The sequence below is a fragment of the Methyloparacoccus sp. NF-16 genome (assembly GCF_056880625.1).
Genome location: NZ_CP174130.1, coordinates 451494 through 561199 on the forward strand (window position 1 = coordinate 451494; position 109706 = coordinate 561199).

The window sequence follows — 109706 nt, forward strand, 5'->3', positions numbered from 1 at the left end:
GTCGCGGTGAGGTGGATGATTTCGCCACGGATGCCGAGGTTTTCGAAGAAGAAACGTCGAAACTGGTCCTGCTCGTTCATGATCGGATGTCCTGCGGAAGGCTAAACGATTATAGTAGGGTATCGCTGTCGGCCGTTGCCGATTGCCTGGAGGAATCGCCATGTTCGGTTACAAGAGCAAACTCGCCCTGCCCGAGCCATCCCAGGCCTTGCCCGGGAGGGCGGAACCCGTGGCCATCCCGGCTGCGCATCATGTGAATGGCCATCCGCTGCTGCCGCCTTATCCTGCGGATACTTCGACCGTGGTGTTCGGCCTGGGCTGTTTCTGGGGGGCGGAGCGCAAGTTCTGGCCGATTCCAGGCGTCTACGTCACTGCCGTGGGGTACGCCGGTGGTCATACCCCCAATCCCACCTACGAGGAAGTTTGCAGTGGCTTGACCGGCCACGCCGAGGTTGTGAAAGTCGTTTATCAGCCCACAAGGGTTGCCTTCGACAGCTTGCTGAAGGTGTTCTGGGAGTCCCATGACCCGACCCAGGGGATGCGGCAGGGGAACGATATCGGTACCCAGTACCGCTCCGTCATCTATGTGGAAGATGCGTCCCAGATGGAGCGGGCCCGGGAAAGCCTGCATCGCTATCAGGCGGCGTTGACGCAGGCCGGGCGCCCGGCAGGAATTACCACCGAAATCGCGATGGCGCCGCCGTTCTATTTTGCCGAAGGCTATCACCAGCAGTATCTCGCCAAGAAGCCGGCCGGATATTGCGGCCTCGGGGGGCTGAGCGTGCCCTATCCGGCGGTCTCCCCAAAGGAGGGCGCCGCGGCATGAGGTGCGCGGGGTCTGTGACCGGGCCGGGGGCGGGATTCCCGGCATGAGCACGGGGCCGCTTTCCAGCATTCCCACGCCCGCGCACCTGGCACGGGATGCGCGGCAGAACCTGCGCTGGCTGTTCGTGCTGCGTAATCTGATGATCATTGGCGAAGGGCTGATTATCTTCATCAGTCTTTACGGTCTCGAAATCCCGCTGCGCGAGGTGCCGTTGTGGGGCATCCTGACGCTGCTGGGCGTCTTCAACTGGTGGACCTGGCTGCGCCTGGGCTCGATAGAGCCGATCTCCGAGAATGAGCTGTTCATCCAGTTGTCCTGCGATGTACTGGCGATCACCGCCATCCTGTATTTCACCGGTGGCGCCACCAATCCCATCGCCTGGTTTTTCCTCCTGCCGCTGATCATCGCCGCCACCGTGCTGCCCCAGGAGTACACCTGGTACATGGTGATCTTCACGACCGGCTGCTACACGCTGTTGATGAGTTACTACCAGCCATTGCCGGACATCCAGCCGCTGGTCTTCCAGGGCGAGAGCGCGCATGCGATGCATGCGATGCTGCCGGAGCACGATCTGGATCTGCACGTGTTCGGCATGTGGTTCGGTTTCGTCTTCAGTGCCGTGATGGTGGCCTATTTCGTGGTCGAGATGGCCAAGACCCTGCGGGCGCGGGAGCGCAGCCTGGCGGAGGCGCGCGAGCAAAGCCTCCGTAACGAGCGGGTCGTGGCACTGGGCACCCTGGCGGCGGGAGCCGCGCATGAGATGGGCACACCGCTGGGAACCATGGCGATCCTCATCAAGGAAATCGAAAATGAATGCGCCTGCGCCGAGGATGCCGAGCTGGCGGACAAGATGAGGATCCTTCGCGAGCAGGTGGCGCGCTGCAAGCAGGCGCTCTCGGTGATGTCCGCCACCGCCGGCGAAATCCGTGCGGAAAGCGGCCATGTCATGCCGCTCACGGCCTATCTGGACTCGGTGGTTGCCAGTTGGCGCAATCAGCGGCCCGGCATCAAGCTGAGCTATCAGAAGCAGGGATATTCGCCAGCACCGGAGTTTCTTGCCGAGCTGACACTGACCCACGCCCTGGTGAACATCCTTAACAATGCGGCCGAGGTCTCGCCCAAGGGTATTGACCTGCGTGTCTCGTGGGATCAGCAGTCGGTGGTCTTGCGGGTGCTGGACCGAGGGCCAGGGATTGCGCCGACGGTTTCCGAGCAGCTCGGCAAGGCGCCGGTTTCGACCAAGGATCATGGATTGGGTGTCGGTCTGTTCCTGGCCTTTTCCACCATTCATCGCCTGGGTGGCAGCATCGAAATGACCCCGCGTTCGCGGGGTGGCACCCAGACGAGGATTGTCCTGCCCCTGGCGAGCCCCTGGAGAATGGTATGAGCGATACGATGCCCTTGGATGAACCACTGGAGCGCCCTTCTCTCCTGCTGGTCGATGACGATCCGACCTTCTGTGGCGTGCTGGATCAGGCGCTCAGGAAGCGGGGCTATGAGGTGCATGTGGCCACCGATGTGGAGACGGGCATTCGTCTGGCCGAGGAGATCGAGCCCGAGTTTGCCGTCATCGATCTCAGGATCGGGCAGGAGTCCGGTCTGGCGCTGGTCAAGCGGCTGCACGAGCTGGATGCCAACACCCGGATCGTCATGCTGACAGGCTTTGCAAGCATCGCCACCGCGGTGGAGGCCATCAAGCTGGGGGCTGTGCATTATCTGGCCAAGCCGGCGGATACCGACGAGATCGTTTCTGCCCTCCACAAGGAGCAGGGCGACGAGTTCGTCGAGATCAAGGACAAGCCGCTGTCGATCCGCCGGCTCGAATGGGAGCACCTGCAAAAGGTGCTGGTCGAGCATGGCGGCAATATCTCGGCGGCCGCCCGCGCCCTGGGAATGCATCGCCGTACCCTGCAGCGCAAGCTGGAAAAGCGGCCTGTCAAGGATTGAGCCGCCGGTCAACCGATCGCGCTGCCTGAGCTCCGGTCCCTCCTTCCGGCACCTGCCTCCGGCATGCCGTTCCTCCCTGGTATCCCCTGAATCGAGCCTCTTGTGCGTGAGTGAAGGGCTGCCCCGCCTCGTTCTTGCCGTCTGACAGCCGTAATGCCAGCAGATGCCGTCGCATGGCTTGACAGCTGTGGGCGGCGCTATATGATTAGCACTCGCCTGATTTGAGTGCTAACAGGGGGCTCCGGCCGATACCTGTCCGCGCCGAATCCTTACCAAACTACCTGGCACAAGGAGCTATTCATGAAAATTCGTCCCTTGAATGATCGCGTCATCGTCAAGCGTCTGGAGGAGGAGCGTACCTCGCCGGGCGGCATCGTGATCCCCGATTCCGCTGCCGAGAAGCCGGTTCGCGGCGAGGTTGTCGCGGCAGGCAACGGCAAGGTCCTCGACAATGGCCAGGTTCGGCCGCTGGGCGTCAAGGCGGGTGACAAGGTGCTGTTCGGCAAGTATGCCGGCACTGAGGTCAAGGTCGATGGCGAGGAAATCCTGGTCATGCGCGAAGACGACATCATCGCGATCCTGGAAGGCTGAATCCCCGCCCTTCCAATCCCTCAACGATTCAACCGCATTAGGTATTAAGCAATATGGCAGCTAAAGACGTACGATTTGGTGATGATGCCCGTAGCCGCATGATCCGTGGTGTGAACATCCTGGCGCAGGCCGTCAAGGTGACCCTCGGCCCCAAGGGTCGCAACGTGGTTCTGGAAAAGAGCTTCGGCGCGCCGACCGTGACCAAGGACGGTGTCTCCGTCGCCAAGGAAGTCGAACTTGCCGACAAGTTCGAAAACATGGGGGCGCAGATGGTCAAGGAAGTGGCGTCCAAGACCTCCGACATCGCCGGTGACGGCACCACGACCGCCACCGTGCTGGCCCAGTCCATCCTGACCGAAGGTCTCAAGGCGGTAGCCGCCGGCATGAACCCGATGGATCTCAAGCGCGGCATCGACAAGGCCACCGCGGCCGCCGTCGAGGCCATTCACGGCATGTCGGTGCCTTGCGCCGACAGCAATGCCATCGCCCAGGTCGGCGCCATTTCCGCCAACTCCGATGAGGCCATCGGCAAGATCATCGCCGATGCCATGGACAAGGTCGGCAAGGAAGGCGTCATCACCGTGGAGGATGGCTCCGGCCTCGAGAATACCCTGGACGTCGTCGAGGGCATGCAGTTCGATCGCGGCTACCTGTCGCCCTACTTCATTAATAACCAGCAGAGCATGAGCGCCGAGCTGGAGAATCCGCTGATCCTGATCTGCGAGAAGAAGATCTCCAACATTCGCGACATGCTGCCGGTACTGGAAGGTGTCGCCAAGGCAGGTCGTCCGCTGCTGATCATCGCCGAGGATGTCGAGGGCGAGGCTCTTGCCACGCTGGTGGTGAACAACATGCGCGGCATTCTCAAGGTCGCGGCCGTCAAGGCGCCCGGCTTCGGCGACCGCCGCAAGGCCATGCTGGAGGATATCGCCATCCTGACCGGTGGCACCGTGATCGCCGAGGAAGTCGGCCTGTCGCTGGAGAAGGCCAGTATCGAGGATCTGGGTACCGCCAAGCGCGTGCAGATCACCAAGGAAGAAACCACCATCATCGATGGTGCCGGCAGCAGCGACAAGATCCAGGGCCGCATTGCCCAGATCCGCAAGCAGATCGACGAGACGACCTCCGACTATGATCGTGAAAAGTTGCAGGAGCGGCTGGCCAAGCTGGCCGGTGGCGTCGCAGTGATCAAGGTGGGCGCGGCGACCGAGGTCGAGATGAAGGAGAAGAAGGCTCGCGTCGAGGACGCCCTGCATGCGACCCGTGCCGCGGTCGAGGAAGGCATCGTCCCGGGCGGTGGCGTGGCCCTGATCCGTGCCTTGCAGAAAATCCGCGACCTGAAGGGCGCGAACCACGATCAGGATGTCGGCATCGGCATCGCCCGTCGCGCGATGGAAGAGCCGCTGCGTCAGATTGTTGCCAACGCCGGCGATGAGGCCTCCGTGGTCCTCAACAAGGTCGCCGAGGGCAGCGGCAACTTTGGCTACAACGCCGCTACCGGTGAATATGGCGACATGGTGACCATGGGCATTCTGGACCCCGCCAAGGTAACCCGCAGCGCTCTGCAGAATGCGGCATCCGTCGCTGGTCTGATGATCACCACCGAGGCGATGATTGCCGAGGAGCCCAAGGCCGAGGCGCCGATGCCGGGTGGCATGGGCGGAATGGGTGGCATGGACGGCATGATGTAACCGCCGGACATCGCGCCCGAGTGTGGCGAGGCTCCCCTGGAGCCTTGCCCGATCCGATCGAAAGCCCCATCTCGATGGGGCTTTCTGTTGTCCGGCGCAGCCTTGCCGGGTAGGGAATCTCATGGGCGAGCGGCTGCTGATGTGGGCATGGCGATCGATTTTCTTCAGGGGCTTGTCAGGCGTCAAAATTTGTCTATAATGACGGGCTTGATTGCAGGCGCGTAGCTCAGTTGGTTAGAGCACCACCTTGACATGGTGGGGGTCGTTGGTTCGAGTCCAATCGCGCCTACCAAATCTGGAAAAGCATCGCAGCGCGGTGCTTTTTTTGTCCTTGAGGTTTTCTATGCCTGTCATAACGCTGCCAGACGGTTCGCGCCGGGAGTTCGATCATCCGGTCTCGCTCATGGAGGTGGCGGCGTCCATTGGGACTGGTCTGGCCAAGGCGGCGCTTGCCGGCCGCGTCGACGGGAAGCTGGTGGATCTTTCCTGGGTCATCGATGGGGATGCCGAGGTTGCCATCGTCACCGGTCGCGATGTGGAGGGTGTGGAGATCATCCGCCATTCCACGGCCCACCTGCTGGCGCAGGCGGTGAAGTCGCTGTTCCCATCCGCTCAGGTCACCATCGGTCCGGTGGTCGACAACGGTTTCTATTACGACTTTTCCTACGAGCGGCCCTTCACGCCGGATGATCTTGCGGCCATCGAGAGGAAGATGGAAGAGCTGGCCGCCCAGTCGCTCCCGGTGGAGCGGCGGGAAATGCCGCGGGACGAGGCAGTCGACTTCTTCCTCCGGCAGGGCGAGTGCTACAAGGCGGAGATTATCCGCGATATCCCTGCGGATCAGCCGATCTCGCTATATCGTCAGGGGGACTTCATCGACCTCTGTCGCGGGCCTCATGTGCCGGATACCGGCAGGCTGAAGGCCTTCAAGCTGATGAAGATCGCGGGTGCCTACTGGCGCGGCGACTCCCGCAACGAGATGTTGCAGCGCATCTACGGCACGGCATGGGCGGACAGGAAGGAACTCAAGGATTATCTGCGCCGGCTCGAGGAGGCGGAGCGGCGCGATCATCGCAAGATCGGCAAGGCGCTCGATCTCTTCCACATGCAGGAAGAGGCGCCCGGCATGGTGTTCTGGCACCCCAAGGGTTGGGTGTTGTGGCAGATTGTCGAGCAGTACATGCGGGCGATCTTCCGCGATCATGGCTATGCGGAAATCCGTACCCCCCTGGTCGTTTCCCGCACCCTTTGGGAGAAGTCAGGGCACTGGGAAAAGTTCCAGGGCGACATGTTCACCACGGCTTCCGAGCAGCGCGACTACGCCATCAAGCCGATGAACTGTCCCTGTCATGTGCAGGTGTACAACCAGGGGCTCAAGAGCTACCGGGATTTGCCGCTGCGCTTGGCCGAGTTCGGCTCCTGCCATCGCAACGAACTGTCGGGCGTTCTGCATGGTCTGATGCGGGTGCGCGGCTTTACCCAGGATGATGCCCACATCTTCTGTGCGGAAGGGCAGATCCAGTCGGAGGTTTCCTCCTTCATCGATCTCCTGCACCAGGTCTACGCCGACTTTGGCTTCACCAAGGTGCAGGTCAAGCTTTCCACCCGGCCCGTCAACCGGGTGGGTTCGGACGAGGTCTGGGACAGGGCCGAGGCCGCGCTGGAGGAGGCGCTCAACGCCAAGGGGCTGGAGTGGCAACTGCAGCCGGGCGAAGGTGCCTTCTACGGGCCCAAGATCGAATTCTCCCTGTCCGACTGTCTGGACCGGGTCTGGCAATGCGGCACCATCCAGGTCGATTTTTCGATGCCGGAGCGTCTCGGCGCCGTATATGTCGCCGAGGATGGCAGCAAGCGTACGCCGGTCATGCTGCACCGCGCGATCCTCGGATCCCTGGAACGGTTCATCGGCATCCTGGTCGAGCACTATGCGGGGTATTTCCCGCTGTGGTTGGCGCCGGTGCAGGCGATGGTGCTGAATATCACCGACGCCCAGGCGGATTACGCGCGCGGCGTCGAGATGGCATTGCGTTCGCGGGACCTGCGTGCCGAGTCTGACTTGAGAAATGAGAAGATCGGCTTTAAAATCCGTGAGCACTCGATGCAGCGCGTGCCCTATCTCATCATTGTCGGTGAGAAAGAAATTGAGTCCCGGACCGTCTCCCTGCGCACTCAGAAGGGGGATGATCTGGGACTCTTTAGTTTGGATGGGCTGATGGAAAAGCTCTGTGCAGAAGTCAACGAGCGCGTTGCGACCCCTTAACCGTCTTGGGAGGATTTGGTTATCAGTGCCGATAGAAAAGAGCCGCGGCTAAACGACGAGATTCAGTATTCCAATGTTCGCCTGATCGATGCCGACGGCAATCAGGTGGGCGTGGTTTCCAGTCGTGAAGCGCGCCAGATGGCCTATGATGCCGATCTCGACCTCGTCGAAATCTCTCCCGGCGCCGAGCCGCCCGTTTGCCGGATCATGGACTATGGCAAGTTTCGGTTCGAGCAGAACAAGAAACTCGCCGCTGCCAAGAAAAAGCAGAAGCAGATCCAGGTCAAGGAAATCAAGTTCCGGCCGGGTACCGACGTCGGCGATTATCAGATCAAGCTCAAGAATCTGATCCGTTTCCTGGAGGACGGTGACAAGGCCAAGGTTACCGTGCGCTTTCGCGGCCGGGAATTGAGCCACAAGGAACTGGGCATGGAGCTGCTGAAGCAGATCGAGACGGATTTGCAGGAGCATGCCTCGGTGGAGCAGTTTCCCAAGATGGAGGGGCGGCAGATGGTCATGATGCTGGCCCCGAAGAAAAAGAAGTAAACGATTTGTTGTTTGAGTTTTTAGAGCCAACCGGAGAGCGTAATGCCAAAGTTGAAAACCAACCGGGGCGCGGCGAAACGTTTCAAGAAAACCGCATCTGGCGGTTTCAAGTGCAACCACTCGTTCCGTCGTCATATCCTGACCAAGAAGAGCACCAAGCGTAAGCGTCAGTTGCGCAGCCCCAACGCCATTCATGCTTCGGATGTGCGCAGCGCCGCGCGCATGCTTCCGTACAGCTGAGTTTTCTGACCGAAGAGTAAAGAGGGTCCAATGCCTAGAGTAAAACGTGGCGTCACCGCGCGTGCCCGCCACAAGAAAGTCCTCAAGCAGGCCAAGGGGTATTACGGTGCCCGCAGTCGGGTATACCGCGTCGCCAAGCAGGCCGTCATCAAGGCAGGCCAGTATGCCTACCGTGATCGCCGTCAAAGGAAGCGCCAGTTCCGTGCGCTGTGGATCGTGCGCATCAATGCCGCCGCCCGCGAATTCGGGCTGTCCTACAGCCGTTTCATGGCAGGTCTGAGCAGGGCCTCGGTCGTGATCGACCGCAAGGTGCTGGCCGATCTGGCCGTGCGCGACAAGGACGCCTTCGCCGAGCTTGCCAGGATCGCGCAGGGCTGAGCCGTCGGCCCTCCCGGTGGAGCCCCGATTCCGGGTGCTCCGCCACATGAAGTTTTCATCCCCCTCTTCAAGCAGAATTCACTGCCCCGCTTCCCATTATGGTTACCCTTGAGGATGTACTGTTACAGGCGCAAGGGGAGCTTGCCGCGGCATCCACGCTGACGCTGCTGGATCAGGTCCGTGTTCAGTATCTGGGCAAGAAAGGCCTGATCACGGAGCAGATGAAGGCTCTGGGCGGCCTGCCGCCCGAGGCCCGCAAGGAGGCTGGCGCGCGCATCAACCAGGCACGCGACCGGTTTGCTGCGGCGCTGGAGGGGCGCAAGTCGGAGCTCGAGGCCGAGGCGCTGGAGCAGCGTCTGGCCAGCGAAACCCTCGACGTGACCCTGCCCGGACGCGGCCAGCGGACCGGTGGACTGCACCCGGTGACCCTGACCATGCGCCGCATAGCGGCCTTGTTCGAGCGGATCGGCTTCGAGGTCGTCGAAGGTCCGGAGGTCGAGGACGACTACCACAACTTCGAGGCTCTCAACATCCCCGCCTCGCATCCGGCGCGGGCGATGCACGACACCTTCTATTTCGACGCGCATACCCTGCTGCGAACCCATACCTCGCCGGTACAGGTTCGGGTGATGGAAAGCCGCACCCCACCACTGCGGGTCATTGCGCCGGGGCGGGTATACCGCTGCGATTCGGATCTGACACACACGCCGATGTTCCACCAGGTCGAAGGTTTCCTGGTCGACGAGAATGTCAGTTTCGCCGATCTGCGCGGGATTCTGGACGAGTTCCTGCGGCTGTTCTTCGAGAAGGACGTGAAGGTGCGGTTCCGCCCCTCCTATTTTCCCTTCACCGAACCGTCGGCCGAGGTCGACATCGAATGTGTCATGTGCGGCGGCAAGGGTTGCCGGGTGTGTGGGCAGAGCGGCTGGCTGGAGGTCATGGGCTGCGGCATGATCCATCCGCGGGTGTTCGGTTTCGTCGATATCGACCCGGAGCGTTATACCGGCTTCGCCTTCGGGCTGGGTGTGGAGCGCATGGCCATGCTCCGTTACGGGATCAACGATCTCCGGCTGTTCTTCGAGAACGATCTCAAGTTCCTCAAGCAATTCGCCGCCTTCTAGGCGTCCGTTACCCTCATCACCATGCGTTTTAGCGAAGCCTGGCTCCGAAGCTATGTCAATCCGCCCCTGACGACGGGAGAACTGGTGCATCAGGTCACCATGGCGGGCCTTGAGGTTGATAGCGTCACGCCCGCCGCCGGCGCGTTCACCGGCGTCGTGGTGGGGGAAATCCTGGCGGCGGAGCCGCATCCGGGGGCGGATCGGCTGAGAGTCTGCCGCGTCGACGCCGGCCATGCGGAGCCGCTGCAAATCGTTTGCGGCGCCCCCAACGCGCGCGTCGGCCTGCGGGCGCCCTTGGCGCTGGAAGGCGCCGTGCTGCCCGGCGGTATGGCCATCAAGGCATCCCGGCTGCGGGGGGTGCAGTCCTTCGGCATGCTTTGCTCGGCCAGGGAACTCGGCATCGACGAGGATGCCGCCGGTCTCATGGAACTGCCCGGCGATGCCCCGGTCGGCATGTCCCTGCGCGATTACCTGCAATTGGACGATAACCTCCTCGAGGTCGATCTGACGCCAAACCGGGCGGATTGCCTCAGCGTCGAAGGCATTGCCCGCGAGGTTGCGCTGCTCAACGATCTGCCCCTGCAGAGTCCGGCGATCCAGCCGGTCGCGCAGGGGCACGACGCGTGCGTGGGTGTGGCGCTGGAGGCGCCGGAAGCCTGCCCCCGCTATCTCGGCCAGCTGATCCGGCACGTCAACCGTGCGGCGCCCACCCCCCTGTGGATGAAGGAGCGCCTGCGGCGTTCCGGCCTGCGCTCGCTGGATGTAGTGGTGGACGTCACCAACTATGTCCTGCTGGAGCTGGGCCAGCCGCTGCATGCCTTCGATGCCGAGAAGCTGAACGGCGACATTCGCGTCAGGTATGCCCGCGAGGGCGAGACGCTGCGGCTCCTCAACGACCAGGAGCTGACCCTGCATGCCGACACCCTGGTCATCGCCGATCAGACCAGGGCGCTGGCTCTGGCCGGCATCATGGGCGGCAGCGAATCCGCCGTGGGAGCGGACACGCGGCACATCTTTCTCGAATGTGCTTTCTTCACGCCCGAGCGGATCATGGGCAAGGCTCGTCGCTATGGCCTCAATACCGATGCCTCGCACCGTTTCGAGCGTGGCGTCAGCTTCGAGCTGCAAGCGCGCGCCCTGGCCCGTGCCGCCGAGTTGATCGTGGCGCTGGCCGGTGGCGAGGCCGGGCCGGCCGTCGAGTCGCTCAGCGCCGAACACCTGCCGGTTCGCCAGCCGATCCTGCTGAGAGCCAACCGCATCCATCGCGTCCTTGGCCTGGCGATCGCCGCGGCGCGCATCGAAGCCATGCTCGCAGGGCTCGGCATGCGCAGCGAGCCGCATCCGGAGGGCTGGACCGTCGTGCCACCTGCCTTCCGCTTCGATATCGCCATCGAAGCCGATCTGATCGAGGAAATCGGCCGCGTCCATGGCTACGATCACCTGCCGCGCCGGCGCCCGGTCATGGCCGCCGCCATGCAGCCCGCGTCCGAGACACGGCTGTCGCTGGATCGCGTCAAGGACCTGCTGGTTGACCGCGGCTATCAGGAGGCGGTGACCTACAGTTTCGTCGAACCCGGCCTCCAGCGCCTGGTCGAGCCGGACGTGGAGCCCCTGGCGCTGAAGAATCCGATTTCGGCTGAACTCGCCGTCATGCGGACCAGCCTCTGGCCCGGGCTGCTGGATGCGGCCATCAAGAATGCCAACCGCCAGCAGACCCGCATCCGGCTGTTCGAGAGCGGCCTCAGGTTCGTGCCGTCCCACGACGGCCTGTCGCAGTCCAAGGCCATTGCCTGGCTGGCAATGGGGCCCGTGCATGCGGAGCAGTGGGCGGAGAAGGCGCGGATGCTGGATTTCTACGACATCAAGGCCGATGTCGAGGCCCTGGTGTCGCTGACGGGGCGCGTGGATGAACTGCGGTTTGCCGCCGCCGGCCATCCGGCCCTGCATCCCGGGCAGTCGGCCCGGATTTACCTGGGCGAGACACCGCTCGGCTGGCTGGGCATGCTGCATCCTCGCCTGGAGCAGCGTCTGGATTTCGGGCAGCAGCTATTCCTGGTCGAACTGGATCAGGCGCTGCTGCTGAATCGTGCCGTACCCCGGTTCTCGCCGCTCTCGCGGTTCCCGGCCGTGCGTCGCGATCTGGCCCTGCTCGTCGACGACGGCCTGCCGGTGGCCGAGCTGCTGGCCGAGGTCCGGCGGCAGGGTGGCAGCCTCTTGCAGGAGGTCGTGATCTTCGACGTCTACCGCGGAGCCGGCGTCGAGGCCAGCAAGAAAAGCGTGGCCCTGGGCCTGGTGTGGCAGGACGAGGCCGAAACCCTGGTTGACGCCCGTGTCGACGAAGCCGTTGGCCGGGTACTGGCGAGCCTTGCCGAGCGCTGTGGGGCGCGTTTGAGAGATTGATGTGGCGCTGACCAAGAACGACATGATGGAGCGGCTGATCGAGACTCTCGGCCTCAGCCGCAAGGATGCCAAGGATCTGGTCGACCAGTTCTTCGAGGAGATCAAGGCGGCCCTGGGGCGCGGCGAGCCGGTCAAGCTGTCCGGCTTTGGCAATTTCGACCTGCGCGACAAGAACGAACGTCCCGGCCGTAATCCCAAGACGGGCGAGGAAATCCCCGTCTCGGCCCGTCGGGTCGTGACCTTCAAGTCCGGGCAGAAGCTCAAGAGCCTGGTCGAGGCCTTCAACGGGCCGGTTTCGGAAGACCCCTGAGCCTGCGCGAGGGTCGGCCGGCGTTCCTGCCGTGCCGGCTGCGGGTGGACCAACACAGGAGTAACACATGATTCGTGCCGGCATCGTCGGAGGCACCGGGTACACCGGGGTCGAACTGCTGAGAATCCTGGCCCTGCATCCGTCGGTCGAGGTGGCCCAGGTAACCTCGCGTGGCGATGCCGGCAGGGCGGTCGCCGATGTCTATCCCAGCCTGCGCGGACATGTCCAGACGGCGTTTGTCGAGCCCGGCGTCGACGTGCTTGGTGGTTGCGATGTCGTGTTCTTTGCCACGCCCAATGGAACGGCCATGCGTCTGGCGCCGGCCCTGCTCGACAAGGGTATCCGCGTCATCGACCTTGCGGCCGATTTCCGGCTGCGCGATGCCGAAGCCTGGGCCCATTGGTACGGCGAACCCCATGCCTGCCCGGAACTGCTGGTGGAAGCGGTTTACGGTCTGCCGGAGATCAACCGCGACGCCATACGCGAGGCCCGTCTCATCGCCTGCCCGGGCTGCTACCCGACCTCGGTACAGCTGGGGCTGCTGCCCTTGCTGGAGGCCGGCGTCATCCGGACGGACGATCTCATCGCCGATGTCAAGTCGGGCGTCAGCGGCGCCGGCCGCAAGGCGGAGCTTCCCTTCCTCATGAGCGAAACCGGCGAGAGCCTGAAGGCATACGGTGTCCAGGGCCACCGGCACTGGCCGGAAATCCGGCAGGGCTTGGCGCGGATCGCGGGCACGCCGGTGCACCTGACCTTCGTACCCCACCTGATTCCGATGATCCGCGGTATCCATGCGACCCTCTACGCCCGCCTCGCGGCGCCGGCGGACGACCTGCAGCGACTCTACGAACAGCGTTACCGGGACGAACCCTTTGTCGACGTTCTGCCCGCCGGCGCCCATCCCGACACCCGCAACGTGCGCGGTTCCAACCGTTGCCAGCTGGCGGTGCACCGGCCGCTGGATGGCGACACCATTGTCGTGCTGTCGGTGATCGACAACCTGGTCAAGGGCGCCGCCGGCCAGGCCGTGCAGGCCATGAACCTGATGTTCGGGCTGGACGAAACCGCAGGACTTGTGGCCGTGGGCCTGTATCCCTAAACCCATGAATCGTCAGCTCGTGCTTGATCATCTGGTTTCCCTGCGCGACTACGTGCGCTATGCGGCCAGCCGCTTCAACGAGGCCGGCCTGTTCTTCGGCCACGGCACGGCGGGCGCGCTGGACGAGGCGGCCGCCCTCGTGTTGCATGCCCTGCATCTGCCCTACGATCTGCCGGGTGGCTATTTCACCGCCCATCTGACCCCGCCCGAGCGGGAACGGATCTTCGGTCTCATCGAGCGGCGCGTGGAGGAGCGCAAGCCGCTGGCCTACCTCACGCATGAGGCACCCTTCGCCGGCCTGTCGTTCTATGTCGACGAGCGGGTGCTGGTGCCGCGTTCGCCGATCGCGGAGCTCATCGAGCAGCATTTTTCGCCCTGGCTGGATGCTCCGGAGGCGGTTACCGATATCCTCGACCTGTGCACCGGCAGCGGCTGCATCGCCATCGCCTGCGCCGTTGCGTTTCCCCAGGCCGAGGTCGATGCGGTTGATATCTCGCCCGATGCCCTGGCCGTCGCCCGCATCAATGTCGAGCGGCACCAACTCGCGGACCGGGTGCGGCTGGTCGAGTCGGACGTCTATGCGGCACTCGGCAACCGGCGCTATGACCTGATCGTCAGCAATCCGCCCTATGTCAATACCGACGAATGGCGGAGCCTGCCGCGGGAGTTCCACGCCGAGCCGCGCATCGGGCTGGAGTCGGGCGAGGATGGCCTGGATTGCGTGCGCCATATCCTGGAAGGCGCGCGGAGACATCTCAAGCCCAACGGCATCCTGGTGGTCGAGGTCGGCAGTGCGGCGGAGGCCCTGGAGGCCAATTTCCCCGAGGTTCCCTTCTGCTGGCTGGACTTCGAACGCGGCGGCGACGGGGTATTCCTGCTGACCGCCGGGCAGGTCGCGGCCTTCTTTTAGCGTTATCGTGCCGCCTGCGCGGCCGCGGAGGACCGGATGCACCACGTTGTCCCTTCGAGGCAGGGCTTGAATCACCTTCGGCTCTGGTGCCTGCTGCTGGCGGGATTCGCGCTGGCGCTGGTCGCCTGCAAGACCACCCTGCGGCAGAACCCGATTCCGTCCGATGGCAGGATACTCGCCTTTGGCGACAGCCTGACCTACGGCACCGGCGTGCTGCCCGAGCAGGGCTACCCCGCCGTGCTGCAGAGTCTGGTCAACCGCGAGGTCATCAATGGCGGCGTGCCCGGCGAGATTTCCGCCGACGGGCTGCGTCGGCTGGCGATTTGGCTGCAGGAATACGAGCCGAAGTACCTGATACTCTGCCACGGCGCCAACGATCTGCTGCGCGCACTCAGCGAGGAGAAGGCGGCCGAGAACGTGCGCGCGATGGTCAAGCTGGCGCGCGACCAGGGTATCGACGTGCTGCTGGTGGCCGTGCCGAAATTCGGTCTCCGGCGCTCGCCGCCGGGGTTCTACGAGGAAATCGCCCGCGAGTTCAACATCCCCCTGGAACGCAACGCGCTCGACGACATCGAACGCAATCCGGCGCTGAAATCGGACGCCGTGCATCCCAACGCCGCCGGCTACAGACTGCTGGCGCAGGCCATCGTCAAGCGTCTGCGGGAAACCGGGGCGCTGTGAGCGTTCGGCAGCTGAACGGCCCCTGAACAAGACCATACCGGGCTCACCCTTGGGCGGGTCCCTCTGACCGGGAATCGGCATGTCTGGAAACACCTTCGGAAAACTCTTTACCGTGACCTCTTTCGGCGAAAGCCACGGCCCCGCCATCGGCTGCATCGTCGACGGCTGCCCGCCGGGCCTGGCACTGTGCGAGGCGGATCTGCAGCACGACCTCGACCGCCGGCGGCCCGGGACTTCCCGCCACACCACCCAGCGGCGGGAGCCCGATGCGGTGCGCATCCTCTCCGGCGTGTTCGAGGGCCGGACCACGGGCACGCCGATCGGTCTCCTGATCGAGAATGTCGACCAGCGCTCCAAGGACTACGGCAACATCGCCACCCAGTTCCGGCCGGCCCATGCCGATTATGCCTATCACATGAAATATGGCTTCCGCGACTATCGCGGCGGCGGCCGCTCCTCGGCCCGCGAGACGGCCATGCGCGTCGCTGCCGGCGCCATCGCCAAGAAGTACTTGCGCGAGCGCTACGACGTCGAGGTGCGTGGCTATCTCGCGCAGCTGGGGCCGATCCACATCGACCGGGTGGACTGGGAGACCATCGACGACAACCCGTTCTTCTGCCCGGACCCCGACCGCGTTCCGGAGCTGGAAGCTTACATGGATGCCCTGCGCAAGGAGGGCGATTCGATCGGCGCCCGCATCAACGTGGTGGCAACCGGCGTGCCGCCGGGCTGGGGCGAGCCGATCTTCGACCGGCTGGATGCCGATCTCGCCCACGCCCTGATGAGTATCAACGCCGTCAAGGGCGTCGAGATCGGCGGCGGTTTCGCCTGTGTTGAAGCCAAGGGCACGGCCTTCCGTGATGAAATGACCCCGGCGGGCTTCCTCAGCAATCATGCCGGCGGCGTGCTCGGCGGCATTTCCTCCGGGCAGGACATCCTTGCCAGCATCGCCCTCAAGCCGACCTCCAGCCTGCGCCTGCCGGGTCGCTCGGTGAATCTGCACGGGGAACCGGTGGAGGTGGTCACCACCGGCCGCCACGACCCCTGCGTCGGCATCCGCGCCACGCCGATCGCCGAGGCCATGACCGCCCTGGTGCTGATGGATCATGCCCTGCGCCACCGGGCCCAGAATGCGGATGTCGCACCCGCTCTGACACCGCTCCCGCCCCGCGCCTGAAGCGCCGCGGTCCGGGCGCGGCGATGGCCGAGCGGGTGCCGGTCGTCCGGCTGGCGGGATTCTATCTCGCCTATTTCGCCATTCTCGGCATCCTGCTGCCCTACTGGCCGCTCTATCTTCAGCAGGCGGGCTACGATCCTGCCGTCATCGGCCTCGTCATGGCCGTCATGCCGGCCACCCGGATCGTTTCACCCGCGTTCTGGGGCTGGCTGGCGGACCGCACCGGGCATACCCTGCGGCTGATTCGCTGGACCGGCTTTCTGGCCGGCGCGACCTTCGCGCTGATCGTCTGGCGGGATCGCCCGCTGTTCTGGCTGCTGGCCACCGTGCTGGCGTTCAGTTTCTGCTGGAACGCCACGCTGCCGCTGTTCGAGGCGGTGACGCTGAGCCACCTGGCCCGCCAGCTGCATCGTTACAGCCGGGTGCGGCTGTGGGGCTCCATCGGCTTTCTGCTGGCCGTCTGGGGTATGGGCGAACTGCTGGACCGGCTGGTTCCGATCGGCGCGCTGCCCTGGGCGATAGCTGGCCTCCTGGTCGGGCAATGGAGCGTGAGCCTGGCGGTTCCCCCTATCCGCGAGCGGCACCCGATGACCGCCAACGTATCCTTGTGGGCCATCCTGCGCCGTGGCGAGGTGATCGGCTTCTTTCTCTCGGCGTCGCTGCTGCAGATGGCCCATGGGCCTTACTACGCGTTCTATTCCCTGCACCTGGAGGCGCTGGGCTTTACCGATAGCGAGATCGGCCAGTTGTGGGCGCTGGGAGTCCTGGCCGAGATCGTGCTGTTCTCTGTCCTGGGCCGCGTGCACCATTACGTGGGCCTGCGCCCGCTGCTGCTGGGCAGTCTGGCCTTGAGCGGCGTTCGTTGGCTGCTGATCGGCTGGGGCGGCGCGCGGATTGGGTTGCTGATCCTGGCCCAGCTTCTGCACGCTGCGAGCTTCGGCAGTGCCCATGCGGCAGCCGTGCAGATCGTTCACCGGAATTTCCAGGGACCGCATCATGCCAAGGGGCAGGCACTCTACAGCAGCCTGGCCTATGGCGTGGGGGGCGCCATCGGCAGCCTGTACAGCGGCTTGCTCTGGCAGGGCTGGGGCGCATCGTGGATATTCACGTCGGCCGCGGGCATCAGCTTTCTGGCTCTGATGGCGGCCTGGCCGCGGGTGGGTCGGTAGCCCCGCCGCCGGCGCGGCGGGGACATTCTGCCCGCCATCCGGGCGGGGCTCCCGCAGGCGGGCATCGAGGGGCATGAGCCTGTTCTTCCCCCCGGAGTCGCGGGTAGTTTCAGGAAGCGGATTTCTGCTTCAGCAGATCGCGAATTTCCCTCAGCAGCCTGATGTCGGCCGGGTCTTCAGGCGGCGCTGCCGGTGGCTGGTGGCGCTGGCCCAGCGCCACCAGCTTGTTCATGGGTTTGATGATGACGAAGAAGACCACGGCGGCGGTGAGCAGGAAGCTGAAGACGGCGCCCAGGATAATGCCGATATCCAGTTCGATCAGTTTGTTGACCGAATGGGTGACGGTCTGGCCGGCGGCATTCGTTTCGGTGACCTCGATCATCTTCCGCATGATCGGGATGGTCAGCTTCGGCTGCGGTCCGCCGCCCGCCAGCGCCAGGATCGGCTCGATGATGCCCTTGCCGAAGGCGGTGACGATGCCCGTGAAGGCCGCGCCGATGATGACGCCGGTGGACAGATCCACGACGTTGCCCTTGAGGATGAATGTCTTGAATTCTTCGAGCATGACCTTGGCCTCCCTGGTGAAATGAGGTGATCCGGACAGTGAGACCGGGGCAATGCTCGGCCATGCTCCCGGCCTCGCTTCAAGTATGGCGCAGGCCCGGGCGCGGGTCACCCGGCGGGAAACCGGTTGGTGGGAGAGGGGGCAAGGTCGCCCCGACGGTCTACAGCATGCCCAGTTGCAACTGGGCCACTTCCGACATGCGGTCGCGCGACCAGGGCGGGTCGAAGACCACTTCCACCCGGACGCGCTCGACGCCGGGCAGGCCCTTGATGGCGGCCTCGGCATCCAGTTGCAGCACCGGACCCATGCCGCAGCCCGGCGCGGTCAGCGTCATGATGACATGGACTTCGTTGCCGCCCGCGGGCAGGGGTTTGACCTGGCAATGGTAGACCAGGCCCAGCTCGACGATGTTGACCGGGATTTCCGGATCGTAGATGGTCCGCAGCACTTCCCAGACATTCTTCTCGATGGTCTCGGGGTCGGTGCCGCTGGCGATGTTGGTGTGGATCGGCGGTTCCTTGCCCAGCGCATCGGCATCGTCGCCGGCGATGCGGACCATATGTCCGGTTTCGTCGAGTACGGTGAAATTGCCGCCCAGCGACTGGGTGAGGGTGACGATGTGGCCCTGCGGCAGGGTGTCGGGCGTTCCGTCCGGGATGCGCACGACGTTGACGTCCCGGTGCAGGCAGATGCTTTCACGTCCATATCCCAGCATTGACATAGCGGACTCCGTTGTGGCGGTTAGCGTGGTGTGGCCGGCGCGAGCAGGCGCAGCAGCGGTTCGGCGTGGGTATCGGGTGACGGCAGGCAGTCGAGTTCCTCGCCGGGATAGGCGCACAGACGTACCGGGCTGCGCATCGGGCCCGGCGTGTAGACCTCGGCGTGCAGGCCGAAGCTCCCCGCCTCGGCGTTGAACAGGGCCGCCAGGCTGGCAAGCCCCAGCTTGGCGATGCCGTAGCCACCCCAGAAGGGCTTGCCCTCGGCGACCGCCGAGTCGCCGACGAAAATCACGCGGCCGCCACCCGAGGCGCGCATCAGCTCCAGCACGGCGCGAGTAAGCAGGAAGGGCGCCGTCAGGTTGACCTGCAACTGCCGCTGCCAGCGCACGGCCTCCACCTGCGCCAGCGGCGCAAGATGGCCCAGCTCGGCGGCGGCATGTATCAGCCCATGCAGGCCGCCCAGCTCGCACTGCAGGGTCGCGGCCAGCTCGGCGTAATCGTCCTCGCCAGCCCCGGCGAGGTCCAGCGGGTACAGGGCGGGTTCGGCGGCGCCGCGTGCCTTGAGCGCGTCGTACAGGGCTTCCAGCCGGCGCACCTTGCGTCCCAGCAGGACGACGGTGGCGCCCGCGTCCGCCGCCGCGCGCGCGGCCACCGATCCGAGGGCCCCGGTCGCGCCGGTGATCAGGATCACCCGGTTTTCCAGAAGGCGTCCGCTCATTGGTTGACCTCGATCCAGGGCAGCAGGTCGGCCGGATGGCTCAGGGTCGCGTCCGCGCCCCAAGCGTCGACATCCTCGTCGTCGGCGATGTAGCCGTAGAGCGCCGCCAGCGTGGCCATGCCTGCCCGTCGTCCTGCCTCGATGTCGCGGGCGGCATCGCCGACATAGACGCAGCACTCGGCGCGAACCCCCAGGCGCTGGCTGGCCTCCAGCAGCGGCAACGGGTGCGGTTTGCTTTCCGCCGTGGTGTCGCCGCTGACGATGCAGCCGGCGCGCCGGTTCAGCTGCAGGGCCTCGGCCAGCGGGGTGGTGAAGCGGCTGTGCTTGTTGGTGACGATGCCCCAGGGCAGCCCGCGTGCGTCCAGCGCATCAAGGGCCGCTTCCATGCCATCGAAATAGCCGGTCCGGCGCGCCGGGTTGTCGGCATAGTAAGCGAGCATGCTTTCCAGCAGGCGCTCGAACACTGGCTGGTAGGCCGTGCCGACCTGGTTGACGGCCGGGTAGCTGGCTACCGGCCGCTGCTCGACGGCCTTGACCAGCCAGTAGCCCAGGATGGTGCGCGCACCGCCCGAGATATGCGGTTTGATCTCCTCGATCGGGCAGGGCGGCAGCCCTTCGGCCGCCAGCGCCTGGTTGGCGGCGGCGACCAGGTCGGGTGCGGTATCCAGCAGGGTGCCGTCGAGGTCGAACAGGACACCGCCGACGGGGGGGCGCGACAGCATCCGCCTAGGCCTCCGGTTTGGCAAACACGGCCAGGTAGTTGACGTCCAGATCCCGGCGGCTGAGGCTGAACTGTCCGGTGAACGGGCTGTAGACCACGCCATCCAGGCCCAGCAGTTCCAGCCCGGCGGCGCGGGCCCAGTGGTCGAGTTCCGACGGGCGGATGAAGGTGGAGAAGTCGTGGGTGCCACGCGGGATCATGTTGAGCAGGTATTCCGCTCCGACGATGGCGAGCAGGTAGGCCTTGAGCTTGCGGTTCAGGGTCGAGAAGAACACCCGTCCGCCCGGCTTCACCAGTTGCGCGCAGGCGCGCACCACCGAGGCGGGATCGGGGACATGCTCCAGCATCTCCATGCAGGTCACATGATCGAAGCTGGCGGGCTGCTGCCCGGCCAGGGCTTCCACGCTGGTCAGCCGATAGTCGATGGCGAGCCCGCCGGTTTCGGCGTGGGCGCGCGCCACGGCCAGCAGCTCCCGGCCCAGGTCGATACCGGTGACGGTGGCGCCCGCCTGCGCCAGTCCCTCGCTGAGGATGCCGCCGCCGCAGCCGACATCGAGCACCTGCCGCTCCGGCAGCTCGGCATAGGAGCGGATGAATTGCAGCCGCAGGGGATTCACCGCGTGCAGCGTCTTGAATTCGCCGCGCGGGTCCCACCAGCGGTCGGCCTGGGCGCCGAATTTCTCGATTTCGTGTTCGTGGACGTTTTCAGCAGTGGTCATGGTGGCATCCGGCTGCGTGATGGCAATGAGGTGGCGAGGGGATCAGGCACGGGCCTGGAGCTTGCTCCGCCAGGCGGCGGCCTTGCGGCCGATGTCGTCGGTGTCCAGCGTGGTCAGCTGGCGGTTCTCCAGCAGTCGTCGGCCACCGACCCAGACATCGGTGACCTGGTGGCGGCTGGCCGCGTAGACCAGATCGGAAATCGGGTTGAACAGCGGCTGGGTCTCGATGCCGTCCAGCCGTATGGCGGCGACGTCGGCCCATTTGCCGGCCTCGAGCGAGCCGATGTCGGCGTCCAGGCCCAGCGCCCTGGCACCGTTGAGGGTGGCCATGCGCAGCGCGGTCGGTGCCGGGATGGTGCTGGCGTCGCCGGCAACGGCCTTGGCCAGCAGGGCGCTCATGCGCATTTCGCCCATGACATCCAGGTCGTTGTTGCTGGCGGCGCCATCGGTGCCGATGGCCACATTGACGCCGGCCTGCACCAGCCTGGCCACCGGACAGAAGCCGCTGGCCAGCTTGAGGTTGGATTCCGGGCAGTGGGCGACACTGGCGCCGGTGGCGGCCATCAGGGCGATCTCCTCATCGGTCAGCTGCGTCATGTGCACGGCCAGGAAGCCGGGGCCCAGCAGTTCCAGCTGCTTCAGCCGGTTGAGGGGGCGCAGCCCGTATTGCTGGCGGCTCTGCTCGATCTCCTGGGCTGTTTCGTGCACGTGCATGTGGATGGGCAGGTCGAGTTCGGCGGCCAGCGTGGCGATGCGCAGCAGGGGCTCGTCGGAGACGGTGTAGGGCGCGTGCGGGGCGAAGGCGAAGGCGAGGCGCGGGTCGTGCAGCCATTCGTCGCGCAGGGCCAGCCCCTTGTCCAGGTATTCCTCGGGACAACTGGCCCAGGCGCTGGGGAAGTCGATCACGATCATGCCGATCACCGCCCGCATGCCGGCGCGCAGGGTCTGCTGCGCCGTCACCTCGGGAAAGAAATACATGTCGTTGAAGCAGGTCACGCCGCCGCGGATCATCTCCGCCATCGCCAGGTCGCTGCCGTCGCGGACGAAGGACTCGCTCATCCAGCGCTGTTCCAGCGGCCAGATATGGTCGGTCAGCCATTCCATCAGCGGGCGGTCGTCGGCGATGCCGCGCAGGAGCGACATGGCGGCATGGGTGTGGGCGTTCACCAGGCCGGGAATCAGCGCATGCTGCGGGAATGCCTCCTCGCGTGCCGCAGGATGGCGGGCCCGGGCCTCGTCCCGCGGCAGGATGGCGGCGATGCGGCCATCACGAAGGACCAGCGCATGATCTTCCAGGACCAGCCCGTCCGGTTCCACGGGGATGATCCAGCGGGCGCTCAGCAGTCGGTCGGCGTCAGACATCCTAAAAAACCCAGTGATTTACTAAACTTTACCACAGGGCAAGGCGATTCCGCTTGTGGCGCAAGCCGGGCATTTTAATTCAGCGGACCGGGCGCCGGTGGTTCCCGGTCTTACAATGGCGTCATTTCCGCCCGGTTGATGTCATGCAGACAGTTCCCTTCCGCTCGAGTCGGCGTCTGGCCGAGGTCCAGGCACCCATCATCCCCGTCATTGCCGACCTGGTGCGTCGGCATCCCGGCACGATCTCCCTGGGGCAGGGAGTGGTGTCCTACGGGCCCCCCGCCGCCGCATTGCAAGCCGCCCGGCAATTCGGCGAGCGGCCGGATCAGCATCGCTACGGTCCCGTGCAGGGCCAGCCCGAGCTGCTGGAGCGGATCGCCCGCAAACTGGCTGTCGAGAATGGCCTGTCCTTGGGGCCGGAGCGGCGACTGCTGGTCACGGCCGGTGCTAACATGGCATTCCTGAATGCCGTATTGGCCATCGCCGATCCCGGCGACGAGGTCATCCTGCCGCTGCCGTATTACTTCAACCAGGAAATGGCGGTCCGCATGATCGGCTGCGTGCCGGTCACGGTACCGACCCGGCCGGATTTCCAGCTGGATCTGGACGCGCTGGCGCACGCCATCACCCCGCGCACGCGTGCCATCGTCACCGTTTCCCCCAACAATCCCACGGGCGCCGTCTACCCCGAGGCGGATCTCCGCGCCGTCAACCGGCTCTGCCGCGAGGCCGGGATCTACCATATCGCCGACGAGGCCTACGAGTATTTCACCTGGGAGGGTGCCCGGCACTTCTCCCCGGCTGCCGGCGAGGGCTCGGAAGCGCATACCCTGACGCTGCATTCCCTGTCCAAGGCCTATGGCATGGCGAGCTGGCGGATCGGCTACCTGGTCCTGCCGGCCCACCTGGAGGCGGCCGTGCTGAAGGTGCAGGACACCAACCTCATCTGTGCGCCGGGTATTTCCCAGGCCGCCGCGGCAGCGGCCCTGGCGGTCGGCAAGGCCTATTGCGCGGGACATCTGCAATCCCTGGCCGAGGTGCGCCTGCGGGTGCTCGAACAACTGGAGCCCCTGCGCGACCACTGCCGTATTCCCGCCGCCGAAGGCGCCTTCTACCTGTTGCTGCGGGTGGAGACGGCGCTGGATTCCCTGTCCCTGGCCGAACGGCTGATTCGTGAACACGGGGTTGCCGTGATTCCCGGCGCGGCGTTCGGTCTGACCGAGGGTTGCCACCTTCGCATCGCCTATGGTGCGCTGGAACGGGAAACCCTGGGTGAGGGCATCCGCCGACTGACGCAGGGCCTGCAGGCATTGACGACGGCACATGCCTAGCGGACACCGGGCGGGCATGGCCATCCGGCTCGCGTTGCCGGCCGGAAGGCTTCCGGCGTTGCGGTGCCCGCCGGCGTTGGCTTGGTCGCCGGGTGATACCAGCGTGCGGGGTGGCCCCGGCTTCGGTTCCCGGCATGGGCGGGAGCTGCTGCTTTTCAACCGGCCGAACCGGTTGCCTTGCCCCAATCGCAGCATCGGCCATGCCCGGGAGCCCGGCAGGTCGCGGCCCGCACGGATGGCACTACAATTGCCTCAGTCAGAGTGCCGCTCCGTTCATGCTTTCGGGCGGCTGTTCCAACGTGTGAGAAAAGGTCTACCGGCAGGTGCGGTTTCACCCGTCCGCCCTGCCGGGATGACTGAGTGAAGGAATCCTGTCACCGCATGGCCCGGCAATTGGGGGCCAGGTATGCGCCTGGCCGGAATGGGGTGTTTGGGCTCAGGACCAGCGGCGTTGACCGGATGCCGCCCCCCGGTTCGGGTGAGGCAGGGCAATGGCTCAGGGTGCGCTTCGCGGGACACCCAAAAGGCGGAGCCTTGGGTCTTTCCGGGTTCCCTGGCCTTGATTGCTGTCGTGGAAGGCAGATTTGGCGGAGAGGGAGGGATTCGAACCCTCGTGCCGGGTTTCCCCGACCATCCGATTTCGAGTCGGCGCCGTTATGACCGCTTCGGTACCTCTCCTTAAGAGCGCGGCATTATAGCCGAAATGACGGCTCCATCGATAGCGGTGGCAATTCCCGGACAAGCCGGGTTGGCTGTCATCGGCGGGACTTGAAGAAGCTGCGCAGCTGGCTGGCGCAGATTTCCCCCAGGATGCCGCCGGTGATCTCCACCCGATGGTTGAGAAATTCCGCATCGGCCAGCTGCAGGGCACTGCCGGCGGCGCCGCGCTTGGGGTCGGTGGCGCCGTAGACGATGCGCCGGACCCGGGCGTGACTGATGGCGCCCATGCACATGACGCAGGGTTCCAGGGTCACGTACAGCGTGGTGTCGATCAGCCGGTAATTTTCCAGCACGGGGCCCGCCGCCCGCAGCGCAACGATTTCGGCATGTGCCGTGGGGTCATGCGTCGCGATGGGCCGGTTCCACCCCTCGGCCACGATGCGGTCGCCGAGCAACAGCACGGCGCCCACCGGCACCTCGCCCGCCTCCTGGGCCCGCTCGGCCAGTTCCAGCGCATGGCGCATCCAGTGCTCATCCCCTGCAGGAGGCTCCATGTGGCGGCGGGATCAGTCTCGCCCAAGGGGCGCGGGCTGTTTGCCGGGCACTTCGTTGATCATGCGGCGGGCGACGAGGTCAAGCAAGCCGCAGGGCAGGCGAGCCTCCTGCCCGAGCGCGGCCACGGCGGCACGAGGCAGGGTTTCGAGGCGTGTGTTCATGCGGTTGGATCGCTCGGCGGGGGATGAGGTTCTGGCTGGGCATTATCCTTGCAATGCTCGCCCCACAGTCAGGGGGACATGCAACGATTGCTGCCCGGCCTGGGCAGTACGATGGAGCAGGTCCGGCCCATGACCGATCCCGCGCAATCGGGCTCTCAATAGCGACCGCAGCCTGGGCCGCAACCCGGAAGGACGGAGCGAGATCTGGTGTGGGTTAGCGGGTAATCCTCATTCCCACTCGATCGTCGCGGGCGGTTTGCCGGAGATGTCGTAGGTGACGCGGGAGATGCCGGGGACTTCGTTGATGATGCGGCGGGAGACGAGGTCGAGGAAGTCGTAGGGCAGGTGCGCCCAGCGGGCGGTCATGAAGTCGATGGTTTCCACGGCGCGCAGGGCGATGACGTAATCGTAGCGGCGGCCGTCGCCCATGACGCCCACGGATTTGACCGGCAGGAAGACGGCGAAGGCCTGGCTGGTCTTGTCGTACAGGTCGTGCCGGTAGAGCTCCTCGATGAAGATGGCATCGGCCTGGCGCAGCAGGTCGGCGTAGTCCTTCTTGACCTCGCCAAGAATCCGCACGCCGAGGCCGGGACCCGGGAAGGGGTGGCGGTGGATCATTTCGGAGGGCAGGCCCAGTTCCAGCCCCAGCTTGCGCACCTCGTCCTTGAAGAGTTCGCGCAGGGGCTCGACCAGCTTGAGCTTCATGTGCTCGGGCAGGCCGCCGACATTGTGGTGCGACTTGATGACATGCGCCTTGCCGGTCTTGGAACCGGCCGATTCGATGACGTCCGGGTAAATGGTGCCTTGCGCCAACCAGCGGGCGTCGGTGAGCTTGGCGGCTTCCTCGTCGAAAATCTCCACGAACAGTCGGCCGATGATCTTGCGCTTCTGCTCGGGGTCGGTGACGCCGGCCAGTTCGGCCAGATAGCGGGCTTCGGCATCGACCCGGATGACGCGCACGCCCATGTGTTTGGCGAAGGTGGCCATGACCTGATCCCCTTCGTTCAGGCGCAGGAGACCCGTGTCGACGAACACGCAGGTGAGCCGGTCGCCGATGGCGCGGTGCAGCAGGGCGGCGACCACGGAGGAGTCGACGCCGCCGGACAGGCCGAGGATGACCTGCTCGTCGCCGACCTTCTCGCGCAGGCTGGCGATGCTGTCTTCGATGATGTGGCGGGTCGTCCACAAGGTTTCGCAGCCGCAGATGTCGGTGACGAAACGGCTGAGCAGCCGCTGCCCTTGCTTGGTGTGGGTGACTTCCGGATGGAATTGCAGGGCATAGAAATGCCGTTTCTCGTCGGCCATGCCGGCGATAGGCGCGCTGTCGGTGGAAGCGATCAGCTTGAAGCCAGGCGGCAAGGCCGTGACCTGATCGCCGTGACTCATCCAGACATCGAGCAGGCCGTGTCCTTCGGGCGAGGCATGATCCTCGATATCGGTCAGCAGTCGCGAATGACCACGCGCCCGTACCTGGGCATAGCCGAATTCGCGATGGGTAGAGGCCTCGACCTTGCCACCCAGTTGCTGCGCCATGGTCTGCATGCCGTAGCAGATGCCCAGCACCGGCACGCCCAGCCCGAAGACCCGCTCTGGCGCCCGGGGCGTGTCGGCCAGGGTGACCGTCTCCGGTCCGCCGGAGAGGACTATGCCGCGCGGCGCGAAGTCACGGATGTATGTCTCGTCGCAGTCCCAGGGATGAATCTCGCAGTAGACGCCGATCTCGCGGACGCGACGGGCGATCAGCTGGGTGTACTGGGAGCCGAAATCCAGGATGAGGATCTTGTGGGCGTGGATGTCTTGCATGGTGGCGAATGCTGGCGGGGGCGGTCGCTCGGGCTGGCCCGGAGCCGATCAGTCCATCGAGTAGTTGGGCGCTTCCTTGGTGATGGTGACGTCATGCACGTGGCTTTCGCGCATGCCGGCCGAGGTGACGCGGACGAAGCGGGCCTTGCTGCGCATTTCCTCGATGGTGCTGCAGCCGGTATAGCCCATGGCCGAACGCACGCCGCCGACCAGCTGATGGAGGATCGACACCAACGAGCCCTTGTACGGCACGCGGCCCTCGATGCCTTCGGGCACCAGTTTCTCGGCATCGGTGCTTTCCTGGAAGTAGCGGTCGCTGGAACCTTGGGTTTGCGACATCGCCCCCAGCGAGCCCATGCCGCGATAGCTCTTGTAGGAGCGGCCCTGATACAGCTCGACCTCGCCCGGCGCCTCCTCGGTGCCGGCGAACAGGCCGCCCAGCATGACCGCATAGGCGCCGGCCGCGAGAGCCTTGGCGACGTCGCCGGAGTAGCGGATGCCGCCATCGGCGATCAGCGGCACCCCGGTGCCCCGCAGTGCCTCGGCCACGTTGGAAACGGCCGTGATCTGCGGGATGCCGACGCCGGCGACAATGCGCGTGGTGCAAATGGAGCCGGGACCGATACCCACCTTGACGGCGTCGGCGCCGGCCTCGACCAGGGCGCGGGCGGCCTCGCCCGTGGCGATGTTGCCGCCGATCACCTGGAGGTGCGGATAGTGGGTCTTGACCCAGCGGACTCGGTCGAGCACGCCCTGCGAATGGCCGTGCGCCGTGTCGACCACAATGACGTCTACGCCGGCGGCGGCCAGGACCTCCACCCGCTCTTCCGTGCCGGCGCCGGTGCCCACGGCGGCGCCCACGCGCAGGCGTTCCTGCTCGTCCTTGCAGGCCTGCGGATAGTCGCGCGATTTCTGGATGTCCTTGACGGTGATCATGCCGCGCAGCTGGAACTGATCGTTGACCACCAGCACCTTCTCGATGCGATGCTCGTGCAGCAGGCGGATGGCCTCTTCCTTGCTGGCCCCCTCGCGCACCGTGACCAGCTTGTCCCGCGGCGTCATGGCCCTGGAAACCGGCTCGTCGAAGCGGGTCTCGAAGCGCAGGTCGCGGCTGGTGACGATGCCGACCAGATCACCCTGGTCGACCACCGGCACGCCGGAGATGCCCTTGGCCCGGGTCAGTTCCAGCACGTCGCGGATGGTGGCGTCGGGCGCGACGGTGAACGGCTCCTTGATGACGCCGCTCTCGTACTTCTTCACCATGCTGACTTCGTAGGCCTGCCGCTCGGCGCTCATGTTCTTGTGGATGATGCCGATGCCGCCTTCCTGGGCGATGGTGATTGCCAGCCGTCCCTCGGTGACGGTATCCATGGCGGCGGAGAGCAGGGGGATGTTGAGCGTAATGGCGCGGGTGAGCTGAGTCTTCAGGCTGACGTCCCGTGGCAGGATGTTCGAATGCGCCGGTATCAGAAGGACATCATCGAACGTCAGCGCTTCCTGGATTACACGCATGGTCTCACCTGCCAGTCTGGAAACCGGTGAAATATAGGTGATTCGCCTTGGCGGAGCAAGGCGAGCCCGCGGCGGCGGGTGTCACTCCGCCACTGCACAAAGCCCTCCCTCGCGGCAGGACACCCGGTAGTTGCCCTGCCGGCCGCAACCCTCGGCATGCACCAGGTATTCGCTGAAGAGACCGTCCTCCCAGTCGTGCTCGCGCACCCGTCGCACGGCCGGCGCGGTGCTGACCTGGGGGCAGCTGAAGTCGTTCGCGGCCTCCTGGCGGACCCGTTCACGGGCCTCCTCGGGCCGGTTCAGCGGGGCGCCGGCGCCATCGTAGCGGGCGCAGCCGGGCAGGCAGAGGAGGCAGGCGATGGTCAGTGCCGGCCAACCGCGTGGGCTCCGGCTGGCGAACGGTGGTTTGGGTATCGGCGGCATGGCTGCGGATGGCGGTAGGGTGATGCGGGAGGGCGGGAAAGTGCCGGTTTCAGGGCGCGTAATAGAAGCCGATGCCCAGCATGATGTATATGGCGATCAGCTTGATGCCCGAAATCCAGCGGACCGAGCCGATGGTCAGGCTGTTGTTGACGGCCGCCACGGCCAGGATCACCGCCACCACCTGGAATTCGCTGAACAGAAGGTTCATCGGCTGGCCGATGGCCAGGCCGGTGAAGACCAGAATGGGCGCCGCCAGCAGCGCGGTCTGGGTGCTGGAGCCAAGGGTGGCCGCCAGCGACAGGTCCAGCTGGTTGCCGCGGGCGAAGCGCACGGCATTGAGGATTTCCGCCGCGCCGCCGACCGGCGCGAGCAGGAAGATGCCGGTGAAAATCGGCGTGAAGCCCAGCGTGGCCGCCGCGGGCTCGACGGCATCGGTGAGGATTTCGCTGACGATGGCCAGCAGCACGGTCGCGCCCGCCAGCATCAGCAGAGAATGCCCGCTGCGCGGTTGCCCGGCGCCAGGCGCGGTTTCGCTGTCGGCCCGGGGCGGGGCAGGGAACTCGTGCCCGGTATTCGGGTTGCAGACCGTGAACAGCATGCTGGACAGGTAGGTCATCAGCAGCACCACCGAGACTTCCAGGCTGATTTCCCGCTCCGAGGCGGTGCTGAAATCGAAGATGGCGGGAATGATGAGGCCACTGGTGGCCAGCAGCATCAGGCTGCCCAGCAGATGGCTGCCTTGCAGGTCGAAGTGCAGCCCGCGGGGGTGGCGGCGGCCGCCGAGAAACATGGCCAGGCCCACGCCCAGCAGCAGGTTGCCGACGATGGCGCCGGTGATGGAGGCCTTCACCACCTCCACCAGTCCGTGGCGCAGCGCAAAGATGCCGATGATGATGTCGGGAATGGTGCCCATGGTCGCATTCAGGAGGCCACCGATGGCGGGTCCCAGCGAGCGGGCCAGGTTTTCCGTCGCATCGCCCATCCAGTGTCCCAGCGGGATCACCGCCAGCGCCGCGACCAGGAACACCAGGATGGGGTGGGCATGCCCGGCGTACAGCGCCATCGCTGCCGGCGTGAGGAGCAGGAGCCAGTTCATGGCGATAGCTGCGTGGCCTGTCGCGCGCGGGTGGTTGTCCGCTTCACAGTCGCAGTTCGAGCAGGGACACGTCGTCGTCGAAATGGGACCGGCCCTGCAGGTCGCGCATGGTCTCCAGCACCTCCATCACCTTCTGCCCCGGTGACCGCTCCGGGCGCCTGAGTATCTCGACGAATTCGGCCAGTTCCATTTCGCCACCGTCGGGGGTGCGGATCTCGTAGATGCCATCGCTGAAGACATATAGCGCCGCTCCCGGTGGCACGTGCGTCTGGCCTTCCTCGAAATCCATGTCCTCCAGGGTGCCGACCGGCATGGCCCGGCAGCGCAGCAGTTCCGGCTCCGCTCCCGCGAGCATCACCGCCGGCGGATGGCCGCCGCTGGAATAGCGCAGGATGCGGGTGCTTTTCTGCAGTACGCCGTACCACATCGTGAAATACAGGTTGTTGTGCTTCTCCATCAGGAAGACATTGTTCAGCGCCGCCATCACCCGCGCCGGTTCGCGGAAGTCGACCCCGACCAGGGTGCGCCCCATCAGCGCGTTCATGGCGCTGACGGACAGCAGCGCCGAGCCGACCCCGTGATTGCAGACATCCAGCAGGAAGACGGCGAAATGGTCGTCGTCGATGGCGAAGTAGCCGAAGGCATCGCCGCCCAGCGAGCTGCACGGCAGGAATGCCCAGGCTGTCCTGATCTCCGGCTGGTCCAGCGGCGCCGGCAGCAGCGAGCGGACGTAATCGGCGGCCTCGGCCAGCTCCGCCGCCAGCGCCTGCTGGCTGGCCTCCAGCGCCTTGAAGGCCTGGTTGCGTTGCAACAGCGCGATGTAGGCGGATGAATGGTAGCGGATGCGTGCGATCAGCTCGACCGGATCGGGCAGCTTCACCAGGTAGTCGTTGGCGCCGGCGGCAAAGGCTTCCGCCTTGGTGGTCGGCTCTTCCTTGCTGGACAGCACGATCATCGGCACCCCGGCCGTGTCGGCATGGGCGCGGAAGGATTTCACTAGGGTGATGCCATCGATTTCCGGCATGACCAGGTCCTGCAGGATCACCGTCGGCTTCAGCTGCTCGGCCAGCGCCAGTGCCTCGGCCGGGTTGCAGGTGTAGTGATAGTCGATGTCGGTCTCGGTTTGCAGCATGCGCTTGACGGCTTCGCCGATGATGCGCTGGTCGTCGACCAGCAGCACGACGATCGGATGTTCGGACAGCTGCGTGCCGGCCGGCGGGGTAACGGTGGAGCTCATGATGGAATGGGGTGGGTGACGTTGAACGGAAACATCGGCCTCAAGCGGCATTCAGGCGCGCGACATGCCGGACGATATGCCCGGCGATGGCATCCAGCGGCAGGATCGTCTCGGCGGCGCCAAGCTGCGCGGCCGCCTTGGGCATGCCGTAGACCACGCTGGAGGCCTCGTCCTGGGCCACGGTGAAGAAACCGGCGCGCCTGAGGGCCAGAAGCCCCTCGGCGCCGTCCCTGCCCATGCCGGTCAGGAGGATGCCGCCGCCGCGCAGCGGGGCATGCGCGGCCAGGCTCTTGAAGAACACGTCGATCGACGGCCGGATGGTCAGGTCCGGCCAGGCGTCGGTCCAGCCCAGGGTCAGGGCATCGGTCACGATCAGGTGTTCGGGACGGGCGGCGACCCAGATGCGGCCGGGCTCCAGCCGGGTTTCGCCGGTCAGTGCTGCGACCGGCAGCGCCGCCGACAGGTTGAGCCATTCGGCCAGCCCTTCGGTGAAGTGGAAATCCAGGTGCTGGACGATCACCACCGTGGCCGGCAGTTCGCGCGGCAGGGACGAGATTACCGCGGCCAGGGCCCTGGGGCCGCCGGTCGAGGCACCGATGGCGATGACCGGCGGCAGCCGCAGGCGCGGTGGCGCCGCGTCGGCCGGCGACCGCGCCGCCGGCACCTTGCGGCCATGGCCGGCGAGGGTGCGCAGGGTGTCGAGCCGGTTCAGCAGGTCGGCCCAGCTCTCCGGGCGGTTCCAGCTGTGGGCCGGCGGCAGGACCGCCGCGTCCGCGGCGCCCTGGCCGAGCGCCTCGAACACCCGTCCGAAGCAGGGATCGCAGCCTTGGTTCAGGAGCAGGATACTGCACGGCGAAGCGGTCATCAGCCGGCGGGTGAGCTCGCCGGCCGCCAGGCCGGGGAAATCCAGCCCCATCAGCAGCAGATCGGGTGTTCGCACCGCGCAGGTCGCGAGCAGCCGCTGGGTCGTATCGGCAGTCCAGGCGACGCGGATGCCGGGTTGCTCGGCCAGCAGCGTCTGCAGCCGGCTCACCGTTGCCCTGTCGGGGTGGGCGATGGCGACTTTCACGGGTCGTTCGCGCCGCCGATCAGATCCCGCACCGCCTGGATCAGCCCGGCGTCGTGGAAACTGCTCTTGGTCAGGTAGTAGTCGGCGCCCGCCTGCATGCCGCGCAGGCGATCCTCCTCGCGGTCCTTGTAGGAGACGATCACCACCGGCAGCTTGCCCAGCCGCGGATCGGCCCTGAGCCGCGTGACCAGTTCGATGCCATTCATGCGCGGCATGTCGACATCGCTCACCACCAGGTCGTAGCGGTTGACGGTCAGCTGGTTCCAGCCATCCACGCCGTCCACCGCCACGTCGACCTCGTATCCGCCGTTTTCCAGCAGCTTGCGTTCGACCTCGCGGACGGTGATGGAATCGTCCACCACCAGGATGCGCTTGGCGCGGCGCCGCACCGCCGCCGCCAGCCGGCGCCGTGGCGGCTGCACCTGGCCGGCCAGCCGGTCGGCCGTGCGCACCAGGTCGTCGACATCCAGGATCAGCACCGGCAGCCCCTGTTCGTCGAGGGCGACGGCGCTGAGGTTGGGCACCTTGCCGAGCCGCGGATCCAGCGGCCGTACGACCAGATCGCACTCGCCCCGGAGGGCGTCCACTTCCAGCGCGTACTGGCGACCCTCGGCGCTGATCAGCACCAGCGACAGCCGTTCCGGCGGCACTGTCGGCTCCTCCAGGCCCAGTAGGCGCCGGGCTGGCATCAGCGCCACATTGCCCTGCCCGGTGGCGAAATAGTAGTTGCCGTTCACCGACTCCAGCTGCCGCGAGGCGCGTCGCTCGGCGCGGTCGATGCGCGCCAGCGGCAGGGCGTAGGACTGGCCGGCGATGTCGACCCGCAGCGTGCGGATCACCGAGCGCGTGACCGGCAGCTGCAACTCGAAGCGGGTGCCCTGGCCGCGCTCGGAGCTGACCTGCAGCGAGCCGCCGCAGCCGTGGACCATGGTCTGCACCACGTCCAGGCCGACGCCGCGGCCGGAAATCTCGCTTACCGCCTCGCGGGTGCTGAGGCCGGGCAGGAACAGGAAATCGTAGAGCTCGGCCGCCGTCAGGCGCAGGGCCATGTCGGTGCTGATCAGCCCCTGGCGGACGATCTTGGCGCGCAGGGCCTCGGTATCGATGCCCTGGCCATCGTCGGCGATCGACACCAGCAGCCGGCCGCTGCGGTGCCGGGCTTCCAGCCGCAGGCGGCCGGTGGCGGGCTTGCCGGCAGCGAGGCGCTCCTGCGGCGATTCCAGGCCGTGGTCGAGGGCGTTGCGCAGCAGATGGTTCAGCGGCGCGTCGAGTCGGCTGAGGATGTCGCGATCGACCAGCGTGGCCTGGCCGACGATCTCGAAGTCGACTTGCCGGTCAAGCTGCCGGGCCATGTCGCGCACCAGCCGCGGGAACCCCTGCACGCCGTCGGCAAACGGCCGCATGCGTCCGCGCAGGGCCAGGCTGTGCAGCCGCTCGGAGAGGAAGTTGGCGCGGCTGGCGATATCGGCCAGATGCTGGTCGTGGCGGTCCAGCGCAGTGCCCAGTTCGGCCAGACGGTCGTGCAGCAGCGCGGGATCGACCGCCCCGCCGCCCGCCGGCGACCGGGCGGCGGCCGACAGCTGCCGCTGCAGGCGCTTGAGCGCTTGCAGCTCGCGGGCGACCTGCTCGATGCGGCGCGCCTCCAGCAGCATGTCGGCGGCATAGCCCAGCATCTGGGTCAGCGTCTCGGCGGTGATGCGCACCGGCGCGTCGGCGGCTTCGCCCGCTTCGGCAGCAGGTTTCGCGCCCGGCGGCGGCCGTGGTGGTTCTCCGGCGGCGGCAGGCGGTGGCTCCGCCGGGGCTGGCTGCGCCGGTGTCGGCGCCGGCGGCCATGGTGCTGGCGGGGCGGCCGGTGGCGCGTCCGTCCCTGTCCCGGTCCCTTCGGCTGGCGCCGGAAGCGTCATCTCCCCTTCGCCCGGGTTGGCCGCCGGTCCGCCGGCAGGGCCTGGCTTGCCCAGGCCGGCACCAATGCGGGCGACCCAGTCACCGGCTTCGCCGGCATGCGCCGCCAGCCAGTCGCTGAGGGCGTCGTCGGCCACATTGCCGAGACCCACCATCCAGTCCAGCGCCGCCAGCAGCAGATCCACCGCGGCGCCATCCAGCACCACCCGGCCGGCGCCGGCCGCGACCAGCAGGTCTTCCATCTCATGGGCGACCTGGACCACCGGCGCCAGGTCCACCACCCGCGCCGCGCCCTTGATCGAATGCGCCGCCCGCATCAGCGGTTCGATGCGCTCCGGCGAACTGCCGTCCCGTTCCAGGGCCAGCAAGCCATCGGTGAGGACCGCGCTGTGCGCGGCCATCTCCTCGCGAAACAGCTCCAGCAGGAAGGCGTCGGGCAGGCTCATGCCAGCGCTTCCCGCAGCAGCGCGGCCAGACGCGCCTCGTCGATCAGCTTGATGCGGCGGCCCTCGTGTTCGAGCAGGGCATCGAGCAGGCGTGGCGAGGCCTTGGCCAGGTTGGCCGGCAGCGCCTGCAATCCGGCGCGCGGGTGCGTCACCGTGCCCAGCACCTCATCGGCCAGGAACACCCAGCGCTGCCCCTGCAGGCGCACCACCAGCATGCGCGCGAAGGCCCGGGCGTCGCCGTTCCCGGCCACCGGCTCGTCGGGGTCGGCACCGAGATAGTGTTCGAGGGTGAAGCACAGCTGCAATTCGCCATGGGTGTTCGCCAGGCCGAGGAAATGCCGGTTGCTGCGCAGGGGCACGTGGACGATGGGTGCCGGCGACAGGGTTTCCTCGAAACAGGCCGATGGCAGCGCCAGCCAGACGCTGGCGACGCGGAAGATCAGTATCCGCAGCGTCTCGGCCTCGTGCGCGGGCGGGCGGATGGCCAGCTGGCGGGTGATTTCCGCCTGGTAGTCCGCCGGCATCGGGCGGTCGAGCAATTCCCGGCCGGCCAGGCGGAAGGTCGGACAGTTGCGGCAGTGCACCTGCTGCGGCAGCTGCTCGCAGCTGCGGTCGCCGAGGATGCCGATGGACTTCCAGCATGGCGTTGCGGGACGGTTGTTCATGCGCCGCTCCCGCCGGCATGGGCCGCCAGCCGCGCGCGCAGCCGGTCGGCGCCGTCAGGGTCGCCGCCCTGCTCCAGCAGCAGGGCCAGGTGCGCCAGGCTCTCCGCGTGCGCCGGATCGAGGAACAGTGCCTGGCGCAGGCGCTCCACCGCCTCGGTCCTGCGGTTCAGCGCACCCAGCAGGATGCCGGCCAGGGCATGTGCCTCCGGGTCCAGCGACTGGATGGCCGCCGGTGTCTGCAGGGGGGACAGGGCCTCCGCGTAGCGGCCCTGATCGGCCAGTTCCCGCAGCCGCTCGAGCGCCAGCGGGGTGGCCGCCTTGCCGGAATGGGGCGGAGCCGGAGGGTTGGCTTGTCCGGGTGCCGGATGGCGGGGAGCCTCGGGGCACGGTTGGAGCGCCGGCCGGACATCGGCGCAGCGGTGGACCGGCGCGGGCAGCGGCGTGGTTTCCCGGGCCGGAGTGGACGGCCCTGGCTGCCGGCACCAGGCGAAGGCGCCATTGGCGCGCGCGCGCGCCAGTCCCAGCCCGGCCGGTGGCTGTTCGGCATGGCCCAGGAACAGCAGCCCGCCGGGGCGCAGGCAGCGGCCCAGGCGTTCGCAGATTCTGCGCCGCGCCTCCCCGTTCATGTAGATCAGCAGGTTGCGGCAGAAGATGACATGGTAGGGATCGCGGTCGCGGTACCACCCGGCATCCATGGCGTTGCCGCGCGAGAATTCGACCATGGCGCGCAGCTGGTCGCCGACGCGCAGTTGCCCGTCGGCCTGCGGTCGCAGCAGGTGTTGCCAGCGCGCCACCGGCTGGCCGCGCAGGCGGCGCGGGGGATAGCGTCCGCTTGCGGCGATCGCCAGGGCGGCGGGATTGACGTCCACGGCGTCGATGCGCGCGCGCGCGCCATCCAGCCCGGCTTCGGCCAGTACGGCGGCGATCGACCAGGCCTCCTCGCCGGTGGAGCAGGGCAGGGTCAGGACGCGCAGGGGATGGGCCGGCGCAAAATCCCGCGCCTGCCGGGCGACCCAGGTGGCCAGATAGGCGAACGCCGCCCACTCGCGGAAGAACCAGGTTTCCCCCACCAGCAGCCGTTCCAGCAAGGCTTCGCGTTCGGCGGCATCCGTCCGCCAGCGTTCGGCATAGTCGGCGGGGTTGTCGCACCCGCTGGCGCGGCGCCGGGCCCCCAGGGCCTCCTCCAGGGAGCCTGGCCCGAGCACGGCGAGGTCCAGTCCGTAGCGCTCCGCCACCCAGGCGGCCAGCCCGGCGAGAAAAGCGGACGGCTGCTCAGGCGTCATCGGCCACCGCCAGGCTCTCGATCTCGCGCGTCAGCAGGGCTCGCCAGTCGATGGCGCGCACCAGTCCCAGTTCGGTGTCGTACAGGGTGGGCGCCAGCCAGTCGTGACCCGGGCCCAGGAATGCTGGCGCCAGGACCTGCCGGTCGTGGAGATCCAGCATTTCCATGGCCCGTTCGACCAGCAGTCCGAGCAGGGTTTCCTGTTCGGTCGCCCGCACCAGGACGATGCGCGTGCTGATGACCCGCGCGGCCGGCGTGCCGCTGTGGATCACGCCGACATCCAGCACCGGCACGAAGCGGCCCTGGTAGCGCAGCAGGCCGGCTACCGCGGGTGGCGCCAGCGCCAGGCTCTCCAGCTCCGCCAGGGGGAGCACCGCCTGGATGTCGCCAGCGGGCACCGCGAAGATTTCCTGGCCCAGACGGAACAGCAGGTGCAGCATGGGCCTCAGTCGGACGGCAGGGCGTCGGCGCGCAGGGCTTTTTCCAGATCGACGCGGTTGCGTCCTGCCACGGCCCGGTAGGCGTGGCGGTTCATCAGCGTGCGGGTGAAGTGCACGCCCAGGCCGCCGATGCCGCGCTCTTCCAGCGACAGGTCCAGGTCCGGTACGGGCAGGCTGAAGGGATCGAAGGGGATGCCGTCGTCCTCGAGGCGGATGTGCAGGGTGTCGCCGTTGCGCCACAGGCTCAGTTCGAACTGGCCGGGCGGGCCATCGGGATAGCCGTAGGAAACGATGTTCTGCACCAGCTCCTCCAGCACCAGATCGACGTGGAATTTCGCCTCGGCCGGCCAGTTGTCGCGCTCGGCCAGGGCCTCCACCGCTTCGGCCACCATCACCAGGCTGACCTGTTCCGCCGCCAGCCGCAGGTGCAGCAGGCAGCCCGCCCCGCCGCCAGCCGATGGCTCGGCCGCTGGGGCGGAATGGAGGGTACGGGCGGGATGCTCGGACATGGCGGTGGCTGGCGGCGACGGGTCCGGAGAGAGTACCGCAAAACCGGTGACGGCGGGCATCTCGGCGAGGGCGTCTCAGGCGGGTCAGCGGGTTTCCAGTGCCAGCTGCCGGAACAGCGCCGGGAAACGCCAGGCCGCGGCCACCGGTTCGTCGCGACCCGCCGCCATCCGGTAATGCCGCAGTCGATCGCGGTCCCCGATCAGGCCGGCCAGCGCGGCGCGGAAACCCTCGGTGTCGTCGGCGGCGGTCAGCCAGCCGGTTTCGCCGTGCCGCACCAGCCGGGCGGCGGCGCCGACGTCGGTGGCGATGGCCGGCAGGCCCGCCGCCAGCGCTTCGGCCAGCGCCATGCCGTAGGACTCGTAGGCGCTGTACTGCACGCAGAGGTCCATGCCCGCCATCAGGCGCGCCAGCGCCGTGCTCGTCAGGGCGCCGTGCCTGCGGATGCGCCCGGTCAGCCCCAGCTCGGCGGCGCGTCGCCAGAGCCGCCGGGCATAGTCCGGGCAGGGGCGTTCGTCGCCGGCAAGATGCCAGACCCAGTCGCCGTCGATGCCGTGCAGGAGATCGAGCAGTTCCCGTTGGCGCTTGGCTGGCAGCAGGCTGGCGACGGTCAGCAGCCGAACCGGGCCGGTTTGCCGCCGGGCCGGGGACTGCGCCCGCGCGCTCAGGAAGGCCGCGTCGACGCCGGGTTCGCACAGCCAGGTTGGCCGCCCGGGCCGGTACTGTCGCAGCGCCGCCGCGACCCGGGCGCCGGTGGCGATGTGGAAGTCCATGCCGGCAAGCGCGCGGTCGACGATGTCCCGCCACCGCCGGCGTTCGTTCTCGTCCAGCAGGGGATCGTGGAAGGGCAGGTAATGGAGCAGCAGCCCCTGGCGCTGGCCGACGGCGAGATTCCGCCGCGCCAGTTCGGGCAGGAACAGGCTGTCCCACAGCAGCGTTTCGTCCGCCGCCGGTTCGGGCGGCGCCGTATCGGGATGCCAGGCGCAGGCGCGCAGCGCCAGACCCAGGTGCCTCGCCGCCCCGATCAGCGCCGCGTTGTAACGGTTGCCGCCGCTGACCGGGCCATCGAGCGGCGGGTGGACGAAGCACAGTTTCATGCGCCGCGGCCGGACTTCGTCCGCGTCCGGTTTGATGTCATCATGAACGGCCCCTCCATCGCGCCGGGATCACCCAGGAAACGACCGCAACATGACCGCCACGCTTACCCGCTGGACCGAGCAGCATGCGCTGCTGATGAGCCTCGGCATCGCCGGCGTTCTGCTGGAGAAAACGCCTTTGCTGCTGGCGGCGATGGCGGTGGCATCCTTCCTGGGACTCCTGGCCCGCTTCCGGCGGGTCGTCCCGGCGGGGCAGTCCTTCGGGCTCGGCAATGCTCTGACCGGGCTGCGCGTGCTCGCCACGCTGGCCCTGTTGCTGAGTCCCGGCCTGGCTGGCACCTGGCAGGCGGCGATCGCCATGCTGCTGGTGGGGATGGACGGGCTGGATGGCTGGGCCGCGCGACGCTTCGGTACGGTTTCCGGTTTCGGCGAGGTGTTCGATCATGAGAGCGATGCCTTCCTGCTGCTGACACTGTGCCTGCTGCTCCTGCTCGGCGACCACCTGCCGGCCTGGGTGCTGCTGCCCGGCGCGCTGCGCTATGCCTTCGTGCTCTGGCTGCGCTGGGGACCACCGGCCCGCGGGACGGTGCGCGGCAACCGTTTCACCCGCGGCGTGGGCGTCCTCGGCACGCTGACCCTGGCGGTCTGCCTCTGGCCCGGCCTGCCGCCGCCGGTCACGACCGGCCTGGCGGCCGGCGCCAGCCTGGCCCTGGCGGTCTCCTTCCTCGTGTCGCTGTGGCAGCGGCACCGGGCCTGAAGCGCCCATGCCGCCCAGAACCCTGAGCGTTCGCGACCGCGAGGACATCCGCGCCTTCTTCGACCGGCTCGCGCCGGCTTACGCCGACAGCCATGGTGCCCCCGGCCGCGCCCTGCGCCAGCGGCTGGCGCTGATCGAGCGGCTGCTGGCCGGCAGCCGGCGCGAGACCCTGGTCGAGATCGGCTGCGGGACCGGCTTGCATCTGTTTCCGCTGGCCGGCGCCTTCGCCCGGCTGATCGGCACCGATCTTTCGCCCGGCATGATCGCCCGCGCCGAGTCCCTGCGCCGGCAGCAGGCCGGTGGCGAGCGCATCGCCTTCCGCGTCGATCCGGCGGAATTGCTGGCCACGGTCGGCGACGGCGTGGCTGATGCGGTGCTCTGCGTCGGCGCGCTGGAACACATGCCTGACCGCGACCGGGTGCTGTCGCAGGTCGCGCGGGTGCTCCGGCCCGGCGGGGTATTCGTCTGTCTGACGCCCAACGGCGATCATGTCTGGTATCGCTGGCTGGCGCCGCGACTGGGGCTGCCGACCCGGCATCTCAGCAGCGACCGGTTTCTGCGCCGCGCCGAGCTGCGGGCCCGGTTGCCGGCTGCCGGGTTGCGGCTCCGGCGCCTGCAGGGCTGGAGCTTCATCCCCCGCGGCGACATGCCGGCCGGCTGGGCGTGGCTGATGACGCTGGCCGATGCCTGCGGCCGCTGGCTGGGGTTCGACGGTTGGCGCGGCGGTCTCGCCGTCCTGGCCGTCAAGCCGCCGGCTTGCGGGCCAGCAGATCGAGCTGATGGATGATCAGTCCGAGCTGGCGGCCGTCGATCTGTTCGCGGCGCAGCTGCCACCAGGCATCCAAGGTTCCGGCGTCGAACCGTCCCGAGCGTTGCGCCTCGTCGTGGATCATGTCCAGCAACGCCCGCAGGCAGCGCGCGTCGTCGTCGCGGTAGGCACCCCGGCAGGGGGTGATGTTCCAGTCCGAGCTGCCATAGGCCAGTAGCTCGAATCCCGCCGCCAGCAGGGCGGCATGCAGGCGGCGGCCGGATTGCGCGCCGCCGCAGGCCTCGCCATCTAGCTGGCGCGCCATCGAAGCATCGTAGTGGGCCAGGACGGCATCCTCGAAGCCGGCATCGTGGAACCCTGGAAACAGGACGGTGCCGCCGTCGTAGTTCAGCGTGGCGTAGACGAGGCCGCCCGGCTTCAGCCAGTCCCGCATGCGTCGCGCCATCCGCCCGGGCGGCAGCAGATCCATCAGGGCATGGGCGATGATGCCGTCCCAGTGCCCGGTTGCGGCGGGGCGGTAGTCGCCCAGGTCGGCGGCCCGGTAGGCCAGGATCAGGGTTTGCGTCGCGCGCCGGGCCTGGAGCGGTTCGCGGTCCGCTCCGACCGCGAACCCGGCCGCGGCCAGTTTCGGTTCGGCGCGGCGTCTTGCCAGGTCCAGCAGTTCGCCGTCGCGGTCGACGAAGGTCACCTCCAGGCGCGCGGGGCCGGGCAGGGCCAGCAGCCGGTCGAGGCTGGCGCCGGTGCCCGCGCCGATATCCAGCAGCCGCGCCGCTGCCCGCTCGCCCAGCAGGGCCTCGAACAGGGCACGCACGTCGCGGTTGAGACTGCGTTCGTCGAGTGGAAACTTGGCGTCGAGGTATGCCTGAAAGTCGACGGACATAGGTGTCATGCGGGCACTTCGCCGCCGGTGATCGGCGGCGGGATCAGAGCCCGCCGCCGTAGGCCGCCCAGTCGTCCGCGTTTTCCCACAGCTTCACCGTCAGGCGCTTGCCGGGCAGGTCGACGCGGTTGCGCAGCTGCTGCCACAGGATGCGGGAGAAGTGCTCGATGCTGGGGTTGAGCCCGGCAAAGGCCGGCTGCTCGTTCAGCACCCGGTCGGCATACTGGCCGATGACCCCCGCCAGGGCCGTCTCCAGCGCGACGATGTCGATGAGATAGCCGTGCCGGTCCAGTTCCGTGCCCTCGACGATGACTTCGGCGCGGTAGTGGTGGCTGTGTTCGTGGTTTTCGGCACCCCAGTCGCCGCCGATGAGAAAGTGGCGGGCGATGAAGTCGCGGCGGATGGCGAGTTGGTAGGACATGGCCGGCACTATAGCATCGTTGCCGGTGCCGCGAGCCGGTCGGGGCGCGGGGCGTCGCCTTGCAGCGCGCCCCGCGGGCAGGCTGTCAGTGGCGGGTGCGGGCGGAGGGCTGCGCGGGGTTGACATCGAACGACTCGCCCCGGTCCAGCAATTGCCAGGGTATGTCGATCTCGCTGGCATGCCGGTGGCGGATGAGAAAACGCATGGCGGCGATCAGCGGGGTCTTGCCTACCGACGCCCAGTCCTCGCCCGGCTTGGTGGCGCGCCAGTAGCCTTCCCGGGTCGGGCTCAGGCGGATCTGGGCGCTTTCGATCAGGGGGCCGCCGATCGACCAGTCCGAGGACGGACGGTATTCGCCCCGGCTGGCCTGCGCGGCGAGCTCGTGGTCGCCGCCCTCCAGCACATAGCCCACGACCCAGTCGAGGGAATTGCCGGCCAGGGTTTCCACCTGCGTTCTGACTTTCATGCGTGTTCTCCGGTTGCTGCTGCGGGTATCGGCCGGGTCCCTGTGACGCCGGTCGGCACATCCGCTTGCCCGGTGACTTAGCAATGCACATGCCATTGTCTTGTTTGTTGTTGAATCAATGGCTTGCTAGCCGCTCACGGCTGGGCGGCACGTCGGGCGGGGGCTTATTCACCGCCGGAGCGGTGGATCTGAGCCGTACCGTCCGCCGCCAGGCTGCGGGCGATGGCGTCGTCGAACTGGGCCATCGCGGCATCGGTCAGCGGGTCGCTGGCCAGGCCGGCAGCGAACTCGGGGCGCACCGTGGCGGCATGGGCGCCGGCCGCGATCAACCGGCCGAAGATGTCGGCGTCGCGGATGCTGGCGGCGAGCAGCTGGACCCCGTCCCGTTGCAGGGCGATACAGGCCTGGACCAGTGGCCATATCTCCCGGCCTTCGGCGTGCAGCCGGCCAAGGTAGGGCGCGACGTACTGGGCGTTCTGCGCCCGCGCCCAGAGGAGTTGCATCGGGTTGGACAGGCCGGTGAGCAGCAGCGGCAGCCCCCAGGCATGGACTTCGCGGATCACGGGCGCCCAGGCCGGATGGCAGGGCAGCTTGATGGTCAGCCGGAGCCGCGCCTGACCGGCCTCGGGGAGCAGCCTGGCCAGCCAGTCGTGGGCCTCGGCGACATCGGCGCGCGGCAGTTGCAGCATCAGCTCCGGAAGCCGCAGTGCGCCGGCCGCCTGCACGAGCCGCAGGTAGGTGGCCAGTGTCACCGGCAGGCCTGCCTGCTCGACCAGCGCGGGGTTGGTGGTGACGCCCTGGAGCGGGGGGCAGCCGGCTGGCAGTCGCCAGGCGCGGGTGTCGGCAGTATCGAGGTAGAGCTTCATGCGGACGGCTCCTCCGGCGAAGGTGCTGGGGTTTAAGATCTACGGGTGTTGCCGGGCCATGATACCGGCGCCCGGGATTGCCGCCGAGCTCGCCGGTGCCGGATCGCTGGCCGCCCGGCGCGGTGTGCGATGTTGCCCTTAACCGATCGATCCGGGGGAATGAGCCCATGTTTTCCCTCCAGCGTTTGTCCGAACCCGCCCTGCGTAGGCTGCAGCGGCTTGTCTTCGGGATGGCGCTCCTGCCGGCGCTGTGGCTGTCCATTCTGGCGGCGGCCGATGGCCTCGGCGCGAATCCGATCGAGAAGCTGTTGCGCGATACCGGTTACTGGACCCTGACCCTGCTGCTGCTCACGCTGGCGGTGACGCCCCTGCGACGCCTGTCGCGCTGGAACTGGCTGGTCCGGCTGCGCCGCATGCTGGGGCTGTACGCCTTCTTCTACGCCTGTCTGCACCTTCTGGCCTATGTCGTGCTGGACCAGTTCTTCGACTGGTCCGGGATCGTCCGCGACATCGGCAGGCGGCCCTACATCACCGTCGGTTTCGGCGCTTTCCTGTTGCTGTTGCCGCTCGCCGCGACTTCCAGCGACGCCATGCGGCGACGGCTCGGCGGCCAGCGCTGGCGACGCCTGCACCGACTGGTCTACGTCATCGCCGTGGCCGGCGTGCTGCACTTCGCCTGGCAGGTGAAGAAGGATCTGCGTCGGCCGCTGATCTTCGCGGGCGTGCTGAGCGTGTCGCTGGGACTGCGGGCGCTGCTGCCGGCCGCCTCGGCGGGACGCGGCCGGATAGGTTCCGTGCCCGGCCGGTCTGAGTAGCCGGCGATCATCAACCGAGGAGCAGACCATGCGCTACCGTAACGACCTGTCGGAAAACGATGTCACCCCCGAATGGCTGTGGCGAAGCCGGCGCGCCTTCCTGCGCGATGCGCTGCTGGCGACGGCTGCCTGGGCCGCGTCGCCGCTCGTCGCCCGTGCCGCCGGGCTCGCTGCCGCGCCCAATCCGGCGTTCCGGCTGGCGGAGGAGCCCACCCCGCTGGACAAGGTGACCGGCTACAATAATTTCTACGAATTCGGCACCGACAAGGAGGAGCCGGCGCGACAGGCCGGCAGCCTCAGGACCCGGCCCTGGACGGTGACGGTGGACGGGGAGGTCAACAAGCCGCGTACCTTCGACATCGATGACATCCTCAGGCTGGCTCCCCTGGAGGAGCGCATCTATCGGCTGCGCTGCGTGGAAGCCTGGTCGATGGTCATTCCCTGGGTCGGATTTCCCCTTGCGGCCCTGCTGAAGCAGGTTGAACCGCGCGGCAACGCCAGGTTCGTGCAGTTTGTCTCGCTCGCCGACCGGCAGCAGATGCCGGATCTCGGGCGGGGCGTGCTGGATTGGCCCTACCGCGAGGGACTGCGCATGGACGAGGCCCTGCATCCGCTGACCCTGCTGACCGTCGGCCTGTACGGTCAGGTGCTGCCCAACCAGAACGGGGCGCCGGTGCGCATTGTCGTGCCCTGGAAATATGGTTTCAAGAGCGCCAAGTCGATCGTCGCCATCCGGCTGGTGGAGGCCATGCCGGCGACCAGCTGGAATCAGGCGGCACCCCGGGAGTACGGCTTCTACGCCAACGTCAATCCGGCGGTCGACCACCCGCGCTGGAGCCAGGCCAGGGAGCGTCGCATCGGCGATTTCTTCAAGCGTCCGACCTTGCCCTTCAACGGCTATGGCGAGCAGGTCGCCAGCCTTTACGCCGGCATGGATCTGGCCCGCCATTTCTGAGGCATGGTCCGATCATCCCCGTCGGGGCACACGGACTCATGAGGGCGTCGCCGATGCCGCCGTCGCCAGCCCGGCAGGCGCCGGCGGCGGCGCGTCGAACGGGGGCGCGGGCGTTATACTTGGGTTCGCGTCCACAACGGACGTGAATCTCGTCCTGTTGTCCACATCCAAACCCGAGGAAACCCCCCATGCGTTCCATCGCTTTGCTGAAGAAGACGGCCAGTCTCGCCGTTCTGCCGTTGACCCTCATGCTGGGCACGCCTTCCGTGCATGCCTTCAGTGGCCAGGGAACCGTGACGGTGGATGGCGGCAAGACGACCCTCGATCTCGCCCCGGCCTTCTTCAATATCTTTCCGTCGCTGGGCGCTTCCCTGACCCAGTACCAGCCGGCCAAGTTGCAGGGCACGCTCAACAACCAGAACCTCCGGGTCACCTTTCCCCTGGCAACCGGAACCCTGAATCCCAGTCGTCCGCAGCCGGAAATCGGTTTCTACGACCTGCAGCATCGCGGTGGCCTGAACCTGTACAGCCCCGGTACGAATTACGCGGTCGTCATGAATACATTTGAGCTGCACAACAGCAGCTCATGCTTTGCGGCGTCTCCCTGTCTGGAACTGGGGGTCACCGTGACGGTGAATGGCAAGGTGTTGGGACATGCCTCGAATTTTGCCCAGCACACTGGCGCCATCACCAGTTTCCCGCTGAAGAACGGCGTTGTGAAAATCGACAACGTGCCCCTGTTCCTGACGGCTACAGGGGCCAACTTGATGAACCAGTTCTTCGGACTGCTGCCGGGTGGTCCGCTGTATCTCCAGGAGGGCTTTTCCCTGGGTACCCTTTATGTCAAGGGTACCGGTGCGAGGGTCATCTGTCCGCCGAACACCGAATACAGCGCCAGCCAGCAGCGCTGCCGCTAGCGGCAGTACCGGCTCGCGCCGGCGAAGCCGCGCTCGCATTCCGGGACAGCGCCTGCTGTCCCGCCCCGCATCTGTCCGTACAAGAAGAACAAGCCAGGAGACGCCATGAGCAAGCCCAATGCCCCGTCCTGCCCCAGAATCGTTGTCATCGGCGGTGGCGCCGGTGGCCTGGAACTGGTCACCCAGCTCGGCAAGCAGCTCGGCCGCCGGGGAGAAGCGGAAATCACCCTGATCGATTGCAGTCGCACCCATATCTGGAAGCCGTTGCTGCACGAGGTCGCCGCCGGCACGCTGGATTCGCACGACGACGAGCTGGAGTATCTGGCCCAGGCCAGCGAGAACCACTTCCGCTTCGTGCTGGGCCGCATGAATGGCCTCGACCGCGCCAGCAAGCAGGTTCGCCTGGCGCCCCTGTACAGCGCCGGCGGCGAGCAGATCATGCCGGAGCGCAGCTACCCCTACGACATCCTGGTCATCGCCGTGGGCAGTGTCTGCAATGACTTCGGCATTCCGGGCGTGGCCGAGCACTGCATGTTCCTGGACACCACGGGCGAGGCCGAGCAGTTCCAGAACCGGCTGCTGGAGGCGTATCTGCGCGCCCAGGCGGCCGGCGGCACCCGCAAGCCCGGCGAGCTGGATGTCGCCATTGTCGGCGGCGGCGCCACCGGCATCGAGCTGTCCGCCCAGCTCTATCAGGCCGCGCGCTTGCTGAGTTCCTACGGGCTGGACAACATCAAGCCGTCCGACATCAGGATCCACATCCTCGAAGCCTCGCCGACGCTGCTGCCGGGCCTGCCCGAGCGCCTGTCCAACGCCACCCTGGCGCAGCTGCGCGGTCTCGGCATCGATGTCATGCTGGGCGTGAAGGTGGTCGAGGTGACGGCCGACGGCATGCAGACCGCCAGCGGCGACTTCGTGCGCGCGGCGGCCAAGGTCTGGGCGGCGGGCGTCAAGGCGCCGGACTTCCTCAAGGACATCGACGGCCTGGAAACCAACCGCATCAACCAGCTGCTGGTGCGGCCGACCCTGCAGACGACCCGCGACGACGACATCTACGCCATCGGCGACTGCGCCGCCTGCCCGTGGCCGGAAAAGGGCGCCAATGTGCCGCCCAGGGCGCAGTCGGCGCATCAGATGGCGAGCCGGGTACTGGGCAATCTGCGCCTGCGCCTCAGGGGGCGGCCACAGGAGGATTTCCGCTACCTCGATTACGGGTCGCTGGTATCGCTGGGCAAGTACAGCACGGTCGGCAACCTGATGGGCAACCTGATGGGATCGGTGATGATCGAGGGCTTCATCGCCCGGCTGGTCTACCTGTCCCTTTACAAGATGCACCAGCTGGCGCTGTTCGGCCCGTTCCGGGTCCTGCTGCTGATGGTTTCCTCGTTCTTCCGCAAGCGCATCCAGCCCAAGATCAAGCTGCACTGAGGGCGGAATGCTAGAATCCGGCCCTTTTTCCTCACACCCCATCGTCGACGGAGGACGTTCAGGCACATGGCAGGTCACAGCAAGTGGGCCAATATCCAGCACCGCAAGGGCGCCCAGGATGCCCGCCGGGGCAAGCTCTTCACCAAGCTGATCCGCGAAATCACCGTATCCGCACGCGCGGGCGGCGGCGAGCCGACCAACAATCCGCGGCTGCGGGCGGCCATGGACAAGGCGCTGGGCGCCAACATGTCCAAGGACACCATCGAGCGCGCGATCAAGAAAGGCACCGGCGCGGCGGATGGCGACAACTATGACGAAATCCGCTACGAGGGCTACGGCCCCGGCGGCATTGCCGTCATGGTCGACTGCCTCACCGACAATCGCCAGCGTACCGTGGCCGAGGTCCGCCATGCCTTCAGCAAGGCCGGGGGCAATCTCGGCACCGACGGCTCGGTGGCCTACCTGTTCACCAAGACCGGCATTCTCGGCTATCCGGCCGGTATCGACGAGGATCGCCTGATGGAGGCGGCGCTGGAGGCCGGCGCCGATGATGTGGTCGCCAACGAGGATCGGTCGGTCGATGTCCTCGTCAGTCCCGAACGGTTCGAGACCGTGCGCGATGCCCTGGCGGTGGCCGGCCTGCCGGCGGAGAATGCCGAGGTCACGATGCGCGCCAGCACCACCGTGGCCCTGGACGAGGAGGATGCCGGCAAGATGATCCGCCTGCTGGAGCGGCTGGAAGACCTGGACGACGTGCAGAACGTCTACTCCAACGCCGATATCAGCGAGGACATCCTCGCCAGGCTGGGATAAGGGATGCCGCAGGCGGCGTCTGGCGCGAGGCGCGGATTACCGAGGGGCACGGGCCCCGGCGTCGCGCCGGCCCGGGGGCCGGTGGGCCGTCCGAGGCGTCGCGCCTGATCATGGTCAGCATCCTCGGCATCGACCCCGGCTCCCGCTGCACCGGCTACGGCATCATCCACGACGGCATCAAGGGGCCGGTGCTGGTGACCTACGGCACCATCCGCACCGACAGCGACGACTTTCCCACCCGTCTCAAGCAGATCTATGAGGGCATCTATCAGGTTGCCCGCGAGTACCGGCCGACGGAAATGGCCATCGAGCAGGTGTTCATGGCCAGGAACGCCGATTCCGCCCTCAAGCTTGGCCAGGCGCGCGGCGCCGCCATCTGCGCCGGCATGAATGCCGGTCTGCCGGTCTTCGAGTACGCCGCGCGGCAGGTCAAGCAGGCCCTGGTCGGCAAGGGCAGCGCCGAGAAGTCGCAGGTTCAGCACATGGTCCGTTTCCTGCTGGGCGTCGATGCGGTCCTGCCGGCCGATGCCAGTGATGCCCTGGGCATCGCCATGTGCCATATCCACCACCGCCAGACCCATCGCCGCATGGCCCGGGCCGGGGTGCCGCCGCGATGATCGGTTTCCTGCGCGGCATCCTGATCGCCAAGAAACCACCCTCGCTGCTGGTGGAGGTCCGCGGGGTTGGCTACGAGGTCGACGCGCCCATGTCGACTTTTTACGCGCTGCCCGAGATCGGCGGCGAGGTAACCCTCTACACCCATCTCGCCATCCGCGAGGACGCCCACAGCCTGTTCGGCTTCGGCTCGGAGGCCGAGCGCAGCCTGTTCCGCACCCTCATCAGGGTCAATGGTGTCGGCGCCAAGCTGGCACTGGGCATCCTCTCGGGTCTCAGCGCCGAGGAGTTCCGCCGCGCCGTCGAACATCAGGACACCGCCCGCCTGGTTCGCCTGCCCGGCGTCGGCAAGAAGACCGCCGAGCGGCTCATCGTCGAGTTGCGCGACCGCCTGCCGGAAACCGGCAGCGTCACCCTGCCCGGCGCGGGGACCCTGCCGTTGCCCGAAGCCAGTCCGGTGGACGATGCCACCGCCGCGCTCGTTGCCCTCGGTTTCCGGCCGCAGGATGCCGCCGCCCTTGTCCGCAAGGTCCCGGTCGAGGGCAAGCGCAGCGAGGACATCATTCGCCTGGCCTTGCAGTCGGCGGGGAAATAAAGCTCATCCTGCCAGCGGAGTGAGGATTTCCCCGTTCATGGTGGCAGCACCCGATCGCGCCCAGAGAGAATCTTTCGCTGTTTTGGGGCTATGGTTTTCTGGCGTGCTTGCGCTGGTCGGCTGGTCGATCGTGCTGGCCGATGGGCATTTGGTCTATGCGCTTGACGATCCCTATATTCACCTGGCGGTTGCCGAATCCATTCTGCAGGGTGGCTATGGCGTCAACATGGGCGAGTATGCGGCGCCCAGTTCGTCCATTGTCTACCCATTATTACTGGCGCTCACGGAATGGGTCGGGCTTGGTGCGTGGGGGCCATTGGTTATCAATGTGCTGGCCATGGCGGCCGTGGTTTTTCTGGTGGGGAGGGTGGTTTCCCGCTGCCTGCGAAGCGATGGCTGTGGTCAGGCGCGCTTGTTTCCCCTTGCCGGCGTGCTGCCTGCTGCCACCGGGCTTTTGGTCTGCATGGCCTTGAATGCCTGGGGGCTGATCATGACGGGCATGGAGCATTCTCTGCACGTGCTCGCCGTCATGACGGTTTTCCTAGGTTTTCTGAAGGTCATCGAAGAGGATTCGCAAGCCCCCTGTTTTCTGGTGGCATCGATTATCGCCTTGCCCTTGATTCGCTTCGAGGGGATCGCCATGGCATTGTTTGCGCTGCTGGCATTGATATATCTGAGGCGTTGGCTGGCAGCGCTCGCGGTCACCTCCCTGTTGGTGCTGGTCCTGTGTGCCTGGCTGGGGTTTACGCAGGCCCTCGGGCTGCCGGTGTTGCCCAGTTCCGTTCTGCTCAAGTCGGGAGTCGCCGCGAGCATGGACGGACATGCTGGTGTTTCGCAACTGCTAGCGTCGGTTCTGGACAACCTCGGGGCATCCGTGAGCCGGCGGGAGGGCGCTTTGCTGCTGGCGGCGGCGGTCGTGGTTGGCGCTCTCGGTTGCCACGCATGGCAAAGGGGGTATCAGCGGATGGCTGTCGTGATTGGCGGGCTGGCGGTATTGACGGGCCTGTCGCACGTATGTTTCGGCCGTTATGGATGGTTCTCGCGCTACGAGATCTATGCGTACACCGCCGTGATCATTCCCGGATTCCTGCTTGTCAGGGTATCTTCCGTCCACGCAGTGGTGGCAGGGGCCAGCTTGATCGGGCTGTTGCCCGTTGCATGGCCGTATGCTGCCACCACATGGATGACGCCGCTGGCCTCGCGCAACATCTATCAGCAGCAATACCAGATGCATCGGTTCGTTGCGGATTATTGGAAGCGCCCTGTGGCTGTCAATGATCTGGGTCTGGTGAGCTACCACAACCCGGGTTTCGTCCTTGATCTGTGGGGGCTGGGTTCCGAGGAAATCCGCCGGATGAAGCTCGCCGGCACGCTGGATGCGCGGGCGATTGATGCATTGTTGAGCCGTCGGCAAGTTTCCCTGATGATGGCGTACGAGGATTGGTTCGCCGGACTGATCCCGGCCGGTTGGCAAAAGGTCGCGGTGCTGGAAACGTCAAGGATAACGGCGGCGAGCGGCAAGGTGGCCTTTTATGTCGGCGAGGACGTTGACCGGGCTGCAATGCGGGCATTGTTGCACGCGTTCGGCCAAACACTGCCGGCCGGCGCGGTTCTGCGCCTATCCCCCTCCTGAAAGCAGGCAAGCAAGCTCAATACCCTGCGGAATGCGGATGATCCCATGACCCAGTCCCGTCTCATCGCCCCCGGCGCCAGTCGTGAGGACGACGCTACCGATCGCGCCATACGGCCCCGGCGGCTGGCCGATTACGTCGGTCAAAAGGCCATGCGCGAGCAGCTCGGCATCTTCATCCAGGCGGCGCGCGGGCGCGGGGAGGCGCTCGACCATGTGCTGATCTTCGGCCCGCCGGGACTCGGCAAGACCACGCTGGCCAACATCGTCGCCAACGAGATGGGGGTGAACATCCGCCATACGTCCGGGCCGGTCCTGGAAAAGGCCGGCGACGTGGCGGCCCTGCTGACCAATCTCGAAGCCCATGACGTGCTGTTCATCGACGAGATCCACCGTCTCAGTGCGGTGGTCGAGGAGGTGCTGTACCCGGCCATGGAGGACTACCAGATCGATATCATGATCGGCGAGGGACCGGCGGCGCGGTCGATCAAGCTGGACATACCGCCGTTCACGCTGGTGGGGGCGACGACACGGGCGGGGCTGTTGACCTCGCCGCTGCGGGACCGCTTCGGCATCGTCCACCGGCTGGAGTTCTACACCACCGAGGAACTGGCGCTGATCGTCGGCCGCTCGGCGCGCATCCTCGGCGTCGACATGAATCCCGCAGGCGCCCTCGAGATCGCGCGTCGCTCGCGTGGCACGCCGCGCATCGCCAACCGGCTGCTGCGGCGGGTGCGCGATTTTGCCGAGGTGCTGGGCGACGGCACGGTGACGGCGGAGATCGCCGACCGGGCGCTGGAGATGCTGAAGGTCGACCGTCACGGTTTCGACCAGCTCGACCGCAAGCTGCTGGGGGCCCTGATCGAGCGCTTCGACGGCGGGCCGGTCGGGCTGGACAACCTGGCCGCCGCCATCGGCGAGGAGCGCGGTACCATCGAGGATGTGCTGGAGCCGTACCTGATCCAGCAGGGTTTCATCATGCGCACGCCGCGCGGCCGGGTCGCCACCCGCAGCGCCTGGCTGCATCTGGGGCTCAAGCCGCCGGCCGTGCCCACCGCCAGCGAGGATCTGTTTTCCTCATGAAGGATCAGCCTGCCGCCGGCGGAACCCTGTTTTCCTGGCCGGTACGCGTCTATTACGAGGACACCGACGCCGGCGGCCTGGTGTACCACAGCAACTACATCAAGTTCATGGAACGCGCCCGCACCGAATTCCTCCGCTCGCTGGGGTTCGAGCTCGACGCGCTGGAGCGCGACCAGCGGCTGCTGTTCGCCGTCCGCAGTCTGTCGATCGACTATCGCCGGCCGGCGCGGCTGAGCGACTGGCTGACGGTGACGCTCGACCTGGAATCGTTGCGGCCCGCCAGCCTGGCATTCGTGCAGCGGGTGCTGCGCGGCGGCGAACTGCTCTGCGATGGCCGGGTACGGGTCGCCGCGCTGTCCGCCGACAGCTTCCGGCCCATGGCGATACCCGATTTCATGTTCGAGCGGCTGGCCGCGCAGTGGCCGGGATGTCCGCTGCCGTCCGGCTCCGATGCAACACGAGGCGTGTAAGCCCATGACACCCGAACTTTCCCTGCTCAAGCTGATTCTCGATGCCAGCCCGGTGGTCCAGGCCGTGATGGCAATTCTGGTGCTGGCTTCCGTTGTCTCCTGGGCCTTCATTTTCGCCAAGTATCGCGAGATCAAGCGCGCCGAGGAAACCACCGACGAGTTCGAGGAGCGGTTCTGGTCCGGCATCGACCTGGCCGATCTGTACCGGCAGCTGGCCCGCGAGGACTACCAGACCGAGAGCCTGGAGAACATCTTCATGGCCGGCTTCAAGGAATTCGCCCGCCTGCGACAGGAGCCGAACATCGCCCCCGATGCGGTGATGGAAGGCGCGCAGCGGGTGATGCGGGTGTCGCTGAACCGCGAGCTGGAACTGCTGGACCAGCGCCTGCCCTTCCTGGCCACGGTCGGTTCCACCAGCCCCTACGTCGGCCTGTTCGGTACCGTCTGGGGCATCATGAATGCCTTCCGCTCGCTGGGCACGGCCAAGCAGGCTACCCTGGCCATGGTCGCGCCGGGCATTTCCGAGGCTTTGGTGGCGACAGCCATGGGCCTGTTTGCCGCCATTCCCGCCGTCATGGCCTACAACCGCTACGCGACGGAAATCGGCCGCCTTGCCAGCCGCTATGAGGCCTTCGCCGACGAATTCCTCAGCCTGCTGCACCGCAAGGCCCACGCCAAATGAATCCGCCCAGCGTCTCGCGTGGCCGCCAGCGGCGCCGTCCGATGGCCGAGATCAACGTCGTTCCCTACATCGACGTCACGCTGGTGTTGCTCATCATCTTCATGGTGACGGCGCCGATGCTGCAAACCGGGGTCGACGTCGAGCTGCCGCAGGCCGAGGCGCGCACCATCCACCCGGAAGACCGGCTGCCGATCGTCATCTCGGTCAAGGCCGACGGCACCCTGCTGCTGGACATCGGCGACCAGGCCGATGCGCCGGTGGACGCGGCCGTGCTGCCGGGCCGTGTAGTCGAGCAGCTGGCGCGCCAGCCGGGTTTGCCGGTGCTGATTCGTGGTGACCGCCAGGTGGATTACGGCCGCGTGGTGACCCTGATGGCGGCACTCAAGCGGGCCGGTGTCGAGCGTGTCGGCCTGATGACCCAGTCACCGCCGGAATGACGGCGGCCCGGAGGCAGTGCCGGCCCGGTGCCCTGCTGCTGTCATTGCTGTTGCATGCGGTCCTCCTGGCCCTGTTGCTGAACTGGCGCGAGGCGCCCAGCCGCCGGGCTGCGGCGGATGAGGCGGAGGTCATCGAGGCTGTCGCGGTCGAGGAAACGCCGCAGGACGCCCAGCGCAGGACCCGACGGCGCGAGCCGCCGGTGCCGCTCCCGGCCGCGCCGCCGGCGGAAGCCGAAAAGCGCCCGGATGAGCAGGCCGAGGCCCGCGCGGCGGCGCAGCGCGACGCCGCCAAGGCACTGTCGATCCAGCGCCAGCGGGAGGCCGAGGCGGAGCATCGGCGCCAGGCGGAATCGGCCGCCAGGCAACAGGCGCAGGCGCGCGCCGAAGCCGAGGCACGCCAGCGGGTGGCTGCGGAGGCTGCCCGGCGCAAGGCCGAGGATGACGCCCGCCGCCGGCTGGAAGCCGATGCCCGACGGCAGGCGGAACTGGTGGCCCGGCAACGGGCAGAAGCCGCCGCCCGGCAGCAGGCCGAGCGGGAGGCGGAAGCGGCGCGCCAGCAGGAAGCCCAGCGCCGTCAGGCCGAGCAGGCGGCGCGCGAGCAGGCCGAGCGTGCGGAAGCGGCGCGGCGCCAGGCCGAAGTCGAGGCCCGGCAACGGGCCGAGGCGCAATCCCGCCGCGAGGCTGCGGCCAGGGCCGAGCAACAGGCCGAGGAAAGTGCCCGCCGCGAGGCGCTGGCGCGGGAACAGGCGGAGCGGCAGGCCCGCCAGCGCGCCGCCGAAGAGGGCGCCGAAAAAGCCGCGCAGGCCTGGGTCAACCGCTATTTTCGCCCGCGCGTAGAGCGCGCCTGGCTGCGGCCGGCCTCCGCGACGTCCGGCATGTCCTGTAAAATCCAGGTCCGCCTGCAGGCGGACGGGCGTGTGTCCTCGGTGGACGCGGCTTGTTCCGGTGGCGACGCCGCCTTCGAGCGCTCGGCCGAGGCGGCCGTGCGCAAGGCCGCACCATTCCCGATGCCGACCGATACCCAGGTGGCCGAGCAGCTTCTGGGGCAGACCGTTTCCTTCCGCTTCAATCCCCATTGAATCCAATGGCCAGAGCCACATGATCCGCTTTCCATCGATCCCGCCATGGCTGCCCGGCTTGCTGGCGCTGCTGGCCGTGACGGCCCGCGCCGAACTCACGGTCGACATCACCCAGGGGGTCGAGGGCGCGCTGCCGATCGCCATCGTGCCATTCGGACAGACGGAGCCGGCAGGCGACAATCTGGCCCAGATCATCGCCGCCGACCTGGAATCCAGCGGCCGCTTCACGCCCATGCCGGCGGCGCAGCTGCCCGAGCGTCCGGTGCCGCCCGGCGCCGTCAACTTCCCGCTCTGGCAGAGTGCGGGCCAGGAACACATCGTCGTCGGCCGGGTGACCCCCGGCAGCGCCGGTGCGCCTTTCGAGGCGGAATACGTGCTGTACGACGCCATGCGCGGCAGCCAGCTGCTGGCCGAGCGGGTCGCCTTCAAGGCCGCCGATGCCCGGCGCGCGGCGCATCGCATCGCCGACCGCATCTACCAGCAGCTGACCGGCGAGCGCGGTGTGTTTGCCACGCGCATCACCTATGTCACCGCCAGCGGCTCGGGCAAGTCGCGTACCTACCGGCTGTATGTGGCCGATGCCGACGGCCAGGACGCGCGCGAGGTGATCAGTTCGCCCGAGCCGCTGATGTCGCCGGCCTGGTCGCCGGACGGCAAGCGGATCGCCTATGTCTCCTTCGAGGAGCACGCGGCGGCCGTGTTCGTGCAGGATCTCGCCACCGGGGGCCGGCGCAAGGTTTCCGCCACGCCCGGCATCAACGGCGCGCCGGCCTGGTCGCCGGATGGCGCGATGCTGGCGCTGACGTTGTCGAAGGACGGCAACCCGGATATCTACACGCTGGATCTCGTCTCCGGCGCCTTGCGTAGGCTGACCCAGGATGACGCCATCGAGACCGAGCCGGGTTTCGCGCCCGATGGCCGCTCGCTGGTCGTGACCTCGGATCGTGGCGGCAAGCCGCAGCTGTACCGGCTGCCGGTCGGCGGCGGCGAGCCGCAGCGGCTGACCTTCGACGGCGACTACAACGCCCGCGGGCAGTTCTCGCCGGATGGCCGCAGCCTGATCCTGGTGCATGGCGATGGCGGCGCCTTCCGCATTGCCCGGCTGGATCTCGGGACGCGCGAGCTGATCCCGCTGACCAAGGGACGCCTGGACGCCTCGCCAAGCTTCGCGCCCAACGGCCGCGTCGTCCTCTACACCCGCAAGGAGGGTGGCAGCGATCAGCTGGCAACGGTTACGATAGACGGCCGCTGGCATCGTGCCTTGCCGGCCAAGGCGGGCGACGTGCGCGGCGCGGCCTGGTCGCCCTGAGCGTGCAACGGCGGGAGCAAATCGAGATGAATCGCACAAGGTCGGTGGGTGGGCTGGTCGCCTTGGCGCTGGCGGCGGCACTGGGTGCTTGCAGCACGCGCGGCGGGATGGATGGCGGGGCTGCCGGACGTGCCGGAGCAGGGTATGGCGATGCGGCTGGCGGCCGTCATGGCGCCCGCGCCGCCGGCTATGGGCAGGATGCGGCAGGTGCCGCTCCGCGGCCATCGCAGACGGTGATCCTGTTCGGCTACGACAGCGACGACGTTCTGCCGCAATACCAGCCCGTGGTCGCCGCGCATGCCGATTACCTGGCCAGTCATCCCGGCGAGTCGGCGGTGCTCGAAGGGCATGCGGACGAGCGCGGTTCCCCCGAATACAACGTCGCCCTCGGCGAGCGCCGTGCCAGGTCGGTGCTCAAGAGCCTGCGCCTGCAGGGCGCGGGCGACGAACAGTTGCGGCTATTGAGCTATGGGGAGGAAAAGCCCGCCGTGGCCGGCCATGACGAATCCGCCTGGCAGCAGAACCGGCGGGTCGAAATCGTTTACACAGGACCATGAAATCGCACATGAATGTCGACGCCCTGCGCAATGGCGCCCTGATCTCGGCCTTGCTGGCCGTGGCCCCGGTCTGGGCGGAGCCCGCCGATTACGGCCGGGACGAAGCCGGCTATGCCACCACCACCCTGGATTCACGCGTCTCGCGACTGGAAAAGCGTCTGGCGGGTCAGCCGCTGACCGAGATGTCGCACGATATCGACCGTTTGCAGGAGGAGCTGCGCAAGCTGCGTGGCCAGGTCGAGGAACTGCGCAACGGGTTCGAGCGGGGGCGCCGGCAGGATCGGGAGCAGATCGCCGCCCTGGAGCGCCGGAACCAGGATCTGGAAAGCCGGCTGGCGCTGGTGTTGCCGCCGGGCACGCTCGCATCCCCGCCCCCAGCCATTGCGCCCGCAACCGATCCCGATGCGCCGGTGACCCTGACCGCCGGCGGCGCGACACCGGCCGGCGCCATGCCGGGTGGCGTCGGCGTCAGTCCCGAGCCGCTGCCGAATCCCGCAAATCCTGCTTCCGCGGTGCCGCCGGCCGTGCCGGTCCAGGAGGCCATTGCCCCGCCACCGCCGCCTCCCCCCGATCCGCGGGTGCGCCAGGGCGACTACGAGCGCGCCTTCGAAACCCTCAAGGCCGGCCGCTATACCGACGCCATCGCCGAGTTCCAGACCTTCGTCGCCAAGTATCCGACCGGCGATTTCAGCGATAACGCGCACTACTGGCTGGGCGAGGCGCACTACGTCAACCGCGACTATGCCGCTGCCCGCGAGGCCTTCAAGCGCATGGTGGCGGATTTCCCGCAGAGCGCCAAGGTGCCGGACGCGCAGCTGAAGCTGGCCTTCATCGAGTACGAGAATGCGCAATACGCCAAGGCGCGCAGCATTCTCAACGACGTCATCAAGCGCTATCCCGACAGCAGCGCCGCCCGCATGGCCGAGAAACGCCTGGAGCGGATGAAGCTGGAAAACCGCTGATCCGTCCGTGACCACGTTGCGCGTGACGGAAATCTTTCGCTCGTTGCAGGGCGAATCGCGGACGGTCGGCTGGCCGACGGTGTTCGTCCGCCTGACCGGTTGTCCGCTGCGCTGTGTCTGGTGCGACACTGCCTATGCCTTCAGCGGTGGCATCCGTAAGTCGCTGGAGGACATTCTCGCCGAGGTCGCCGGGTTCGCGCCGCGCCGCGTCTGCGTCACCGGCGGCGAGCCGCTGGCCCAGCCGGCCTGCCTCGCGCTGCTGGAGGCGCTGGTCGCGGCGGGTTACGAGGTTTCGCTGGAAACCTCGGGCGCCATCGATGTGTCCGGGGTTCCGCCGCAGGTCGTCAAGGTGATGGACCTGAAGCCGCCGGGGTCGGGCGAGATGGCCGCCAATCGCTACGAGAACCTGGATTTCCTGCGACCGCTCGATCAGCTCAAGTTCGTCATCCGTGACGAGCAGGACTATCTCTGGTCCCGCGAGCTGGTGCGGGAAAAAGGGCTCGCCGAGCGCTGCGAGGTGCTGTTCTCGCCGGTCGCCGGCGCGATGGAGCCCGCCGAGCTCGCCGAGCGCATCCTGCGCGACCACCTGGAGGTACGTTTCCAGCTACAGCTGCACAAGCTGCTGTGGGGTGATCGGAGCGGCGTATGAGCCAGCCGGCGGTCGTCTTGCTCTCGGGCGGGCTGGATTCCGCCACCGTGCTGGCCATTGCCCGTTCCCAGGGGTATGCCTGCCATGCGCTGAGCTTCGACTACGGTCAGCGCCATGGCGCGGAGCTGCGGGCGGCGGAGCGGGTGGCGGACGCTTTCGGGGTGGTCGAGCGCAAGCGTATCCACATCGGTCTCGACGCCATCGGCGGCTCGGCCCTGACCGACGCCGCCATCGCCGTTCCCGACCAGCCGCAGGAAGGCGTCATTCCCGTCACCTACGTGCCGGCGCGCAATACCGTGTTCCTGGCGTTCGCCCTGGGCTGGGCCGAGGTGCTGGGCAGCACCGACATTTTCATCGGCGTCAACGCCGTGGACTACTCCGGCTATCCGGATTGCCGCCCCGCCTTCATCCAGGCCTTCGAGACGCTGGCCAACCTGGCCACCAAGGCCGGCGTCGAGGGGGCGCGCTTCCGGATCCATACCCCGCTGATCGACCTGTCCAAGGCCGAGATCATCCGCGCCGGGACCCGGCTCGGCGTGGATTACGGCCTCACCGTATCCTGCTACTCCGCCGACCCCGACGGCCGCGCCTGCGGCGTCTGCGACGCCTGCCGCCTGCGTGCCGCCGGCTTCACGGCCGCCGGCCTGCCCGACCCGACGCGCTATCGACACGCCCGTTAAGCCGGTCGCGAGTCCTGCGCGCCGGGTGATGGCGGGCAATCGGGCTCGAAGGCCGATGCTTGCCGCCGGGAGCCCTGTTGTCAGTTGCCCTCGGGGCGTTCTCCCGTACCACCTTTAGCCTTGCTCGATCGCCGCCAACTGGGCATCAGGGGCAACCCGGTTCGACGGCTTCGCCAATTGGATGACCGCCAGGACCAGGATCGGCGCGAGGATGTAGCTGCCGGTGACGGCCTGCAGCAGGGTTCTTGCGCCGTCGAGGCCGGGCTGGTCGCTCAGGGCGACCCACCAGGTAACGCCGAGCTGGAACAGCACGATGCCGGCCCAGAACAGGGGCGCAAACAGCCCCTGGCCGGGAAACCCGGCGAGCCGGGGGCCGGTGCCCTGGCGGCGGTCGAGCCAGGCATCGATCCAGCGGTTGACCAGAATCGTCGCCAGCGCAACCACGAACCAGCCGCAGTAGTTCGCGAAGGTCACGCCGAAATGCACGCCGGGATTCGGGTAGTGGTAGATGTTGCCGAGGAACCAGTAGGCACCCAGGTTGGCGACGGGATCGACGATGAGATCGACCACCACCATCAGGAACGCGCCGAGCAGTACCGTCGGCCAGGCGCGCCGGATTTCCGGCGACGTGACGCGTTGCACGTCGCAACCGCGGATCGACAGCGGCGACATGAAGAACTGCGCGAACGAGAAGCTGACGTAGCTCAGGAACGAGAAGGACAGGGTATCGAAGAAGGGAACCCCCAGGATGACCAGATCCCGGCTCAGGGCATCGTAATGGTAGGTATAGACGCCGAACGGAATGCCATGATTGATGCTGCCCCATTCAGCCACCAGCGCGATTGCATAGCTGCTCGCCACCCACAAGATGGTGCGGGTGCGGCCCTGCTCCAGCCAGGACAGCAGCAGAAAGAACAGCATGAACAGGGTGACATAGGGACGATGGGTGAAGGACCAGATCAGTTGTTCGAACACGGGTGAATCTTGCCGGAATCGGGAGGGATGACGGGGCTGGGCTTGGTATACAGCGCAGTTTCGGGGGAGTATCGTAACCGATGAGGGTTGTGGTATCGGCTCAATAGCCCAGCATCGCACGGCCCGACGTCACGGTGGGTTTCCATGAAGTTTCGATTACGGAGGCAATCATGTCCAACGGCGCGAATGAAGGTTTGATCGGTTCCATCGGCAGGCTGGTCAGGAATGTCCTGAATACCCTGTCCGGCAAGGCGGCCCCGGTGGTCGACCAGGCCCGCGAGGCGGCGGCCGAGGTGGCCGGCGAGGCCAGGGAAGCGGCCGACAGGCTGGCCCAGGGCTCCAGCGAGGTGGCGGGCGAGGCGCGGGAAAAGGTGGCTGAGGTGGTCGACAAGGTTGCCGAGGCCACCGGGGAACTGGTGGAAGAGGTCAGGCAGAGCGCGCCGAAAATGCTCGACCAGGCCCGCGGGACGGTTGCCGAGGCGGTCGAGGACATCGGTGCCGCCGCCGCCGAGGTCAAGGAAAAGCTCGCGGGCGTCAAGGACACCGTGGCTGGCGCTGCCAGCAAGGCGGGCGAGGTGGCGGAAGGGCTGCTGGAGGACGCCAGGGGCGAACTGCGCGAACTGAAGGACGAGGCGGCCAGGCTCGCCGAACAGGCCGGCCAGACCGCGACCCGCGTTGTCGCCGGGGCTGGCGAGGAACTGGAGCAGCTGAAACAATCCACCGAGCATCTGGCGGAACAGGTCAGGGCCGAGGCGGCGCAGGCGAAGGAAAAGCTGGCCAGCCGTGGCAAGGCGCTGGCCGAGGAAGCCCGCGAAAGCCTTGGCGAGATACAGCAGGCGGCGGAGACATTGGAGGATCGAGCCCAGGCCGAGGCCGGCAAGGCTGCCCGTCAGGTGGCCGACGCCGCGGGCCAGCTGGCGCAGGACTCGCGCGAGTCCCCGGGCGAGGCGGCCGAGAAAGGCCAGGCATCGGTGAAGAAGGCGGCCGAGGCCAGCAAGGATCAGCCCGCCGCGGATGGGTGAGGGCCGCCGGCCCGGTCAACCGTAGGGTACTGACCGGGCCATCTGGTGCCGGTTTTTCTCGGCCGGTCGCGCCGGCAGCCTTGCTGGCCCGCCGGCCAGACGCGGATGCCGCCATCGGGGCCCGCCACGCGGATACGGGCCCGCGAGCGTGCGGCCGTTCAGCGATCAGCCTCGTTCACGGGCCGGCCTCGGCTTGCCGCATCCCCCGGCATGGCAACCCTCCCTGACGCTGGTTCCCGCCAGCCGCGAGGTTCACGATTCCGGTCTCGCGATCGGCCGTTCATAACCCTAGCGGCCGTCGGGCCAGATACGGATGAAGCCGTCGCGGTTCGGCATGCGCACGGCCGGCAGCGTCCTGGCGTTCATCTCGGCATCCTCGGCGATCAGGCCGTTGAGGTGCAGCACGTAGGCCGTGACTGCGTAGACCTGATCGTCCGACAGGCTGCGCGGCGCATTCAGGGGCATGGCGCGGCGCACGAAGTCGAACAGCGTGGTGGCGTAGGGCCAGTAATTGCCCACCGTCCGGTCCGGGTGGGGGCCATCCAGCGCGGAACCGCCGGCGAGTTCGCCGGCGCTGCCGCCCGAACCTTTCGCGCCGTGGCAGGCGGCGCACTGGCTGTCATAGAGGCCTCTGCCCTCCCGCGCCGAGCCCCGGCCGGATGGCAGGCCGCTGCCATCCGGGAAGACGTGGCTGTCGAGGGCGGCGATCTCCGCGGCGGTCGCCGGCCTGCCCAGCCGGGGCCCCTCGGGCGCCGCCCGGGCCTCCGCCGCCATGGCCACGAGGACCAGCAGCAGGGCGTGGCGCCAGCTCCATGGAGCAATCCGTCGCTCGCGAGCGGTCCGGGCTGGCCATGCTCCGGCCAGCCTGCGGCTGTCAGGCATAGACATGGCTCAGGCTCCCGTCGGTCGCCACCGCCCAGGACACGATGGCGTTGTAGTGGAAATAGCCGTTGCGGCCCCGCTCGGCGATCAGGGTGGCGCGCTCCGGCTGCTGGTAGCCGGTCTCGTCGCTGGCACGGCTCTTCAGCACCCGTGGCGAACCATCCCAGCGCCAGGGCAGGCGGAAACGGGTAAAGCATTTCGACAGCACCGGCTCCTGCAGCGCGGCTTCGGCCCAGGTCCTGCCTCCGTCGGCCGACACCTCGACCTTGCGGATCCTGCCGCGTCCGCTCCAGGCGAGGCCGCTGATCTGGTAAAGCCCCGGGCCGCGCAGCCGGAAGCCGGGCGAGGGCTGGGTGATCAGCGACTTGGCCTCCATCAGGAAAGTGAATTGCCGCGCCTTGCCATCCGGTTGCAGTTCGCTGTACTGGGCCGTCTCGTTGCGGGCCATGACCGGTTCCCGCGCCGCCTGCAATCGCTGCAGCCACTTGACGTTCAGCACCGCCTCCCAGCCGGGCAGGATCAGCCGCAGCGGATAACCGTTTTCCGGGCGGATGCGCTCGCCGTTCTGGTACAGCGCCAGCAGGGTATCGTCCAGCGCCTTTTCCACCGGAATGCTTACGTTCATGGCCGCCGCGTCGGCGCCCTCGGCGATCAGCCAGCGGGCATCGGGCAGCAGTCCGGCCTCGTCGAGCAGGGTTGCCAGCGGCACCCCGGTCCACTCGCTGCACGAGGCCAGCCCGTGAAAATAGCCGACCGGCGTCTGGATCGGTTCCTCATGCCAGCCGGCGTTGCTGTTGCCGCCGCATTCGACGAAGCAGAGCCGCGACACCATCGGATAGCGCAGCAGATCCTCGATCGAGAGGCTGAGCGGCTTCCCGAACAGGCCATGCAGCAGCAACCGGTGCCGGTCGGGGTCGATCTGCGGCACGCCGTTGTGATGGCGCTCGAAATGCAGGCCGTTGGGGGTGAGCGTACCTTCCAGCCGGTGCAACGGGGTCCAGGAAATGCCGTTGCCTGGCGCCGCCGGATTGGCCGATATCCAGCGGATGGTCTCCCGTTCGCGCGGCGATGGCTGGCCATAGTTGCTGAACGGTGCGCCGGGCGTCTTCATCCAGGGCGGGAGGTCGGCGGCCGGTGCGTCCATGCCGGTCAGCAACAGGCCGGTTCCCGCGCCGATCCCCAGGCTCTGGCGCAGGAACAGCCGGCGGTCCAGAAGGCCGCCGCCGGCCACCGGCTGCAAGTCGTCATCCAGGCGTGGGGTTTCTCGGGTCATGATTCACCACCGTTTTTGCGGCCGATCATAGCTGATTGGCGATGCGATGACGGCGTGGTCTGGCGGCCCTGGTGGTGAACACCAGGGCCGAGGGCAGCGGGCTACGAGCCGCATCATTTGGACGCCGGGCATGGATGGGACAGGTGGCGATGACTGCCGTGGCCGGTGGCATCCCGCGTCCCTCGGTGCTCCCGCTCGTCTGTCGGAAGCTGGTCCATTCCGCAACGCACCGGGCATGGCCGGAACCGGGGGATCGGGGCAACCTGATGTCCGGCAAGCCATCTCGTCCGGGCGGGGTTTGGTCTGGGTAGGCAAGATTGGTTAGCATGGGGCCATGTTCCACGGCTTCGTTTTCCCACTCTTCCGGCTCGGCTGCCCATGCGTCTTCCTGTTTTGTCGGTAACCTCCCATCCCGGCTGGATGGGGCTCCTGGCCGGGCTGTTCGGGGTCCTGGCGTTGCGCCTGCCGCTGTTTGCGATACCGGCCGCTGCCCTGGTGGCCTTGCCGGTCCTGCGGGCAGGCCTGTTGCCGGGCGGCATCGCCTGGCTGGTCGGCACGGCGGTGGTCGCGGGTGGCTGGTACGGGCTCGGGCTGCCGCCAGGACAGATCGTGCCGCTGGTTTTCCTGCTCTGGCCGGTGGTGGTGCCGATGGCCGAGATGTTGCGTCGTAGCGGCGAGCTGCAGCTTCCGCTCCTGATGGCGGGTGCCGCCATGCTGGCTGGGGTGCTGGCGATGCACGGGATCACCGGCGATGTGGTGGCGTTCTGGCAGGCCTGGCTGCGGCACGCGCTGGAGGGAATGCCCGGAGGGGCGGCCGGGACGCTCGATGTCGGCGGCGGCCTGCGCTTGATCAACGGCTTTCTGACGCTGCTGTTCGGCCTGGGCCTGTTGCTGTCGCTGTTGCTGGCGCGTTGGCTACAGGCGCGCATGGGCGGCCGGGAGCGCCTTTCCGGGGAATTCCGGCGGCTGGCGCTGCCGCGCTGGGTGCTGCCGCTGGCGGTGGCGCTGGTCTGGGCCGGCGGCCTGTGGGATGCGATGCTGCTGGCCGACATCCTCATGGTCGGCATCTTGGTCTATGCCTTCGTCGGGCTGGCAGTCATCCACGGCGTGATCGAGGTGCGCGGCCGGCCCCAGGGCTGGGCGCTGCCGGCCTACATCCTGCTGGCTTTTTTCCCGCCGCAGGCACTGGCGGTGCTGGCGCTGGTCGGAGCGGTCGATACCTTCGCGCATTTCCGTGTGCAGCAACCCCGGCGTGGCTGACCGCGCCGGTTCGGCCATCCGAGAACCGCATCCGCCATGATTCCCTTCCGCGATACCGTTCCCCTGCAGAACACGCCCTGGGTGACCTGGACGCTGATCCTGGTCAACCTGCTGATGTTTCTCTATGTCGACAGCCTGGAACCGGACGCGGAGCGCGCGTTCCAGTATCTGCACGGGCTGGTGGCGGCGCGCTACATGCGGCCCGACTGGGCGGCCGCGGTCGGGTTTCCCGAGGACTACATGCCGTTCGTCACCAGCATGTTCCTGCACGGCAGCTGGCTGCACCTGATCTTCAACATGTGGCTGCTGTGGATCTTCGGCGACAACATCGAGGACCGCATGGGCGGCGTGCGCTTCGTGGCCTTCTATCTGCTCTGCGGGCTGATCGCCGGCCTGACGCACATCTATGCCAATCCCATCTCGACCATGCCGACCATCGGCGCCTCCGGCGCGGTGGCGGGGGTCATGGGGGCCTATTTCTTCCTGTTTCCCTATGCCCGCATCGTCATCTGGGTGCTGTTCCTGCCGATCTTCGTCGAGGTGCCGGCCATCGCCTTTCTCGGCATCTGGGTCATCATCCAGCTCTACAAGGTCACCACCGCCCTCGGCACCAGCGGCTACAGCGACGTGGCCTGGTTCGGCCACCTGGGCGGCATCCTGGCCGGGATGTTTCTGTACCGCCCGTTCCTGTTGCCGAGCCGGCAGCGAAGCGATTTCCGCTCCCACGCCTAGGTACCGCCATGCCCTATCGGCCACATGCCAGCGAGCGGGTTGTCCACACGGTCGAGCGGGCGGCGTTCGCGGCGCGGTTGCGTCCGTTGCTGCCGCCGGGCGGCCTGATCGCCGAGCCGGAGGGGCTGGGGCCCTATGCCTGCGATGGCCTGACGCTGATCCAGCAGCGGCCCTGGCTGGTGGCGCTGCCGGAAACCGTCGGCCAGGTGCGGGACGTGCTGCGCGCCTGTCACGCGGCCGGCGTGCCGGTGGTGCCGCGCGGTGCCGGCACCGGTCTCTCCGGCGGCGCCCTGCCGCTGGCGAACGGCCTGTTGCTGAGCCTGGCCCGGCTCAATCGCATCCTCGCCATCGACCCGGTCAATCGCACCGCCCGGGTGCAGCCCGGCGTCCGTAACCTGTCCATTTCCGAGGCCGCCGCCGCGCACGGGCTGTATTACGCGCCCGATCCCTCCTCGCAGATCGCCTGCACCATCGGCGGCAACGTTGCCGAGAATGCCGGTGGCGTGCATTGCCTGAAATATGGCCTGACCGTGCACAACGTGCTCGCCGTGACCCTGCTGACCATGGATGGCGAGTCGCTGACGCTGGGCGGCAGTGGCCTGGACGGGCCGGGGCTGGATCTGCTGGCGCTGGTTTGCGGCTCCGAAGGTCTGCTCGGCGTCGTGGTGGAGATCGTCGTGCGGCTGCTGCCCTGCCCGCCGGTAGCCCGCACCCTGCTGGCGGCGTTCCCCAGCATCGAAGCGGCCGGTGCGGCGGTGGCCGACATCATCGCAGCCGGTCTGGTACCGGCCGGGCTGGAGTTCATGGACAACGCCATCATCCGCGCCGCCGAGGATTTCATCCATGCCGGCTATCCGGTCGATGCCGCCGCACTGTTGCTGTGCGAACTGGACGGCTTGCCGGAGCAGGTCGAGGGTGATGCGGCAAGGGCCGAGGCGGTGCTGCGCGCGAGCGGTGCCGTCGAGGTGCGCCGTTCCGGCGACGAGGCCGAGCGCCGGCGTTTCTGGGCCGGGCGGAAGGCGGCGTTTCCCGCCGTCGGCCGCATCGCCGCCGATTACTACTGCATGGACGGCACCATTCCGCGCCGCCGGCTGGCCGAGGTGCTGGGCCGGATCGCGGAGCTGGCGCAGCGCCACGGGCTGGCGGTGGCCAATGTCTTCCATGCCGGCGACGGCAATCTGCATCCCCTGATCCTGTTCGATGCCGGCCGGCCCGGCGAACGCGAGCAGGCCGAGGCGCTGGGTGCGGCCATCCTGGAGGTCTGCATCGATGCCGGCGGGACCGTTACCGGCGAGCATGGGGTCGGGGTGGAGAAGATCGACCAGATGTGCGCGCAGTTCGCCCCGGCCGAACTGGCGCAGTTTCACGCGGTGAAGCGCGCGTTCGATCCGGCCGGCCTGCTGAACCCCGGCAAGGCCATTCCCAGCCTGCCGCGCTGCGCCGAGTTCGGCGCCCTGCACGTGCATCGCGGCCGCCTGCCGCATCCCGAGCTGGAGCGGTTCTAGGCGTCTGCCCGGTTTTCCGGCATCCGGGAAACACGCAACCCCTTCCTGCTCGTGCGGCGGGGAGCCCGGGTTTTCGGGTGCGGCATCCAGCCTGCCGAGAACCCATACCCTTGGGTGCGTGCTCCGGGGCTATTAACCCGGCCATTTTTTATCGAACGGCTACAAACCATGGAAGCCTTGTGTGGCGCGGCAACTGACCCCATGGCCGTACGTTTTATTGTGGTCGGAGTAATAGCACGATTGCTCTCGCCGAAGCCCGAGTTGTCCAGGACGCTTGCGGAAGGTGCCGGATCGCCTACGGGTGGCCAACTGTGGAGTCCGGGCCATAAAAAAACCCGGCCAGGTGGCCGGGTCTTTTATTTGTGATGATTCATCGGCGGTAGGTGGCCTGGGTTGACGTGTCGCGGAAATCCAGCCTGTAGTCTCGATCCTGAAAATAAAATCAGGTTTGCAGTGGGGCTCTGGTCGCCAATGCAAGAAAGCAAAGCGGCGAGCCCGATTTCTGAAGCCCGCCGCGATAATACTAATCTATGGGAGATTTACGGTTGCTTTCTTTAATTGAGTTTCTTATTCAGTGTGCGATCTTCACAAGCCCCGATCGTATAGTTGGTTTCGGTGACGTCAGGGTTGGTCGATCCAGCAGACTTTCTGAACTGAATGGTGTAATTGCCGCTCGGTATCTTGGTAAAGTTACTGTCCGGCCTTGATCTGCCATAAAAGCCAACTGCATTTGAGCTTCCTTGTGCAGCTAGGGTGCTGCTCGAGTTGATTACACGGATATCAACGTTGTTTCTCGGCCCCTCTGTGCATATACCTAAAAGGCAGACGTCTCTGCTTATATATCCGCCCAATGAGCCATAGGACTGATAGTAACATTCAGGATAAACGCTTTTGTCCAAAGTCTTGCTTTCGCAAGCCGGGATCTCGAAATTCTCAACCACTTCATCCGGGTTGGTCGATGCGGAATTGTTGCGGAACTCGATCCGGTACGTACCGCCCGGAATGATGTCGATCCCATAGACCCCGAGTACTGTCGTTGCTTGGGCAATCGTGCCGCTACTATCCACAACGCGCACGTTGACGCCTGATCTCAGTGCTGCCAGTCCGGACTTTAAAGGGTCAGTGACTGTTCCTTTCAGTGAGCCATTCAGGCAGGCATCCGAGGTGGTGGCCCGTGCGGACTTGATCACCACATTCGAGTTGATCACTGTCGGATAGCCCTGATAGGAGAACCTTACCTTGTAGGTTCCTTTCGGTATGTACAGATCCTGCGGGAGATAATCCTCCTGCCAGTTCGGCGGGATGGCATAGGTGCCTCTTACGGGATCCAGTATGCCGGTACCGGCCAGACTTTTCCCGCTGGCGATGATCTCATCCTGATCGTTCAGGACTTCAATGTTGGCATCGTCACGCTTGAGCGCTCCCAAGAGAGCGGATGCATACCGAACCAGACCCTCCAGGCGACCCACCGGCGGTGCCTCGCGGACCTCGACCGGGGTCCGGCTGCTGCCGGCGAGGAAAATGGCGTTCTTTTTCTCCAGGTAATAATTGTCGGCGTCCACCTCGATGCGTTGCACGCCGATACCGCCGAGCAGGCCAGGCAGTAGCGGCGAAACATTGTCGAATGCGAACAGACCCCAGCGGTTGCTCATGGCGGTGGGTTTCTGCGAGCCAGCCGCGGTTGTGGTGACCACGTCCGCCGCGGTCAGGACGGTAATCCTGGCGTTCTGGATGGCCTTGCGCCGGAAGCCGCTACCCGTGAAGACAGTGCCTTCGAGCCTGCCAGCGGTAGGAATCAACCAGATTTTGCCGGCACCAGCCAGCGCCTGTTCCAGCGGGATGGTGACCTCGCGATAGCCGATATGGCCCACGCGCAGGGAGACGGCGCCCGCGGGCAGCTTGATCTTGTAGTCGCCGTCCTTGTTGGTGATGCCGAACCAGAGCGGCCAGCCCGACTTGTTCATGACCGTGATCGACGACATCGCCAGCGGCAGCTGGTTCAGGTCGATCGTTTCCGGCAGCAGCAAGGCGAGCACATCCTTGATTTCCTGGGGAAGGTTGGGGATCAGGGCCAGAACCTGGTCGCGATTGAAAACCAGGAACTGGCTGATGGCCTGACGGATGGCGTTATTCAGCAGGGTTTTATCGGCATTTTCGATGAAGTCGATGATATCTTCCGGATCCTTGGCGTTGTTGATGAGGTTTTGCAGTGGGTTCTTGACGACGTCAGGCAGCTCAAGCCCTGCCAGGGCCTGTTCCAGCAACTGATTGAAGGTTTCCGGTGACAGTCGGGCGAGGTTCCGCAACAGCAGGAACGGATCGACCTGTGCCGCTACCTTGCCTTGAAGTTCGGTGGGCGAGGGGGCGGCCTGGGCCGGGATGGCTGGCCACCCGAGGGACAGCACCATCAGGGCTGTCAGGCAAAAGCGTGTGAGGTACATGAAATGCCTCCTGATATTAATGCAAATAAAGTCTTCCCTTAAACCATTGCTGTGTCTCGTGATATAGTTCTTTTTGATGTCTTAGGGCGTGATCATTTGGGAATGATTCTTATTTTTCCGCGAAAGGCTATTGATACCCTATGATGCGCCGGTATTCCTGAGTAAAAAGGCAGGTTTTGGTTGGTGTAATCCGCTTTTCGACAAAGGCTATGCGAGTGTAGGTGTGTCGCCTGGGATTGTCCAGTGGCGTCGTGTCAATATCTGCCGGATGGGCGCCTCAGTTTTCCATGTCCGTATAAAAACTCATATCTTCCTCGGCGTGTAATGCAATGCGAAGTATCCGCGCCTCGAAAGCCGCGGTTTGCGCCGGGGATAGCGGGGTATCGCCGGCCGGAAGCCCGGGCCAGAATTTCCGCATGACCGCTTGGATACGGGCTTCGAAGACGGTCCCCGGGATCGGAATCAGGGTTCCGGAGGACATGCTGAAGTCGCCGAAATCGAGCAGGCGTCCGGCTACGATCACGCCGGGCTGGCCGGTGGATTGCAGGCCCATGTCATGGATGTCCACCGGCTGGTCCGTCAGCAGGTCGATCAGGCGCGCACCCTGGCGGGGCAGGATTTCCGCGATCCGGAACAGTGAGAATCGGGCGCCGGCGAGAGCCTGGAGGTAGCGCAGTTCGTCCGTCCCCTCAGCCGGTGGCTGCTGGGCCAGGATGCGTTCGATCAGGTTCCTGCCGCCGCGGCGGTGGTGATGCAGGCAGTAATCGTAGGCCACCGCGATTTCGTCGTCCTGGTTCAGGATCAGCGTACCGGCCTTGTACAGGCCCAGTTTCTTGCCGCATTCAGGCAGGGCGGCGGGTGGCAGTTGCTTGACGAGTACCAGGTTGTGACGCCGGGCCAGTTCGCGGAAGCGTCGGTAGTCTTCCTGTCGCGCGGCCAGGTTTTCGTCGTGCGGTTGTCCGAACAGTGAAGTGAGCCATTTCAGCATGGGGTCGGGTTCCGGATAGGTGAGGTGAGGGGAGAGGAGAGGTGGTTCGCAACGGGGGCCGCCGCCGGTGACGATCAACTTGCGCAGTCCGTCCGAAAGCGTGTTGAATTATGAAGCGGGTTTGTATCCCGCATAAGCTGTCTGCCCTGACTTCGACCGACCATCCTCCGGAGAACGCCATGCCTTACCGATCCCTGTTCAGGATAGTGTCGCTGGCCGGCCTGCATGCGCTGGGCGGCTGCGCTGCCCTCAATCTTGGCAACGGCGGCGGGGAGGTCTCGCTACGGGATCTGGAGGACCCGGCGCGGCGGGCCGGCTATGTGGCGGCCCAATCCGTCGCACTCAGGGGCAAGGCCAACGACACCGTGGTGCGGCGCTTGCGGGCGATTGGCCAGGACAAGTGTCTCACCGGTATCGAGACATCGCTGATGGTCGCCGACTTCAACCAGTCGCTGGACGCCGATCTTGCCGGCATCAGGGCCGCCAGCGAACGCTGCTGTCAGGCCGGCGCGCGGGAGGACGTCACGGTGATCGCCAACCGCTTGAAGGACCTGGACATTCGCCTGTCCCGCTACCAGGATGCGTCCTCCGAGTCGCACGTGTTTGCCGTCGTCAACGCATACGGTCCCCAGGCATCGGCGCCGCGGGCATCCGACGTGTGCCAGGCGCGCCTGCAGAAGATTACTGACTTTGCCGGCAGGCAACAGGGCAAGCCGGCTGCCCTGCCGCGGATGACCGGCATCGTGGCGGGGCCCGACGATCCCGCCGGCATAGTGGCGCTGCAAGCGGAATTCGAGAAGCGGATCGGCGATTTGCAGCTTTACCAGCGGCTGATCGGGCCGGTCTCGCCACCGGCCCCCTGATGGCGCCCAGCGCGACCGGCGGCATCCCGCCCGATGCCGCCGGCTGCCCCCGATACCCGGCCGTGCCGTGGTCCTGATGGAAGCCGACCGGACCGAGGCGTTGCGCGAGGCCGTCATCGCGGCGCTGGCCGCGCGCCGCTCCCTGCGCATCGCCGGCGCGGGTACCAAGGATTTTCTGACCTTGCCGGATTTCGCCGCCGCCGGGGTCTGCGATCGGCTCGATGTCGCCGGTCATGCCGGCATCCTGCACTATGATCCCGCCGAACTGGTGTTGACCGCACGCGCCGGCACTCCCCTGGCCGCGATCGAGGCCACCCTTGCCGGGGCGGGGCAGATGCTGGCTTTCGAGCCGCCGCACTTCGGTTCCGGCGCCACGCTGGGCGGCACCGTTGCCAGTGGCCTGTCCGGTCCCCGGCGTCCCTTCGCCGGCTCGGTGCGCGACCATGTCCTGGGGTGCCGGTTGATCAACGGTCGGGGCGAGGTGCTGTCGTTCGGCGGGCAGGTCATGAAGAATGTCGCCGGCTTTGACATCGCCCGCCTGATGGCAGGCGCGCGCGGCGCCCTGGGGGTCCTGCTGGAGGTTTCCCTGCGGGTGGTGCCGCGTCCCGATTGCGAGCGGACGCTGGCGTTGCCGATGGATGCCGGGTTGGCCATCACGAGCATGAACCGCTGGTCCGGCCAGCCCTGGCCGATTTCGGCACTGGCCCACCTGGACGGCTGGACCTATGTCCGCCTGGCTGGGCATGCGTCGGCCCTGAAGGCGACGCAGGCGGCTCTGGGGGGGGATTGGGTCGTTGGCGACGCACCGTTCTGGCAGGCACTGCGCGAGCAGAGCAGCCGTTTCTTCCGTTACCCGCCGATGGGGCAGCGGCTGTGGCGGTTGTCGCTCGCGCCGGCGACTCCCGTGCCGGCCCTGGCCGGGCACTGGCTCTACGACTGGGGCGGTGCCCTGCGCTGGTTGCGCTCCGATGCGCCGCCGGCCGTTATTCATGCAGCGGCAGGGCAGGCGGGCGGGCATGCCCGGCTGTTTCGCGGCGATCCCGTCGCCGTGCCGGCCCACGCCGGCCTGCCGTCTGCCCTGCTGGACCTGCACCGGCGGGTCAAGTCGGCCTTCGATCCGCAGGGCGTGTTCAACCCCGGCCTCGTGGTCGCCGCCTGATGCGTGCCGATCCGCCGGGCGGGCCGCTGTCGGCGGGGGAGCGCCGCGAGGCGGCATCCATCCTCCGCAGTTGCGTGCATTGCGGTTTCTGCAATGCCACCTGTCCGACCTACCAGCAGCTTGGCGACGAGCTGGATGGCCCCCGTGGCCGCATCGTCCTGATCAAGGCGCTGCTGGAGGGCGAGCCCGCCGGTGACCTGACCCGCCGCCATCTGGATCGCTGCCTGAGCTGCCGGGCTTGCGAGACCACCTGTCCCTCGGGGGTGCGCTATGGCCGACTTCTCGATATCGCCCGGGGTGCCATCGAGGAACGGGCCGGGCGACCCTGGCGCGAGCGTCTGGCGCGCGGGCTGCTGCGTCGCGTGCTGACCCGACCCGGCCGTTTTCGCCGGGCCCTGCACGCGGCGGGCGTGATCCGCCGGTGGCTGCCCGGGTCGCTCGGGTCCCAGCTGTCGCCTCTGCCGCCCGCCCGCGCGCTCGTCTGGCCGGCGCCCCGTCATGCGCGGCGGATGCTGATCCTCGAGGGCTGCGTGCAGCCGGTGCTGGCGCCGGCGATAGATTACGCCGCCGCCCGGGTGCTGGACCGGCTCGGCATCAGCTTGGTGCAGGTCCGGCAGAGCGGCTGCTGCGGGGCGCTCAGCTACCATCTCGGCGCGCACGAGGAAGGCAGGGCGTTCATGCGCCGCAACATCGACGCCTGCTGGGACTGGGTGGAGCAAGGGGCGGAGGCCATCGTCAGCACGGCCAGCGGTTGCGGCGTCATGCTCAAGGATTACGGTGTCGTGCTGGGCGACGACCCCGGGTACGCGGACAAGGCGGCGCGCCTCGCCGGGCTGGTGCGTGACATCGGCGAGGTCCTGGCGCGGGAGGATCTGTCGCCGCTGCAGCCGGTGGCGCCTGTTCCGCTGGCGTTTCAGTCACCCTGTACCCTGCAGCACGGTCAACGACTGGGCGGCGTGGTCGAGGCGCTGCTGGCCCGGCTTGGCTTCCGGCTGCTGCCGGTCGCCGACGCGCATCTCTGCTGTGGATCGGCCGGGACCTATTCCGTGTTGCAGCCCGAATTGGCCACACGGCTGCGGGATGCCAAGCTGGCCGCCTTGCAGGCCTCGGGCGCCGGGCAGATCGTCACGGCCAATATCGGTTGCCTGACCCACCTCTGCTCGGCGGCAACCCTGCCTGTCAGACACTGGCTGGAGCTGTTGGCGGATGCCCAGTCGCGCGACGCCTGATGGCAGCGGCCGGGGTGGCGGCGGGCCGTCGCCCCGGTTCGCCGCCCGGCGTGGTCTCCTTGCCCTGGCCGTCGCGATCGGCTGGGGAATGTCGCCGGTCGTGGCGGCGGAACGCGCGCGGATCACCATCCTGCATGTCAACGACAGCCATTCCCAGCTGACGCCGTTCGGTCCCCGGCAAGATCCGTTGCAGGCGCCGCCTTATGGCGGCGCCGCACGGCTGGCAAGCCTGGTCGACCGGCTGCGCCGGGAAAATCCCGGCGCATTGCTGCTGCACGCGGGCGATTTCCTGACCGGGACGTTCTTCTCCCAGCGTTACGCCGGCATGCCGGAATTGCGCGTCTTGCGCCGGTTGCGGGTGGATGCCCTGACGCTGGGCAACCACGAGTTCGACCGTGATGCCGGTGGACTCAACCTGTCGCTGGACCGGGCCTGGGGCGCGGGACGGCAGGCATTCCCCTTGCTGGCCGCCAATCTGAGCTATGACGCCGGTTTCAGGGAGGCACGCAAGCTCGGTCAGCGGGTGCGGCCTTCCGTGCTCGTGAAGCGCAACGGCTTGCGCATCGGCATCCTGGGTCTGACCACGCCCGATATCCCCAGGCTGGCTCTCGATGGCGTTGCGGTGCTGGCTGACACCGTGAGCGTGGCCAGCCGCCACATGCCGCGCCTGCGCCGCCAGGGCGCCGAGGCGATTGTCCTGCTCTCGCATCTGGGGCTGGCGCGCGATACCGCGATAGCCCGGCGTGTCGAGGGCATCGACGTGATCGTCGGGGGCCATGATCACGTTGCGCTGGCCCAGCCGCAGGATGTCTGCCGGCCAGGCGGGGGCTGTACCCTGATCGTGCAGGCGGGTTCGCATTACCGCTATCTCGGCAAGCTCGATCTGCTGCTGGAGCGGCAGCCCGATGGCCGGTTCGCCATCGTGGAGCGTACCTACCGGCTGTTGCCGGTGGACGGCGATGTTCCGCCGCAAAGGTCCATGGCGCGGCTGATAGGGCGCTTCGTGGCCGGCATCGAGGCACGTTACGGGGCGGTTTTCCGGCAGGTGCTGGGGCAGGCCCGGTTCGACATCGACAATCAGCGCGATCAACGCTGGCCCATGGCCCGGGATACGCCACTCGGCAATCTGGTGGCGGACGCCTTCCGGGAGGCGCTGGGGACCGACGCCGCGATCATGGTGCGCGGCCTGATCGCTCAGCCGCTGTTCGCAGGACCGATGGTGCCTGCCGATGTCCTGCGCGTGCTGCCTTACGGCGCACCCCCGGTAACGCAGCCCGGCGTCCATGGCGACAGTCTGGTCAGGCTGCGGGTCAGCGGGCGGACCCTGCTGGACATCCTGGAGACGGGAACGCGGATCGAACTGGCCATCCCGGGCGAACTGACCGGGTTGCCCTTGGGGGTGGCGGGGCCGGATTACGCGCCGCAGGTGTCCGGCATCCGCTATGCCTATGATCCTGCGCCGCTGGAGGATGTCAGGCGCACGCATCTGTTGCCGGACAGCCTGCAGGTGGGCGGGCAGCCGCTGGAACCTGATCGGTACTATTCGGTTGCGACGCCCCGGCTGATCGGCACGGCGCTGCTGGCGGCCCGGGTGATTGCGCCAGGGGCCGTGGCCTTGACGCCGGTCTCCGGCTTCGGCGCGCTGCACGACTTTCTCCAGCGCCAGGGCGAGGTGTCGGCCCGGGTCGAGGGTCGCATCATCGCGCGGACGGTGGGGCAGGGGATTCAGTAGATAAGGCGGGGGTAACCCCCTGAATGGGCGGCGGGTCCGGGGAACCGCCGCCCCTATCGGTGATGGCCGCTCTGGGGGAACCTACGGCTGTTTCTGGTTCAGGACCGTCTGCACCTGCCGGGCGAGGAATTCCTGCAGGGTGATGCGCGGGTCAAGCGTCGCACCCTGGCCGTCGCCGGCATGTTCCGTGGCGTTCGCGGCCTGCTCGTCGGCGGGCGGTGCCCCGGGCGCGCCGACCATCGAGCCGGACATGTCCAGCTTGATGTTGATGCCCAGGATGGCGATCTTCACGCCCAGGGCAAAATTGGCCTTGATGTTGCCATTGGCCATGACCTGCCCTGTGAAGCTGTCCTTGGTGATCGTGGCGGTGCCGCCCATTTCCTCGATCAGGGGCAGCAGCGACTGCAGGTCGGTCTTGACGATGAATTTGCTGGCGGGCCTGGCGGTCCACATGCCGCCCAGCTTGATCGGCGTGTCCAGCAGCTTCATGTGCATGGCGAAGTTTTCCGGCGTCCCGGAGGGGCTGTCGAATTGCAGTGTCATGCCTAGCAGTGCGCCGATCACACTCATGTTGGGGCTTTTGATCGTGGCATTGACGATGCCCGGGACAGCCAGCTTGATGCTGACCGGTCCCGAGATGGGCTTGTAATAACCCGCCGGCTCGGCGGCATGGGCGCCGATGGGTGTCAGCGCGAGCAGGGCCAGCAGCGCTGCGGCGACGAACGATGGCATACGGGATAACATGGTCGTTTCTCCGGAGTTGCTCGAGAGTGCTTGTGGCCTGGGACGATGGTTCGCCTGGAGAGTTGTAGTGCCCCAATCCTTCTCTCTTTGTTCGTTCTCTCCAAGTAGATTCCCTGTACTGCATCGCGCGGATGGCGTCAAGGCAATTGACGGGGGGCTGGCCAGGCGATGCCCCGTGGCTGAACGTGGATAAGGGCATGGATGCGGAGACTGCTGATCGCCTGGAGGGCGATTTGGGGCATCAGCAGCGGCGCTGGGATGCCGGCGAGCTGCCTGATGCCGCCTATGCCGCCAGCTATTTCCTGCTCTGGCAACTGCATGTTCATGGCCGTTCGTTCGCTTCCCGCACCACCCGGCATGTCGTCGGGCCTGATCCGCTTGCCTGGCGGGAAACCTTGCTGCTCCAGGCCGGTGCCGAGCTGCGGGAGGCGCTGGCGCTCTGGCTGGCGCACTACCGTTTCCTGCATGTCTCACCCCCGGTGTCTGGCGCGCTGCGGGGCTGGCTGCTGGATGCGTGGCCGCTGCGCCTGATGCTGCGCATCCCGTCCCCGGGTGAAGTTCTGGCCATGCAGGCCGGCGGCGAGCGTCCCGTGACCCTGATCCCTTTGCCTCGTGCCCGCCAGCCCGTGCTCGGCAAGGCCAACGGCTTTGCGTTTCTGGTTCACGATCTGGAGCATGCCTGGAAGTTTTGCGGCGAGGCGCGGAGCTTCCGCTTGCAGCGGCTCTTTTTCGGTCTTCTGCAGCAGGCGCATGCCGGTGGCTGTTTCGCCCCGTTCCTGGACGATCCCGCCTTTGCCGACCGCTTCGACTATCTGATCAGCGACATGAATACCCATCCGGTACATGGCCTGCGCTATCTGCATGCCGTGCTGATCGAGCATTGGCTGCGACAGGAGGGCAAGGGACCGGCGGAGAGTCTGTCGGTGTGCTCCCGCCGCCAGTTGCATGCGTTCTTCGCGATGCTGGCGGGAATGTGGCGTTTTCCCGCGTTGCCGGCGAGGGCCCTGCGCCATCTGGCTGAAAGCCGCTTCACGGCGGCGGATGCCGTCGCCCTGGAGGCCGGATTGCTGGCACTGGCGGAGGCGGGCGTCAGCCCGTGCCCCGCCGGAGTGGGGTAGGTGGCGCGGCCGGTTGCCGTCGCTGTGCCATCATGTGGTCAGCCGCAGGGCTGCCGAACGCACGGTTTTGGCCCCTCACCCGGCAGGTGGTGCCAGCCAGCGCATCGTCAGCCAGATCAGGTTGCCGATGGCGAGGCCGGCAATCCCGAGGAAGGTCAGCTGCATGCCGAGCACACGCTGCCGGAGGTGTGCGCCATCGCTCAGGAATGCCCGCGCATGGTAGATGCGGCCGGTGACGACCAGGGCCGAGAAACCGGCCAGTAGCCACCCGGACAGGCCGTTCAGCTCCCCGAGCAGCAGCAGGATCAGGCTGATCGGCACGTATTCGGCGAAGTTGCCATGGGCGCGGATCGCCCGCGTCAGGGCGTCGTGCCCACCGTCGCCGATCGGCACGCGATGGCGACGGCGCAGGTGGATGACCCGCCAGGCCAGGCCGACATAGGCAAGGCCCAGCAGGGTGGCGTTGAGCGTCGTGACAGGTAGCAGGTTCATGCCATGTTTTCCGATAATCGCCGATCGTTCGGCGGCCTTAGCTTAACCAGGGAGGTTCGCTTTCACCATGCCGGCCGTGACGCCGCTGATCTTTGCCGTGGTCTATCTGGGGCTGTTTATGGGGGGCCTGCCGGGGTTGCGGCTGGATCGGACCGGGGTTGCCCTGCTCGGCGCCATCGCCTTGCTGGCCAGCGGGAGCATGAGCCTGGCGGCGGCGGTAGGCGCTGTGCATGTCCCCACCCTGAGTCTCCTGTTCGCCTTCATGATCGTGTCGGCCCAGCTGCGTCTGGGCGGATTCTATGTGCGGGTCGCGGATGTTGTCGGCGCCCTGCCGCTGCGCGCGCCCATTGTCCTGGCCCTGATGATGAGCACGGCGGCGCTGTTGTCCGCCGTGTTCAGCAACGATGTCGTTTGTCTGGCGATGGCGCCGGTGCTGGTCGACATCTGCCGGGTCCGCTCCCTGCACAGCACGCCCTTCCTGATCGGGCTTGCATGCGCCGCCAACATCGGCTCGGCGGCGACCCTGATCGGCAATCCGCAGAACATGCTGATCGGCCAGACGCTGGCCCTGTCCTTCGGCACCTATCTGCGGCAAGCCGCCGGACCGGTATTGCTTTCCCTGCTGCTCAGCTGGCTGGTGCTGCTGCTGGCCTACCGGCAGCGCTGGCATATCGCCGAGCGGCCCGCGATCGCGTATCACGCGCATCATGTTTTCAGTCGCTGGCAATCCGTCAAGGGGCTGGCGGTGGCGGGTTTACTGTTTGCGGGTTTTCTCGCCAGCGACTGGCCTCACGACCTGATGGCCCTGGCCGGCGCCGGCATGCTGCTGCTGTCCCGCCGGCTTCATTCCCGCGACATGCTGGGGCAGGTCGACTGGTTGCTGCTGGTGCTCTTCACCAGCCTTTTCGTCATCAACCGGGCTCTGCAGGACACCGGTCTGCCTGGGCAGGCCATTGCCTTGCTGGTGGAGCGGGGCGTCGATCCGCACGCTGCCGGCCCCTTGATGGCGGCATCCGTGCTGTTGAGCAACCTGATTTCCAACGTGCCGGCCGTGATGCTGTTGCTGCCGCTGACCGAGGGGCAGGCGGGCGGAACCCGGCTGGCACTGTCCAGCACGCTGGCGGGCAATCTGATCCTGATGGGCAGCATCGCCAATCTCATCGTGGCCGAGGTCGCTGCCCGGCATGGCGAGCCGATCGGCTGGATCACGCATGCCCGTATCGGCATACCCGTTACCCTGTCCAGCCTGGCTGTCATGATGCTTTTTCTGGCCTAGTCCGGTTGTCCCGGGCACGATCCCGCACCCGTCTTGTCACACGCGCAACGATTGGTCGATCCGATCATCATGGAATTAGGGTGGTGACGATGAAGGCAACCGGTTTGATCATGTTCGGTTTACTGCTGCTTCCGCCAGGCGTACTGACGGGGCATGCGCCCCTGTTTGTCGCCGGGGCGGTTTCCCTGCTGGTGGGCACGCTCAGGCTGCTCAAGGAAATGCGGGTACATGCCGACGATGCCGATTGGTGAGAGGAATTCCGCGGTTTTATCCACGGCCTTGCCGGCCTGTAAGTGGGTGATTTGCCACGCATTTCAGGGGCATTTGCCACAGTTGCCCTGCGACAAAATACCGCATTGAGTCGGATATTCGGGGTTATTAATATGCTTCCACTCGCTGAGCTTTTCGGGTTTCATCAGACCCCACGCTGAAACGAGTGCGCAACTAACCTCTCTTTTGCTGAGGTGCCGCCAGGCACCTCTTTTTTTGCCCGTCGTTTACCGGTCGTGGTGGGTGGGCGGGTGACATCCGTTCTGTCGTTTCGGTGCCAGCCGAAAAGGGTGAGTACCTGCCGGGACGACGCCGGGCGGCGTATCCGGTTTTTTCGTGAAGCAAACCGTTGGGGCTGGCGCGGCCTTGGGCAGCGGTCATCAATATGCGCCTTGGCCCTCGTCGGTCAGGAAAATCGTGAGTCTTTGCCTGTGTCGCCGCGCATAGGCGGGAAACCCGGCAACCCGCCCGATGGTTGCCGGGCAGGTATCGTGGGCTGCCCGGTTTCCGGCCACGGCATGCCGGAGGCTGTGGGGCCCTGCGTTGGCCCGTTGTCAGTGGCGGGCGCCGGGTTCGATCGAAAAGCGGGCGGTCTTGCTGCGCAGCAGCTGGATGAGCTCGTCGGCATCGCACCCCAGGATGCAGGCCAGGTTGTCAAAGTTCCAGGTGGGTTGACCGTCCTTGGTGACGGTATCCGCCGGAGGCAGGTGTCCGGAGCTGATGAGCCCGTAGATGGATTGCAGTTTTTCCGCCATGGGGCTGGCATCGTTCAAGGCGGGGGGAACAAAGGCGGTTTTCTTCACGGAAGCCTTGGCTTTACTCATGGATGCACTCTCGATCTCTGGCGAAATAAACACAGGTCCGAATGTTGGGTAAGGTGAGCCGGTTTTCAATCCTGACCGACGATTTTGTTGCCGATGGCTGGCGATTTTGCCATTTATCGGTCGGTTGTCGTCGGCTCGGGTGGTCGCCCGGGGGCGGCAGCAGGACCGGGTTTCGGTCGCTGGGCCGCCATCCCCCCGGTGGCGCCTACATCGGCGACAGGGACGGGCCGGCTGGCGTCGTGGCAGGGCGCCTGCTGGCGGGCAAGCGGCCCGGCATCGTCTCCCGCAGGGTTTTCAGGCGTCGCTCGAGTTCCACGATGCCGTCTTCCAGGGACGCGGTCATGACCACCACATTGCCCATCGACAGGATGATGCGTTGCAGTTCCGGGATGCGGGTTCCGCTGGTGGAGACGATGTAGACCGGTTGCACGTACAGGACCGAGCGCCCCACCGGAAGGACGATGATGCGCCCGCGCAGCACCCGCGAGCCGCGCTGGTCCCACAGCGTCAGCTGGCGCGCGATCTCCGGATCCTGGTCGATCAGGGCGCTGACCTGTGCCGGGCCTTCGACCTGGGATTCGCGGCTGAAGCGGTACATGATGATCTGCTTGCCGTTGCTCGGGGATGTCATGGCCGTCTGGGCGCCGCCCTTGAAGGTGCCCGCCACCGCCAGTACGCTGAGGTTGCTGCGACCGATCGGGGTCATGGGGTTGATCAGGACGAAGTTGTGCTGATCGCTCTGGAAGCCTTCCAGCGCGGTGGTCAGGAAATAGGGTTTGACCGCCGCATCGTTGACACGGGCAAACTCCCAGGTTTCGGCCTGCTCGTAGAACAGCTCGGGTTCGGTCTGGTGATAGCGGGCATAGATCCTCATCTGGTTCCCGAACAGATCCTTGGGATAGCGCAGGTGTTCCTTGAGCATCGGCGGCATGGTGCTGATGTCCTTGAACAGTCCGGGGTAGGCGTTGCGGTAGCCCTGGATGATGGGGTCGCTGTAATCGTTGATGTAATAGTCGACCCGCCCGTCGAAGGCATCCACCACCACCTTGACCGAGTTGCGTATGTAATTGAACTGCCGCTCTTCGTCATCGCGGTTGAAGCGGTAGGTACTGCGCTTCGAAACCGGATACCAGTCGGAGGTGGTGTAGGCGTCGATGACCCAGAAGATACGTTTGGGGGTGATGACGATGTAGGGGTCGTGGTCCAGGCTGAGGAAAGGCGTCAGGGTGCGAACCCGTTCGATGATGTTCCGGTGGAACAGTGCCTTGCTCTTGCTGGAGATGTTGACCGAGAAAAACAGCCGTTCATCGCGGAAATAAATGGCGAACAGGAGTTTCCGGAACAGCGTGGAAATCGGTACCCCGCCCGAACCCGTGTAGTTGAAGCTGGATTCCTCGTCCGCGCTGGGTATGCCGACCAGTTCCAGGCTGTTCGGCACGATCGCATAGGTCAGGTCTTCCTCGCCATAGTAGATATCCGGTCTGTCCACCACCTCGAAGTTGTTGTCCGTCCGCATGGTCAGATCCTGCAGATACCAGTGCATCGGCGTCTGGCCATCCTGGGCCGCGGGCGTGACCACTGCGCCATAGCCATGGGTATAGCGGAGGTGGGTGTTCTCCCAGTTCTGCGCCTCCGGTGGCAGCAGGCTGATGTTGTTTTCCCGGGCGGCCAGGTTCACTTGCTCCAGCCGGCCGTTGACCATGTAGCGATCGGTATCGACATTGCTGAAGTGATAGTAGGGACGGATGCCCTGAAGCTGCTGGTAGACGTCGTCTAGGAATTCCGGATCCCAGACCGGGATGTTGTACAGGTGTGAGCGCAGTTCCGGGTCCAGCACGTCCTCGTCGGGCAGGCCGGGGGTGATGTCGATGTTGGTGATGTTGTTGAGGTCGTAGGCGGTCAGGGTGGCATCGATGTTGTTCTTCATCGATTGCCGTTCGGTCTTCACCGGATTGGGCTTGACGATGAAGCGATCGATGGCCCGGGGAATGGCGTCGATATGCCGGATGCCCACGGAACCCAGGAAGGTCAGGCCCAGCACGAGTGTGGCGAGCTGGCCGCGCTGGCGATGCACCAGCAGCAGCGTGGAGAAGGCGAGACCGACCAGGCTCACCACCGACAGCCAGATGATCGGCAGGGTATAGCGGATGTCGACGAACCCGGGACCGAAGAACTGCGGTTCGTGCGCCTCGGTGTAGAGCAGCTGGTAGCGCTCCAGTATGAAGCCCCAGGCCACGATGAAAGCCGTCAGGAGCCCCAGTCCGGACAGGTGAACCCTGGCGCCCGGTGCCCATTCCTTGCTGCCGCCCGCCATGATGCGGTGCTCCAGATAGTAGAGCAGAGTGATCGCGCCGGTCAGGATCGAGAAGGCGATCAGCATCTCCCGCTGTATCAGCTGGAAGACCGGAAACGAGAACATGAAGAAGCTGACGTCCTGGCCGAAGACGAAGTCCTTGACCCCGGATTTGGGGCCGAACACGAACAGCAGGGCGGCATGCCAGTCCTGGTAGAACGGAATGGCGATGCCGACCGCGAGCACCAGCGACAGCGGCAGGTAGACCCGCATCGAGCCGGTCTGGAACAGCTCCAGGAACCGCTGCCGGCGGGTGGATTCGGCGCGTCCGAGGCGTTCCAGCTGCTCGGTGTCGACGCCGAGATAACGCGAGGCCGCCCAGAAGTTCAGGAAGAAAACCAGGAGGAAGAACAGCGTGACCGCACCGAACAGGATGTAGCGGTACAGCAGCTTCAGCCAGAAAAACTCGCCGAGCCCCAGTTCGAGGTGCCACCAGAAGTCGACGATGAGGTCGGTAAAAGCGAGGCCGACCCCCAGCAGCAGGGCCGCCAGCCCCAGCAGCGTCAGGGCCAGTATGATCAGGATGCGTTTCCAGTTCGCCATCGCGGAGAGCCTCTGAAGGAAAGGTCGTTCGTTGTGCCGGGGATCGGGCCGGGACCGAAATCGCGGTGGTCTCGGTCCCTGGCTGAATGAGCCAATTGTAAGGGATAAGCGGGTACCCGGCAGCCGCAACCGGGGGTGTGGCCGCCGTTATCCGGCAGGGATACACCATTCCCGCCCGATCACATGCTTTTCATGATGCAACTGCTATAGTTGGAACCGGATTCACGCAGGAGATATTCATGGCCACGATGACCCCGACCGATGCCAACGCCGTCGAAGCCGCCATCCGCCGCCATGACGCCATGCCGACCGAGCTGCTGCAGATACTGCGCGAGGTACAGGCTAGCCAGCGGCATGTTTCCCGCGCCGCCATGCGCCTCATCGCCGACCGGCTCGCGCTGCCCCTGACCCAGGTGCAGGCGGTCACCGAGTTTTATAGTTTTCTCTCCACCGAGCCGGTCGGCCGCTACGATATCCGGCTTAGCGATTCCATCACCGATCACATGCTCGGCAGCCGCCAGCTGGGTGAATATGCCTCCCAGCGGCTGGCGGTCGAATTTGGCAAGACCCGTGCCGATGGCGTGGTGAGCCTTGCCTATACCGCCTGCACCGGCATGTGCGACCAGGGGCCTGCCGCGCTGGTGAACGGCTTGGCCCTGACCCGTCTGGACCGGGTGCGCCTGGACCGGCTTGCCGAGCTGGTGAACGATGGCGTGCCGTTGTCCGCCTGGCCGGCGGACTGGTTTGCCGTAGCCGACAACATATACCGGCGCGACCTGCTGCTGGATGGCCCGCTGGTGGCAGGCGCGGCGATCCGCGAAACCCTGGCGCGCGGTCGCGAGGCCATCTTCGAGGAACTGGATCGATCCGGTCTGCGTGGCCGCGGCGGCGCGGGCTTCAAGACCGCCTGGAAATGGCGCCTCTGCTACGAGGGGCCGGAAGAGGATCCGGTCTGCCCCATCGACAAGGGCACGCAGCAGCGCTATGTCGTCTGCAATGCCGACGAGGGCGAGCCTGGTACCTTCAAGGACCGGGTGTTGCTCAACCGCCATGCCCATGACGTGTTCGAGGGCATGACGGTCGCGGCGGCGCTGACCGGAGCCAGCCAGGGTTTCCTGTATCTGCGCGGCGAATACCTGCATCTGCACCAGCCCCTGTTGCAGGTACTGGAGGAACGGCGCCGGCAGGGGCTGCTGGGGCAGGCCATCCTCGGGCAGACAGGCTTCGATTTCGATATCCGCATCCACCTCGGCGCGGGCGCCTATATCTGTGGCGAGGAATCCGCCCTCATCGAGTCGCTGGAGGGCAAGCGCGGCAATCCCCGCAATCGCCCGCCATATCCCGTTACGCACGGGTATCTCGGCCAGCCGACCATCGTCAACAATGTCGAGACCTTCGTGGCCGCCGCGCATATCGCGCGCCAGGGCGGCGAGTGGTTCGCGAACGCCGGCACCGACAAGTCCAGGGGCACCAAGATCCTCAGCGTTTCCGGCGATTGCGCCCGTCCGGGCATCTATGAATATCCCTTCGGCACGACGATCCGGCAGGTACTGGACGACTGCGGCGGCGGCCATGCCTTTGGCGTGCAGGTCGGCGGGCCTTCCGGCACCTTCGTCGCCATGACGGAATTCGACCGCCGGCTGGCGTTCGAGGACCTCGCGACCGGCGGTTCCTTCATCGTCTTCGATGCCACGCGCGACGTGCTCGACATTGCCCGCAACTTCACGCACTTCTTCGCCCACGAGAGCTGCGGTTTCTGCACACCCTGCCGGGTCGGCACCTCTCTGCTCAGGGACCTGCTGGACAAGATCTGCGCCGGGCACGGCACGCCCTACGACCTGGTCGAACTCACGCGCATGGCCAAGCTGGTGCGCAGCACCAGCCATTGCGGGCTGGGGCAGACGGCGGCCAATCCCATTCTCAGCACGCTGGAGCGTTATCCGGATCTGTACGAACGTCGTCTCAAGGCCATCAGCTTCGAGCCAGGCTTCGACCTCGACGGCGCCCTCTCGACCGCGCGCCGGCTGACCGGTCGCGACGACGCGCATGCCCACCTCGAACAAGTCGGATAACCGCAAACCGGATCAGGTGTTCTCATGAAGCCCAAGACGATCAACATCGACGGACAGCACATTCCCTTCACGCCGGGGCAGACCATCATGGAGGCTGCCACCGCGGCCGATATCTACATCCCGCATCTCTGCCACAACCCGGAGTTCAAGCCGCATGGCAGTTGCAAGCTCTGCACGGTGCAGGTCAATGGCCGCAGCTGTTCGGCCTGTACCATGCCGGCTGCCGAGGGACAGCAGATACTCAGCAACACCCGCGAATTGAACGATGCGCGGCGCAGCCTTACCCAGATGCTGTTCGTCGAGGGCAACCATTTCTGCCCGGGCTGCGAGAAATCCGGGGACTGCCAGTTGCAGGCGGTCGGCTACTACGTCGGCATGCTGGGCACCCATTTCCCGCATTTCTTTCCCAGCCGCAACGTCGATGCCTCGCATCCCGACGTCATGCTCGATCTCGACCGCTGCATTCTCTGTGAGCTCTGCGTCCGGGCCAGCCGCGACGTCGATGGCAAGCAAGTGTTCGGGATTGCCGGACGTGGCATGCAGAGCCACCTGGTGGTGAATGCCGATAGCGGTCGGCTGGCCGATACCGCCATCGCCGCCACCGACAAGGCCGCCCATGTCTGTCCGGTTGGCGCGATCCTGGTCAAGCGCACCGCTTGGCGGCACCCTATCGGCGAGCGCCTGTACGACCGCGAGAGCATCGCCGAGGTGGCCCTGGAACAGGATCAGGCCGAGGCGGGAGGCCGCCATGGCTGAGAAACTGAAGGTTGCCACGACCTCGCTGGCGGGCTGCTTCGGCTGCCACATGTCATTCCTCGACATCGACGAGCGTCTGCTCGCCCTGTGCGAGGTTGCCGCGTTCGATCGCAGCCCGCTGACCGACATCAAGCAGTGCAGCGAACAGGTCGACATCGGCCTGGTCGAGGGCGGGCTGTGCAACGCCGAGAACGTCCATACCCTGCGCGAGTTCCGCAACCACTGCAAGATTCTGGTCGCGGTCGGTGCCTGCGCCATCAATGGGGGCATCCCCGCGATGCGCAATCACATCCCGCTGGAAGAGTGCCTGGAGGAAGCCTATCTCGATGCCGTCGGCGTGGTGAATCCGCAGATTCCCAGCGACCCGGAGCTGCCGCTGCTGCTCAACAAGGTTCATCCCATCCATGAGGTCGTGAAGGTCGATTACGTCCTGCCCGGTTGCCCCCCGTCGGCCGACGTGTTCTGGAAGTTTCTGACCGACCTCGCGGCTGGCCGCGAACCGCAGCTGCCGACCGAGCTGGTGCATTACGACTGATGTGGCGCGTCCGACCCGGGTTTGCCCGGGTCGGCCAACCAATCGCTCAGTCATCGACGAACGGCGCGCGCCGCATCACCATCCGCCACGGCAGGGCTGGTGCCGCGCACTGCCCTGGACAGGGCGCATTCTTGCTGTCTGGCGCCCTGGCTCGGCTTGAGTCGCAGCCGGTTCGCTCTGGTCGGCCTTTGCTTTGCACCCCGATCACCGGAACGGCAAGGGCGCCCGGGCGCCGTACCGGGTAGCGTTGGCGACTTGCCTCGAGGTTTCTGTATTGGTCATATTTGACAGGTGGCAAAACATTTGCCATGCATGAACTATCGGTTACCGGATTTCCCTGGGCCGATAGCCTCCTGATTCTCAGGCCATGCCAGCGAGGTGACGCCATGAAAAAGCTGATCGGATGGGTTTTGTTACCCCTGTCAATATTGTGTTCGGACGCCTTCGCCCTGACCCTCAATACCGGGCCGGTCGCCACAGCGACAACCGAGGGCATAAACCGGGTGATCTGGTGCGTCGCGGAAAATCTGACGACGAAGCCGCAGGAAGTTGTGGCCGAACTGCTCAACGGGAAAGGCGAGGTGTCCTACAAGAATGCCAAGACGCTGGAGCCGGGCGTGACGGACTGGATTGCCGGATGGAATGTTTCCTCGGGCGGTGGCCTGACACATTGCCGCTTCGCGCTGAAGACAAACAAGGTCAGGGCCTACCTGCAGGTACAGGAAAATTACGTTACCACCGTTACTCAGGAAGCCCGCTAGGCTCAATGTCCGACTCCAGCCATTGGGCCGCTGGACCCTGAACCCGCCGCCTCCCGTGCTGGCGGGTTCTTTGCGGGATTGCCCCGATCCTCCGGAGATTTCCGGGTGATGGGGGTACCTCAACTTGACAGGCCCTTGCCGGGACAATGCCGAGACTGTGCTGAACGAGAGACATGAAGCATGAGCTGATGCTGGGCATCGATCTGGGTGGCACCAAGATCGAGCTGATCGCGCTGGATGGTGCGGGCCGCGAGGTCTGGCGCCGGCGCGAGCCAACGCCCCAGGGCGATTACCGGGGAACCCTGACCGTGATTCAGGGGCTGGTGCGGCAGGCCGAGCATGTCCTGGGGGCTCGCGGCAGCGTTGGCATCGGTACCCCCGGTGCCGTCTCGCGGGCAACCGGGCGGCTGAAAAATTCCAATTCAGTCTGCCTGAACGATCAGCCGCTGCGGGAGGATCTCGAAAGCGTGCTGGCGAGGCCGGTCCGCATCGCCAACGATGCCGACTGTTTCGCCCTCTCGGAGGCCCGCGATGGTGCGGCAGCGGGTTTGCCCGTGGTATTCGGCGTGATTCTCGGCACCGGGGTCGGTGGCGGCATCGTGGTGCGCGGCCAGCTTCTGCAGGGTCCCAATGCCATCGCCGGGGAATGGGGGCACAACCCCCTGCCGTGGCCCGATCGGGGGGAATGGTCGGGTCCTGACTGCTACTGTGGCCGGCGGGGCTGCATCGAAACCTTTCTCTCGGGGCCGGGGTTTGCGCTCGACTTCGCGCGGGTCAGCGGCCGTTCCCTGGCGGGGCCGCAGATCCTGGCGGGCGCCGAGGCCGGCGATGCCGATTGCGAGGCAGCCTTCCAGCGGTATGAAGAGCGTCTGGCGCGCGCTCTGGCGCATGTCATCAACCTGCTCGATCCCGACGCCATCGTGCTGGGCGGCGGTCTCTCGAACTGCGGGCGCCTGTATACCCGTATCCCCGCGCGCTGGACGCGCCATGTCTTTTCCGATCGCGTCGACACCCGGCTTCTGCCGCCCCGCTATGGCGACTCCAGCGGTGTCCGGGGCGCGGCCTGGCTGTGGGGCGACTGAGCATGGGGGATGGTCCCGTCCGTTGCCGTGCCGCCGCCCGGGCTCGCCATGGCGCATAAGCCGGTGCCCGGGCGCTGGGGAACCCTCCGCCTCGAGGCCGATACCGTCAACAATATCGTCCAGACCATTGCCCTGATCGGCGCGGGCATCTGGGCAGTCTACACCTTCGTCTACCAGTCGGAGATCGCACCCGGCCTAGCGCCGCCGACGGTATCGCTGACCAGCACCATCGAGAAGGTGGGGCGTCACGGCGACATGACCGCCATCCGGGCGACGCTGACGCGCGCCAATGCCGGGCAGAATAGCGTCCGGGTGTTGGCCCTGACCTACAACGCCATCGGCATCCGGGAAAACTTTCTCGCCGGCGAGACGATCAATCCGGCCTTTGCCGAGATCGATCCCGCCGCGACCTCGGTGAGCGTGGCCAAATATTATGCGGAGCCAGCCCGGCAGGAGGCGATCCTGAGGCATGCGATCCTCTTTGCCGGCGCACATCCCGGAGGCTCGCCCGCGGAACTGTCGCCCGGGGAATCGGTGACTCGCGACATCGTCTTCTATGCGGATCGCAAGAAATTCGATCGCATCCGGCTCCGGGTCCAACTGCTGTTCGAGAAAGTCTCCGAGCCGGGCGTGCCTCTGGCGCTGGAGACGGATGCCCAGGGGCTGATCACCGCCGTCCCGGGTGCCTCGTGCCGCGTGGCTGGAGGCGGCTGCGCAACGCTCTACGCCTCGGACTATGTTACCGAGCTGTCTCTCTGGGATTGATCCGCCTTCACAGGAGAATCGTCATGGTGCACCCTCGCCGTCCGACCGCCCTTTCGCCATCGCAGGCGGGTGCCGTTGCCGCGCCAGCCCGGATCCAGGTTGTGCCGGTCCGCTTGCGGGTCGGCCTGTTCGGCTTGACCCTGGTGGCGGGCTGGGTGGATGCGCTGTCTTTCCTCGGGTTGGGCAAGGTCTTCACCTCGTTCATGTCCGGCAACGTGCTCTTCTGCGGGATCGCGCTCGGGCAGCGGGACTGGAGCCTGCTGGCGAATGCGCTGGTGGCCTTGCTGGCATTTGTCGGCGGGGCTGTCGCGGGAGCCGAGCTGGTCTGGCGCCACCCACCCGGGACGCGGCGGCTGAGCCGGCCCCTGCTGCTGGCCGAGGCGTTCGTCCTGCTGGTGTTCGCCCTGGCCTGGATGGCGCGGGGCGGGCCGGGTGAGTGGCCCGGCGGCGAAACCGGCCTGCTGATGCTGGCGGCCTTCGGCATGGGCATGCAGGCGCTGGCTGTCATCGTCCTGGGCATTCCCGGCGTCGCGACCAACGCCCTGACCGGAACCGTGACGTTCATTGCCCACAGCCTGCACCGGCGGCTGCGCGGCGAGCCGGAACCCGCCGCGGTCGGCAGCCGTTACCTGCTTCTGCTTTGCCTGGCCTACCTGGTCAGCGCCGCGATGGTCGCGCTGACCGCCCGCTTCCGGAGCATCGCACTGGTGCCTTTCACCCTGCTGCTGGGGGTCGCTCTGCTGACCGGTGGCAGCGCGCGTTGAGATGTTCGCCCGGCTGCCGGGCGTGTTGTCCTGGCTTGCGGCTCAGGGAGCGCTGCCATTGACGATCTGGCCGATGGCAACGTCGTAGTGGACGGTCTGGCCGGGCGCCGGGGTTACCGGTCCGGTCAGGCCCTCCAGATCGCCGGGCGAGGGGACCGGGCGGCCGGACTTGGAGATGCGGGCGCCGATCACCAGTCGCTCGAAGGCCGACAGGTTCATGCCCGGCATCATGGCCTGGGAGTCGTCCAGCACCACGTCCAGTGGCAGATCGCGGACCTGCTTGCGCACCACCGCCAGCGGCATGGGCGGGCCTTCCGCCGCCCTGGCGAAGACGAAGACCGTGTCGTCGGGGTTGGCCCTGGATTTCAGGGCGTCGGCCAGCGTCACCCGCACGCTCAGGCGCTTGCGGGGCGCCGTGGCGGCAGGCTCGCTGGCGGCGGGCGGCATCGCGTCGGCCGGCGCGGCGGAACCTGCCTGCTCGATGAAGGCGCCGATCTGCCGGGCCTCTTCGCTGTCGGCGGGGAACTGCGACCGCAACGCCTGCCAGTGCCGGACCGCCCGCGCGCCGTCGCCCTCCTCGCTGGCCACGATGCCGGCCAGCCACAGTCCTGCCTTGTGCCGGGGGTCCTGCCTGAGTATCTCGGCGACGATCTCGGCCGGTTTGCCGCGCATGGAACCCTGGTTGGCTTCCGCCAGCGCTTCGGCATAGTAGCCCTTGAGGTCGAGGTTCCGGGGCGCCAGCTTGAGGGCGAATTCGAAGGCGCGCACGGCCCGCTCCGCCTGCTGGGTGGCCTGCAGCGAGCGGCCCAGCAAGACCCAACCCTCCAGATCGTTGGGATTCTCCTGCAACCGCAGGGCCAACCCCTCGATGGCTTTCTGGGTGTCGGCCATCGGGTTGGCGGGCGGCGGCGCGGCGACCAGGTCGGGGCGTCCCAGCCAGAGGTATGCGCCGATGGCCAGGATGGGCGCCAGGGTCAATGCCGCCAACAGCGGTGTTCGCCCCGCCTTTAGCGGTGCCGCTGTCCCGTCGGCGGCCGTCTCCAGGTCGCCCAGCAGGCTCCGTTCGGACTCCACGGCCAGCCGGTGGCGGGCTTCCTCCGAACTCGCGTCGCTGGCGAGTTCCTCCTGGCGCTGCCGGTGCAGGACGAGGTTGAGTCGCGCCCGGTTGAGGCTGTCCCTCCGTGTCTTGCCAAGCAGGGCGGGCACGAACAGCAAGTAACCCAAGCCCAGCAGGAGGGCGGCGGTGATCCAGAAAAGCGTCATCAGTGGTTCTCGTCCTGCGGCTTGTTCTTCAGGCGTTCCAGGCGCTCGCGCACGGCGGCGCCGACCGCGTCATCGTCGCTGGTCTCCGGCGCCGCGCGCTGTTGCCGATGCCTGTGCCAGAGGAACGCCATGCCGCCCAGCAGCATCAGCAGTGGTCCGGTCCAGAGCAGCCAGGTAACTGGCCTGACCGGCGGGCGGTAGAGCACGAAATCGCCATAGCGATCGGTCAGGAACTGGATGGCTTGCGCTTCGTCCTTGCCGCTCTGGATGATGCCGTAGACCTCGTCGCGCAGGTCCCGGGCGAGATCGGCGTCGGAATCGGCCAGCGACTGGTTCTGGCAGACCAGGCAGCGCAGTTCCCCGATCAGCCGCTCGTAGCGTGCCTGCTGCTCGGCATTGTCGAATTCGCGCACCTCCACCGCCTGTGCGCCAGCCGCCCAGGCGAGCAGCAGGCCGATCAGCAGCCGACGGGTCATGGGGCTTCACCCTGGAGCTGACGGACCAGGGGCAGGATGTCCTTCTCCAGGGTCTCGGCGGTGACCGGACCGGTGTGCTTGTGGCGAATCAGGCCGGCCTTGTCGATGACGAAGGTCTCCGGCACGCCGTAAACGCCCCAGTCGATGCCGGTCCGGCCGTCGGCGTCGAAGGCGCTGGCGGCGTAGGGATCGCCATACTGGTTCAGCCAGCTTTGTGCGGCGTCGCGTCGATCCTTGTAGTTGAGTCCGTAGATGGGCACGATGCCGCGCCGGGCCAGTTGCAGCAGCACCGGATGTTCCTGGCGGCAGGAGACGCACCACGAGGCCCAGACGTTGACCAGCGCGACCTGCCCCCTGAAGTCTGCCGGGGCCAGAGTCTTGCCGGCATCGGCGACTTGCGGCAGGCTGAAGCCGGGTGCCGGCTTGCCGATCAGGGGCGAGGGTACCTCGCGGGGGTCGAGCGTCAGGCCGACCGCCAGGAAGATGACCATGATGACGAAGACGGCCAGCGGGATCAGGAAGCGCATGGGGGTGACGGCAGGTTGGCGTGGGGTGGCAGTATCGCGTCAGGCCTTGTGAGCCGTCGCCGACAGGAGATCGGGATCCCGCACGCGCGCCAGGGCGATGCGGTAGCGGCGGTCGGCCAGCGAGCAGAAGCCGCCGGCCATCATCAGCAGCCCACCCAGCCAGATCCAGCGGATGAAGGGCTTGACATAGACCCGTACACTCCAGGCGCCACCGTCCATCGGCTCGCCCAGCGCCACGTAGAGATCGCGGGTCAGACCAGGATCGATGGCGGCCTCGGTCATGGTGTTGCGCTGCACCTTGTACACGCGCTTTTGTGGCCGCAGCTCGGCCAGCACCACGCCGTCCCTCTCCACCGTGAAGGCACCCTCCTGGGCTTGGAAGTTGGGGCCTGCTACGCCGCTGACACCCTGGAAGTGGAAGCGGTAATCGGCCAGCTGCACGCTGTCGCCCGGCGCCAGGCGCACGATTTTCTCCTCGCTGTGGCTGCTCGACAGCACGACCCCGACGAGGAAAACGGCGATGCCGGCATGCGCGAGCGTCATGCCGTAGTAACTGGTCGATTGCGCGCGCAAGCCTGCCAGCAGCGACTCCCGCAGTCGCACCCGTTGCCACAGCGACAGTCCGGCGCTGCCCACGAGCCAGAACGCCAGGCTCAGTCCCGCCAGCGTCTTGATGTCCCTGAGCGTCCAGAACAGGGCGGTCGCGACAATGCCCAGCAGCAGGCACAGCGGCGCCAGCCAGCGGACGACCCGCCACAGCCGGCTGCCGTCGGCTTCGCGCCAGCCGAACAGGGGGGCAATGCCTGCCAGCAGCACGATGGGCGTCATCAGTGGGGCGAAGATGCTGCTGAAATACGGGGGGCCGACGGATATCTTGCCCAGCTTGAGAGCATCCAGCACCAGCGGATAGAGGGTCCCGAGCAGGATGCTGGCGGCCGCTGTCACCAGCAGGACGTTGTTCAGCAACAGCAGATTTTCCCGGGAAATCAGGGTATAGCGGCCGGTATCGCGGATCGACGGTGCCCGCAGGCCATAGAGCAGCAGCGATGTCCCCACCACCAGCGCCAGGAAGATCAGGATGAACAGCCCGCGTGCCGGATCGGAGGCGAAGGCATGCACCGAGGTCAGCACGCCGGAGCGGACCAGGAAGGTGCCGAGCAGGCTGAGCGAGAAGGCGAAGATGGCCAACAGTACGGTCCAGGCCTTGAAGGCGCCGCGTTTCTCGGTTACTGCCAGCGAATGCAGCAGGGCGGTTGCGACCAGCCAGGGCATGAAGGAGGCATTCTCGACCGGATCCCAGAACCACCAGCCCCCCCAGCCCAGCTCGTAATAGGCCCACCAGGAGCCGAGCACGATGCCGAAGGTCAGGAAGATCCAGGCAACCAGCGTCCAGGGGCGCGACCAGCGCGCCCAGGCCGAATCCAGCGAGCCGCCCAGCAGCGCGGCGATGGCGAAGCTGAAGGCAACCGACAGCCCGACATACCCCATGTAGAGCATCGGCGGATGGATGGTCATGCCGAAGTCCTGCAGCAGCGGGTTGAGGTCGTTGCCGTCCGGCGGTACCGGCACCAGCCGCTCGAACGGATTGGAGGTCAGCAGGATGAACAGCAGGATGCCGACGCTGATCAGGCCCATGACGCCCAGCACCCGGGCCTGGAACTCCTCCGTCAGGCTGCGGCTGAACACCGTCACCGCGAAGGTCCAGAGGCCAAGGATCAGGGCCCACAGCAGCATGGAGCCTTCATGCGCGCCCCAGGTGGCGGATATCCGGTAATAGAGCGGTAGGTCGCTGTTGGAGTGCTTGGCGACGTACAGTACCGAGAAGTCGTTGCCGATGAAGTTGTCGACCAGGCAGGCGAAGGATACCGCCAGGAAAAGGCTCTGTGCCCGCCCGGCGGCGCGCCCGACCGCCATCCACACCGGAACGCCCTGGGCCGCGCCGGCCAGCGGGAAGGTTCCCTGCAGCAGAGCCATGAACAGCGCCAGAATCAGCGCCAGGTGCCCGAGTTCCGCGGTCATCGCTGATAATCCTTGTAGTTTGCGGGCAACTGGCCAGTCTCCTTCAGGGAGTCGGCCACTTCCGGCGGCATGTAGTTCTCGTCATGCTTGGCCAGCACCTCGCTGGCCTCGAAGACGCCCTGCTCGTTCATCCTGCCGATGGAGATGATGCCCTGGCCCTCGCGGAACAGGTCCGGGAGGATGCCGGTATAGCTCACCGGGATGGTCGCCTGGCCGTCCGTCACCGAGAAGCGCACCGCAAGGCTGTTCGGCTCGCGCTGCACGGTGCCCGGCACGACGAGACCGCCGACGCGGAAGGGGTGGCCCTTGGGGGCTTCGCCCGCCGCTACCTGGGCCGGGGTGAAGAAATAGAGGAGATTCTTCTGGAAGGCCGTCAGGGCAAAAAAGGCCGCGACGCTGACGCCGAGCAGGACCAGCCCGACCACCAGCATGCGTTTCCGGCGAGGTGTCATCCGCGTTTCTCCGTCTGGGCCAGCAGCCGTCTGATGCGTTCGATCACCGCCGCGCGCTGCCGCCACGGCAGCCATAGGTTGACCAGCAGGATCACTGCCATCAGGCCATAGGACGGCCAGACATAAAGGGCATAACCGCCCATGTTGAAAAAATCGGACCAGTTCATGGGCATTGCCTTGTGCGTGGGGGCCGGTCGATGGGGTGACGTGGCTGCGAATTCTAGCAAGCCTGTCTGTTGTTGATGCGAAACCTGCGGACCACGGGGCCGGCAGGCCTGTCCGTGGGGTCTGCGACCGGGTCAAACCGCCTGCCCACCTGCCGACCCGGCCATGTGCGACGAGTTCCCGCGCACGGGCGGAACCCGGCCCGGGCTGCGTGATTCGGGCATGTGCGGCGGATTCTCGCCGCGCAGGGTTGTGGCGGTCTTCGACATGCGCGAAGACCGCGGGCAGTGATCTGCCCGCGCCTGGCCGTCAGGGCAGGGCTGGTTGCCGGGACGCCTGCTCGACGAGAACCCCGCTGGCCGGTCGTCGCGCGCTATGGGGGGAACTGGTACTCGCTTCGGCGACCGGACAGATGCCGCCCCGGCTGGTCATTCCCCGCTGCGTGCGGCATCGGCCAGGTACAGTCCCTCCTTCAGCCCGAAGCGCGCCTCGAAGGCGGCATGGTCCAGGCTTTGCCGCAGTTCGGCCACGCCATGCAGGAACCAGTTCAGCTGGACGCGTTCGCTGGCGTCCATCGCCATACCCTTGCCATCGCAACAGGCCATCAGCGCCGCGAGGGTCAAGAGCCCCTCGTTGATCGCGTCCGATGCCGCCTCGGCAGCCCTGATCATGGCCTCCATTCCGGCCCGGTCGGTCTGGTACAGCCAGCCGAATTCGCCCGTCTTTCGGCGTTGGCAGGTATGGTGCAGGACCAGCACGGCCGGGATGCCGCCCCAGCCTGTGGTTCCTGGCAGGGCGCTGAGTTTGCCGTCGGGGTTCAGGGGGAAGTGGATATCTGACATGGTCGGAGGCCTTCGTTATATTCCGGAATCCGCCACCGGATTTTCGCGGTTTGGGTGGCGGGCTGGCACGGGTCGCGAAAACCGGACGAAGGAACCGGCCACCCGAGGGGTGCCCATGCCAGCCGCCATGGATGAAGCGACGGACAGTGTGAGCGTCTGGGATGCACGCTCATTGCGCCTTCGTTGGCAGGGTTCGCGGCCCTGCCCTGGATGCGTCCAGGGTCAACTCGATGCTAGCCCATAATTTTGTCAATTGCCAAGCGTCCACCAGCCCGCGGGGCGCCTGAAACCGGGCGCGCGATTCTGGGCCTTTACCGCTGCCTGGCAGCAATCAAATCGGGTGGGCACGCTAGACTGGGCCTGACTTCATTTATCCGTTACCGGTGACAGCCATGCTTGACGGCAACCCTGCGTCCGACGATAGCCCTACGGGAGGATGGAAACTGGCTTTGTTGCTGCTGGCCGCGCCCCTGTGGCTGCCGGTTTTTCCCGTCTTTGTTTTGCTGGCCTGGCTCATCTCGCGGTTCGAGGCGTCGCCCGCGGACTGAGCGTCGTGCTGGCGGGGCTGCTGGTCCGTGCCTTCCAGCGTTTCATGTCGGCGACAAACGGAGCCAGGACAGTGTCCACATGCGGCATGACCACGAAATGGGCGACCTTCCCGAAGGCGGGATCTTCCTCCGGCGCCAGGTCGTAATCCCGCATCACGCCGGCGTCCGGCCGCTCGAAGAACACGGTGTTGGAATAGGGGTTTTTCCAGGCCCGGATACCCGTCTCGCGCAGTCGCGCCAGCAAGGTTTCCGCGCCGTCCAGCATCTCGTTCGCCTGTTGCCGGAGGGCCGAGCGGGGGGTTGCATGCAGTTTCCACCAGAACTTCAGCGGGCTGATCGCACTGCGCGAGCAGGAAATGGTCGGCACGGCATCGTTGAGGTAGGGGACATGGAAGGGATTCAGCCGCCGGAAGGTGTCCTGGGTTGTGATGAAAATGCCCATGGGCTCATCGAAGCCAAAGAACTTGTGGCCTGACACGGCGATGGAGTCAAAGCGCTGGATCTGCTGATGGACCAGTTGCCAGCCGTCACCGCTGGCATAGGGCAGGAACCCGCCGAACAGGGCGGCGTCCAGATGGATGTAATGGGGGCCCCGGTGGCGGGTGGTGAGGACGCGACGGATGGCGGCCTGATCATCGATGGCGCCCTTGAAGGTGGTGCCCATGGCGACGACGACCAGGGCGGGACGCTCCGGGTCCAGCTGCCTCTCGAAGTCCCGGATATCCATCTGCCCCATTTCCAGGGCCTTGATCAGGCGCAGTTCCAGATTCTGCACATCCGCGAGTTTCTTGATCGAATAGTGGGCTTCCTCGGAGACATACAGGATCGGTGCCTGCTGTGCCTTCGACGCCAGGGCCTTGCGGCCAAAATAGATACCGTGGCTATTGCCATCGGTGCCGCTGGCCGTCACGAAGCCCCAGTATTTTCCTGGCTGAAAGCCATACAGCTCGGCAAAGTCGTCGATGACCTCGTTTTCGAACGCATGGGTATTGAGACTGTAAGGACTGGTCTTGCGCGGATCGCCGACATTGTTCATGACGCTGCGTTGCAGCCCGAGCCGGGTATACCAGGCATAGAAGCCGTCGAGATCGGTTTCCTGATTGACCGGATAGCCTGCCACCTGATCCTTGTGCGACAGGATGCGTCGGGCCAGCTCATCCAGCCGTTGCTGGTCGTCCCGCGTCAATGGCCGGGCGATCGACGGCAACAGGGCGAGGCTTATCGCAAGCCAGACAAAGACGATGCAAGGAACACGGTTGAACTGGCGCATGGCAGGGTCCTCTCCGGCGGAAGCGCAAGGGCGACATTCTATGCCCGGGACAGCTCGGATGTGCCGGCAATTCTCCGATTGTCCCAGCCGCGGCCTTTCGGCGGCATATCCCTTGAACAATGATCCGCGCTTGCTATATTGGATATTTCCAAACTTCTGATCATATTCGGTAGCGCCTGCCCCGGCCTTGCCCGCGGTCAGGGACACCGAATCCAGAAACCGAGGAGAACGTGTCATGACCCAAGAAGAGAAAAACGTCACCGCACCGGCATCCAGGACAGCCGGTTGGCCGAGTCCCTTCGACGACATGGACGAGTGGTTCGATGCCTTGCAGAGGCGCTGGCTGTCGCACAGCCTTCTCGGTCACGGATGGCCGGATATCCCCACGGCCTTCGATGGACGCATTCCCAAGGTCGATGTTATCGACCGCAGCGACGAGATCTTCGTCAAGGCCGAGCTTCCCGGCGTGAAAAAGGACGACCTGGAGGTCACTCTCAGCGACAACCTCCTGACCCTGCAGGCCAGGGTCGAGCAGGAGGCGAAAACGGAGGAAGGGAAATACCACCGGCGCGAGCTGCGGCGGGGAGAGTTCCGGCGGACCCTGGCCTTGCCGGCGCCCGTCGACGAAAAGGCGGCCAAGGCGACATTCCGGAACGGGGTGCTCGAACTGCACCTGCCCAAGGTCGCGGGCTATAGCCCCAAGGCCATCAAGGTCGAGTAACCGCCCGTCGGCGGCCTGCCAGCAGGTCTTGCTTGCAGTCATGAGGCCCTGCCGGGGCAACACATCTCGAGGAGCATCCCCATGAGCCAGAATCCCTATCGGAAAGCCCCACAGGGCCATCCCATCCGCATGCTGCCGGAATGGGAGCATGATCCCTATCATGCCCGGCGCAAATGGTCCGAACCTACCCATTGCCCTGATTGCGGGGCGATTTTCCAGGATGGCCGCTGGCAGCGGGGGGCCGCGCCCGCCGCTGCCGAGGCGCATCGATGCCCCGCCTGCCAGCGCATCCAGGCGCATGATCTCGCCGGGTATCTGCGCCTCGGCGGCGCATTCCTGGCCGGGCACCGCCAGGAGATCGAGCAGCTCGTCAGGCATTACGTCGAGCGCCAGCAGGCCGAGCATCCGCTCAAGCGCCTGATCGCCATCAACGAACAGGAGGATGGCGCCGTGGAACTGACGTTCACCGATCCCCACCTGACCCGCGGTGTGGGCGAGGCCCTGCAGAGCGCCTACGACGGCGAACTGGATTACCACTATCAGGACGGCGAATATCTGCTGCGCGTCCGCTGGTGCCGGGATGCCTGAATCCGCCAGCGGTTTTCGTCACTGCCACTCGAGGTCGACCATGAAAATTCCAACACAACTGCTCGCCCTGCTGGCCAGTCTCATGCTCGTGTTTTCCGCCGCACCAGCCACCGGCGAACCCCAGGCCGCGGGGGATGCCGATGGCGCCGGCAATCCGGGCCTGCAGGGCTGGATGGAACGGCTGATCGAGGAGGGTATCCGCGACCATCAGAGCTACGGCGATGTCCTCCTGCAGCATGCCGAGGAACTCCGGCTGACGGATGACCAGATGGGCCGGATCTACCGCCTGCATCAGGCCAACCAGCAGCGCATCCAGGGCATCAACAAGAAACTGCACGATGCGACCCGCTGGGCCCACCGCATGTTTCTGGATCCCGCCAAGGACGAGGCCGCCATACGCCAGGCTGCCCGGGCGCACACGGCTGCCTTCGACGAGTTGCTGGAGACAGCCTTGAAGACCCGGCGGGACATCAATGCCGTTCTGACCGCCGAGCAGCAGGCGCGGTTGTCATCCCTCAAGCCCACCGCAAGGTGAGGACGCCGAGTTGCTCCCGCCGGGGGCAGGCATGATGCCGCCAGGATCCGGACGATCCGCGGCAGGGCCGGCCTGTCAGCCCTTGATGCAGATCAGGGGTTCCAGCCTGGCCACCCGGCGCGCCAGCCCGGCCGCTTCCGCCGCCAGCACCACCGCGGACACATCCTTGTAGGCGCCGGGCGCCTCCTCGGCCACGCCGCGCAGCGAGGGGCTGCGGATGAGAATGCCGCGCCCGGCGAGTTCGGCGACGATCTTGCGCCCCTGCCAGGTGCGCGTCGCCTGATGCCGGCTCATGGCGCGGCCGGCGCCGTGGCAGGCGGAGGCGAAAGCCGGATTCTCGGTCTCCGGCAGCCCCGCCAGTACATAGGAGGCCGTGCCCATGGAACCGCCGATGAGCACCGGCTGGCCGGTCGGCCGCAGGGCTTCCGGCAGCTCGGGATGGCCCGGCCCGAAGGCTCGCGTTGCGCCCTTGCGATGCACGTACAGCCGCCGCGCTTCCCCATCTATCCGGTGCTGCTCGACCTTGCAGGTGTTGTGCGAGACATCGTAGAGCAGCTCCAGCCGCGCCATGGGCAGCAACTCCGCGAAGATGTCCCGCACCAGGTGCGTCAGGATCTGCCGGTTGGCCAGGGCACAGTTGATGGCGGCCCGCATAGCGCCGAGGTATTGCTGCCCCAGGCTGGAGTGGATGGGCGCGCACGCCAGTTCGCGATCGGGCAGCCGGATGCCGTGCCGGCTGGCGGCGACGGCCATGGACTTGAGGTAGTCGGTGCCGATCTGGTGGCCGAGCCCGCGCGAGCCGCAGTGGATCATGACCACGATGTCGCCCGTTCGCAGGCCGAAGCCGTCGGCGCTGGGAGCATGATGGACCGCCGCCACCACCTGGACTTCGAGATAGTGATTGCCGCTGCCCAGCGTGCCCATTTCGTCGCGCTGCCTGAGCTTGGCCTGCTCGGACACGAAGGCCGGTTCCGCGCCGGCCATCTGGCCGCGCTCCTCGATGCGCTCCAGGTCCGCTGCGCTTCCCCAGCCCTGCGCCACCGCCCAGCGGGCACCGCCCGTCAGCATTCGTTCCATCTCCCGGCCGGCGAGCCGGATGGCGCCCGTCGAGCCGAGACCGGCGGGAATGTGCCGGAACAGCCGGTCGGCCAGAGCTTCCCGCAATGGTTCGAGCTCCGTCCGGGTCAGGCCGGTTCGCAGGCAGCGCACCCCGCAGGAGATGTCGAAACCGACGCCGCCGGCCGAGACCACCCCGCCATCCTCGGCGGCGAAGGCCGCCACGCCGCCGATGGGGAAGCCATAGCCCCAGTGTGCGTCCGGCATGGCGCAGGCGGCCCGGACGATGCCCGGCAGGGTGGCGACGTTGGCGATCTGCTGGTAGACCGTTTCGTCCATCGCACGGATGAGCGCCTCGCTGGCATAGATCAGTGCCGGTACGCGCATGGCCCCCTGGCGGGGAAGCTCCCATGCATGTGCTGTGCGCTGGATGAACCGTCCGGTATCCATAGGCGACTCCTCCCGGTTGGGCGTCAGACGTCGACCACGGTTTGCGCCAGCCAGCGGCCCTGTTCGCAGGCGACCCGCAATGCCGTGTAGGTGGCGCCCTTGACCTCGACCGCCGGGCAGTGGCGCTCCCGGTCCAGCGGCTCGCCCCAGGCCGTGGCGTTCAGATACCCTGCCCCGAGTTCGACCGAGAAACGGCCGAACAGCAGATGGCGGGTGTCCATTTCCAGGATCAGGCGGTTCAGCCAGTCGACCAGCAGCAGCTCGTCGTCCGGCGCCTCGCAGCGCACCGGCACGGCTTGCCGTGCCCGGACGCGGGCCGGATCGGTGATGACCGCCGTCAACGCCGTGGCGGCCTGCTCGAAGGCCTCGGCCTTGCTGGCACCGTAGCCGCGAATGCCAACGTCGGCCGCATGGGGAAAGAGCTCCCAGGTTTCTGGCATGGGGCATCGGGCTCGTTTGTGGCGGCTGCCGGCAAGCCGCGCTGGAAGTTGTCTCCGGCCTGGACGAATATGAACTAAAGATAGTCCGCCGCGACGCGATTTTCCTCATCTCCGGAGACATCTCCGGAACCGCGCCGCCCGGCAGAATTTCGCACACAGGAGACCCGCCATGGATATTCCCGCTACCGCACATACCCGCACCCTGGCATTTGTCGGCCAGAACGGGGCCGGCAAGACCAGCCTGGTCGAGGCCCTCCTGCATCACACCGGGATGATCAACACCCCGGGCGATCTTGCCAGGGGTACGACCGTTTGCGATTACGATCCGCTGGAAAAGACCCATCAGCACTCCGTGAAACTGGCGGTTACCCATTTCCGGCATCAGGATGCCCTGGTGCACCTGCTCGATACGCCGGGTCTGCCGGATTTCATGGGGCAGGCGCTCTGTGCCCTGGATGCCGTCGACACCGTTGCGGTGGTCATCAACGCCCAGAACGGCATCGAAATCACCGCCCGGCGCATGATGCAGTGGGCGGAGACCAGGCAGCTCTGCCGCTTCATTGTCGTCAACAAGATGGAGGGCGAGCTCCAGACATTGCCGCAGCTGCTGGAGGAGCTCCGCGCCGCCTTCGGCAAGGAATGCTTGCCCGTCAACCTGCCGGCCGAGCGTGGTGCGCGGGTGGTCGATTGCTTCTTCAACGCCGAGGGGCAGGCCGATTTCGGGTCCGTGGCCGAGGCGCATCGGGCCCTGGTGGACCAGGTCGTCGAGGTTGACGAGGGCCTGATGACCCGCTACCTGGAACAGGGCGAGGTGGCCCCCGAGGCACTGCATGCACCCTTCGAGGCGGCGCTGCGCGCGGGTCACATCATTCCCGTCTGCTTCGTCTCCGCGCGTACCGGTGCGGGTGTCGCCGAACTGGCCGACAACATCGTGCGCTGGCTGCCCAGCCCTGCCGAGAGCAACCCGCCGCTGTTCGAGCGCTGGCCGTCGAACGCCGAACGGCGCGATGCCGTCCCCTTCGCAGCCAGCCCCGATGCCGAGCGCCATGTGTTGGCACATGTCTTCAAGGTCGAGATGGATCCCTATGTCGGCAAGATCGCCGTGTTTCGGGTCTATCAGGGTACCCTGGTGCCCAACGCCGCGCTGTACGTCGGCGAATCGCGCAAGCCGGTGCGCGTCGGACAGCTGTTTCTGCTTCAGGGCAAGCAGCACATCCCGATCGAGCGCGCGGTGCCGGGCACGATCTGCGCGCTGGCCAAGCTGGAAGACGTGCATTTCGATTCGGTCCTGCACGATGCGCCCGAGGACGATCACATCCATCTGCGCCCGCTGGAGTTTCCGCCGGCGGTCTTCGGCCTGAGCATCCGGCCCCGGCGGCGGGGCGACGAGCACAAACTGTCGGAAGTGCTGCACCGGCTGGAGGAGGAGGACCCCAGCCTGAAGGTGGCCTATGACGCTTCCACCCATGAGGAGGTCATGCAGGGCCTCGGCGAAATCCATCTCGCCAGCGTGCTGGAGAAGATGCGCCAGCAATACCGGCTGGAGGTGGAGACCCACGTTCCCCAGGTGCCCTACCGGGAAACTGTCACCCTGCCGGCCGAGGGGCATTGCCGCCACCGGAAGCAGACCGGTGGCGCGGGCCAGTTCGGCGAGGTGTTCCTGCGCATCGAACCGCTGCCGCGGGGGGCGGGCTTCGAATTCGTCGACGAGGTCAAGGGCGGCGCGATTCCCGCCTCCCTGATCCCGGCGGTGGAAAAGGGGGTGCGGCAGGTACTGGCGAGCGGGGCCAGCGCCGGTTTTCCGCTGCAGGACGTGCGCGTCATCGTCCACGACGGCAAGACCCATCCGGTCGACAGCAAGGAAATCGCCTTCGTCACCGCCGGCAGGAAGGCCTTCCTCGACGCGATTGCCCGGGCATCGCCCATCGTGCTGGAGCCGATTGTCGGTATCGCGCTGGCCATTCCCGAAACCGCCATCGGCGACGTCAGCGGCGAACTGGCGGCGCGCCGGGGGCAGATCACCGGTCAGTCCAGCGCCCGTGCCGGCATGGCGCAGCTCTCGGCAAGGGCGCCGCTGGCGGAACTGCTGGATTTCCCGTCGCGGCTGAAGTCCCTGACGGCGGGCCAGGGTTCCTACACCCTGACTTTCAGTCATCACGATGTCGTGCCGCCGGCGGTGCAGCGCAAGCTGACGGAAGCCTACCGGCCCCGCGAGGAGGATTGAGTCAGCCCTGCCGCAAGCCGGCGACACCCGCGGGTGACCGTACTACAATCGGCTGGCCCGACCGATGTCAGGCGCCGGCCAGTGTGGCGCCGAACCCGTGGCACGGCCGGTTGGCCCATTCACACCCGAGGATCACGAACATGAAGAAACTCGCCTTTCTGGCGGCCGGGGCACTTGCCTTGGCCGCCTGCCAGACCCTGCCGCTGCAGAACATCGAGGGCGCACCGGTACACATGGCCAAGAAGCACCACGGTCTTGGCGACGTCGAGAAGGCCATCGTCCGCGCCGGCACCAACCTTGGCTGGCAGATGCGGACCGTGAAGCCCGGCCAGGTCAACGGCAAGCTCTATCAGGACGACATGGTGGCCGAGGTCTCGATCGACTTCAGTCCCTCGCTCTACAGCATCAAGTACCTGAACAGCGCCAACCTGGACTATTCCGCCAAGGCTGGCAAGCCCGTCATGATCTACAAGGACTACAACGCCTGGATCCAGACCCTGGACAAGGAGATCCGCCGCCAGATGCTGGCGCAGCCCTGAGGAAAGCGGGCAGCCGGCGTGCCCGCCGCCAGCGGCGCAGCATGGTCGAGCATCGCTGCGCCCCGGGGGCGCGCAACCACCGCTCCGAGCCGGACGGAGACGCCGGCAGGCTGGCCGTCATGGCGGCGGAGCGGAGCGCCGCGCGCAAGATCGTCCATGTCGACATGGACGCCTTTTATGCGGCGGTCGAGCAGCGCGACGACGCGAGCCTGCGTGGTCGACCGGTCATTGTCGGTGGCCTGCCCGACAGCCGCGGGGTGGTCGCCACCTGCAGCTACGAGGCCCGGGCGTTCGGTGTCCGTTCGGCGATGCCGGCCAGTCAGGCGCGGCGCCTGTGTCCCGACGCCGTCTTCCGGCGGCCGCGCTTCGATGTGTACCGGGCCGTCTCGGCCGAGATTCGCGGCATCCTGCTCGATTTCACCGAGCGGGTCGAGGCGGTTTCCCTGGACGAGGCCTATCTGGATGTCACCGGCAGCCAGGCCTTACGGGGGTCGGCGACGCTGATCGCCCTCGCCATCAAGCAACGCATCCAGGCCACGACCGGACTGACCGCCTCGGCCGGAGTATCCTGCAACAAGTTTCTTGCCAAGCTCGCATCCGACCGCGACAAGCCGGACGGCTTCTGCCGTATCCTGCCCCACGAGGCGCCGGCGATCCTCCGCGCCATGCCCATCGGCGCCTTTCACGGCATCGGCCGGGCCACCGAGGGCCGCATGCGCGCGCTGGGCATCCACACCGGCGAGGATCTGGCGCGAGCGCCCCTGAGCCGGTTGCGGGAGCATTTCGGCAAGGCGGGCGAATATTATGCCGGTCTCGCGCGCGGCATCGACGAGCGGCCGGTGAATCCCGACCGGCCGCGCAAATCCTTCGGTGCCGAGACGACCTTCCAGACCGATATCGACGATCCCCGGCATATGCTGGAGCAGCTGGTCCGGCTCGCCGGGCGGGTGCTGGACAAGCTGGCGGCAGCCGGGCAGTGTGCGGGCACGCTGACCATCAAGGTGCGCTATGCCGACTTCGCGCAGGTTACCCGTAGCCGCACGCCGGGCCAGCCGCTGCTGCAGATCGGCGACGCCATGCCGCACCTCGTGGCGCTGTTGGACCAGACCGAGGCGGGACTGCGGCCGGTACGGCTGCTGGGGGTCAGCTTCTCGTCGCTGATGCCCCGCGGCCGGCCGCCGGGGACGCAGCTGGATTTGTTCGCCGAGCCCGCCGCTTGAGGACGGCCCCGGGCATGTCGCTGCCGCGCCGCTGGGGCAGGAGACGGTGCCCGGCATGCGGTCGGTTGCCCGTATAATCAATAAATTAAGTCATGAATGCCGTGGGTGAGATCATGCCGCCGAATGCCGCCACCCGGCCCGCGCCACTGCCGCGCCGTGCCGCCGCTTGCGTATCCGCCGGTCGGCTGGTGCCGATCCTGGCCGCCTTGCTGATGCTCTCGGCCTGCGGCCAGCCGATCGGCGTGACGCGGGTGACCCCGGTCGACTCCTACCGCGACGCCACCCGCAATGTGCTGGCGGACGACGGACTGAGCCATGCCGCCGCGGCGGTCCTGCAGCGCCACAACCTGCTGGCCAGCTACCAGGACAGCCCGCGTGCAGCCATCGCCGCATTGCAGCGGGTCGCGCTCAGGGACGGCCGCCGCGACATCCTGTTCGCCCTGGCCGAGATGAATTACGACTGGGGCGGACAGCTCCCGGAGGTGGCCGACCCGGGCATGGCGCAGCCGCCCGCGCGCGATGCCTACCTGCAGGCTGCCGTCTATGCCTACCTGTATCTGCTGGGCAAGAGCGACCAGCCGCCGCCGAGTCCCTACGACGCCCGCTTTCGCGAGGCCTGCGAGCTGTACAACCGCAGCCTGGACCTGGCATTCCGGGCTGCCGGCAGCGACAGCCTGGCGCTTGCGCCCCAGCAGCGCCGTTTGCCACTGGGGCCGCTGCCCATTCGCCTGGAGGCCGCCCAGCTCAACTGGAAGCGCGGGGATTTCGCCACCTTCCATCCGGCCGACGCCTACGAGGTCTATGGCTTCACCCTGCACAACCGGACACCCGGGCTGGGATTGCCCATCATCGGCGTCACCCGCAATTCCACGGCCGCACCGAACGGCGGCGCCATTCCCCTGACGGCCTTCCTGCGTATCGACGGCGGACTCCGGGAACTGGCCGCCGGGCGCGCCCAGGCGACGATCGAGCTGTATTCCAGCTATGACGACCACCAGGTGGTGGTGAACGGCCAGGCCATTCCCCTGCAGTCCGATACCACGGCGCCGCTGGCCTATCGGCTCAACGACCCGACGCTCTGGCATGCCGGGCTCTGGCGCTTCATCACCGGTGACGAGGTCGAGAGCAACCTGCTGTTCATCCAGCCCTACCAGCCGGGCCGCATTCCCGTGGTGCTGGTGCATGGCACCGGCAGCAGCCCCGTCTGGTGGGCGGAGATGGTCAACACGCTGAAAAACGATCCGCTCATCCGCAAGCGCTACCAGTTCTGGTTCTACGAGTACACCAGCAACAAGCCGGTGGCGACCTCGGGAGCCGGGTTGCGGGATGCGCTGACCGGGATGGTCGCGCGCCTGGACCCCGCCCGCCGCGATCCGGCGCTGCGGCAGATGGTGGTGATCGGCCATAGCCAGGGCGGTTTGCTGACCCGCTTCACCGCGGTCGATCCCGGCAACCGGCTGTGGCGCGCCATCAGCGACCAGCCCTTCGAGAGCCTCGACATTGATCCCGTCCTCAAGGCGGGACTGAGGCGGGCGCTGTTCTTCGAACACCTGCCGTTCGTCAGGCGGGTGGTGTTCATCTCCACCCCGCATCGTGGCAGCTTCCTGACCAAGGACTGGGTGCGCGAGCTGGCCCGACAGGCGCTGACCCTGCCCATCTCGCTGGTCACCGACGGCGCGGAGAAATTCCGCGAATTTACCCGGCAGCTGAAATTGCCCGAAAGCCTGCGCGACAAGATGCCCACCAGCGTGGACGGCATGTCGGCCGACAATCCGGTGACCCAGGCTATGGCCCGGCTGCCGCTGGCGCCCGGCATCACCGGGCACTCGATCATTCCCGTCCTGCCGGGCATGGACATCAAGACCGGCAACGATGGCGTGGTCGAGTATCGCAGCGCGCACCTGGACGGCATGGCGTCGGAATTCATCGTGCGCACCGGCCACTCGGCCCAGGGGCATCCGCTGGCCATCGAGGAGGTGCGCCGCATCCTGCTGCTGCAGCTGCAGCAGCAGGATGCGGCGGCGGCGCGCTGAAGCCATCGGCCAAGGCTTGCCGCCGGCGTGCGGTCAGCCGGGGTGGAGCAGCAGCTCCGGCACGGCATCCGCCGCGCACCAGACCACCGCGTTCTGCTGATAGCGCTGGCCGAGTTCGTCTGCCGCTTGCCGCGAGAGCCCCAGCACCAGAAAACTGGGCTCGCCCGGCCAGCCGCCGCGCGGATGCTCGCCGACACCCGCGAGACAGGGCAGTTTGCGGGCCCGCAGCTCCGCGGCCAGCGCCTGCTGGCGGCGAGCATTCTCGGCTTCGTCCAGCAGCTGGCTGCGGGGATTGCAGGCGGTGATGAAGGCGCAGGCGGCGACGCCGTGGCGAGCCATCAGGGCGGCGAGCGCCGGGCTGTGCTCGCCGATGCGGAGCGTCATCGGCGTCTCGCCCAGCACCCGGTAGTCCGTCTCCCGGTAGGCCTGGGTCAGGGTTGCTGCGCAGACCATCGTCGCGTTGCGCTACCGGCCGGCGAGTAATTCCCGTACCAGCTGCCGCGTTTCAGGGTCGAGTTTTTGCGAGCGGGTCAGCTTGCCGAGCGCTTTGACGGTGGATTTGAGGGCCGGCGAGTCGGGTGACCGGGTTTCCAGATAGGCCTGCAAGGTCGAAAACGCGGCGCCCCGCACATTTTCGTCGCCATCTGCCAGGGCACCTTGCAGCGCCGTCAGCGCGGCGCGGGAAAGTTCGTCGAAGTTGGCCAGGCTGATCGCGCAGGCCAGCCTGACGGCGGCGCTGGCATCCGTCCTCAGGGTTCTGGCGAGGGCGATGTCCGCCGCCGGCACGGGATAGGCGCCCAGCTGCTCCGCGGCGCCGACGCGATCCGCCTCCCGCGGACTGCCGAGTTCGGCTATCGCGGCGGCTGCCATCTCCCGGTCCATGCGCCGGTCTTCCTCGCGCTGCGCCGGCGTCAGTTGCGGCGGTGTCGAGAGTCGTTGCAGCAGGCTGGCGTAGTCGATGGGGGGCGGTCCGGGGATGGCCCGCGGCGATGCCCGGGTGCCGGCCGTCATGTCCGTCCGGATGGCGGCATGGCGGGCGCTCGCCAGGATGAGCGTGCCCACCAGCAGCAGGCGGACCATGGCCTTCAGGCGGGTGGCGATCATCGGCGGGCGGAGCGGGGACGCAGGAGGGGGCCTGACTGGCGCAGGCCCCGGACGGGGTCTACTTGAGGCCGTTCAGCATGTTTTCCTTGGGCGTGATGCCGGCAATGCAATCGGGGTAGCTGAGCCCGGTGATGTCGAGGATTTCGCTGGTGGCGCTATTGGCCTCGATCAATTCGGCGCCCGCGAGCTGGCCTCCCGGAATCTTGGCCAGGTTTTCGCGAACCCGCCAGGCAAAGGCATGATCGGTACACGAGGTATCGCCCGAGACGCCGATCGCCCCGACCTTTACCAGACCCTTGGTGTAGATGGGCAGGCCGCCGCCAAAGACGTTGATGCCGCCCATCCGCTTGTTTTTCATCGGATCGTTCTTGGTCCCGTATTGATTCGGGTTGCCGGCATAGGCGATCGCCGGATTGACGGGGTTGCTGGCCTGGAGTCCCCACAGGGTGCCCTGGAGGTTGCCCACGCTGGCCGCGACCTTGCCCGTTGCCGGGTCGAGGACGGGTTGGGTCGCGAGGAGCAGGGCGCCGGAAGCCCAGGCCTGGATCTTGCCGCCGAGCAGGGTGGCGTCAAGGCTCAACATGGCCGAGGTGTTGGCCTTCTGGGCCGAGATATTGCGGCTGACCCCCCAGGTTTTGCCGCTGTTCAGGCCGGCTCCGGCGGTATTGACGACATTGCAGACCTTGCCGGTTTCATCGACAAAGGTTACCCACATATTGTTTCTCAGGCCCCCGGTCAGCGCCGACTCGGTATTCTTCACGGTCGAGGCGGCGTTGCTGAGCATTTCGTAGCTGATGTCCGAGCAGGCTGCCCATGCCGTGGATGCGCAGGTGGTCAGGACGAGGGAATAGAGACCATTTGCCATGGTTCTTTTCATGTGTGCTCTCCGTAATCTGGTTTTTGTTGAAAATCCGGCCGAAACGTATCGGCGGCGCCATTGTGGCGAGCGCGGCATGCGAGTGCAATACCGGCGAACGGGGCACGGCGGGACTGGTTTTGCATCGCTGCGGCATGGCTTTCCTGGGACTCCGTCCACCCGCCGATAAAAGGTATTCGGATGCCGGCGCGGGAAATCGCGCCGCGGCAAGCGCCGGAGGATTGCCGTGCCGGCGCATCGGGGGGCCGGCGCGCCGCTGGCAAGGCTGCCAGGCCTCTGGCGGGGCGCGGCGGCCGTGACCATGCACCACCGGAGCGGGTATCATCCCGCATCAGCCATTCATCACGCTTTTCCCATGAGAATTCTCGTCGTCGGCGGCGGTGGCCGCGAACATGCCCTGGCCTGGAAGGCCGCCCAGTCAACCCAGGCCGAGCGGGTTTTCGTGGCCCCCGGCAATGCCGGCACGGCCCGCGAACCGAATCTCGAGAACGTCCCGATTGCCGCCGAGGATGTGCGCGGTCTTCTGGCCTTCGCCCAGCGCGAGGCCATCGACCTCACCATTGTCGGCCCGGAAGCGCCGCTGGTGCTGGGCATCGTCGATGCCTTCCGCGCCGCCGGGCTCAACTGCTTCGGCCCGACCCAGGCCGCCGCCCGGCTGGAGGGTTCCAAGGCCTTCTGCAAGGACTTTCTGGCCCGCCATGGCATCCCCACGGCGGACTACCAGACCTTCACCGACATCGAGTCGGCGCTGGCCTATCTGGAGCAGAAGGGGGCGCCCATCGTGGTCAAGGCCGATGGCCTGGCGGCCGGCAAGGGCGTGGTGGTGGCCCACAGCTTGGCGGAGGCCCAGGGCGCGGTGCGTGACATGCTGGCCGGCAATGCCTACGGTGCCGCCGGCCATCGCGTGGTCATCGAGGAATTCCTGGACGGCGAAGAGGCCAGCTTCATCGTCATGGCCGATGGCCGGCATGCCCTGGCAATGGCCAGTTCGCAGGACCACAAGGCCCGCGACGACGGCGATACCGGCCCCAATACCGGCGGCATGGGCGCCTACTCGCCGGCGCCGGTGGTCACGCCGGAGGTGCACCGGCGCGCCATGGACGATGTGATCCTGCCGACCCTGCGCGGCATGGCGGCTGACGGCACGCCCTACAGCGGTTTTCTCTATGCCGGGCTGATGGTGGCGCCGGATGGTTCGATCAAGGTGCTGGAGTTCAACTGCCGCTTCGGTGATCCCGAAACCCAGCCCATCATGATGCGGCTGCGTAGCGACCTGCCCGCCCTCTGCCTGCAGGCCCTGGCGGGACGGCTCGACGAGGCCCGCGTCGACTGGGACCCGCGCCCGGCCCTGGGCGTGGTGATCGCTGCCGGCGGCTATCCCTTCGACTATCGCAAGGGCGATGTCATCGCGGGATTGCCGGATGCTGAGGCGCCCGGCGTCAAGGTGTTCCATGCCGGCACGGCGCTGGTCGATGGCCGGGTGGTGACCGCCGGTGGCCGGGTGCTCTGCGTCAGCGCCCTGGGCGACAGCCTGCGCGAGGCCCAGGCGCAGGCCTATGCGCAGGTGGGACGCATCCACTGGCCGGATGCCTACTGCCGGCGCGACATCGGCCATCGCGCGCTGGGTCGCGGCTAGGCACCGAGGCGCGGGTATTGCCACGGAATGTGTGATGGAGAGTTCGAGGGACGACATGAGTGCCGAGATGGCGACATCCGAGAGGCCCCTGAGCGAGGCCCAGATTCAGCTCCAGCGGCTGCGCGACCACGTCT

General features: G+C 66.7%; 112 protein-coding genes and 2 tRNA genes (2 of these 114 cut by a window edge). 66 read left to right on the forward strand and 48 right to left on the reverse strand.

Features of this window, described 5'->3' with window-relative positions:
- A protein-coding gene (hslO, locus tag ACH5N8_RS02075) for an Hsp33 family molecular chaperone HslO (RefSeq protein WP_483282311.1) crosses the window boundary here: on the reverse strand, positions 1 to 80 show its 5' portion. The gene continues 790 nt to the left of window position 1, outside the view; only the first 80 of its 870 coding nucleotides appear in the window; it begins with the start codon at positions 78 to 80; its stop codon lies beyond the left edge, outside the window.
- 80 nt (positions 81 to 160) lie between these two features.
- On the opposite strand from hslO, the gene msrA reads away from it, so the two are divergent.
- The 18 genes from msrA (at position 161) to ACH5N8_RS02165 (ending at position 17346) form a co-directional block, all read left to right on the forward strand.
- Positions 161 to 826, forward strand: a complete 666-nt coding sequence (msrA, locus tag ACH5N8_RS02080) for a peptide-methionine (S)-S-oxide reductase MsrA (RefSeq protein ID WP_483282312.1) — start codon at positions 161 to 163, stop codon at positions 824 to 826.
- 43 nt (positions 827 to 869) lie between these two features.
- Positions 870 to 2213: an ATP-binding protein gene (locus ACH5N8_RS02085; protein ID WP_483282313.1), complete on the forward strand. Its 1344-nt coding sequence runs from the start codon at positions 870 to 872 to the stop codon at positions 2211 to 2213.
- Positions 2210 to 2773: a response regulator transcription factor gene (locus ACH5N8_RS02090; protein ID WP_460027952.1), complete on the forward strand. Its 564-nt coding sequence runs from the start codon at positions 2210 to 2212 to the stop codon at positions 2771 to 2773. The genes ACH5N8_RS02085 and ACH5N8_RS02090 overlap by 4 nt, the downstream gene beginning before the upstream one ends.
- Before the next feature lie 300 nt (positions 2774 to 3073).
- Entirely contained in the window at positions 3074 to 3364 is a 291-nt protein-coding gene (gene groES / locus ACH5N8_RS02095; protein ID WP_460027951.1) for a co-chaperone GroES, read from the forward strand.
- Between the two features lie 53 nt (positions 3365 to 3417).
- Complete coding sequence (gene groL, locus ACH5N8_RS02100; RefSeq protein WP_460027950.1) at positions 3418 to 5055, forward strand: chaperonin GroEL; 1638 nt, start codon at positions 3418 to 3420, stop codon at positions 5053 to 5055.
- A gap of 215 nt (positions 5056 to 5270) precedes the next feature.
- Positions 5271 to 5347 (forward strand) — tRNA-Val (locus ACH5N8_RS02105).
- 51 nt (positions 5348 to 5398) lie between these two features.
- Positions 5399 to 7315 (forward strand): threonine--tRNA ligase, encoded by a 1917-nt coding sequence (gene thrS / locus ACH5N8_RS02110; RefSeq protein ID WP_483282314.1) that lies wholly within the window; start codon positions 5399 to 5401, stop codon positions 7313 to 7315.
- A gap of 15 nt (positions 7316 to 7330) precedes the next feature.
- A complete protein-coding gene (gene infC / locus ACH5N8_RS02115) occupies positions 7331 to 7861 on the forward strand; it encodes a translation initiation factor IF-3 (protein ID WP_460027948.1) in 531 nt (176 codons plus the stop codon).
- A gap of 42 nt (positions 7862 to 7903) precedes the next feature.
- Positions 7904 to 8101 (forward strand): 50S ribosomal protein L35, encoded by a 198-nt coding sequence (rpmI, locus tag ACH5N8_RS02120; protein ID WP_460027947.1) that lies wholly within the window; start codon positions 7904 to 7906, stop codon positions 8099 to 8101.
- A gap of 30 nt (positions 8102 to 8131) precedes the next feature.
- A complete protein-coding gene (gene rplT / locus ACH5N8_RS02125; protein WP_460027946.1) occupies positions 8132 to 8479 on the forward strand; it encodes a 50S ribosomal protein L20 in 348 nt (115 codons plus the stop codon).
- A gap of 98 nt (positions 8480 to 8577) precedes the next feature.
- A complete protein-coding gene (pheS, locus tag ACH5N8_RS02130; protein WP_483282315.1) occupies positions 8578 to 9600 on the forward strand; it encodes a phenylalanine--tRNA ligase subunit alpha in 1023 nt (340 codons plus the stop codon).
- 21 nt (positions 9601 to 9621) lie between these two features.
- Positions 9622 to 12000: a phenylalanine--tRNA ligase subunit beta gene (pheT, locus tag ACH5N8_RS02135; RefSeq protein WP_483282316.1), complete on the forward strand. Its 2379-nt coding sequence runs from the start codon at positions 9622 to 9624 to the stop codon at positions 11998 to 12000.
- Position 12001: 1 nt separating this feature from the next.
- A complete protein-coding gene (locus tag ACH5N8_RS02140) occupies positions 12002 to 12310 on the forward strand; it encodes an integration host factor subunit alpha (RefSeq protein ID WP_460027943.1) in 309 nt (102 codons plus the stop codon).
- Positions 12311 to 12377: 67 nt separating this feature from the next.
- Positions 12378 to 13409 (forward strand): N-acetyl-gamma-glutamyl-phosphate reductase, encoded by a 1032-nt coding sequence (gene argC / locus ACH5N8_RS02145; RefSeq protein ID WP_483282317.1) that lies wholly within the window; start codon positions 12378 to 12380, stop codon positions 13407 to 13409.
- A gap of 4 nt (positions 13410 to 13413) precedes the next feature.
- Positions 13414 to 14319 carry a 50S ribosomal protein L3 N(5)-glutamine methyltransferase gene (gene prmB / locus ACH5N8_RS02150; protein ID WP_483282318.1) on the forward strand — a complete coding sequence of 302 codons (906 nt, stop codon included), beginning with the start codon at positions 13414 to 13416 and terminating at the stop codon, positions 14317 to 14319.
- Positions 14320 to 14385: 66 nt separating this feature from the next.
- Positions 14386 to 15000 carry an arylesterase gene (locus ACH5N8_RS02155; RefSeq protein WP_460027940.1) on the forward strand — a complete coding sequence of 205 codons (615 nt, stop codon included), beginning with the start codon at positions 14386 to 14388 and terminating at the stop codon, positions 14998 to 15000.
- A 79-nt stretch (positions 15001 to 15079) separates the two neighbouring features.
- The gene (aroC, locus tag ACH5N8_RS02160) at positions 15080 to 16177 is read left to right on the forward strand and encodes a chorismate synthase (RefSeq protein WP_460027939.1); all 1098 of its coding nucleotides are present in this window, start codon (positions 15080 to 15082) and stop codon (positions 16175 to 16177) included.
- A 23-nt stretch (positions 16178 to 16200) separates the two neighbouring features.
- A complete protein-coding gene (locus ACH5N8_RS02165) occupies positions 16201 to 17346 on the forward strand; it encodes an MFS transporter (protein WP_483282319.1) in 1146 nt (381 codons plus the stop codon).
- 109 nt (positions 17347 to 17455) lie between these two features.
- On the opposite strand, the gene mscL is transcribed toward ACH5N8_RS02165, so the two are convergent.
- The 6 genes from mscL to ACH5N8_RS02195 all read right to left on the reverse strand — a co-directional run bounded on the left by mscL (position 17456) and on the right by ACH5N8_RS02195 (position 22150).
- Positions 17456 to 17911, reverse strand: a complete 456-nt coding sequence (mscL, locus tag ACH5N8_RS02170; RefSeq protein ID WP_483282320.1) for a large conductance mechanosensitive channel protein MscL — start codon at positions 17909 to 17911, stop codon at positions 17456 to 17458.
- A 160-nt stretch (positions 17912 to 18071) separates the two neighbouring features.
- Positions 18072 to 18632 carry a putative Fe-S cluster assembly protein SufT gene (gene sufT / locus ACH5N8_RS02175; protein ID WP_483282321.1) on the reverse strand — a complete coding sequence of 187 codons (561 nt, stop codon included), beginning with the start codon at positions 18630 to 18632 and terminating at the stop codon, positions 18072 to 18074.
- 20 nt (positions 18633 to 18652) lie between these two features.
- A complete protein-coding gene (locus tag ACH5N8_RS02180; protein WP_483282322.1) occupies positions 18653 to 19348 on the reverse strand; it encodes an SDR family NAD(P)-dependent oxidoreductase in 696 nt (231 codons plus the stop codon).
- The gene (gph, locus tag ACH5N8_RS02185; RefSeq protein ID WP_483282323.1) at positions 19345 to 20070 is read right to left on the reverse strand and encodes a phosphoglycolate phosphatase; all 726 of its coding nucleotides are present in this window, start codon (positions 20068 to 20070) and stop codon (positions 19345 to 19347) included. Before gph ends, ACH5N8_RS02180 begins: the two co-directional genes overlap by 4 nt.
- 4 nt (positions 20071 to 20074) lie before the next feature.
- Positions 20075 to 20788: a bifunctional 2-polyprenyl-6-hydroxyphenol methylase/3-demethylubiquinol 3-O-methyltransferase UbiG gene (ubiG, locus tag ACH5N8_RS02190; protein WP_460027933.1), complete on the reverse strand. Its 714-nt coding sequence runs from the start codon at positions 20786 to 20788 to the stop codon at positions 20075 to 20077.
- 42 nt (positions 20789 to 20830) lie between these two features.
- On the reverse strand, positions 20831 to 22150 hold the full coding sequence (locus ACH5N8_RS02195) for a TRZ/ATZ family hydrolase (RefSeq protein ID WP_483282324.1): 1320 nt from the start codon (positions 22148 to 22150) through the stop codon (positions 20831 to 20833).
- A gap of 143 nt (positions 22151 to 22293) precedes the next feature.
- On the opposite strand from ACH5N8_RS02195, the gene ACH5N8_RS02200 reads away from it, so the two are divergent.
- Positions 22294 to 23481 (forward strand): pyridoxal phosphate-dependent aminotransferase, encoded by a 1188-nt coding sequence (locus ACH5N8_RS02200; RefSeq protein ID WP_483282325.1) that lies wholly within the window; start codon positions 22294 to 22296, stop codon positions 23479 to 23481.
- Positions 23482 to 24066: 585 nt separating this feature from the next.
- Here ACH5N8_RS02200 and ACH5N8_RS02205 read toward each other — a convergent pair.
- The 15 genes from ACH5N8_RS02205 to ACH5N8_RS02275 form a co-directional block, all read right to left on the reverse strand.
- Positions 24067 to 24159 (reverse strand) — tRNA-Ser (locus ACH5N8_RS02205).
- A 77-nt stretch (positions 24160 to 24236) separates the two neighbouring features.
- Positions 24237 to 24695, reverse strand: coding sequence for a tRNA adenosine(34) deaminase TadA (tadA, locus tag ACH5N8_RS02210; protein WP_483282326.1), 459 nt, complete (start codon positions 24693 to 24695; stop codon positions 24237 to 24239).
- 12 nt (positions 24696 to 24707) lie between these two features.
- Positions 24708 to 24857 (reverse strand): hypothetical protein, encoded by a 150-nt coding sequence (locus ACH5N8_RS02215; protein ID WP_483282327.1) that lies wholly within the window; start codon positions 24855 to 24857, stop codon positions 24708 to 24710.
- Positions 24858 to 25085: 228 nt separating this feature from the next.
- Complete coding sequence (gene guaA / locus ACH5N8_RS02220; RefSeq protein ID WP_483282328.1) at positions 25086 to 26660, reverse strand: glutamine-hydrolyzing GMP synthase; 1575 nt, start codon at positions 26658 to 26660, stop codon at positions 25086 to 25088.
- A 48-nt stretch (positions 26661 to 26708) separates the two neighbouring features.
- Positions 26709 to 28172, reverse strand: a complete 1464-nt coding sequence (guaB, locus tag ACH5N8_RS02225) for an IMP dehydrogenase (protein WP_483282329.1) — start codon at positions 28170 to 28172, stop codon at positions 26709 to 26711.
- Positions 28173 to 28253: 81 nt separating this feature from the next.
- Positions 28254 to 28595 carry a hypothetical protein gene (locus ACH5N8_RS02230; RefSeq protein WP_483282330.1) on the reverse strand — a complete coding sequence of 114 codons (342 nt, stop codon included), beginning with the start codon at positions 28593 to 28595 and terminating at the stop codon, positions 28254 to 28256.
- A 49-nt stretch (positions 28596 to 28644) separates the two neighbouring features.
- Positions 28645 to 29691, reverse strand: a complete 1047-nt coding sequence (gene cax, locus ACH5N8_RS02235; RefSeq protein WP_483282331.1) for a calcium/proton exchanger — start codon at positions 29689 to 29691, stop codon at positions 28645 to 28647.
- A gap of 43 nt (positions 29692 to 29734) precedes the next feature.
- The gene (locus ACH5N8_RS02240; protein WP_483282332.1) at positions 29735 to 30928 is read right to left on the reverse strand and encodes a SpoIIE family protein phosphatase; all 1194 of its coding nucleotides are present in this window, start codon (positions 30926 to 30928) and stop codon (positions 29735 to 29737) included.
- A gap of 40 nt (positions 30929 to 30968) precedes the next feature.
- A complete protein-coding gene (locus ACH5N8_RS02245) occupies positions 30969 to 31997 on the reverse strand; it encodes a chemotaxis protein CheB (protein ID WP_483282333.1) in 1029 nt (342 codons plus the stop codon).
- Complete coding sequence (locus ACH5N8_RS02250) at positions 31994 to 34345, reverse strand: hybrid sensor histidine kinase/response regulator (RefSeq protein WP_483282334.1); 2352 nt, start codon at positions 34343 to 34345, stop codon at positions 31994 to 31996. Before ACH5N8_RS02250 ends, ACH5N8_RS02245 begins: the two co-directional genes overlap by 4 nt.
- Complete coding sequence (locus ACH5N8_RS02255; protein ID WP_483282335.1) at positions 34342 to 35010, reverse strand: chemotaxis protein CheW; 669 nt, start codon at positions 35008 to 35010, stop codon at positions 34342 to 34344. Before ACH5N8_RS02255 ends, ACH5N8_RS02250 begins: the two co-directional genes overlap by 4 nt.
- Positions 35007 to 36293 carry a CheR family methyltransferase gene (locus tag ACH5N8_RS02260; RefSeq protein WP_483282336.1) on the reverse strand — a complete coding sequence of 429 codons (1287 nt, stop codon included), beginning with the start codon at positions 36291 to 36293 and terminating at the stop codon, positions 35007 to 35009. Before ACH5N8_RS02260 ends, ACH5N8_RS02255 begins: the two co-directional genes overlap by 4 nt.
- Positions 36283 to 36732, reverse strand: a complete 450-nt coding sequence (locus ACH5N8_RS02265; protein WP_483282337.1) for a chemotaxis protein CheW — start codon at positions 36730 to 36732, stop codon at positions 36283 to 36285. Before ACH5N8_RS02265 ends, ACH5N8_RS02260 begins: the two co-directional genes overlap by 11 nt.
- A gap of 5 nt (positions 36733 to 36737) precedes the next feature.
- Positions 36738 to 37241, reverse strand: a complete 504-nt coding sequence (locus tag ACH5N8_RS02270) for an ATP-binding protein (protein ID WP_483282338.1) — start codon at positions 37239 to 37241, stop codon at positions 36738 to 36740.
- An 84-nt stretch (positions 37242 to 37325) separates the two neighbouring features.
- The gene (locus ACH5N8_RS02275) at positions 37326 to 38336 is read right to left on the reverse strand and encodes a glycosyltransferase family 4 protein (protein ID WP_483282339.1); all 1011 of its coding nucleotides are present in this window, start codon (positions 38334 to 38336) and stop codon (positions 37326 to 37328) included.
- Positions 38337 to 38427: 91 nt separating this feature from the next.
- Between ACH5N8_RS02275 and ACH5N8_RS02280 the strand changes: the two genes are divergently transcribed.
- Positions 38428 to 39093 (forward strand): CDP-alcohol phosphatidyltransferase family protein, encoded by a 666-nt coding sequence (locus ACH5N8_RS02280; RefSeq protein ID WP_483282340.1) that lies wholly within the window; start codon positions 38428 to 38430, stop codon positions 39091 to 39093.
- A gap of 7 nt (positions 39094 to 39100) precedes the next feature.
- Positions 39101 to 39880, forward strand: a complete 780-nt coding sequence (locus tag ACH5N8_RS02285; protein WP_483282341.1) for a class I SAM-dependent methyltransferase — start codon at positions 39101 to 39103, stop codon at positions 39878 to 39880.
- Here the strand turns inward: ACH5N8_RS02285 and ACH5N8_RS02290 are convergent.
- The 4 genes from ACH5N8_RS02290 to ACH5N8_RS02305 all read right to left on the reverse strand — a co-directional run bounded on the left by ACH5N8_RS02290 (position 39837) and on the right by ACH5N8_RS02305 (position 42495).
- Positions 39837 to 40751 carry a class I SAM-dependent methyltransferase gene (locus tag ACH5N8_RS02290; protein WP_483282342.1) on the reverse strand — a complete coding sequence of 305 codons (915 nt, stop codon included), beginning with the start codon at positions 40749 to 40751 and terminating at the stop codon, positions 39837 to 39839. The two genes, ACH5N8_RS02285 and ACH5N8_RS02290, sit on opposite strands and share 44 nt — an antisense overlap.
- Before the next feature lie 34 nt (positions 40752 to 40785).
- Complete coding sequence (locus ACH5N8_RS02295; protein ID WP_460027433.1) at positions 40786 to 41163, reverse strand: 6-pyruvoyl trahydropterin synthase family protein; 378 nt, start codon at positions 41161 to 41163, stop codon at positions 40786 to 40788.
- 85 nt (positions 41164 to 41248) lie between these two features.
- Positions 41249 to 41629, reverse strand: a complete 381-nt coding sequence (locus ACH5N8_RS02300) for a phage protein NinX family protein (RefSeq protein ID WP_460027432.1) — start codon at positions 41627 to 41629, stop codon at positions 41249 to 41251.
- A gap of 164 nt (positions 41630 to 41793) precedes the next feature.
- On the reverse strand, positions 41794 to 42495 hold the full coding sequence (locus ACH5N8_RS02305) for a transaldolase family protein (RefSeq protein WP_483282343.1): 702 nt from the start codon (positions 42493 to 42495) through the stop codon (positions 41794 to 41796).
- Between the two features lie 167 nt (positions 42496 to 42662).
- Here ACH5N8_RS02305 and ACH5N8_RS02310 point away from each other — a divergent pair, with 167 nt between their 5' ends.
- The 18 genes from ACH5N8_RS02310 (at position 42663) to queC (ending at position 58171) form a co-directional block, all read left to right on the forward strand.
- Positions 42663 to 43310, forward strand: a complete 648-nt coding sequence (locus ACH5N8_RS02310; protein WP_483282344.1) for a protein-methionine-sulfoxide reductase heme-binding subunit MsrQ — start codon at positions 42663 to 42665, stop codon at positions 43308 to 43310.
- Between the two features lie 28 nt (positions 43311 to 43338).
- Positions 43339 to 44265 carry a protein-methionine-sulfoxide reductase catalytic subunit MsrP gene (gene msrP, locus ACH5N8_RS02315; protein WP_483282345.1) on the forward strand — a complete coding sequence of 309 codons (927 nt, stop codon included), beginning with the start codon at positions 43339 to 43341 and terminating at the stop codon, positions 44263 to 44265.
- Positions 44266 to 44453: 188 nt separating this feature from the next.
- On the forward strand, positions 44454 to 45182 hold the full coding sequence (locus tag ACH5N8_RS02320) for a hypothetical protein (protein WP_483282346.1): 729 nt from the start codon (positions 44454 to 44456) through the stop codon (positions 45180 to 45182).
- A gap of 105 nt (positions 45183 to 45287) precedes the next feature.
- Positions 45288 to 46610: an NAD(P)/FAD-dependent oxidoreductase gene (locus ACH5N8_RS02325; protein ID WP_483282347.1), complete on the forward strand. Its 1323-nt coding sequence runs from the start codon at positions 45288 to 45290 to the stop codon at positions 46608 to 46610.
- Positions 46611 to 46676: 66 nt separating this feature from the next.
- Positions 46677 to 47423 carry a YebC/PmpR family DNA-binding transcriptional regulator gene (locus ACH5N8_RS02330; protein WP_460027426.1) on the forward strand — a complete coding sequence of 249 codons (747 nt, stop codon included), beginning with the start codon at positions 46677 to 46679 and terminating at the stop codon, positions 47421 to 47423.
- 110 nt (positions 47424 to 47533) lie between these two features.
- The gene (ruvC, locus tag ACH5N8_RS02335) at positions 47534 to 48040 is read left to right on the forward strand and encodes a crossover junction endodeoxyribonuclease RuvC (RefSeq protein WP_460027425.1); all 507 of its coding nucleotides are present in this window, start codon (positions 47534 to 47536) and stop codon (positions 48038 to 48040) included.
- Positions 48037 to 48633 (forward strand): Holliday junction branch migration protein RuvA, encoded by a 597-nt coding sequence (ruvA, locus tag ACH5N8_RS02340; protein WP_460027424.1) that lies wholly within the window; start codon positions 48037 to 48039, stop codon positions 48631 to 48633. Before ruvC ends, ruvA begins: the two co-directional genes overlap by 4 nt.
- 37 nt (positions 48634 to 48670) lie before the next feature.
- A complete protein-coding gene (locus tag ACH5N8_RS02345; RefSeq protein ID WP_483282348.1) occupies positions 48671 to 50266 on the forward strand; it encodes a hypothetical protein in 1596 nt (531 codons plus the stop codon).
- 45 nt (positions 50267 to 50311) lie between these two features.
- On the forward strand, positions 50312 to 51346 hold the full coding sequence (ruvB, locus tag ACH5N8_RS02350; protein ID WP_460027423.1) for a Holliday junction branch migration DNA helicase RuvB: 1035 nt from the start codon (positions 50312 to 50314) through the stop codon (positions 51344 to 51346).
- Positions 51343 to 51816, forward strand: a complete 474-nt coding sequence (gene ybgC / locus ACH5N8_RS02355) for a tol-pal system-associated acyl-CoA thioesterase (protein WP_460027422.1) — start codon at positions 51343 to 51345, stop codon at positions 51814 to 51816. Before ruvB ends, ybgC begins: the two co-directional genes overlap by 4 nt.
- Before the next feature lie 4 nt (positions 51817 to 51820).
- Positions 51821 to 52498, forward strand: a complete 678-nt coding sequence (gene tolQ, locus ACH5N8_RS02360; protein ID WP_460027421.1) for a protein TolQ — start codon at positions 51821 to 51823, stop codon at positions 52496 to 52498.
- Positions 52495 to 52935 carry a protein TolR gene (tolR, locus tag ACH5N8_RS02365; protein ID WP_483282349.1) on the forward strand — a complete coding sequence of 147 codons (441 nt, stop codon included), beginning with the start codon at positions 52495 to 52497 and terminating at the stop codon, positions 52933 to 52935. Before tolQ ends, tolR begins: the two co-directional genes overlap by 4 nt.
- On the forward strand, positions 52932 to 54014 hold the full coding sequence (tolA, locus tag ACH5N8_RS02370) for a cell envelope integrity protein TolA (protein ID WP_483282350.1): 1083 nt from the start codon (positions 52932 to 52934) through the stop codon (positions 54012 to 54014). The genes tolR and tolA overlap by 4 nt, the downstream gene beginning before the upstream one ends.
- A 19-nt stretch (positions 54015 to 54033) precedes the next feature.
- Positions 54034 to 55323 (forward strand): Tol-Pal system beta propeller repeat protein TolB, encoded by a 1290-nt coding sequence (tolB, locus tag ACH5N8_RS02375; RefSeq protein ID WP_483282351.1) that lies wholly within the window; start codon positions 54034 to 54036, stop codon positions 55321 to 55323.
- Between the two features lie 26 nt (positions 55324 to 55349).
- A complete protein-coding gene (pal, locus tag ACH5N8_RS02380) occupies positions 55350 to 55880 on the forward strand; it encodes a peptidoglycan-associated lipoprotein Pal (RefSeq protein ID WP_483282352.1) in 531 nt (176 codons plus the stop codon).
- Positions 55881 to 55888: 8 nt separating this feature from the next.
- A complete protein-coding gene (ybgF, locus tag ACH5N8_RS02385) occupies positions 55889 to 56842 on the forward strand; it encodes a tol-pal system protein YbgF (RefSeq protein ID WP_460027416.1) in 954 nt (317 codons plus the stop codon).
- Between the two features lie 7 nt (positions 56843 to 56849).
- Complete coding sequence (queE, locus tag ACH5N8_RS02390; RefSeq protein ID WP_483282353.1) at positions 56850 to 57491, forward strand: 7-carboxy-7-deazaguanine synthase QueE; 642 nt, start codon at positions 56850 to 56852, stop codon at positions 57489 to 57491.
- On the forward strand, positions 57488 to 58171 hold the full coding sequence (queC, locus tag ACH5N8_RS02395) for a 7-cyano-7-deazaguanine synthase QueC (RefSeq protein WP_460027414.1): 684 nt from the start codon (positions 57488 to 57490) through the stop codon (positions 58169 to 58171). Before queE ends, queC begins: the two co-directional genes overlap by 4 nt.
- Before the next feature lie 114 nt (positions 58172 to 58285).
- On the opposite strand, the gene ACH5N8_RS02400 is transcribed toward queC, so the two are convergent.
- The gene (locus ACH5N8_RS02400; protein WP_483282354.1) at positions 58286 to 59146 is read right to left on the reverse strand and encodes a carotenoid biosynthesis protein; all 861 of its coding nucleotides are present in this window, start codon (positions 59144 to 59146) and stop codon (positions 58286 to 58288) included.
- Between the two features lie 170 nt (positions 59147 to 59316).
- Here ACH5N8_RS02400 and ACH5N8_RS02405 point away from each other — a divergent pair, with 170 nt between their 5' ends.
- Positions 59317 to 60168, forward strand: a complete 852-nt coding sequence (locus tag ACH5N8_RS02405) for a hypothetical protein (RefSeq protein ID WP_483282355.1) — start codon at positions 59317 to 59319, stop codon at positions 60166 to 60168.
- A 288-nt stretch (positions 60169 to 60456) separates the two neighbouring features.
- Here ACH5N8_RS02405 and ACH5N8_RS02410 read toward each other — a convergent pair whose 3' ends face one another.
- Together ACH5N8_RS02410 and soxC are read right to left on the reverse strand one after the other, a co-directional pair.
- Complete coding sequence (locus ACH5N8_RS02410; protein WP_483282356.1) at positions 60457 to 61056, reverse strand: c-type cytochrome; 600 nt, start codon at positions 61054 to 61056, stop codon at positions 60457 to 60459.
- Positions 61043 to 62323, reverse strand: coding sequence for a sulfite dehydrogenase (gene soxC / locus ACH5N8_RS02415; protein ID WP_483282357.1), 1281 nt, complete (start codon positions 62321 to 62323; stop codon positions 61043 to 61045). The genes ACH5N8_RS02410 and soxC overlap by 14 nt, the downstream gene beginning before the upstream one ends.
- Positions 62324 to 62701: 378 nt before the next feature.
- Between soxC and ACH5N8_RS02420 the strand changes: the two genes are divergently transcribed.
- Genes ACH5N8_RS02420 through ACH5N8_RS02430 form a run of 3 tightly spaced genes read left to right on the forward strand, consistent with a single transcriptional unit; the run spans position 62702 to position 65820 of the window.
- Positions 62702 to 63583 (forward strand): hypothetical protein, encoded by an 882-nt coding sequence (locus ACH5N8_RS02420; protein ID WP_483282358.1) that lies wholly within the window; start codon positions 62702 to 62704, stop codon positions 63581 to 63583.
- 36 nt (positions 63584 to 63619) lie between these two features.
- Entirely contained in the window at positions 63620 to 64315 is a 696-nt protein-coding gene (locus ACH5N8_RS02425; RefSeq protein WP_483282359.1) for a rhomboid family intramembrane serine protease, read from the forward strand.
- 8 nt (positions 64316 to 64323) lie between these two features.
- Entirely contained in the window at positions 64324 to 65820 is a 1497-nt protein-coding gene (locus ACH5N8_RS02430; protein ID WP_483282360.1) for an FAD-linked oxidase C-terminal domain-containing protein, read from the forward strand.
- 554 nt (positions 65821 to 66374) lie between these two features.
- Here the strand turns inward: ACH5N8_RS02430 and ACH5N8_RS02435 are convergent.
- Together ACH5N8_RS02435 and ACH5N8_RS02440 are read right to left on the reverse strand one after the other, a co-directional pair.
- Positions 66375 to 68261 carry a carboxypeptidase-like regulatory domain-containing protein gene (locus ACH5N8_RS02435; RefSeq protein ID WP_483282361.1) on the reverse strand — a complete coding sequence of 629 codons (1887 nt, stop codon included), beginning with the start codon at positions 68259 to 68261 and terminating at the stop codon, positions 66375 to 66377.
- 277 nt (positions 68262 to 68538) lie between these two features.
- Complete coding sequence (locus ACH5N8_RS02440) at positions 68539 to 69249, reverse strand: DUF7986 domain-containing protein (protein ID WP_483282362.1); 711 nt, start codon at positions 69247 to 69249, stop codon at positions 68539 to 68541.
- Positions 69250 to 69428: 179 nt separating this feature from the next.
- On the opposite strand from ACH5N8_RS02440, the gene ACH5N8_RS02445 reads away from it, so the two are divergent.
- From ACH5N8_RS02445 to ACH5N8_RS02460, 4 genes are all read left to right on the forward strand, one after another.
- A complete protein-coding gene (locus ACH5N8_RS02445; RefSeq protein ID WP_483282363.1) occupies positions 69429 to 70112 on the forward strand; it encodes a hypothetical protein in 684 nt (227 codons plus the stop codon).
- A 76-nt stretch (positions 70113 to 70188) separates the two neighbouring features.
- Positions 70189 to 71271: a glycolate oxidase subunit GlcE gene (glcE, locus tag ACH5N8_RS02450; protein WP_483282364.1), complete on the forward strand. Its 1083-nt coding sequence runs from the start codon at positions 70189 to 70191 to the stop codon at positions 71269 to 71271.
- Positions 71271 to 72500: a glycolate oxidase subunit GlcF gene (gene glcF, locus ACH5N8_RS02455; protein WP_483282365.1), complete on the forward strand. Its 1230-nt coding sequence runs from the start codon at positions 71271 to 71273 to the stop codon at positions 72498 to 72500. Before glcE ends, glcF begins: the two co-directional genes overlap by 1 nt.
- A complete protein-coding gene (locus ACH5N8_RS02460; protein WP_483282366.1) occupies positions 72478 to 74232 on the forward strand; it encodes a bifunctional metallophosphatase/5'-nucleotidase in 1755 nt (584 codons plus the stop codon). The genes glcF and ACH5N8_RS02460 overlap by 23 nt, the downstream gene beginning before the upstream one ends.
- 81 nt (positions 74233 to 74313) lie before the next feature.
- Here ACH5N8_RS02460 and ACH5N8_RS02465 read toward each other — a convergent pair whose 3' ends face one another.
- The gene (locus ACH5N8_RS02465; RefSeq protein ID WP_483282367.1) at positions 74314 to 74976 is read right to left on the reverse strand and encodes a hypothetical protein; all 663 of its coding nucleotides are present in this window, start codon (positions 74974 to 74976) and stop codon (positions 74314 to 74316) included.
- Positions 74977 to 75173: 197 nt separating this feature from the next.
- Between ACH5N8_RS02465 and ACH5N8_RS02470 the strand changes: the two genes are divergently transcribed.
- Complete coding sequence (locus ACH5N8_RS02470) at positions 75174 to 76094, forward strand: hypothetical protein (RefSeq protein ID WP_483282368.1); 921 nt, start codon at positions 75174 to 75176, stop codon at positions 76092 to 76094.
- A 75-nt stretch (positions 76095 to 76169) separates the two neighbouring features.
- Here the strand turns inward: ACH5N8_RS02470 and ACH5N8_RS02475 are convergent, their stop codons facing one another.
- Positions 76170 to 76586 carry an MAPEG family protein gene (locus ACH5N8_RS02475; RefSeq protein WP_483282369.1) on the reverse strand — a complete coding sequence of 139 codons (417 nt, stop codon included), beginning with the start codon at positions 76584 to 76586 and terminating at the stop codon, positions 76170 to 76172.
- A 67-nt stretch (positions 76587 to 76653) separates the two neighbouring features.
- On the opposite strand from ACH5N8_RS02475, the gene ACH5N8_RS02480 reads away from it, so the two are divergent.
- Both ACH5N8_RS02480 and ACH5N8_RS02485 read left to right on the forward strand, forming a co-directional pair.
- A complete protein-coding gene (locus tag ACH5N8_RS02480) occupies positions 76654 to 77862 on the forward strand; it encodes an SLC13 family permease (RefSeq protein ID WP_483282370.1) in 1209 nt (402 codons plus the stop codon).
- Positions 77863 to 77972: 110 nt separating this feature from the next.
- Positions 77973 to 78113, forward strand: a complete 141-nt coding sequence (locus ACH5N8_RS02485) for a hypothetical protein (protein WP_483282371.1) — start codon at positions 77973 to 77975, stop codon at positions 78111 to 78113.
- Positions 78114 to 78686: 573 nt separating this feature from the next.
- On the opposite strand, the gene ACH5N8_RS02490 is transcribed toward ACH5N8_RS02485, so the two are convergent.
- Positions 78687 to 78956 (reverse strand): hypothetical protein, encoded by a 270-nt coding sequence (locus ACH5N8_RS02490; RefSeq protein ID WP_483282372.1) that lies wholly within the window; start codon positions 78954 to 78956, stop codon positions 78687 to 78689.
- Positions 78957 to 79161: 205 nt separating this feature from the next.
- Positions 79162 to 81852 (reverse strand): UPF0182 family protein, encoded by a 2691-nt coding sequence (locus ACH5N8_RS02495; protein WP_483282373.1) that lies wholly within the window; start codon positions 81850 to 81852, stop codon positions 79162 to 79164.
- Positions 81853 to 82100: 248 nt separating this feature from the next.
- Between ACH5N8_RS02495 and ACH5N8_RS02500 the strand changes: the two genes are divergently transcribed.
- The 7 genes from ACH5N8_RS02500 (at position 82101) to ACH5N8_RS02530 (ending at position 88587) form a co-directional block, all read left to right on the forward strand.
- Positions 82101 to 83924 (forward strand): NAD(P)H-dependent oxidoreductase subunit E, encoded by a 1824-nt coding sequence (locus tag ACH5N8_RS02500; protein WP_483283163.1) that lies wholly within the window; start codon positions 82101 to 82103, stop codon positions 83922 to 83924.
- 24 nt (positions 83925 to 83948) lie between these two features.
- On the forward strand, positions 83949 to 84680 hold the full coding sequence (locus ACH5N8_RS02505) for a 2Fe-2S iron-sulfur cluster-binding protein (protein ID WP_483282374.1): 732 nt from the start codon (positions 83949 to 83951) through the stop codon (positions 84678 to 84680).
- Positions 84673 to 85215, forward strand: coding sequence for an NADH-quinone oxidoreductase subunit B family protein (locus ACH5N8_RS02510; protein ID WP_460026604.1), 543 nt, complete (start codon positions 84673 to 84675; stop codon positions 85213 to 85215). Before ACH5N8_RS02505 ends, ACH5N8_RS02510 begins: the two co-directional genes overlap by 8 nt.
- 386 nt (positions 85216 to 85601) lie before the next feature.
- Positions 85602 to 85976 carry a hypothetical protein gene (locus ACH5N8_RS02515; RefSeq protein ID WP_483282375.1) on the forward strand — a complete coding sequence of 125 codons (375 nt, stop codon included), beginning with the start codon at positions 85602 to 85604 and terminating at the stop codon, positions 85974 to 85976.
- 173 nt (positions 85977 to 86149) lie between these two features.
- On the forward strand, positions 86150 to 87058 hold the full coding sequence (locus ACH5N8_RS02520; protein WP_483282376.1) for an ROK family protein: 909 nt from the start codon (positions 86150 to 86152) through the stop codon (positions 87056 to 87058).
- A gap of 9 nt (positions 87059 to 87067) precedes the next feature.
- Positions 87068 to 87823, forward strand: a complete 756-nt coding sequence (locus tag ACH5N8_RS02525; protein WP_483282377.1) for a hypothetical protein — start codon at positions 87068 to 87070, stop codon at positions 87821 to 87823.
- A 23-nt stretch (positions 87824 to 87846) separates the two neighbouring features.
- Positions 87847 to 88587, forward strand: coding sequence for a YoaK family protein (locus ACH5N8_RS02530; RefSeq protein ID WP_483282378.1), 741 nt, complete (start codon positions 87847 to 87849; stop codon positions 88585 to 88587).
- 42 nt (positions 88588 to 88629) lie between these two features.
- Here ACH5N8_RS02530 and ccmI read toward each other — a convergent pair whose 3' ends face one another.
- The 8 genes from ccmI to ACH5N8_RS02570 all read right to left on the reverse strand — a co-directional run bounded on the left by ccmI (position 88630) and on the right by ACH5N8_RS02570 (position 96149).
- Positions 88630 to 89850 carry a c-type cytochrome biogenesis protein CcmI gene (ccmI, locus tag ACH5N8_RS02535; RefSeq protein WP_483282379.1) on the reverse strand — a complete coding sequence of 407 codons (1221 nt, stop codon included), beginning with the start codon at positions 89848 to 89850 and terminating at the stop codon, positions 88630 to 88632.
- Positions 89850 to 90326, reverse strand: coding sequence for a cytochrome c-type biogenesis protein (locus ACH5N8_RS02540; RefSeq protein ID WP_460026610.1), 477 nt, complete (start codon positions 90324 to 90326; stop codon positions 89850 to 89852). Before ACH5N8_RS02540 ends, ccmI begins: the two co-directional genes overlap by 1 nt.
- The gene (locus tag ACH5N8_RS02545) at positions 90323 to 90853 is read right to left on the reverse strand and encodes a DsbE family thiol:disulfide interchange protein (protein ID WP_483282380.1); all 531 of its coding nucleotides are present in this window, start codon (positions 90851 to 90853) and stop codon (positions 90323 to 90325) included. The genes ACH5N8_RS02540 and ACH5N8_RS02545 overlap by 4 nt, the downstream gene beginning before the upstream one ends.
- A 39-nt stretch (positions 90854 to 90892) precedes the next feature.
- Positions 90893 to 92872: a heme lyase CcmF/NrfE family subunit gene (locus ACH5N8_RS02550; RefSeq protein WP_483282381.1), complete on the reverse strand. Its 1980-nt coding sequence runs from the start codon at positions 92870 to 92872 to the stop codon at positions 90893 to 90895.
- Positions 92869 to 93324 (reverse strand): cytochrome c maturation protein CcmE, encoded by a 456-nt coding sequence (ccmE, locus tag ACH5N8_RS02555; protein WP_483282382.1) that lies wholly within the window; start codon positions 93322 to 93324, stop codon positions 92869 to 92871. Before ccmE ends, ACH5N8_RS02550 begins: the two co-directional genes overlap by 4 nt.
- The gene (gene ccmD, locus ACH5N8_RS02560) at positions 93321 to 93491 is read right to left on the reverse strand and encodes a heme exporter protein CcmD (RefSeq protein ID WP_460026614.1); all 171 of its coding nucleotides are present in this window, start codon (positions 93489 to 93491) and stop codon (positions 93321 to 93323) included. The genes ccmE and ccmD overlap by 4 nt, the downstream gene beginning before the upstream one ends.
- A gap of 426 nt (positions 93492 to 93917) precedes the next feature.
- A complete protein-coding gene (locus ACH5N8_RS02565) occupies positions 93918 to 94331 on the reverse strand; it encodes a hypothetical protein (protein ID WP_483282383.1) in 414 nt (137 codons plus the stop codon).
- 513 nt (positions 94332 to 94844) lie between these two features.
- Positions 94845 to 96149: an aminotransferase class V-fold PLP-dependent enzyme gene (locus ACH5N8_RS02570; protein WP_483282384.1), complete on the reverse strand. Its 1305-nt coding sequence runs from the start codon at positions 96147 to 96149 to the stop codon at positions 94845 to 94847.
- A gap of 235 nt (positions 96150 to 96384) precedes the next feature.
- Here ACH5N8_RS02570 and ACH5N8_RS02575 point away from each other — a divergent pair, with 235 nt between their 5' ends.
- The 3 genes from ACH5N8_RS02575 (at position 96385) to ACH5N8_RS02585 (ending at position 97993) form a co-directional block, all read left to right on the forward strand.
- Positions 96385 to 96870 (forward strand): Hsp20/alpha crystallin family protein, encoded by a 486-nt coding sequence (locus ACH5N8_RS02575; RefSeq protein ID WP_483282385.1) that lies wholly within the window; start codon positions 96385 to 96387, stop codon positions 96868 to 96870.
- Between the two features lie 81 nt (positions 96871 to 96951).
- Complete coding sequence (locus ACH5N8_RS02580) at positions 96952 to 97458, forward strand: BCAM0308 family protein (RefSeq protein ID WP_483282386.1); 507 nt, start codon at positions 96952 to 96954, stop codon at positions 97456 to 97458.
- 40 nt (positions 97459 to 97498) lie between these two features.
- Positions 97499 to 97993, forward strand: a complete 495-nt coding sequence (locus ACH5N8_RS02585; protein ID WP_483282387.1) for a Spy/CpxP family protein refolding chaperone — start codon at positions 97499 to 97501, stop codon at positions 97991 to 97993.
- A gap of 75 nt (positions 97994 to 98068) precedes the next feature.
- Here ACH5N8_RS02585 and ACH5N8_RS02590 read toward each other — a convergent pair whose 3' ends face one another.
- Positions 98069 to 99499 carry an RtcB family protein gene (locus ACH5N8_RS02590; protein WP_483282388.1) on the reverse strand — a complete coding sequence of 477 codons (1431 nt, stop codon included), beginning with the start codon at positions 99497 to 99499 and terminating at the stop codon, positions 98069 to 98071.
- Positions 99500 to 99522: 23 nt separating this feature from the next.
- Complete coding sequence (locus ACH5N8_RS02595; RefSeq protein ID WP_483282389.1) at positions 99523 to 99939, reverse strand: archease; 417 nt, start codon at positions 99937 to 99939, stop codon at positions 99523 to 99525.
- A 169-nt stretch (positions 99940 to 100108) separates the two neighbouring features.
- Between ACH5N8_RS02595 and fusA the strand changes: the two genes are divergently transcribed.
- The 4 genes from fusA to ACH5N8_RS02615 all read left to right on the forward strand — a co-directional run bounded on the left by fusA (position 100109) and on the right by ACH5N8_RS02615 (position 105955).
- Complete coding sequence (gene fusA / locus ACH5N8_RS02600; protein WP_483282390.1) at positions 100109 to 102163, forward strand: elongation factor G; 2055 nt, start codon at positions 100109 to 100111, stop codon at positions 102161 to 102163.
- Between the two features lie 140 nt (positions 102164 to 102303).
- Positions 102304 to 102702 (forward strand): hypothetical protein, encoded by a 399-nt coding sequence (locus tag ACH5N8_RS02605; protein ID WP_483282391.1) that lies wholly within the window; start codon positions 102304 to 102306, stop codon positions 102700 to 102702.
- A gap of 41 nt (positions 102703 to 102743) precedes the next feature.
- Positions 102744 to 103922, forward strand: a complete 1179-nt coding sequence (gene dinB, locus ACH5N8_RS02610) for a DNA polymerase IV (RefSeq protein WP_483282392.1) — start codon at positions 102744 to 102746, stop codon at positions 103920 to 103922.
- A 92-nt stretch (positions 103923 to 104014) separates the two neighbouring features.
- Positions 104015 to 105955, forward strand: coding sequence for an esterase/lipase family protein (locus tag ACH5N8_RS02615; RefSeq protein ID WP_483282393.1), 1941 nt, complete (start codon positions 104015 to 104017; stop codon positions 105953 to 105955).
- Between the two features lie 33 nt (positions 105956 to 105988).
- Here the strand turns inward: ACH5N8_RS02615 and ACH5N8_RS02620 are convergent, their stop codons facing one another.
- From ACH5N8_RS02620 to ACH5N8_RS02630, 3 genes are read right to left on the reverse strand one after another with little or no spacing between them, the layout of a single operon-like run.
- Positions 105989 to 106408, reverse strand: coding sequence for a DUF3293 domain-containing protein (locus ACH5N8_RS02620; RefSeq protein ID WP_460026625.1), 420 nt, complete (start codon positions 106406 to 106408; stop codon positions 105989 to 105991).
- A 12-nt stretch (positions 106409 to 106420) separates the two neighbouring features.
- A complete protein-coding gene (locus tag ACH5N8_RS02625) occupies positions 106421 to 107059 on the reverse strand; it encodes a hypothetical protein (RefSeq protein WP_483282394.1) in 639 nt (212 codons plus the stop codon).
- Between the two features lie 58 nt (positions 107060 to 107117).
- Positions 107118 to 107936 carry a heme-binding protein gene (locus tag ACH5N8_RS02630; RefSeq protein ID WP_483282395.1) on the reverse strand — a complete coding sequence of 273 codons (819 nt, stop codon included), beginning with the start codon at positions 107934 to 107936 and terminating at the stop codon, positions 107118 to 107120.
- Positions 107937 to 108291: 355 nt separating this feature from the next.
- Here ACH5N8_RS02630 and purD point away from each other — a divergent pair, with 355 nt between their 5' ends.
- Together purD and ACH5N8_RS02640 are read left to right on the forward strand one after the other, a co-directional pair.
- A complete protein-coding gene (gene purD, locus ACH5N8_RS02635) occupies positions 108292 to 109572 on the forward strand; it encodes a phosphoribosylamine--glycine ligase (RefSeq protein ID WP_483282396.1) in 1281 nt (426 codons plus the stop codon).
- A gap of 55 nt (positions 109573 to 109627) precedes the next feature.
- Positions 109628 to 109706: the start of an AAA family ATPase gene (locus ACH5N8_RS02640; protein WP_483282397.1), read on the forward strand. The gene runs 926 nt beyond the window's last position; 79 of the gene's 1005 nt are visible here — the first part of the coding sequence; the start codon lies at positions 109628 to 109630; the stop codon falls past the right edge of the window.

Bases quoted from the DNA above. Each gene is read 5' to 3' on its own strand.
- tolR (WP_483282349.1), top strand. From the start codon at position 52,495: ATGAATCCGCCCAGCGTCTCGCGTGGCCGCCAGCGGCGCCGTCCGATG.
- ACH5N8_RS02475 (WP_483282369.1), bottom strand. From the start codon at position 76,586: ATGAACCTGCTACCTGTCACGACGCTCAACGCCACCCTGCTGGGCCTT.
- ruvB (WP_460027423.1), top strand. From the start codon at position 50,312: ATGACCCAGTCCCGTCTCATCGCCCCCGGCGCCAGTCGTGAGGACGAC.
- ACH5N8_RS02265 (WP_483282337.1), bottom strand. From the start codon at position 36,732: ATGCTGCACCTGCTGTTCCGTCTGGGCCAGGAAATCTTCGCGGTGCCC.
- ACH5N8_RS02565 (WP_483282383.1), bottom strand. From the start codon at position 94,331: ATGTCAGATATCCACTTCCCCCTGAACCCCGACGGCAAACTCAGCGCC.
- ybgC (WP_460027422.1), top strand. From the start codon at position 51,343: ATGAAGGATCAGCCTGCCGCCGGCGGAACCCTGTTTTCCTGGCCGGTA.
- queC (WP_460027414.1), top strand. From the start codon at position 57,488: ATGAGCCAGCCGGCGGTCGTCTTGCTCTCGGGCGGGCTGGATTCCGCC.
- ACH5N8_RS02085 (WP_483282313.1), top strand. From the start codon at position 870: ATGAGCACGGGGCCGCTTTCCAGCATTCCCACGCCCGCGCACCTGGCA.
- ACH5N8_RS02435 (WP_483282361.1), bottom strand. From the start codon at position 68,261: ATGTACCTCACACGCTTTTGCCTGACAGCCCTGATGGTGCTGTCCCTC.
- ACH5N8_RS02505 (WP_483282374.1), top strand. From the start codon at position 83,949: ATGAAGCCCAAGACGATCAACATCGACGGACAGCACATTCCCTTCACG.
- ACH5N8_RS02420 (WP_483282358.1), top strand. From the start codon at position 62,702: ATGCGTCTTCCTGTTTTGTCGGTAACCTCCCATCCCGGCTGGATGGGG.
- ACH5N8_RS02280 (WP_483282340.1), top strand. From the start codon at position 38,428: ATGACCGCCACGCTTACCCGCTGGACCGAGCAGCATGCGCTGCTGATG.
- ubiG (WP_460027933.1), bottom strand. From the start codon at position 20,788: ATGACCACTGCTGAAAACGTCCACGAACACGAAATCGAGAAATTCGGC.
- ACH5N8_RS02630 (WP_483282395.1), bottom strand. From the start codon at position 107,936: ATGAAAAGAACCATGGCAAATGGTCTCTATTCCCTCGTCCTGACCACC.
- ACH5N8_RS02290 (WP_483282342.1), bottom strand. From the start codon at position 40,751: ATGACACCTATGTCCGTCGACTTTCAGGCATACCTCGACGCCAAGTTT.
- ACH5N8_RS02470 (WP_483282368.1), top strand. From the start codon at position 75,174: ATGGATGCGGAGACTGCTGATCGCCTGGAGGGCGATTTGGGGCATCAG.
- ACH5N8_RS02485 (WP_483282371.1), top strand. From the start codon at position 77,973: ATGTTCGGTTTACTGCTGCTTCCGCCAGGCGTACTGACGGGGCATGCG.
- dinB (WP_483282392.1), top strand. From the start codon at position 102,744: ATGGTCGAGCATCGCTGCGCCCCGGGGGCGCGCAACCACCGCTCCGAG.
- ACH5N8_RS02625 (WP_483282394.1), bottom strand. From the start codon at position 107,059: ATGATCGCCACCCGCCTGAAGGCCATGGTCCGCCTGCTGCTGGTGGGC.
- ACH5N8_RS02320 (WP_483282346.1), top strand. From the start codon at position 44,454: ATGCGTTCCATCGCTTTGCTGAAGAAGACGGCCAGTCTCGCCGTTCTG.
- ACH5N8_RS02300 (WP_460027432.1), bottom strand. From the start codon at position 41,629: ATGAAAGTCAGAACGCAGGTGGAAACCCTGGCCGGCAATTCCCTCGAC.
- purD (WP_483282396.1), top strand. From the start codon at position 108,292: ATGAGAATTCTCGTCGTCGGCGGCGGTGGCCGCGAACATGCCCTGGCC.
- thrS (WP_483282314.1), top strand. From the start codon at position 5,399: ATGCCTGTCATAACGCTGCCAGACGGTTCGCGCCGGGAGTTCGATCAT.
- msrP (WP_483282345.1), top strand. From the start codon at position 43,339: ATGCGCTACCGTAACGACCTGTCGGAAAACGATGTCACCCCCGAATGG.
- ACH5N8_RS02500 (WP_483283163.1), top strand. From the start codon at position 82,101: ATGACCCCGACCGATGCCAACGCCGTCGAAGCCGCCATCCGCCGCCAT.
- ACH5N8_RS02495 (WP_483282373.1), bottom strand. From the start codon at position 81,852: ATGGCGAACTGGAAACGCATCCTGATCATACTGGCCCTGACGCTGCTG.
- ACH5N8_RS02275 (WP_483282339.1), bottom strand. From the start codon at position 38,336: ATGAAACTGTGCTTCGTCCACCCGCCGCTCGATGGCCCGGTCAGCGGC.
- groES (WP_460027951.1), top strand. From the start codon at position 3,074: ATGAAAATTCGTCCCTTGAATGATCGCGTCATCGTCAAGCGTCTGGAG.
- tolQ (WP_460027421.1), top strand. From the start codon at position 51,821: ATGACACCCGAACTTTCCCTGCTCAAGCTGATTCTCGATGCCAGCCCG.
- ACH5N8_RS02615 (WP_483282393.1), top strand. From the start codon at position 104,015: ATGAATGCCGTGGGTGAGATCATGCCGCCGAATGCCGCCACCCGGCCC.
- ACH5N8_RS02260 (WP_483282336.1), bottom strand. From the start codon at position 36,293: ATGACGCCTGAGCAGCCGTCCGCTTTTCTCGCCGGGCTGGCCGCCTGG.
- tolA (WP_483282350.1), top strand. From the start codon at position 52,932: ATGACGGCGGCCCGGAGGCAGTGCCGGCCCGGTGCCCTGCTGCTGTCA.
- ACH5N8_RS02180 (WP_483282322.1), bottom strand. From the start codon at position 19,348: ATGAGCGGACGCCTTCTGGAAAACCGGGTGATCCTGATCACCGGCGCG.
- sufT (WP_483282321.1), bottom strand. From the start codon at position 18,632: ATGTCAATGCTGGGATATGGACGTGAAAGCATCTGCCTGCACCGGGAC.
- ccmE (WP_483282382.1), bottom strand. From the start codon at position 93,324: ATGACACCTCGCCGGAAACGCATGCTGGTGGTCGGGCTGGTCCTGCTC.
- ACH5N8_RS02285 (WP_483282341.1), top strand. From the start codon at position 39,101: ATGCCGCCCAGAACCCTGAGCGTTCGCGACCGCGAGGACATCCGCGCC.
- ACH5N8_RS02520 (WP_483282376.1), top strand. From the start codon at position 86,150: ATGAAGCATGAGCTGATGCTGGGCATCGATCTGGGTGGCACCAAGATC.
- ACH5N8_RS02575 (WP_483282385.1), top strand. From the start codon at position 96,385: ATGACCCAAGAAGAGAAAAACGTCACCGCACCGGCATCCAGGACAGCC.
- ACH5N8_RS02295 (WP_460027433.1), bottom strand. From the start codon at position 41,163: ATGTCCTACCAACTCGCCATCCGCCGCGACTTCATCGCCCGCCACTTT.
- ACH5N8_RS02585 (WP_483282387.1), top strand. From the start codon at position 97,499: ATGAAAATTCCAACACAACTGCTCGCCCTGCTGGCCAGTCTCATGCTC.
- ACH5N8_RS02550 (WP_483282381.1), bottom strand. From the start codon at position 92,872: ATGACCGCGGAACTCGGGCACCTGGCGCTGATTCTGGCGCTGTTCATG.
- argC (WP_483282317.1), top strand. From the start codon at position 12,378: ATGATTCGTGCCGGCATCGTCGGAGGCACCGGGTACACCGGGGTCGAA.
- ACH5N8_RS02230 (WP_483282330.1), bottom strand. From the start codon at position 28,595: ATGCCGCCGATACCCAAACCACCGTTCGCCAGCCGGAGCCCACGCGGT.
- ACH5N8_RS02405 (WP_483282355.1), top strand. From the start codon at position 59,317: ATGTCCAACGGCGCGAATGAAGGTTTGATCGGTTCCATCGGCAGGCTG.
- ACH5N8_RS02525 (WP_483282377.1), top strand. From the start codon at position 87,068: ATGGTCCCGTCCGTTGCCGTGCCGCCGCCCGGGCTCGCCATGGCGCAT.
- ACH5N8_RS02305 (WP_483282343.1), bottom strand. From the start codon at position 42,495: ATGAAGCTCTACCTCGATACTGCCGACACCCGCGCCTGGCGACTGCCA.
- ACH5N8_RS02480 (WP_483282370.1), top strand. From the start codon at position 76,654: ATGCCGGCCGTGACGCCGCTGATCTTTGCCGTGGTCTATCTGGGGCTG.
- ACH5N8_RS02580 (WP_483282386.1), top strand. From the start codon at position 96,952: ATGAGCCAGAATCCCTATCGGAAAGCCCCACAGGGCCATCCCATCCGC.
- ACH5N8_RS02215 (WP_483282327.1), bottom strand. From the start codon at position 24,857: ATGAACACACGCCTCGAAACCCTGCCTCGTGCCGCCGTGGCCGCGCTC.
- ACH5N8_RS02570 (WP_483282384.1), bottom strand. From the start codon at position 96,149: ATGCGCCAGTTCAACCGTGTTCCTTGCATCGTCTTTGTCTGGCTTGCG.
- soxC (WP_483282357.1), bottom strand. From the start codon at position 62,323: ATGACCCGAGAAACCCCACGCCTGGATGACGACTTGCAGCCGGTGGCC.
- gph (WP_483282323.1), bottom strand. From the start codon at position 20,070: ATGCTGTCGCGCCCCCCCGTCGGCGGTGTCCTGTTCGACCTCGACGGC.
- ACH5N8_RS02425 (WP_483282359.1), top strand. From the start codon at position 63,620: ATGATTCCCTTCCGCGATACCGTTCCCCTGCAGAACACGCCCTGGGTG.
- ACH5N8_RS02090 (WP_460027952.1), top strand. From the start codon at position 2,210: ATGAGCGATACGATGCCCTTGGATGAACCACTGGAGCGCCCTTCTCTC.
- ACH5N8_RS02325 (WP_483282347.1), top strand. From the start codon at position 45,288: ATGAGCAAGCCCAATGCCCCGTCCTGCCCCAGAATCGTTGTCATCGGC.
- aroC (WP_460027939.1), top strand. From the start codon at position 15,080: ATGTCTGGAAACACCTTCGGAAAACTCTTTACCGTGACCTCTTTCGGC.
- ACH5N8_RS02460 (WP_483282366.1), top strand. From the start codon at position 72,478: ATGCCCAGTCGCGCGACGCCTGATGGCAGCGGCCGGGGTGGCGGCGGG.
- cax (WP_483282331.1), bottom strand. From the start codon at position 29,691: ATGAACTGGCTCCTGCTCCTCACGCCGGCAGCGATGGCGCTGTACGCC.
- ACH5N8_RS02440 (WP_483282362.1), bottom strand. From the start codon at position 69,249: ATGCTGAAATGGCTCACTTCACTGTTCGGACAACCGCACGACGAAAAC.
- ACH5N8_RS02595 (WP_483282389.1), bottom strand. From the start codon at position 99,939: ATGCCAGAAACCTGGGAGCTCTTTCCCCATGCGGCCGACGTTGGCATT.
- ACH5N8_RS02530 (WP_483282378.1), top strand. From the start codon at position 87,847: ATGGTGCACCCTCGCCGTCCGACCGCCCTTTCGCCATCGCAGGCGGGT.
- ACH5N8_RS02310 (WP_483282344.1), top strand. From the start codon at position 42,663: ATGTTTTCCCTCCAGCGTTTGTCCGAACCCGCCCTGCGTAGGCTGCAG.
- guaA (WP_483282328.1), bottom strand. From the start codon at position 26,660: ATGCAAGACATCCACGCCCACAAGATCCTCATCCTGGATTTCGGCTCC.
- ACH5N8_RS02255 (WP_483282335.1), bottom strand. From the start codon at position 35,010: ATGAACAACCGTCCCGCAACGCCATGCTGGAAGTCCATCGGCATCCTC.
- ACH5N8_RS02270 (WP_483282338.1), bottom strand. From the start codon at position 37,241: ATGTCCGAGCATCCCGCCCGTACCCTCCATTCCGCCCCAGCGGCCGAG.
- ybgF (WP_460027416.1), top strand. From the start codon at position 55,889: ATGAATGTCGACGCCCTGCGCAATGGCGCCCTGATCTCGGCCTTGCTG.
- ACH5N8_RS02605 (WP_483282391.1), top strand. From the start codon at position 102,304: ATGAAGAAACTCGCCTTTCTGGCGGCCGGGGCACTTGCCTTGGCCGCC.
- ccmI (WP_483282379.1), bottom strand. From the start codon at position 89,850: ATGACGCTTTTCTGGATCACCGCCGCCCTCCTGCTGGGCTTGGGTTAC.
- ACH5N8_RS02465 (WP_483282367.1), bottom strand. From the start codon at position 74,976: ATGTTATCCCGTATGCCATCGTTCGTCGCCGCAGCGCTGCTGGCCCTG.
- ACH5N8_RS02620 (WP_460026625.1), bottom strand. From the start codon at position 106,408: ATGGTCTGCGCAGCAACCCTGACCCAGGCCTACCGGGAGACGGACTAC.
- ACH5N8_RS02490 (WP_483282372.1), bottom strand. From the start codon at position 78,956: ATGAGTAAAGCCAAGGCTTCCGTGAAGAAAACCGCCTTTGTTCCCCCC.
- groL (WP_460027950.1), top strand. From the start codon at position 3,418: ATGGCAGCTAAAGACGTACGATTTGGTGATGATGCCCGTAGCCGCATG.
- ruvA (WP_460027424.1), top strand. From the start codon at position 48,037: ATGATCGGTTTCCTGCGCGGCATCCTGATCGCCAAGAAACCACCCTCG.
- ACH5N8_RS02200 (WP_483282325.1), top strand. From the start codon at position 22,294: ATGCAGACAGTTCCCTTCCGCTCGAGTCGGCGTCTGGCCGAGGTCCAG.
- ACH5N8_RS02165 (WP_483282319.1), top strand. From the start codon at position 16,201: ATGGCCGAGCGGGTGCCGGTCGTCCGGCTGGCGGGATTCTATCTCGCC.
- tolB (WP_483282351.1), top strand. From the start codon at position 54,034: ATGATCCGCTTTCCATCGATCCCGCCATGGCTGCCCGGCTTGCTGGCG.
- fusA (WP_483282390.1), top strand. From the start codon at position 100,109: ATGGATATTCCCGCTACCGCACATACCCGCACCCTGGCATTTGTCGGC.
- msrA (WP_483282312.1), top strand. From the start codon at position 161: ATGTTCGGTTACAAGAGCAAACTCGCCCTGCCCGAGCCATCCCAGGCC.
- ACH5N8_RS02410 (WP_483282356.1), bottom strand. From the start codon at position 61,056: ATGTCTATGCCTGACAGCCGCAGGCTGGCCGGAGCATGGCCAGCCCGG.
- pheT (WP_483282316.1), top strand. From the start codon at position 9,622: ATGCGTTTTAGCGAAGCCTGGCTCCGAAGCTATGTCAATCCGCCCCTG.
- ACH5N8_RS02445 (WP_483282363.1), top strand. From the start codon at position 69,429: ATGCCTTACCGATCCCTGTTCAGGATAGTGTCGCTGGCCGGCCTGCAT.
- pheS (WP_483282315.1), top strand. From the start codon at position 8,578: ATGGTTACCCTTGAGGATGTACTGTTACAGGCGCAAGGGGAGCTTGCC.
- rplT (WP_460027946.1), top strand. From the start codon at position 8,132: ATGCCTAGAGTAAAACGTGGCGTCACCGCGCGTGCCCGCCACAAGAAA.
- pal (WP_483282352.1), top strand. From the start codon at position 55,350: ATGAATCGCACAAGGTCGGTGGGTGGGCTGGTCGCCTTGGCGCTGGCG.
- ACH5N8_RS02330 (WP_460027426.1), top strand. From the start codon at position 46,677: ATGGCAGGTCACAGCAAGTGGGCCAATATCCAGCACCGCAAGGGCGCC.
- ACH5N8_RS02540 (WP_460026610.1), bottom strand. From the start codon at position 90,326: ATGACCCGTCGGCTGCTGATCGGCCTGCTGCTCGCCTGGGCGGCTGGC.
- guaB (WP_483282329.1), bottom strand. From the start codon at position 28,172: ATGCGTGTAATCCAGGAAGCGCTGACGTTCGATGATGTCCTTCTGATA.
- ACH5N8_RS02240 (WP_483282332.1), bottom strand. From the start codon at position 30,928: ATGAGCTCCACCGTTACCCCGCCGGCCGGCACGCAGCTGTCCGAACAT.
- ACH5N8_RS02510 (WP_460026604.1), top strand. From the start codon at position 84,673: ATGGCTGAGAAACTGAAGGTTGCCACGACCTCGCTGGCGGGCTGCTTC.
- ACH5N8_RS02590 (WP_483282388.1), bottom strand. From the start codon at position 99,499: ATGGATACCGGACGGTTCATCCAGCGCACAGCACATGCATGGGAGCTT.
- rpmI (WP_460027947.1), top strand. From the start codon at position 7,904: ATGCCAAAGTTGAAAACCAACCGGGGCGCGGCGAAACGTTTCAAGAAA.
- ruvC (WP_460027425.1), top strand. From the start codon at position 47,534: ATGGTCAGCATCCTCGGCATCGACCCCGGCTCCCGCTGCACCGGCTAC.
- tadA (WP_483282326.1), bottom strand. From the start codon at position 24,695: ATGGAGCCTCCTGCAGGGGATGAGCACTGGATGCGCCATGCGCTGGAA.
- glcE (WP_483282364.1), top strand. From the start codon at position 70,189: ATGGAAGCCGACCGGACCGAGGCGTTGCGCGAGGCCGTCATCGCGGCG.
- ccmD (WP_460026614.1), bottom strand. From the start codon at position 93,491: ATGAACTGGTCCGATTTTTTCAACATGGGCGGTTATGCCCTTTATGTC.
- ACH5N8_RS02430 (WP_483282360.1), top strand. From the start codon at position 64,324: ATGCCCTATCGGCCACATGCCAGCGAGCGGGTTGTCCACACGGTCGAG.
- mscL (WP_483282320.1), bottom strand. From the start codon at position 17,911: ATGCTCGAAGAATTCAAGACATTCATCCTCAAGGGCAACGTCGTGGAT.
- glcF (WP_483282365.1), top strand. From the start codon at position 71,271: ATGCGTGCCGATCCGCCGGGCGGGCCGCTGTCGGCGGGGGAGCGCCGC.
- ACH5N8_RS02545 (WP_483282380.1), bottom strand. From the start codon at position 90,853: ATGCGCTTCCTGATCCCGCTGGCCGTCTTCGTCATCATGGTCATCTTC.
- ACH5N8_RS02515 (WP_483282375.1), top strand. From the start codon at position 85,602: ATGAAAAAGCTGATCGGATGGGTTTTGTTACCCCTGTCAATATTGTGT.
- ACH5N8_RS02345 (WP_483282348.1), top strand. From the start codon at position 48,671: ATGGTGGCAGCACCCGATCGCGCCCAGAGAGAATCTTTCGCTGTTTTG.
- ACH5N8_RS02195 (WP_483282324.1), bottom strand. From the start codon at position 22,150: ATGTCTGACGCCGACCGACTGCTGAGCGCCCGCTGGATCATCCCCGTG.
- ACH5N8_RS02250 (WP_483282334.1), bottom strand. From the start codon at position 34,345: ATGAGCCTGCCCGACGCCTTCCTGCTGGAGCTGTTTCGCGAGGAGATG.
- prmB (WP_483282318.1), top strand. From the start codon at position 13,414: ATGAATCGTCAGCTCGTGCTTGATCATCTGGTTTCCCTGCGCGACTAC.